At 72.1% G+C, this 115,343-nt stretch carries 94 protein-coding genes and 1 tRNA gene (1 of these 95 cut by a window edge); 52 read left to right on the top strand and 43 right to left on the bottom strand.

Annotated features, from left to right (window positions below; all coding sequences use genetic code 11):
* Positions 1–2,022: the 3' portion of an FxSxx-COOH system tetratricopeptide repeat protein gene (gene fxsT, locus OG875_RS08735; RefSeq protein WP_330173647.1), read on the top strand. The gene continues 1,002 nt to the left of window position 1, outside the view; only the last 2,022 of its 3,024 coding nucleotides appear in the window; its start codon lies beyond the left edge, outside the window; it ends in the stop codon at positions 2,020–2,022.
* A 99-nt stretch (positions 2,023–2,121) separates the two neighbouring features.
* Here the strand turns inward: fxsT and OG875_RS08730 are convergent, their stop codons facing one another.
* The 4 genes from OG875_RS08730 to OG875_RS08715 form a co-directional block, all read right to left on the bottom strand.
* Positions 2,122–6,021, bottom strand: coding sequence for a multifunctional oxoglutarate decarboxylase/oxoglutarate dehydrogenase thiamine pyrophosphate-binding subunit/dihydrolipoyllysine-residue succinyltransferase subunit (locus tag OG875_RS08730; protein WP_330173646.1), 3,900 nt, complete (start codon positions 6,019–6,021; stop codon positions 2,122–2,124).
* A 305-nt stretch (positions 6,022–6,326) separates the two neighbouring features.
* A complete protein-coding gene (locus OG875_RS08725; RefSeq protein WP_330177664.1) occupies positions 6,327–7,349 on the bottom strand; it encodes a HAMP domain-containing sensor histidine kinase in 1,023 nt (340 codons plus the stop codon).
* Positions 7,350–7,537: 188 nt separating this feature from the next.
* Positions 7,538–8,275 carry a response regulator transcription factor gene (locus OG875_RS08720; RefSeq protein WP_023538700.1) on the bottom strand — a complete coding sequence of 246 codons (738 nt, stop codon included), beginning with the start codon at positions 8,273–8,275 and terminating at the stop codon, positions 7,538–7,540.
* Positions 8,276–8,383: 108 nt separating this feature from the next.
* Positions 8,384–9,148, bottom strand: a complete 765-nt coding sequence (locus OG875_RS08715) for a spermidine synthase (protein WP_330177663.1) — start codon at positions 9,146–9,148, stop codon at positions 8,384–8,386.
* Positions 9,149–9,508: 360 nt separating this feature from the next.
* Between OG875_RS08715 and lon the strand changes: the two genes are divergently transcribed.
* Both lon and OG875_RS08705 read left to right on the top strand, forming a co-directional pair.
* Positions 9,509–11,935 carry an endopeptidase La gene (gene lon / locus OG875_RS08710; protein WP_330173645.1) on the top strand — a complete coding sequence of 809 codons (2,427 nt, stop codon included), beginning with the start codon at positions 9,509–9,511 and terminating at the stop codon, positions 11,933–11,935.
* 185 nt (positions 11,936–12,120) lie between these two features.
* The gene (locus OG875_RS08705) at positions 12,121–12,603 is read left to right on the top strand and encodes a MarR family winged helix-turn-helix transcriptional regulator (protein WP_443079082.1); all 483 of its coding nucleotides are present in this window, start codon (positions 12,121–12,123) and stop codon (positions 12,601–12,603) included.
* A gap of 458 nt (positions 12,604–13,061) precedes the next feature.
* Here OG875_RS08705 and OG875_RS08700 read toward each other — a convergent pair whose 3' ends face one another.
* Entirely contained in the window at positions 13,062–13,844 is a 783-nt protein-coding gene (locus tag OG875_RS08700; RefSeq protein ID WP_330173643.1) for a protein phosphatase 2C domain-containing protein, read from the bottom strand.
* A 447-nt stretch (positions 13,845–14,291) separates the two neighbouring features.
* Here OG875_RS08700 and OG875_RS08695 point away from each other — a divergent pair, with 447 nt between their 5' ends.
* The 5 genes from OG875_RS08695 (at position 14,292) to OG875_RS08675 (ending at position 20,339) form a co-directional block, all read left to right on the top strand.
* Complete coding sequence (locus tag OG875_RS08695) at positions 14,292–17,336, top strand: sensor histidine kinase (RefSeq protein ID WP_330177662.1); 3,045 nt, start codon at positions 14,292–14,294, stop codon at positions 17,334–17,336.
* Positions 17,333–17,803, top strand: coding sequence for a roadblock/LC7 domain-containing protein (locus tag OG875_RS08690; RefSeq protein ID WP_330173642.1), 471 nt, complete (start codon positions 17,333–17,335; stop codon positions 17,801–17,803). The genes OG875_RS08695 and OG875_RS08690 overlap by 4 nt, the downstream gene beginning before the upstream one ends.
* Positions 17,800–18,234 (top strand): DUF742 domain-containing protein, encoded by a 435-nt coding sequence (locus OG875_RS08685; RefSeq protein ID WP_330173641.1) that lies wholly within the window; start codon positions 17,800–17,802, stop codon positions 18,232–18,234. The genes OG875_RS08690 and OG875_RS08685 overlap by 4 nt, the downstream gene beginning before the upstream one ends.
* Positions 18,235–18,361: 127 nt before the next feature.
* Positions 18,362–18,979, top strand: coding sequence for a GTP-binding protein (locus OG875_RS08680; RefSeq protein ID WP_330177661.1), 618 nt, complete (start codon positions 18,362–18,364; stop codon positions 18,977–18,979).
* A 43-nt stretch (positions 18,980–19,022) separates the two neighbouring features.
* A complete protein-coding gene (locus tag OG875_RS08675) occupies positions 19,023–20,339 on the top strand; it encodes a styrene monooxygenase/indole monooxygenase family protein (protein ID WP_330173640.1) in 1,317 nt (438 codons plus the stop codon).
* A 13-nt stretch (positions 20,340–20,352) separates the two neighbouring features.
* Here the strand turns inward: OG875_RS08675 and OG875_RS08670 are convergent, their stop codons facing one another.
* The 3 genes from OG875_RS08670 to OG875_RS08660 form a co-directional block, all read right to left on the bottom strand.
* A complete protein-coding gene (locus OG875_RS08670; RefSeq protein WP_330173639.1) occupies positions 20,353–21,741 on the bottom strand; it encodes a C40 family peptidase in 1,389 nt (462 codons plus the stop codon).
* Positions 21,742–21,922: 181 nt separating this feature from the next.
* On the bottom strand, positions 21,923–24,580 hold the full coding sequence (locus tag OG875_RS08665; protein ID WP_330177660.1) for an outer membrane protein assembly factor BamB family protein: 2,658 nt from the start codon (positions 24,578–24,580) through the stop codon (positions 21,923–21,925).
* A gap of 716 nt (positions 24,581–25,296) precedes the next feature.
* Positions 25,297–25,569, bottom strand: a complete 273-nt coding sequence (locus tag OG875_RS08660) for a hypothetical protein (RefSeq protein ID WP_330173638.1) — start codon at positions 25,567–25,569, stop codon at positions 25,297–25,299.
* Positions 25,570–25,845: 276 nt separating this feature from the next.
* On the opposite strand from OG875_RS08660, the gene OG875_RS08655 reads away from it, so the two are divergent.
* Complete coding sequence (locus tag OG875_RS08655; protein WP_330173637.1) at positions 25,846–26,349, top strand: hypothetical protein; 504 nt, start codon at positions 25,846–25,848, stop codon at positions 26,347–26,349.
* A gap of 102 nt (positions 26,350–26,451) precedes the next feature.
* Here OG875_RS08655 and OG875_RS08650 read toward each other — a convergent pair whose 3' ends face one another.
* The 6 genes from OG875_RS08650 to ligD form a co-directional block, all read right to left on the bottom strand.
* Positions 26,452–27,417, bottom strand: coding sequence for an AurF N-oxygenase family protein (locus OG875_RS08650; RefSeq protein ID WP_330173636.1), 966 nt, complete (start codon positions 27,415–27,417; stop codon positions 26,452–26,454).
* 201 nt (positions 27,418–27,618) lie between these two features.
* On the bottom strand, positions 27,619–28,731 hold the full coding sequence (locus OG875_RS08645; RefSeq protein ID WP_330177659.1) for an amidase: 1,113 nt from the start codon (positions 28,729–28,731) through the stop codon (positions 27,619–27,621).
* Positions 28,732–28,768: 37 nt separating this feature from the next.
* Positions 28,769–30,232: a penicillin-binding transpeptidase domain-containing protein gene (locus tag OG875_RS08640; RefSeq protein WP_330173635.1), complete on the bottom strand. Its 1,464-nt coding sequence runs from the start codon at positions 30,230–30,232 to the stop codon at positions 28,769–28,771.
* Positions 30,229–31,662, bottom strand: coding sequence for an FtsW/RodA/SpoVE family cell cycle protein (locus OG875_RS08635; protein ID WP_330173634.1), 1,434 nt, complete (start codon positions 31,660–31,662; stop codon positions 30,229–30,231). The genes OG875_RS08640 and OG875_RS08635 overlap by 4 nt, the downstream gene beginning before the upstream one ends.
* 314 nt (positions 31,663–31,976) lie before the next feature.
* A complete protein-coding gene (locus OG875_RS08630; RefSeq protein ID WP_330173633.1) occupies positions 31,977–32,366 on the bottom strand; it encodes a zinc-ribbon domain-containing protein in 390 nt (129 codons plus the stop codon).
* A gap of 105 nt (positions 32,367–32,471) precedes the next feature.
* On the bottom strand, positions 32,472–33,356 hold the full coding sequence (gene ligD / locus OG875_RS08625) for a non-homologous end-joining DNA ligase (RefSeq protein WP_330173632.1): 885 nt from the start codon (positions 33,354–33,356) through the stop codon (positions 32,472–32,474).
* Between the two features lie 41 nt (positions 33,357–33,397).
* Here ligD and ku point away from each other — a divergent pair, with 41 nt between their 5' ends.
* From ku to OG875_RS08610, 3 genes are all read left to right on the top strand, one after another.
* The gene (ku, locus tag OG875_RS08620; protein WP_330173631.1) at positions 33,398–34,510 is read left to right on the top strand and encodes a non-homologous end joining protein Ku; all 1,113 of its coding nucleotides are present in this window, start codon (positions 33,398–33,400) and stop codon (positions 34,508–34,510) included.
* Positions 34,511–35,591: 1,081 nt separating this feature from the next.
* Positions 35,592–38,282, top strand: a complete 2,691-nt coding sequence (locus tag OG875_RS08615) for a glycoside hydrolase family 97 catalytic domain-containing protein (protein ID WP_330173630.1) — start codon at positions 35,592–35,594, stop codon at positions 38,280–38,282.
* Between the two features lie 390 nt (positions 38,283–38,672).
* Positions 38,673–39,884 (top strand): FAD-dependent monooxygenase, encoded by a 1,212-nt coding sequence (locus tag OG875_RS08610; protein WP_330173629.1) that lies wholly within the window; start codon positions 38,673–38,675, stop codon positions 39,882–39,884.
* A gap of 81 nt (positions 39,885–39,965) precedes the next feature.
* Here the strand turns inward: OG875_RS08610 and OG875_RS08605 are convergent, their stop codons facing one another.
* The 7 genes from OG875_RS08605 to OG875_RS08575 form a co-directional block, all read right to left on the bottom strand.
* Positions 39,966–40,703, bottom strand: coding sequence for an ABC transporter ATP-binding protein (locus tag OG875_RS08605; protein WP_330173628.1), 738 nt, complete (start codon positions 40,701–40,703; stop codon positions 39,966–39,968).
* Positions 40,704–40,713: 10 nt separating this feature from the next.
* The gene (locus OG875_RS08600) at positions 40,714–41,541 is read right to left on the bottom strand and encodes an ABC transporter ATP-binding protein (protein ID WP_330173627.1); all 828 of its coding nucleotides are present in this window, start codon (positions 41,539–41,541) and stop codon (positions 40,714–40,716) included.
* Positions 41,538–43,694, bottom strand: a complete 2,157-nt coding sequence (locus tag OG875_RS08595) for a branched-chain amino acid ABC transporter permease (protein ID WP_330173626.1) — start codon at positions 43,692–43,694, stop codon at positions 41,538–41,540. The genes OG875_RS08600 and OG875_RS08595 overlap by 4 nt, the downstream gene beginning before the upstream one ends.
* Before the next feature lie 2 nt (positions 43,695–43,696).
* Positions 43,697–44,902: an ABC transporter substrate-binding protein gene (locus OG875_RS08590; RefSeq protein WP_330177658.1), complete on the bottom strand. Its 1,206-nt coding sequence runs from the start codon at positions 44,900–44,902 to the stop codon at positions 43,697–43,699.
* Between the two features lie 111 nt (positions 44,903–45,013).
* The gene (locus tag OG875_RS08585; protein ID WP_330173625.1) at positions 45,014–45,421 is read right to left on the bottom strand and encodes a roadblock/LC7 domain-containing protein; all 408 of its coding nucleotides are present in this window, start codon (positions 45,419–45,421) and stop codon (positions 45,014–45,016) included.
* Positions 45,418–47,862, bottom strand: a complete 2,445-nt coding sequence (locus tag OG875_RS08580) for a sensor histidine kinase (RefSeq protein ID WP_330173624.1) — start codon at positions 47,860–47,862, stop codon at positions 45,418–45,420. Before OG875_RS08580 ends, OG875_RS08585 begins: the two co-directional genes overlap by 4 nt.
* A 1,026-nt stretch (positions 47,863–48,888) precedes the next feature.
* Positions 48,889–48,960: transfer RNA gene (locus tag OG875_RS08575), tRNA-Arg, on the bottom strand.
* A gap of 174 nt (positions 48,961–49,134) precedes the next feature.
* Here OG875_RS08575 and OG875_RS08570 point away from each other — a divergent pair.
* The 24 genes from OG875_RS08570 to OG875_RS08455 all read left to right on the top strand — a co-directional run bounded on the left by OG875_RS08570 (position 49,135) and on the right by OG875_RS08455 (position 75,287).
* Positions 49,135–49,581, top strand: a complete 447-nt coding sequence (locus OG875_RS08570; RefSeq protein ID WP_330173623.1) for a response regulator — start codon at positions 49,135–49,137, stop codon at positions 49,579–49,581.
* Between the two features lie 568 nt (positions 49,582–50,149).
* Positions 50,150–51,235, top strand: a complete 1,086-nt coding sequence (nrtL, locus tag OG875_RS08565; RefSeq protein ID WP_330173622.1) for an ArgS-related anticodon-binding protein NrtL — start codon at positions 50,150–50,152, stop codon at positions 51,233–51,235.
* Between the two features lie 52 nt (positions 51,236–51,287).
* Entirely contained in the window at positions 51,288–52,679 is a 1,392-nt protein-coding gene (gene lysA / locus OG875_RS08560; protein ID WP_330173621.1) for a diaminopimelate decarboxylase, read from the top strand.
* A 120-nt stretch (positions 52,680–52,799) separates the two neighbouring features.
* Positions 52,800–54,110, top strand: coding sequence for a homoserine dehydrogenase (locus tag OG875_RS08555; RefSeq protein WP_330173620.1), 1,311 nt, complete (start codon positions 52,800–52,802; stop codon positions 54,108–54,110).
* A 5-nt stretch (positions 54,111–54,115) separates the two neighbouring features.
* Complete coding sequence (gene thrC, locus OG875_RS08550) at positions 54,116–55,222, top strand: threonine synthase (RefSeq protein WP_330173619.1); 1,107 nt, start codon at positions 54,116–54,118, stop codon at positions 55,220–55,222.
* Between the two features lie 301 nt (positions 55,223–55,523).
* A complete protein-coding gene (gene thrB, locus OG875_RS08545; RefSeq protein WP_330173618.1) occupies positions 55,524–56,444 on the top strand; it encodes a homoserine kinase in 921 nt (306 codons plus the stop codon).
* A 405-nt stretch (positions 56,445–56,849) separates the two neighbouring features.
* Positions 56,850–58,913, top strand: coding sequence for a transcription termination factor Rho (gene rho / locus OG875_RS08540; RefSeq protein WP_330173617.1), 2,064 nt, complete (start codon positions 56,850–56,852; stop codon positions 58,911–58,913).
* Between the two features lie 177 nt (positions 58,914–59,090).
* Positions 59,091–60,815: a trypsin-like serine protease gene (locus OG875_RS08535; protein ID WP_330173616.1), complete on the top strand. Its 1,725-nt coding sequence runs from the start codon at positions 59,091–59,093 to the stop codon at positions 60,813–60,815.
* 214 nt (positions 60,816–61,029) lie between these two features.
* Entirely contained in the window at positions 61,030–61,257 is a 228-nt protein-coding gene (gene rpmE, locus OG875_RS08530) for a 50S ribosomal protein L31 (RefSeq protein WP_023538649.1), read from the top strand.
* A 100-nt stretch (positions 61,258–61,357) separates the two neighbouring features.
* The gene (prfA, locus tag OG875_RS08525) at positions 61,358–62,449 is read left to right on the top strand and encodes a peptide chain release factor 1 (protein ID WP_330173615.1); all 1,092 of its coding nucleotides are present in this window, start codon (positions 61,358–61,360) and stop codon (positions 62,447–62,449) included.
* Positions 62,450–62,584: 135 nt separating this feature from the next.
* Complete coding sequence (gene prmC, locus OG875_RS08520) at positions 62,585–63,424, top strand: peptide chain release factor N(5)-glutamine methyltransferase (RefSeq protein ID WP_330177657.1); 840 nt, start codon at positions 62,585–62,587, stop codon at positions 63,422–63,424.
* Positions 63,425–63,654: 230 nt separating this feature from the next.
* Positions 63,655–64,302 (top strand): L-threonylcarbamoyladenylate synthase, encoded by a 648-nt coding sequence (locus OG875_RS08515; RefSeq protein WP_330173614.1) that lies wholly within the window; start codon positions 63,655–63,657, stop codon positions 64,300–64,302.
* Entirely contained in the window at positions 64,299–64,940 is a 642-nt protein-coding gene (locus OG875_RS08510) for an arsenate reductase/protein-tyrosine-phosphatase family protein (protein WP_330173613.1), read from the top strand. Before OG875_RS08515 ends, OG875_RS08510 begins: the two co-directional genes overlap by 4 nt.
* 187 nt (positions 64,941–65,127) lie before the next feature.
* A complete protein-coding gene (locus OG875_RS08505; RefSeq protein WP_443079081.1) occupies positions 65,128–66,561 on the top strand; it encodes an MraY family glycosyltransferase in 1,434 nt (477 codons plus the stop codon).
* Between the two features lie 307 nt (positions 66,562–66,868).
* Positions 66,869–67,282 (top strand): hypothetical protein, encoded by a 414-nt coding sequence (locus OG875_RS08500; protein ID WP_330173611.1) that lies wholly within the window; start codon positions 66,869–66,871, stop codon positions 67,280–67,282.
* Between the two features lie 231 nt (positions 67,283–67,513).
* Positions 67,514–68,335: a F0F1 ATP synthase subunit A gene (gene atpB / locus OG875_RS08495; RefSeq protein WP_330173610.1), complete on the top strand. Its 822-nt coding sequence runs from the start codon at positions 67,514–67,516 to the stop codon at positions 68,333–68,335.
* Positions 68,336–68,406: 71 nt separating this feature from the next.
* Positions 68,407–68,637 carry an ATP synthase F0 subunit C gene (atpE, locus tag OG875_RS08490; protein ID WP_024884520.1) on the top strand — a complete coding sequence of 77 codons (231 nt, stop codon included), beginning with the start codon at positions 68,407–68,409 and terminating at the stop codon, positions 68,635–68,637.
* Positions 68,638–68,679: 42 nt separating this feature from the next.
* The gene (locus OG875_RS08485; protein WP_330173609.1) at positions 68,680–69,234 is read left to right on the top strand and encodes a F0F1 ATP synthase subunit B; all 555 of its coding nucleotides are present in this window, start codon (positions 68,680–68,682) and stop codon (positions 69,232–69,234) included.
* 2 nt (positions 69,235–69,236) lie between these two features.
* Positions 69,237–70,052 (top strand): F0F1 ATP synthase subunit delta, encoded by an 816-nt coding sequence (locus tag OG875_RS08480; protein ID WP_330177656.1) that lies wholly within the window; start codon positions 69,237–69,239, stop codon positions 70,050–70,052.
* A gap of 159 nt (positions 70,053–70,211) precedes the next feature.
* Entirely contained in the window at positions 70,212–71,810 is a 1,599-nt protein-coding gene (gene atpA, locus OG875_RS08475; RefSeq protein WP_330173608.1) for a F0F1 ATP synthase subunit alpha, read from the top strand.
* Positions 71,811–71,830: 20 nt separating this feature from the next.
* Positions 71,831–72,754, top strand: a complete 924-nt coding sequence (locus OG875_RS08470) for a F0F1 ATP synthase subunit gamma (protein ID WP_330173607.1) — start codon at positions 71,831–71,833, stop codon at positions 72,752–72,754.
* Positions 72,754–74,208: a F0F1 ATP synthase subunit beta gene (gene atpD / locus OG875_RS08465; RefSeq protein WP_330173606.1), complete on the top strand. Its 1,455-nt coding sequence runs from the start codon at positions 72,754–72,756 to the stop codon at positions 74,206–74,208. Before OG875_RS08470 ends, atpD begins: the two co-directional genes overlap by 1 nt.
* A 123-nt stretch (positions 74,209–74,331) precedes the next feature.
* Positions 74,332–74,706, top strand: coding sequence for a F0F1 ATP synthase subunit epsilon (locus tag OG875_RS08460; protein ID WP_330173605.1), 375 nt, complete (start codon positions 74,332–74,334; stop codon positions 74,704–74,706).
* Positions 74,707–74,840: 134 nt separating this feature from the next.
* The gene (locus OG875_RS08455) at positions 74,841–75,287 is read left to right on the top strand and encodes a DUF2550 domain-containing protein (protein ID WP_330173604.1); all 447 of its coding nucleotides are present in this window, start codon (positions 74,841–74,843) and stop codon (positions 75,285–75,287) included.
* A gap of 137 nt (positions 75,288–75,424) precedes the next feature.
* On the opposite strand, the gene OG875_RS08450 is transcribed toward OG875_RS08455, so the two are convergent.
* The 3 genes from OG875_RS08450 to OG875_RS08440 form a co-directional block, all read right to left on the bottom strand.
* A complete protein-coding gene (locus OG875_RS08450; RefSeq protein ID WP_443079080.1) occupies positions 75,425–77,314 on the bottom strand; it encodes a glycosyl hydrolase family 18 protein in 1,890 nt (629 codons plus the stop codon).
* A 189-nt stretch (positions 77,315–77,503) separates the two neighbouring features.
* Positions 77,504–78,154 carry a response regulator transcription factor gene (locus OG875_RS08445; protein ID WP_330173602.1) on the bottom strand — a complete coding sequence of 217 codons (651 nt, stop codon included), beginning with the start codon at positions 78,152–78,154 and terminating at the stop codon, positions 77,504–77,506.
* Positions 78,151–79,482: a sensor histidine kinase gene (locus OG875_RS08440; RefSeq protein ID WP_330173601.1), complete on the bottom strand. Its 1,332-nt coding sequence runs from the start codon at positions 79,480–79,482 to the stop codon at positions 78,151–78,153. Before OG875_RS08440 ends, OG875_RS08445 begins: the two co-directional genes overlap by 4 nt.
* A gap of 88 nt (positions 79,483–79,570) precedes the next feature.
* Between OG875_RS08440 and OG875_RS08435 the strand changes: the two genes are divergently transcribed.
* A complete protein-coding gene (locus OG875_RS08435) occupies positions 79,571–80,152 on the top strand; it encodes a hypothetical protein (protein WP_330173600.1) in 582 nt (193 codons plus the stop codon).
* A gap of 19 nt (positions 80,153–80,171) precedes the next feature.
* On the opposite strand, the gene OG875_RS08430 is transcribed toward OG875_RS08435, so the two are convergent.
* A complete protein-coding gene (locus OG875_RS08430; RefSeq protein WP_330173599.1) occupies positions 80,172–80,744 on the bottom strand; it encodes a cob(I)yrinic acid a,c-diamide adenosyltransferase in 573 nt (190 codons plus the stop codon).
* 331 nt (positions 80,745–81,075) lie between these two features.
* On the opposite strand from OG875_RS08430, the gene OG875_RS08425 reads away from it, so the two are divergent.
* The 3 genes from OG875_RS08425 to OG875_RS08415 all read left to right on the top strand — a co-directional run bounded on the left by OG875_RS08425 (position 81,076) and on the right by OG875_RS08415 (position 83,074).
* Complete coding sequence (locus tag OG875_RS08425) at positions 81,076–81,924, top strand: 3-hydroxyacyl-CoA dehydrogenase family protein (RefSeq protein WP_330173598.1); 849 nt, start codon at positions 81,076–81,078, stop codon at positions 81,922–81,924.
* A gap of 307 nt (positions 81,925–82,231) precedes the next feature.
* Positions 82,232–82,555 carry an STAS domain-containing protein gene (locus OG875_RS08420; protein WP_330173597.1) on the top strand — a complete coding sequence of 108 codons (324 nt, stop codon included), beginning with the start codon at positions 82,232–82,234 and terminating at the stop codon, positions 82,553–82,555.
* A 183-nt stretch (positions 82,556–82,738) separates the two neighbouring features.
* Positions 82,739–83,074, top strand: coding sequence for a glycosyltransferase (locus OG875_RS08415; RefSeq protein WP_330173596.1), 336 nt, complete (start codon positions 82,739–82,741; stop codon positions 83,072–83,074).
* Between the two features lie 312 nt (positions 83,075–83,386).
* Here OG875_RS08415 and OG875_RS08410 read toward each other — a convergent pair whose 3' ends face one another.
* Entirely contained in the window at positions 83,387–84,298 is a 912-nt protein-coding gene (locus OG875_RS08410; RefSeq protein WP_330173595.1) for a helix-turn-helix domain-containing protein, read from the bottom strand.
* 270 nt (positions 84,299–84,568) lie between these two features.
* Here OG875_RS08410 and OG875_RS08405 point away from each other — a divergent pair, with 270 nt between their 5' ends.
* Together OG875_RS08405 and OG875_RS08400 are read left to right on the top strand one after the other, a co-directional pair.
* Positions 84,569–85,855, top strand: coding sequence for an LAETG motif-containing sortase-dependent surface protein (locus tag OG875_RS08405; RefSeq protein ID WP_330173594.1), 1,287 nt, complete (start codon positions 84,569–84,571; stop codon positions 85,853–85,855).
* 521 nt (positions 85,856–86,376) lie between these two features.
* Positions 86,377–88,992 carry an ATP-binding protein gene (locus OG875_RS08400; protein WP_330177655.1) on the top strand — a complete coding sequence of 872 codons (2,616 nt, stop codon included), beginning with the start codon at positions 86,377–86,379 and terminating at the stop codon, positions 88,990–88,992.
* A gap of 117 nt (positions 88,993–89,109) precedes the next feature.
* On the opposite strand, the gene OG875_RS08395 is transcribed toward OG875_RS08400, so the two are convergent.
* Both OG875_RS08395 and OG875_RS08390 read right to left on the bottom strand, forming a co-directional pair.
* Entirely contained in the window at positions 89,110–89,430 is a 321-nt protein-coding gene (locus OG875_RS08395) for a signal peptidase I (RefSeq protein WP_330177654.1), read from the bottom strand.
* 63 nt (positions 89,431–89,493) lie between these two features.
* On the bottom strand, positions 89,494–90,120 hold the full coding sequence (locus tag OG875_RS08390; protein ID WP_330173593.1) for a class I SAM-dependent methyltransferase: 627 nt from the start codon (positions 90,118–90,120) through the stop codon (positions 89,494–89,496).
* 63 nt (positions 90,121–90,183) lie between these two features.
* On the opposite strand from OG875_RS08390, the gene OG875_RS08385 reads away from it, so the two are divergent.
* Positions 90,184–90,846, top strand: coding sequence for a TetR/AcrR family transcriptional regulator (locus OG875_RS08385; protein WP_330173592.1), 663 nt, complete (start codon positions 90,184–90,186; stop codon positions 90,844–90,846).
* Between the two features lie 397 nt (positions 90,847–91,243).
* Positions 91,244–91,657, top strand: coding sequence for a hypothetical protein (locus tag OG875_RS08380; protein WP_330173591.1), 414 nt, complete (start codon positions 91,244–91,246; stop codon positions 91,655–91,657).
* Positions 91,658–91,711: 54 nt separating this feature from the next.
* On the opposite strand, the gene OG875_RS08375 is transcribed toward OG875_RS08380, so the two are convergent.
* Together OG875_RS08375 and nucS are read right to left on the bottom strand one after the other, a co-directional pair.
* Positions 91,712–92,530: a hypothetical protein gene (locus tag OG875_RS08375; protein WP_330173590.1), complete on the bottom strand. Its 819-nt coding sequence runs from the start codon at positions 92,528–92,530 to the stop codon at positions 91,712–91,714.
* A 191-nt stretch (positions 92,531–92,721) separates the two neighbouring features.
* The gene (gene nucS / locus OG875_RS08370) at positions 92,722–93,393 is read right to left on the bottom strand and encodes an endonuclease NucS (RefSeq protein ID WP_330173589.1); all 672 of its coding nucleotides are present in this window, start codon (positions 93,391–93,393) and stop codon (positions 92,722–92,724) included.
* 214 nt (positions 93,394–93,607) lie between these two features.
* On the opposite strand from nucS, the gene OG875_RS08365 reads away from it, so the two are divergent.
* Positions 93,608–94,000 (top strand): SCO5389 family protein, encoded by a 393-nt coding sequence (locus OG875_RS08365; protein WP_330173588.1) that lies wholly within the window; start codon positions 93,608–93,610, stop codon positions 93,998–94,000.
* 239 nt (positions 94,001–94,239) lie between these two features.
* On the opposite strand, the gene OG875_RS08360 is transcribed toward OG875_RS08365, so the two are convergent.
* On the bottom strand, positions 94,240–95,268 hold the full coding sequence (locus tag OG875_RS08360; RefSeq protein WP_330173587.1) for an LLM class flavin-dependent oxidoreductase: 1,029 nt from the start codon (positions 95,266–95,268) through the stop codon (positions 94,240–94,242).
* A 222-nt stretch (positions 95,269–95,490) separates the two neighbouring features.
* Between OG875_RS08360 and OG875_RS08355 the strand changes: the two genes are divergently transcribed.
* Complete coding sequence (locus OG875_RS08355) at positions 95,491–95,820, top strand: ATP/GTP-binding protein (RefSeq protein ID WP_330173586.1); 330 nt, start codon at positions 95,491–95,493, stop codon at positions 95,818–95,820.
* A 310-nt stretch (positions 95,821–96,130) separates the two neighbouring features.
* Here OG875_RS08355 and OG875_RS08350 read toward each other — a convergent pair whose 3' ends face one another.
* The 7 genes from OG875_RS08350 to mce form a co-directional block, all read right to left on the bottom strand.
* Complete coding sequence (locus OG875_RS08350; protein ID WP_330173585.1) at positions 96,131–96,976, bottom strand: ABC transporter permease subunit; 846 nt, start codon at positions 96,974–96,976, stop codon at positions 96,131–96,133.
* Complete coding sequence (locus OG875_RS08345; protein ID WP_330173584.1) at positions 96,973–98,268, bottom strand: ABC transporter ATP-binding protein; 1,296 nt, start codon at positions 98,266–98,268, stop codon at positions 96,973–96,975. Before OG875_RS08345 ends, OG875_RS08350 begins: the two co-directional genes overlap by 4 nt.
* 203 nt (positions 98,269–98,471) lie before the next feature.
* Positions 98,472–99,251 carry an ABC transporter permease subunit gene (locus OG875_RS08340; RefSeq protein WP_330173583.1) on the bottom strand — a complete coding sequence of 260 codons (780 nt, stop codon included), beginning with the start codon at positions 99,249–99,251 and terminating at the stop codon, positions 98,472–98,474.
* 4 nt (positions 99,252–99,255) lie between these two features.
* The gene (locus OG875_RS08335; RefSeq protein ID WP_330173582.1) at positions 99,256–100,239 is read right to left on the bottom strand and encodes an ABC transporter ATP-binding protein; all 984 of its coding nucleotides are present in this window, start codon (positions 100,237–100,239) and stop codon (positions 99,256–99,258) included.
* A gap of 216 nt (positions 100,240–100,455) precedes the next feature.
* On the bottom strand, positions 100,456–101,394 hold the full coding sequence (locus tag OG875_RS08330; RefSeq protein ID WP_330173581.1) for a cellulose-binding protein: 939 nt from the start codon (positions 101,392–101,394) through the stop codon (positions 100,456–100,458).
* Positions 101,395–101,508: 114 nt separating this feature from the next.
* A complete protein-coding gene (gene scy / locus OG875_RS08325) occupies positions 101,509–105,249 on the bottom strand; it encodes a polarized growth protein Scy (protein WP_330173580.1) in 3,741 nt (1,246 codons plus the stop codon).
* A gap of 167 nt (positions 105,250–105,416) precedes the next feature.
* Positions 105,417–105,854 carry a methylmalonyl-CoA epimerase gene (gene mce, locus OG875_RS08320; protein WP_330173579.1) on the bottom strand — a complete coding sequence of 146 codons (438 nt, stop codon included), beginning with the start codon at positions 105,852–105,854 and terminating at the stop codon, positions 105,417–105,419.
* A 141-nt stretch (positions 105,855–105,995) separates the two neighbouring features.
* On the opposite strand from mce, the gene OG875_RS08315 reads away from it, so the two are divergent.
* Together OG875_RS08315 and meaB are read left to right on the top strand one after the other, a co-directional pair.
* Positions 105,996–107,198 carry an acetyl-CoA C-acetyltransferase gene (locus OG875_RS08315; RefSeq protein ID WP_330173578.1) on the top strand — a complete coding sequence of 401 codons (1,203 nt, stop codon included), beginning with the start codon at positions 105,996–105,998 and terminating at the stop codon, positions 107,196–107,198.
* A gap of 160 nt (positions 107,199–107,358) precedes the next feature.
* Complete coding sequence (gene meaB / locus OG875_RS08310; RefSeq protein ID WP_330173577.1) at positions 107,359–108,318, top strand: methylmalonyl Co-A mutase-associated GTPase MeaB; 960 nt, start codon at positions 107,359–107,361, stop codon at positions 108,316–108,318.
* Positions 108,319–108,486: 168 nt separating this feature from the next.
* Here meaB and OG875_RS08305 read toward each other — a convergent pair whose 3' ends face one another.
* Positions 108,487–109,404 carry a PepSY domain-containing protein gene (locus OG875_RS08305; RefSeq protein WP_330173576.1) on the bottom strand — a complete coding sequence of 306 codons (918 nt, stop codon included), beginning with the start codon at positions 109,402–109,404 and terminating at the stop codon, positions 108,487–108,489.
* A 128-nt stretch (positions 109,405–109,532) separates the two neighbouring features.
* On the opposite strand from OG875_RS08305, the gene OG875_RS08300 reads away from it, so the two are divergent.
* Together OG875_RS08300 and OG875_RS08295 are read left to right on the top strand one after the other, a co-directional pair.
* Positions 109,533–110,195: a response regulator transcription factor gene (locus OG875_RS08300; RefSeq protein WP_330173575.1), complete on the top strand. Its 663-nt coding sequence runs from the start codon at positions 109,533–109,535 to the stop codon at positions 110,193–110,195.
* The gene (locus OG875_RS08295) at positions 110,192–111,808 is read left to right on the top strand and encodes a sensor histidine kinase (RefSeq protein ID WP_330173574.1); all 1,617 of its coding nucleotides are present in this window, start codon (positions 110,192–110,194) and stop codon (positions 111,806–111,808) included. The genes OG875_RS08300 and OG875_RS08295 overlap by 4 nt, the downstream gene beginning before the upstream one ends.
* A 24-nt stretch (positions 111,809–111,832) precedes the next feature.
* On the opposite strand, the gene OG875_RS08290 is transcribed toward OG875_RS08295, so the two are convergent.
* The 4 genes from OG875_RS08290 to OG875_RS08275 form a co-directional block, all read right to left on the bottom strand.
* Positions 111,833–112,309 (bottom strand): MarR family winged helix-turn-helix transcriptional regulator, encoded by a 477-nt coding sequence (locus OG875_RS08290; protein WP_330173573.1) that lies wholly within the window; start codon positions 112,307–112,309, stop codon positions 111,833–111,835.
* A gap of 105 nt (positions 112,310–112,414) precedes the next feature.
* Positions 112,415–113,182 carry an AIM24 family protein gene (locus OG875_RS08285; RefSeq protein ID WP_330177653.1) on the bottom strand — a complete coding sequence of 256 codons (768 nt, stop codon included), beginning with the start codon at positions 113,180–113,182 and terminating at the stop codon, positions 112,415–112,417.
* 23 nt (positions 113,183–113,205) lie between these two features.
* Positions 113,206–113,856 (bottom strand): AIM24 family protein, encoded by a 651-nt coding sequence (locus tag OG875_RS08280; RefSeq protein WP_330173572.1) that lies wholly within the window; start codon positions 113,854–113,856, stop codon positions 113,206–113,208.
* On the bottom strand, positions 113,856–114,494 hold the full coding sequence (locus OG875_RS08275) for an AIM24 family protein (RefSeq protein WP_330173571.1): 639 nt from the start codon (positions 114,492–114,494) through the stop codon (positions 113,856–113,858). Before OG875_RS08275 ends, OG875_RS08280 begins: the two co-directional genes overlap by 1 nt.
* 137 nt (positions 114,495–114,631) lie before the next feature.
* Between OG875_RS08275 and OG875_RS08270 the strand changes: the two genes are divergently transcribed.
* Positions 114,632–114,976: a DUF3817 domain-containing protein gene (locus OG875_RS08270; protein ID WP_330173570.1), complete on the top strand. Its 345-nt coding sequence runs from the start codon at positions 114,632–114,634 to the stop codon at positions 114,974–114,976.
* Positions 114,973–115,266 (top strand): MTH1187 family thiamine-binding protein, encoded by a 294-nt coding sequence (locus OG875_RS08265; protein WP_330173569.1) that lies wholly within the window; start codon positions 114,973–114,975, stop codon positions 115,264–115,266. The genes OG875_RS08270 and OG875_RS08265 overlap by 4 nt, the downstream gene beginning before the upstream one ends.
* The last annotated feature ends 77 nt before the right edge of the window (positions 115,267–115,343 follow it).

The following is a 115,343-nucleotide window of genomic DNA, read 5'->3' as shown; positions in this document are numbered from 1 at the left end:
ACCGGCTACCTGATGCGCCGGGCCCCGCACATCACGGCGGGCGAGGCGGACGAGGTCGCCGCCGAGTTCCAGGACCTGCCGCTCCAGCTGACCCACGCGGCGGCGCTGCTCGGCGAGTCGCGGATGCCGGCGCCGGAGTACCTCGACAAGGTGCACAGCGGCGAGATCAACCCGCTGGACGAGGCGGCCGAACTGGGCGACTACCCCAGCTCGTCCCTCACGTCCTGGTCGATGCTGTTCAACCGGGTCCGGGAGTCCGAGCCGCGCGCGCTCGAACTGCTCAAGCTCTGCGCCTGCTTCGCCCCCGGCCGTATCCCCATCGGACTCGTCCGCGGCGCCGCCCCCGAGGACCTCCCGGAGGAGCTGCGCTGGATCGCCGACGACACCCCCGACTGGCCGCGCGCCCTGGACACCCTCGCCAACCTGTCGGTCATCACCCGGGATTCACGCAGCCTGTCCGTCTCGACGGCCCGTGACACCGGCTCCCGCCAGGAGTCCGTCCACATGCACCGGGTCGTGCACGGCATCGTCAGCCGGCTCACCGCCGGAGACGACCGCGAGGCCCACCGCGAGGTGGTCCGCCGGGTGCTCGCCGTCAGCGACCCCGTCGAGTACTCCGACACCCGGCAGTGGCCCCGGTACGCCGAGATCCTGCCCCAGCTCGAAGTGTCCGGCGCGCTGGAGTCCACCCGCCCGCGCACCGTGCAGCTCGTCCTCAACTGCCTGCGGTACTGCTACGCCAGCGGGGAGTACACCGTCGGCCGGGACCTCGCCCGGCGGGTCCGCGACAGGTGGGTCGGACTGTTCGCGCCCGACTCGCCGCAGATGCTGGAGCTGACCGCGCAGACCACGGTGATCCTGCGGGCCAGCGGCCGGTTCCACGAGGCGTACGACCGCGACAGCGTGGCCCTCGACCTGCTCCTCGCCCAGCCGGAGCCCGACCCGATCCGGCTGATGAACGCCAACCGGGGCCTCAGCTCCGACCTGCGCTTCCTCGGCCGCTACCCGGAGTCGCACCGGCTCCAGCGGGACGTGGTCGAGGTCTGCCGGGAACTCCTCGGCGAGGACGAGTGGAACACCCTCCAGGCCCAGCACAACCTCGGCGTGAGTCTGCGGCTCCTCGGCCAGTACGAGAAGGCGTACGAGACCGACCTCGACACGCTCCGCAGGCGCGAGACCGTCCTGCGCGCCCGGCACGTCGGCACCCTGCACTCGATCAACGCCTGCGCCCGCGACCTTCGCCTCCTCGGCCGCTACCACGACGCCCTGGCCCGGCAGGAGATGGCCGTACGGACCCAGATCCAGGTCCTCGGCGAACACCACCCGCAGACCCTGTGGGCGCAGCACAACCTGGTCATGTGCAAACGCCGGGCCGGCGCGAAGGGCGAGGACCTCGGCCCGATGATGGCCGATCTGCTGCTGCACCACGAGCGGTCGTACGGCAAGGGCCACCACAACAACCTGATGCTCGTCACCGACTACGGCAACTACCTGCGGGTGCACGGCGATCTGGGCCTGGCCCGGGAACTGCTCACCGAGGCCGAGGACACCTACCGCGCCCTGGTCGGCCAGGCCCACCCCGTCACCACCGGCATGCAGTCCAACATCGGACTGCTCATGCAGGCCGAGGGCGACCGGGACGGCGCGCTCGTCCTCTTCGAGCAGGCGCTCACCGGACTGCGCACCCTGCTCGGCGACGACCACCCGTGGACCCTGTGCTGCGCGCTGAACGCGACGGGCGGGCGCAATCTCACCGGCCGGCTGGAGGAGGCCGCCGAACTGAGCAGGGACACCCTGCGGCGCTCCCGCGCGGCCCTCGGCGACGACCACCCCATGACGCTCTCCAGCCAGACGGCGCTGGCGGCCGACCTGCGGGCGCTGCGCCAGCACGAGGAGGCGGACAAGGTCGAGGAGGACGCGCTCCAGAAGCTGACCCGCACCATGGGCGCGCAGCACCAGCACACCCTGTCGGCGCGCCAACGCGTGCGGCCCTACTGGGACTTCGAGCCGTATCTGGGCTGAGCGCACCCCGTCGCACGGACGAGGGCCCGGCACCGTGGGTACGCGGTGCCGGGCCCTCCCGGTTCACTTCGGGGCCGTCACCCGACGGCCGTCACGGTGTCAGGCGTCGAACACCTCGGCCGCCAGCTGTGCCTGCTCCGCCTGGTGGCGCTTGGCGGAACCGACCGCCGGCGACGACGACGCGGGCCGCGAGATACGGCGCAGCCGCTCCTCGTGCGGGATGTCGGCGCCGACCGCCAGGTCCAGGTGGTCGATCAGGTTGAGCGCGATGAACGGCCACGCGCCCTGGTTCGCCGGCTCCTCCTGCGCCCACAGGTACTTCTCGGCGTTCGGGTACTTGGCGATCTCCGCCTGGAGCTCGGCGCCCGGCAGCGGGTACAGCCGCTCCAGCCGCACGATCACCGTGTCCGTCAGACCGCGCTTCTGCCGCTCGGCGTCCAGGTCGTAGTAGACCTTGCCCGCGCAGAAGACGACCTTGCGGACGTCCGCCGGGTTGATCGTTCCCGCCTCGGCCATCGAGTCGCCGATCACCGGGCGGAAACCGCCGGTGGTGAACTCCTCGATCTTCGACGTGGCCGCCTTGAGCCGCAGCAGCAGCTTCGGGGTGAAGACCACCAGCGGCTTGTGGTGCGGGTTGTGGACCTGCCAGCGCAGCAGGTGGAAGTAGTTCGACGGCAGGGTCGGCATCGCGACCGTCATGTTGTTCTGCGCGCACATCTGGAGGAAACGCTCGGGGCGCGCGGACGAGTGGTCCGGGCCCTGGCCCTCGTACCCGTGCGGCAGCAGCAGCGTGACGCCCGAGGTCTGGCCCCACTTCTGCTCCGCCGACGAGATGAACTCGTCCACGACCGTCTGCGCCCCGTTGACGAAGTCGCCGAACTGCGCCTCCCACATGACCAGCGACTCCGGGCGGGCCAGCGAGTAACCGTACTCGAAGCCCATCGCCGCGTACTCGCTGAGCAGCGAGTCGTACACGTTGTACCGGGCCTGCTCCTCGGACAGGTAGAGCAGCGGTGTGTAGTCCTCGCCGGTCTCCTGGTCCACCAGCACCGCGTGGCGCTGGCCGAACGTGCCGCGGCGGGTGTCCTGGCCGGACAGCCGGACCGGGGTGCCCTCCATCAGCAGCGAGCCGATGGCGAGGGTCTCGCCGGTGCCCCAGTCGATCGTGCCGTCCTCCACCGACGCCGCGCGGCGCTGCATCTGCGGCATCAGCCGCGGGTGCACCGTGATGTTGTCGGGGATGCTGACCTGGGACTCGGCGATGCGCTTGACGACCTCCTGCGAGATCGCCGTCGTGACCGCGACCGGGAACTCGGCCTGGACGTCGGGCACATGGGTCGGCGCCGGGTGCGAGGTGGCCTCGCGGACCTCGGCGAACACCTTCTCCAGCTGGCCCTGGAAGTCCTGGAGCGCCTGCTCGGCCTCTTCCAGCGTGATGTCGCCCCGCCCGATCAGCGACTCGGTGTAGAGCTTGCGCACCGAGCGCTTCTTGTCGATCAGGGTGACCATCTGCGGGTTGGTGAACTGCGGGTTGTCGCCCTCGTTGTGACCGCGGCGGCGGTAGCAGATGAGGTCGATCACGACGTCCTTGTTGAACGTCTGGCGGAACTCGAACGCGAGCCGCGCCACCCGGACGCACGCCTCCGGGTCGTCACCGTTGACGTGGATGATCGGCGCCTCGATCATGCGCGCGACGTCCGTCGCGTACATGGAGGAGCGCGACGCCTCCGGGGCGGCGGTGAAGCCGACCTGGTTGTTGATCACCACGTGCACGGTGCCGCCGGTGCGGTAGCCGCGCAGCTGCGACATGTTGAGCGTCTCGGCGACCACACCCTGGCCGGCGAACGCCGCGTCGCCGTGCAGGGCGACGGGCAGCACCGTGAAGTCCGTGCCCGCCTTGTTGATGATGTCCTGCTTGGCGCGCGCGATGCCTTCGAGGACCGGGTCGACCGCCTCCAGGTGCGAGGGGTTCGCGGCCAGCGACACCTTGATCTGCTCGCCGTCGAGACCGGTGAAGGTGCCCTCGGCACCCAGGTGGTACTTCACGTCGCCGGAGCCGTGCATCGACTTCGGGTCGAGGTTGCCCTCGAACTCGCGGAAGATCTGCGCGTACGACTTGCCGACGATGTTCGCCAGCACGTTGAGCCGGCCGCGGTGGGCCATGCCGATGACGACCTCGTCCAGCCGCGACTCGGCCGCCGAGTCGATGACCGCGTCGAGCAGCGGGATGACGGACTCGCCGCCCTCCAGCGAGAACCGCTTCTGGCCCACGTACTTGGTCTGGAGGAACGTCTCGAACGCCTCGGCCGCGTTCAGCCTGCGCAGGATGCGCAGCTGCTCCTCGCGCTCCGGCTTGGAGTTGGAGCGCTCGATGCGGTCCTGGAGCCACTTGCGCTGCTTCGGGTCCTGGATGTGCATGAACTCGACGCCGGTGGTGCGGCAGTACGAGTTGCGCAGCACGCCCAGGATGTCGCGCAGCTTCATCATCGACTGGCCCGCGAAGCCGCCGACCGCGAACTCCCGCTCCAGGTCCCACAGGGTGAGGCCGTGCTCGGTGATGTCCAGGTCGGGGTGCTTGCGCTGGCGGTACTCCAGCGGGTCGGTGTCGGCCATGACATGGCCGCGCACCCGGTAGGAGTGGATCAGCTCGAAGACCCGCGCGGGCTTCGTGACGTCCTCGTCGTGCGACGCGTCGATGTCCTTGAGCCAGCGGACCGGCTCGTAGGGGATCCGCAGCGCCTTGAAGATGTCGTCGTAGAAGTCGTTCTCGCCGAGCAGCAGCTGGCTCAGGACACGCAGGAACTCGCCCGACGCGGCACCCTGGATGACCCGGTGGTCGTACGTCGAGGTCAGCGTCATGACCTTGGAGATGCCCAGCTTGTTCAGGGTGTCCTGCGAGGTGCCCTGGAACTCCGCCGGGTAGTCCATCGCGCCGACGCCCAGGATGAGGCCCTGACCGGGCATCAGACGCGGCACCGAGTGGACGGTGCCGATGCCGCCCGGGTTGGTCAGCGACGCGGTGACCCCGGAGAAGTCGTCCATCGTCAGCTTGTTGCCGCGGGCGCGGCGGACGATGTCCTCGTACGCCTGCCAGAACTCGAAGAAGTTGAGCGTCTCGGCCTTCTTGATGCCCGCGACGACGAGCTGGCGGTCGCCGTTCGCCTTCACCAGGTCGATGGCCAGACCCAGGTTGACGTGCTCCGGCCGGACCAGGGTCGGCTTGCCGTCCTTCTCGGTGAAGGAGCAGTTCATCGACGGCATGGCCTTCAGGGCCTGCACCATCGCGTACCCGATGACGTGCGTGAACGAGATCTTCCCGCCCCGCGCCCGCTTCAGGTGGTTGTTGATGACGATGCGGTTGTCGAAGAGCAGCTTCACCGGGACGGCGCGCACGGACGTGGCCGTGGGCAGCTCCAGCGACAGGTTCATGTTCTTGGCGACGGCCGCCGACGGGCCGCGCAGCGTCACGAACTCGGGGCCGCCGGACTCCTCCCCGGCGGGCTCCGCGGCCTTCTCGCGCGCGGCGGGCTTCGCGGCCGGCCGGGCGGCGGCGGGCGCCGGCGCGGGAGCCGCGGCGGCGGGCTTCGCCGGAGCGGCGGGGGCGGCGGCCGGCTTCGCCGGGGCCGCCGGCGGCTGGGACTCGGCCCGGGGGGCCTGGGCCTGCGCGGGAGCGGCGGCGACGGGCTTCGCCGGGGCGGGCGGAGCCGTGGTGTCGGCGGCGGACGGGGCGGTGGTCTGCGGGGCGCTCACCGCGGCCCCCGCGGCCGCGGGGGATGCCACGGCCGGCTCCGGGGATTTTTCCGCCGCGCCGGTGCTGCCCGGCTTGTAGTCGGCGAAGAAGTCCCACCAGGCACGGTCGACCGAATTGGGGTCCTGGAGGTACTGCTGGTAGATCTCGTCGACGAGCCACTCGTTGGGCCCGAAGGCGGCGGCAGGGTTGTTCTCCTGACCCGCTTGATCGGTCGAGACGCTGGAGTTACTGGGGGACTGAGACGACACGGCGGCAACCGCCCTCTTCCGCTTCACAAGGTGATGGACAGCGGGAATCAAGGCTACGCCTACCGGACCGGGAGGAGCAGACCGGGCCGGGTCAACGTCACGCAAGTCACACCGGAATGCTGGTTTCGGCGTTTGAATTGGCGGGAAACAAACCCGGTTTCCCTTCCTGCTGTCCTTCGGACCACGGAGACACCGCACCACCGGCCCGGCACGTCCGGCCCGCGTACGAGGCCGGACAACCGTCCCGTCCCGGCCGGATCCCGTGGGAACCGACACGTCCGGTGTCTCCAGTGCGAAACCCTACGTCAACCCCGCGCCCGAGGGATTCCCGGAAGTGTCACCTGGATGAGGCATCCGCGTACGGATTCGGCCACCCCGATGCGCCCGCCGTGCAGATCCACCGCCCAGCTCGCGATCGCCAGCCCCAGCCCCGTACCGCCGTCACTGCCCGGCCCGTGCGGCGACGGCGAACTGCCCCGGTTGAACCGCTCGAAGACCCGGTGCCGCTCCTGCTCCGGGATGCCCGGCCCCTCGTCCTGGATCTCCAGGTCCAGCGACTCGGGACCGTGCCCGCGCCGCGCCCGCACCGTGACCCGGCCGTGCGGCGGGCTGTGCTTGACCGCGTTGTCGATGAGGTTGGCCACCACCTGGTGCAGCCGCTCCGCGTCCGCGTGCGCCGTCAGCTCGGGCGGCGACACATCCAGATGCAGATGTACGTCCGTCCGGGTGTGATTGCCCGAACCGGAACTCAGCCCGCGCTGCGAGGCCGCGAGATTGGCCTCCTTCAGCACCCCCGACAGATACGGCCACACCTCGAAGCGGCGCGCCTTGAGCGGCAGTACGCCGTTGTCCAGCCGGGACAGGTCCAGCAGCGTCTCGACCAGCCGGCCCAGCCGCTCCGTCTGCTTCAGCGCCGTACGCATCGTCTCCGGGTCGGCGGCGGACACCCCGTCCACCACGTTCTCCAGCACGGCGCGCAGCGCGGCGATCGGGGTGCGCAGCTCGTGCGAGACGTTCGCGACCAGCTCCTTGCGGTGCCGGTCCACGGCCTCCAGGTCGTCCGCCATCCGGTTGATGGTGGAGGCCAGGTCGCCCAGCTCGTCGCGGCGGTCCGCGCCGCTGACCCGCCGCGTGTAGTCGCCGTGCGAGATGCCCTTCGCGACGGTGTTCATCTCGTCCAGCGGCGCGGTCAGGCCGTGCGCCACGAACTGGGTGATCAGCAGCGTCGCGATCATGGAGAAGACCGTGATGAAGCGCAGCTCGGTCTCGGTGCGCAGCGCCACCATCAGCAGCCCCGTGGTGATGAGCACGGAGACCACGACGAGCATGCCGAGCTTCGTCTTGATGGAGAACGGCCGCAGCCCGCCGGTCTCGGGCCCGCCCAGCGCCTGATGCCCGGACCGGATACGGGCGGGGCCCTTCCGCGCGGGGCGCGGCGCGCGCGGCGCACGGCCACCGCAGACCGCCGTCCCCCCGGGGCTCTCGGCCCTGTCCTCCCCGCCGACCGGCGACCGGCTCATGGCGCCGGTGTCTCCAGCGCGTACCCGACCCCGTGCACCGTACGGATGCGCTCGGCGCCGATCTTCCGGCGCAGCGCCTTGATGTGGCTGTCGACCGTACGGGTGCCCGAGGCGTCCGCCCAGTCCCACACCTCGGCCAGCAGCTGCTCCCGCGACAGCACGGCACGCGGGGTGTTGGCCAGACAGACCAGCAGGTCGAACTCGGTGGGCGTCAGGTGCACGTCCTCGCCGCGCACCCGCACCCGGCGCTGCGCGTGGTCGATCTCCAGCTCACCGAGGCGCAGGATGCCGCTGCGGGGCGTCACGGCGGCGAGCGCCGCGCGCTCCACCCGGCGCAGCAGGACATGCACCCGGGCCGCCAGCTCCCGCATCGAGAACGGCTTCGTCATGTAGTCGTCGGCCCCGACGCCGAGGCCCACCAGCATGTCGGTCTCGTCGTCGCGCGCCGTCAGCATCAGCACGGGCACGGGGCGCTGCGCCTGGACACGGCGGCAGACCTCCAGGCCGTCGAAGCCGGGCAGCATCACGTCGAGCACCATCAGATCGGGCTGCCACGCCTCGGCGGCGTCCACGGCGGCCGGGCCGTCGACCGCGGTCTGGACGACGAAGCCCTCGGCGCGCAGCCGGGCCGCGATGGCGTCCACGATCGTCGCGTCGTCCTCGACCACGAGCACCCGGCGCTGCGCGCCGGGAGTGGCCGCGACCCCGTTCTGGCTGGTGTGTGTCTGCTCCATCGCCCCGCCCCTGGTACGTTCCGCGATCCGTGTTCCTGGGACTCCCGCCCCGTGCGGAGGCGTATCCCGTGTGTGGGGAGCAGCGTAGAGGCACCGGAGGGGTCCCGGCTACGCAGGGCGAATGCCGAGATGCACCACGTCAGGCACTCCCCGGGCAACTGTGATCTCTTCCGTCCTAACCCCGGTGAAACCGGCATTCCGCAGCGCTTCCTCGAACGCGGGCGAGGGCTGCGCGGACCACACGGCGAGGACGCCGCCGGGATTGAGCCGCTCCAGGCAGGCGGCCAGTCCGCCGGGCGCGTAGAGGCCCGCGTTCTCGTCGGTGACGGTCCAGCCGGGCCCGTTGTCGATGTCGAGACAGAGGGCGTCGTAGCGGTCGATGTGCTCGCCGGTCTCCCGCGCCTCCTCGGTCGCCGTACGGAGGTGGCCGACCAGGTCGGTGTGGAGGATCACCGTGCGCGGGTCGCCGAGCGCGGCGCCGGAGATACGGGCGAGCGGCCCCCTGTGGTGCCAGTCGATGACGGCCTGTTCGCGCTCCACGACCACGATCCGGCCCCAGCGCGGGTCGGCTGCGGCGTGCGCGAGGGAGAAGCCGACGCCGAGCCCGCCGATGAGCACGGTGGGCCGGCCGTCGCGGCGGTCGGGGGCGAGGCTCGCCTGCGCGGCGTCGATCAGCAGCCGCTCGGAGCGCCCGTCGGAGGTGTCCATCAGGAACGTGCCGTTGGCGATGATCTCGTGGACGTCCCCGCTGTCGGCGCCGTCGCCGGGCCGCCGCCGCAGGACGATCTCGCCGTACGGCCCGTCCCGCCGGTCGAGGGTGACGGGGCGGCCGTCGCCGCTGTCGGACAGGGGGCCGGGCGCGGGATCGGACAAGCGGTCGGACAGGCGGTCGGGCGCGGGGTCGGGCACGGGGAAGTCTCCTTGTTCTCTGTTGGTTCTCCGTGTCCACCGCGTTCTGCGCGTTCTGCGCGTTCTGCGCGCCGAGCACGTCGTACGCGCCGCACGCGCCGTGCGCCGTCACGGGGACCGGAACCAGGGCCATCCTCGCGGGGGCGCGGGGGCGCGGCCAAACCGGTTCGGGAGGCGTGTGCCCGGCGGAGGTCCGGACAGTCCGGACGGTCATGGCGCCGGGATCGCTCAGAGCGAACACCCTCCCCCCGTATCGGGGAACAACCCCGGGCTCATAAGCATTGAGTCTGCATAGCTCAACTTTTTGCTGCCGAAGGGGAGACCATGGCTGCCACGTCCACACCGCTCACCCTGCCCGTGCTGCCGCTCGACGACGAGGTCGTGCTGCCCGGAATGGTGGTGCCGCTGGATCTGTCCGACGCCGACGTGCGGGCCGCCGTCGAGGCCGCCCAGGCCGCCGCCCGTGACACCCCCGACGGGGGGAAGCCGAAGGTGCTGCTCGTGCCGCGGCTGGACGGTGCCTACGCCGGGACCGGCGTCCTCGGGACGGTCGAACAGGTCGGCCGGCTCTCCGACGGCGACCCCGGCGCCCTGATCCGCGGCCGGGGCCGCGTCAGGATCGGCTCCGGTACGACCGGGCCCGGCCGGGCCCTGTGGGTGGAGGGGTTGCCGGTCGAGGAGACCGTTCCCGACCCGCTGCCCGGGTCCGTCACCGAACTGATCAAGGAGTACAAGGCCCTCGCCACCGACTGGCTGAAGAAGCGCGGCGCCTGGCAGGTCGTGGACCGGGTCCAGCAGATCGACGACGTCTCGCAGCTCGCCGACAACGCCGGTTACTCGCCGTTCCTCAGCACCGCCCAGAAGGTCGAGCTGCTGGAGACCGCCGACCCGGTCGCCCGGCTGAAGACCGCGACCGACCAGCTCCGCGAGCACTTCGCCGAGCAGGACGTCGCCGAGTCCATCGCCAAGGACGTCCAGGAGGGCGTCGACAAGCAGCAGCGCGAGTTCCTGCTGCGGCGCCAGCTCGACGCCGTACGCAAGGAGCTGTCCGAGCTCAACGGCGACCCCGGCGACGAGTCCGACGACTACCGCTCCCGGGTGGAGGCCGCCGATCTGCCCGAGAACGTCCGGGACGCCGCGCTCAAGGAGGTCGACAAGCTGGAGCGGTCCTCCGACCAGAGCCCCGAGGGCTCCTGGATCCGCACCTGGCTGGACACCGTCCTCGAACTGCCGTGGAACGAGCGGTCTGAGGACGCGTACGACATCCGGGGCGCCCAGCGCGTCCTCGACGCCGAGCACGCGGGCCTGGAGGACGTGAAGGAACGCATCACGGAGTACCTGGCTGTCCGCAAGCGCCGCGACGACCGCGGCCTCGGCGTGGTCGGAGGCCGCAGAGGCGGCGCCGTCCTCGCCCTCGTCGGCCCGCCCGGCGTCGGCAAGACCTCGCTCGGCGAGTCCGTCGCGCACGCCATGGGCCGTTCGTTCGTGCGTGTCGCGCTCGGTGGTGTCCGGGACGAGGCGGAGATCCGCGGCCACCGGCGTACGTACGTGGGAGCCCTGCCCGGCCGCATCGTGCGGGCGATCAAGGAGGCCGGTTCGATGAACCCGGTCGTCCTCCTCGACGAGATCGACAAGGTCGGCTCCGACTACCGGGGCGACCCGGCCGCCGCCCTCCTCGAAGTGCTCGACCCGGCGCAGAACCACACCTTCCGCGACCACTACCTGGAGGTCGAACTCGACCTCTCCGACGTGGTCTTCCTCGCCACCGCGAACGTCCTGGAGGCCATCCCCGAGGCACTGCTCGACCGGATGGAACTGGTGCGGCTCGACGGCTACACCGAGGACGAGAAGGTCGTCATCGCCCGTGACCACCTGCTGCCCCGGCAACTGGAGCGGGCCGGTCTGGAGACCGGCGAGGTCGCGCTGGAGGACAGCGCGCTGCGCAAGCTGGCGGGCGAGTACACCCGCGAGGCGGGCGTACGCAACCTGGAACGCTCCATCGCCAGGCTCCTGCGCAAGGTCGCCGCACAGCACGAGCTGGGCGAGCGCGAACTGCCCCTCTCCGTGGGAGACGGCGATCTGCGCGGCCTGATCGGCCGGCCGCACCATGTGCCCGAGTCCGCCCAGGACCCGGCCGAGCGCCGCACGGCGGTGCCGGGCGTGGCCACCGGTCTCGCCGTGACCGGCGCGGGCGGGGACGTCCTCTTCGTGGAGGCGTCGCTGGCCGACCCGGAGACCGGCGGATCGGGGCTGACCCTCACCGGCCAGCTCGGCGACGTCATGAAGGAGTCGGCCCAGATCGCGCTCTCCTTCCTGCGCTCGCACGGCGCCGAACTGGAACTGCCCGTGGCCGACCTGAAGGACCGGGGCGTGCACATCCACTTCCCGGCGGGCGCGGTGCCCAAGGACGGCCCGAGCGCGGGCGTGACGATGACCACGGCGCTCGCGTCGCTGCTCAGCGGACGTCAGGTCCGTACGGACGTCGCCATGACCGGCGAGGTCTCGCTGACCGGGCGGGTCCTGCCCATCGGCGGGGTCAAGCAGAAGCTGCTGGCCGCGCACCGGGCGGGCATCACCACGGTGGTGATCCCGAAGCGGAACGAGGCGGACCTGGACGACGTCCCCGCCGAGATCCTGGACAAGCTGGAGGTCCACCCGGTGACGGACGTACGCCAGGTGCTGGAGCTGGCTCTCTCGCCGGCGACGGCGGAGAAGGCCGGGACGGCCGGCGAGATCCCCCTCGCCGCGTAGGAACGGACGGCTGAGCGGACCCCCGGCACCCGGTGCCGGGGGTCCGCCGCGTCCACACGGAGGGAGTCGGGCCCCGTTTGTCGCCGCTGGTATAAACCTGCGAAAGAATGACAGTGCTGCGGCGACGGGCCCGGCGGACACCTTCAGGAGCGGGAAAGCGCGCGATGGTCGCTACGAGTGCTGACGTGCACGGAGACGGTACGGCGGGAGAACCCGGCCCGGCCCGGAAGGGCGAGGTGGACCGCGAATTCCTCGCCCTGGAACGCGAACTGGCCGTCTTTCTGCGGCGGGCCAGGGCCAACTCCGGGGAGATGGCCCGCGAGGTCCACCCCGAGCTGGAACCGGCGGCCTACGGACTTCTCGTACGGCTGGAGGAGACCGGCCACCAGCGCGCCACCGATCTCGCCGTCTACTTCGGGGTCGGCAAGGCCACCATGAGCCGCCAGCTGCACGCGCTGGAAGCACTCGGCCTCGTCACCCGCGAACCCGACCCGGCCGACGGGCGCGCCTCCCTGGTCCGGCTCACCGCCGAGGGCGTCGAACGCTTCCGCCGGGTACGGGACGCGCGGCGCGAGCGGTACGTACGCAAACTCGCCGACTGGGACCGCTCCGAGGTCGCCGAACTGGCCCGCCTGCTGCACCACTTGAACGCCCGCGCGGAGAGCTGATCGAGGCCCCCGCCGCGAAGGACACCCCGGCCGTGTAACGCCGTCCGCCGTAGGGCCCGCCGTACCCCCGCTGCGGACCGGCCTGGTGCCGGGTGTACGCGGCGGCGGGCGGCGACGCGACCGCGAGGTGCCGTGCGCGTGTGGCGCGCCGGGCGGGACGTGTCGGGTGGGACCTGTTGGGCGGGGCCCGGGTGGTGCCGTCCCGGTGGCGCCGTCCGCCCGCAGGGACCACCGTGCGCCCCGCTGTGGACCGGCCCCTGCCTCGTCGGCGCGTGCGAGCGGGGTCCGGTGTGCGGGCGCGCGGCGGAGAACCTGCCTCGTGCCGGGTGTACACGGCGGTCGGCTCCGACACGACCGCGAGGTGCCGTGCGCGTGTGGCGCGCCGGGTGGGACGTGTCGGGCGGGGCCCGGGTGGTGCTGTCCGTCCGCAGTACGGGGCCCGACCCCACGCACCGGGCCTACGGCTCGACGTACACGACCGTCGCGTCGTCGTACGGCTTGCCACGCCGGAAGGCCGCCCCGTCCGGGTCCGCCGACTCCGCCGCCCGTACCCGGTCGATCAGCTCCTGTGGACCGCTCTTCCTGACGAGCGCCAGACAGTCCGCCCAGTCGCCCTCCCGGAACACCTCCACCCAGCGCGCCGCCCCGTCCGTCAACGCCACGACGGCGCGCACGTCCGCTGCGGGCGTGCGCCCCGTCACCGCCTTGGCCGCCACGCCCGGGTCCACCGCCGCCGTGAAGAAACCGCCCTTCGCGTTGCGCAGCGCGTCCGTCGCCGCCGCCCGTCGGCGCACCTCGCGCGGAACGCGGTCCAGCCGGTCGTCCACGACCGCCCGCACCTCGCCGTCCGGCGACTCCAGCAGGAGCGTGGAGTCGGACAGCACGAGATGCTCGACGGTGTCCGCGTCCCAGCGCACCATGACGACCGTCGCCTGCGGCGTACGGGGGTGAGAAAGGTCACACGTGTCCCGGTGGGCGTCGGCGGTGCGCCGGATCGACTCCGCCAGGGCGTCGGCCAGGGACAACTCACGACGTGACGCCGACAGTTCGGTCAGTGCCCCGCCCAGGCGCGCGGTGAACCAGGGCACACCGTGCGCGCAGCCGTCGCCGTCCGGCGGAGGCGTCACGCCGTCCAGCGCGATGAGCGTGCCGCCGCTGCCCGCCGAGGGCGCGGCCACGGCCGTCCAGTCCTCGTTGGGTCGCGGATGGCTGCCGGGCGCGGTGGCGATGTCGATACGCATGACCGCCAGTCTGCCCGAGCCCGCGCCAGGCCCCGGGTGCCCTTCACCCTTCCGCGCGCCCGCGCCCGGGACGCACCCCGGCGCGCACCGGTTCCCGCCGCGCGCCGTGGCGTACTCCCGGCGCGCTCCCGGTACGAGGCACCGGGCGCGCGCCTCCCACCGGGGCCGGGAACGGTCCGGTCCGTGACGGTGCGGCCGGGCATCCTGCCAAAGCTCACGCGTAAGTTCCAACCGCCCCACGGTGCACACCCGTAGCGCGCGCCCGCGCGAGTTGTTCGCCAACTCCACCTTGATGTTCACTCGTTCAGGTGGCGGAGCGGCCGATACGCGCCCCCTCCGAGAAACGCTGGAATGGTCGGAAGCCGTGCCAGGGGTTGAGGAGGTCTCCGGATGTGACCGGACGCCGCCTCTGCCTCGTGGGCGGACGAGTCGAGAATGCGAGCACCGGTGCAGAAGAAGCGGCCTCGGGGCAAGAGCGGCACGCGCGGCGGGTCCCAGGGCCCGGCAGGGCCCCGTAAAGCGGTGACGGCCGATTCCGCCGAGGTGCCCGGGGCTCCCGCCGGGAAGCGCGTACGGGTACGGAGCCGGCTGGTCGTCGCGGTCGCCGTCGTCGGCGCCACCGTCGTGGCGGCGGGCATGCCCGCGATCCTGGGTTCCTCCGCCGAACTGAACGACGCCCAGCGCCTGGTGACCCTCGCCGAGCTGAACCGCCAGTCGGCCGTGCTGGCCCACTCCCTCGCCGACGAGCGGGACGACGTGGTCGTCCACATCGCCGCCGGCCGCGAGGAGGCCGCGAGCGGCGAGTCCGACAGCGGCGCGGAGAACAGCGACGGCGGAGAGAACGGCGACGGGGACGAGAACAGCGACGGGGACGAGAACAGCGACGACGCGCCCGGCGCCGCCGCCGCTGCCCGCGTCGACCGGCAGATCGACGAGATCGACGCGTCCGCCTCCCCCGGTCTGCGCCGCGACCTGTCCACCGTCCCGTCCATCCGCCGCACCGCCCTCACCGGCAAGGGCACGGCCCTGGAGGCGTACCAGGCGTACACGGACGTCATCGCCAAGCTCCACGCCGTCGGCGACGAGGTCGCCGAGAAGACACCGCCCGGAACCGCCCAGGGCACCCGCGCCCCCGCCGCCCTCGGCCGCGCCGTCGAGCAGGCGTCGGCCACCCGGGGTCTGCTGCTGGCCGCGCTCGCCGTTCCGGAGCCCCGCAGCGCCGAGCCGGAGTTCGACCCCGTCACGGGGCTGCCCGTCGAGGCGGACGACGCCGACGCCGCCGGGAACGACCGGGCGCGGGACGAGCTGAGCGCCGCCGCCCAGCAGGCCCGCGTCCACGAACTCGCCTCCCTCGCCGACTTCGACCAGGCGGCGGGCGCCGAGGCGCGCGAGTCCCTCGCCACGACCGTCACCGGGCCGGACGTCACCGCGGCGGAGAAGTATCTGACCCGCCTCGCCGACAGTCCCGAACTCTCCGACAGCGACCGCGACGCCAACCGGGAGAAGGTCGAGGCGTCCCTCTCCAGCCGGATCGAGCAGATGCGCGGCGTCGAGTCCGGCATCGGCTCCAGCGGGCTCAAGAGGCTGGAGCAGCTCCGCGACGACGGGGTGACCTCGCTGGAGCTGAGCATCGCGCTCCTCGGCGGCCTGCTGATCGTCGCCGTCGGCGCGTCCACCGCCGTGGCGCGCACACTCACCCGGCCGCTCGCCGTGCTGCGGATCGGCGCCGCCCGGATCGCCGCCGCGCCCGCCACCGAGGAACCTGTCCGCTTCACCGGCCGCAACGACGAGTTCGGCCAGGTCGTACGGTCGCTCAACGACCTGCACGCGCAGTTCCTCGACGTGTCGGCCCGCGCCGAGAAGCTCGACAGCGACCGCACCGGACTGATCGGCGCCCGGCAGTCCGTGGCCGACCAGCGTGCCGAACTCCAGGAGCGCACCGCCGGGATCACCGCTCAGCTGGAGGCGCTGCGGCACACCGTGCACGACACGTTCGTCAACCTGTCGCTGCGCTCTCTGGGCCTGGTGGAGCGTCAACTCGGTGTCATCGAGGGCCTGGAGGAGCGCGAGCAGGACCCGGACCGGCTCGCCGTCCTCTTCCGGATCGACCACATGGCGACGGTCATGCGCCGCCACAGCGAGAACCTGCTGGTGCTCGCCGGACACGAGTACGGGGGCACGTACGCGGGCCCCGTACCGCTCGTGGACGTGCTGCGCGCGGCCGTCAGCGAGATCGAGGAGTACGAGCGGATCACCATCCGTTCGCTGCCGCCCCACGCCCAGCTGGCCGGCTTCGCCGCGGACGACATCAGCCACCTGGTCGCCGAACTCCTGGAGAACGCCACGTCGTTCTCGCCGCCGGACGCCCATGTCGAGCTCTCCGGCTGGCTGTTGGAGAACGGCGACGTGATGCTCTCGGTGGAGGACAAGGGCATCGGCATGCCGGCCGAACGGATCACCGAACTCAACGAGCGGTTCGCCGACCCGGAGGGCTACCGGCCGAAGCCGGCCGTGCCGGGGAAGCAGGCGAAGTCCGGTAAGCCGGCGAAGTCCGCGAAGGCCGTGACCGGCGGTGCCAAGAGCGAGGGCACGGGCGAGGGCACGGGCGAGAACGGCGCGGTCGAGGCCGACGGTAGCGGGCTCGGCCTGCGGGTCGCGTCGCTGCTCGGCACCCGGCACGGCGTCGGGATCAGCTTCCGGGAGAACCCGCAGGGCGGGCTCGCCGCGGTCGTCGTCCTGCCGGGCGCCCTGCTGCCGACCGTCCCGCCGGTCGCCGCCCCGCACCAGACCCCGGCGGCGGGCGCGGCCCCGGCGCTGCGGCTGCCGGGATCGGCGGCGGAGGTCAACTCCAACCAGCTGCCCGGCCGTTCGGACCAGGAAGCGCGGGAGTCCGCCGACGACCCGTACGCGATCGGTCCCGACAGCCACGAGCGCGTCGCGGACATCGCGGCCGACGAGGACGGCGACGACGCCGGTACGGACGTGACAGGCCCGACAGCCGACACGCCGGAGCCCGCCACGGAGCCGGCCTCCGGATCCGCCGCCGCCCTCGCGACCGAGGCTGACGCGGACCCCGTCACCGATCCCGTCACCGACACGGGTCTGCCGAAGCGCACCCCCAAGGTCCTCAAGGCCGACGACACGACGGCCGGCCGGCCCGGTAGCGTCGACGCGGACGCGCTGCGCCGCAGGCTCGGTGGCTTTCACCGAGGAGCCAAGGACGGCAGGCGCGACGCCGACGCCGAGCTCCTGGAGCAGACCGAAGTGACCGTGACGCAGACCGAAGTGACACCGGATCAGAATCAGGACCGTGTTCCGGACGGGATTCAGAACCGGATTCAGGACCAGGATCAGAAGCAGGACCAGAAGCATGCTCAGAGGCAGAAGCGCTCGCCTCGGAACAGTTCAGTACCGCGGCAGCAGAACGCGGCGGAGGGGACCGACGTACGTACGGATGACTCGGGGGAGACTGTCGAGGAGGCACGAAGTTGACCGCGACCGGCACATTCGGACTGAGCAGTGAGGCCCGCAACCTCCACTGGCTGCTGACGAATCTCGTGGAGGAGGTGCGCGGCGCACGCTCCGTCGCCGTCGTCTCGTCCGACGGACTGCTGCTGCTCTCCTCGGACCCCGCACGGCACGAGGCCGGGGACGACGGCGGCCCGCGCGCCTCCAGCGCCGACCTCGCGACGATCATCTCCGGCATCAGCAGTCTCACCCTCGGCGCGGCCGAACTGATGGACCGGGGCGGTGTGAAGCACACCATGGTGGCGATGGCGGAGGGCAGTGTCTTCGTCATGTCGATCAGCGACGGCTCGCTGCTGGGCCTGCACGCCGGCGCCGAGTGCGACATGCACGCCGTGGCGTACCACATGGCGATGTTCGTCGGCCGGGCCGGACACCTCCTCACGCCCGAACTCCGCACCGAACTGCGCAAGTCGATGGAGAGCGCCCGATGACATCGGTGTCGGCGGCCGGACCGGCCCACGGACCGCCCGCGCGCGGACTTCCCGTGCGTGTCCCGGACCGCCGCGTCGCCCGCGTCCGCCCGTACTCCCTGACCGGCGGCAGGACCCGTTTCGGCCATGTGCTGCTGGTCGAGACGTTCGTCGCCGCGCTGGACGCCCCGGACGAGCGCAGGGAACTGGCGAGCGGCGCTCTCACCTCGCGCGTCATGCCCGAGATGCGCGCCATCGTGGAGTTGTGCCGGCGGATGCGGACCGTCGCGGAGGTCTCGGCGCTGCTCAAGATGCCGCTGGGGGTCGTCCGGGTGCTGCTCAGCGACCTGGCGGACCAGGGCCGGATCCGGGTGTACGGGACCGGCCACGGCAGCGACCACCCGGACCGGGCGCTGCTGGAAAGGGTGCTGGGTGGACTCCGCCGCCTCTGACACGTCCGGCGTACCCGGTGTACCAGACGTGTCCGGTGTCCCTGACGTGTCCGCCGGGTCCGGCCCTGTACCCGACGTGTCCGGTGTCCCTGACGTGTCCGCCGGGGCCGGACCGGTCGGCCTCCCCCTGGGCCCCGTCCCCGTTGTGTCCGGCGAGGCCGAAGAGGGCCTGCGCGCCTGGCAGTTGGACCGCACCCGGGCGCCCATCGCCACGAAGATAGTGGTCGCGGGCGGCTTCGGCGTCGGCAAGACGACCTTCGTCGGCTCGGTCTCCGAGGTCAGACCGCTGCGCACCGAGGCCGTCATGACCCGCGCCAGTGAGGCGACCGACGACCTCACGGCCACCCCCGACAAGTCCACCACCACCGTCGCCATGGACTTCGGCCGTCTCACCCTCGACGACGACCTGGTGCTGTACGTCTTCGGCACGCCCGGCCAGCAGCGCTTCTGGTTCATCTGGGACGACCTGGTGCGCGGCGCCATCGGCGTCGTCGTACTGGCCGACACCCGCCGTCTCGCGGACTGCTTCGGCGTGCTCGACTACGTCGAGAACAGCGGCCTGCCGTACGTTGTCGCCGTCAACCACTTCGAGGGCACACCGCTGTTCGACGCCGAAGCCGTACGCGAGGCGCTGTCCGTGCCGCCGCACGTACCCGTGACGGTCATGGACGCCCGCCGAAGGATCGCCGTCGTGGACACACTGCTGGCCCTGGTGGCCCACGCCGCCGACGCGGCACCCGAATAGCCCGGCCGCAGCACGTCGGGCAGCAGCAAACGGAGAACCCGCCATGCGGAAGATACTCGTCGTCGGGGCCGGACAGTCCGGCCTCCAGCTCGCCCTGGGACTCCAGTCGTACGGGTACGAGGTCACCCTGCTGTCGAACCGTACGGCGGACGAGATCCGGTCCGGCCGGGTGATGTCCACCCAGTGCATGTTCCACACCGCGCTCCAGCACGAGCGCGATCTCCAGCTCGCCTTCTGGGAGTCCCAGGCGCCGCGCGTCGAGGGCCTCGGCGTGTCGGTCGGCGCGCCCGACTCGACCCGCGCGGTCGACTGGGTCGGCCGGCTGAACGGCTTCGCCCAGTCCGTCGACCAGCGGGTGAAGATGGCCGGCTGGATGGAGACCTTCGCCCGGCGCGGCGGCCGGCTCGTCATCCACGGGGCCGCCGTGTCCGATCTCGACTACTTCTCCCGGGCCTACGACCTTGTCCTCGTCTCGGCCGGGAAGGGCGAACTGGTCGCGATGTTCGGCCGGGACGCCGCCCGCTCCCCGTACGCCGCGCCGCAGCGGGCGCTGTCCGTCGCGTACGTGCACGGAATGGCGCCGCGCCCCGAACACCCCGGGTTCGACGCCGTCCGCTGCAATCTCGTCCCCGGTGTCGGCGAACTGTTCGTGATGCCGACACTGACCCTGACCGGCCGCGCGGACATCCTGTTCTGGGAGGGCGTACCCGGCGGCCCCGTCGACGCCTTCCAGGGCGTCAAGGACCCGGCCGACCATCTGTCGCTGACGCTGGAGCTGATGGAACGGTTCACCCCGTGGGAGTACGCGCGCGCCACCAAGGTCGAACTGACCGACGCCAACGCCACACTCGTCGGCCGCTACACCCCCACCGTCCGGCACCCCGTCGGACGGCTGCCGGGCGGCGGACTCGTCCTCGGTGTCGCCGACGTCGTCGTGGCGAACGACCCCGTCACCGGACAGGGCTCCAACTCCGCCTCCAAGTGCGCCGCTTCCTATCTGGACTCGATCGTGTCGCACGGCGACCGCGAGTTCGACGAGGCGTGGATGCGGGCCACGTTCGACCGCCACTGGGAGAGCGCGCGGCACGCCACCCGCTGGACGAACGCGATGCTCGCCCCGCCGCCGAAGCACGTGCTGAAGGTGCTGGAGGCGGCGGAACGGCTCCAGCCGGTCGCCGACCGGTTCGCGAACGGCTTCGACGACCCGTCCGATTTCGCCCACTACTTCTACGACCCGGAGAAGGCGGAGGCGTATCTCGCGCGGGCCGCTCGGGCGGAGACCGACCGGGCCGCCGTGTCCGGGGACGCGCCGGAGGGCGGGGACACCCCGGCGGGGGACGGGCGGGCCTCCGGCGGCTGATCCGGTACGGCGGTCAACTTCCCGAAACGGTGCCCGAGTTGTTGCCGGTGTCCGCGCCCTCCGTGGCACCGGACGGCAGCGCCGGGGGTGTGTACGACTCCACGTCCAGCGCCCCGGCCGCCGGGTCCGGCCGCACCGCGCCGAGCAACGGATTCGACGCGAGGGGCGAGACCTTCACCCGCGCTCCGGGGCGCGGGGCGTGGATCACCATCCCGTCACCCAGATAGACCGCCACATGGGTGGCCTTCGGGAAGTACAGGACCAGATCGCCGGGGCGCAGTTCGCTCAGCCGCACCCTCGGCAGTTCGGCCCACTGCCGCTGGCTCGTCCGGGGCACGTCCACCCCGGCGCGCGCCCAGGCGCGTGAGGTCAGCCCCGAGCAGTCGTACGCGTCCGGGCCCTCCGCGCCCCACCGGTACGGCTTGCCGATCTGCTCCGCGGCGTACGCCAGGGCCTCCCGGCCCCCGGCCGACGGCGCCCGCAGGCTCCCGCCGGGGCGCGCGGGCGCGGTGGTCCCGCCGGGGGACGCGGGCGCGGCGGTGCCGCCGGGGCCGAGCGCGCCCGAGGTGACCAGCTTCCGCTGGGCCCGGTCGGTCTCGGCCTTCTCGCGCTCGGCGATCGCCGCGATCTGACCGTCGCTGAGCGAGGCGAGCATCCGCTCCACGTCCGCCAGCCTCGCGCGGACCGCGTCACGCTCCTTCCGCTCTTTGGCGGCGAGCGCCTGCTGGTCGGCGAGGGCCTTGCGGGAGCGGGCCGCGAGGGTGTCGGCGCGCCGCTCGCCGTTGGTCAGCCGCGCCACGGTGGACAGCCGCGTGCGCTGGGCGCGGTCGATCAAATGCTTCTGATCCAAGGCGTGTTGCGGATCGCGGGACAGCAACAGCGCCACGTAGGAGGAGAGTTCGGAGGTGCCCTGGTACTGCTGGCGGGCGAGCTGTCCGGCCTGGGCGCGGCTGCGGACCAGCGCCTCGCGTGCGTCGGTCAGACCCGTGCCCACGTGGCGCAGCTCGGCACGCGTGGTGGCGAGGCGTACCGAGGCGGCGTTGTACGACTCCGTGGCCTCCTCGGCCCGCTGGTACAACGTCCGCAGCTCGGTGAGGAGTTCGGCCACGCCGCGCGGTGATCCGTCGTCGCGGGGAGCGGCGACCGGCCCCCCGGCCGGGTCCGGGCCCGCCCCGGCCCCCGCCTCGCTGCCCGTCCCGGAGCTCGATCCCGTGGACGGCCCGGTGGACGGCCCCGTGGACGGTCCTGCGCTCGGTCCCGTGGACGGCCCCTGGTTCGCTCGCGCGATCCGCCCCGGCCCGGCCCCCGGGCCCGGTTCGGCTCCGGCGGGCGCGGCGCAGGGGACCACCGCCAGGACGGCGAGCGCGGCCGTACAGACGGACCGCAGTGTGTTTCCTGACATGCCCTCACCTCGGTTCACGGGACGGCCTGTTGTCCGGCCTCCCGGTGATGATGGGGCGTCAGCTGTCCCGCTTCCGTGTGCTTACCGCACAATTGGGCGACTTGGCGGCACGCCGTCACCCCCGGAGCGCCGACACCGCCGGCCCCCGGCGTGGCGCCTTGCCACCCCGGGGGCGCGGGGCTCAGTCGACCGGCAGCGCGTAGAACGTCCCGCCGCGCCGGATCACCGCCGTACGTCCCGCCATCAGCGGCTGGTACGCGGGTGTGGCCACGGGTGCGCCGTCGGCGGCGGGGGAGGGGGCGGGGCCGCCCGCGTTCTGGAACTTCCAGAGCCGGGCGCCGTCGCGCTCGGCGAACGCCGTCACCTGAAGTCCGTCGGCCGACAGCACCGTCCGGCCGCTGCCGCTCACCGTGATCCGGGGCACACCGTTCCAGGCGGGGGCCTCGGTCGTGCCCTTCCAGCGCTCCGCGCCGGTCGCCGGGTCGACCGCGTACACCTCCTGGTACCGGTTGGCGACATAGAGCGTGGAGCCGAGGAGTGTGCCGGTACCGAAGGCGAACGGGTTCTGCCCCGGCACCCTGGGCGCGCCCGACCTGCGCCACAACTGCCGTGCGTCGGCGGTGTCGTACGCGTACAACTGGTCGGCCACGGAGACGAACAGCCGCCCCCGCGCGTCGCCGACCGAGCCGCCCGCGGGCGGCACCGCGCCGAACGACCTCGACCAGGCCCGCCCGCCGTCGGCCCGGCTGAAGCAGTGGTACACCGACCGTCCCTTGCCCGCCGTGACCTGGGCGGGCAGCAGCGACGCGGTGTCCTGGCGCAGCACGATGTCCGCGTCCCGTACGGCGATCAGCTGGTACGCGGGGATGGACGAGGCGCGGCCGTTGGAGATCGCCGCGCGCCACAGCTCCTCGTGGGTGCTCAGATCGAAGGCGAAGAGGAAGGTGCGGACCGTGGCCGTCTTCCCCGTGCCGGTGGTGTGCGACCCGGTGAACCACACCTGGCCGTCCCTGGCCCCCGTGACACCGCCCAGTCTCAGTCCGGGTACGCCCCCGATGCCGTCCGCGTAGTCGATCCGGTGCTCGACCTTCCCGGACGCGGTGGTGAGCCAGAACAGTCCGGTCGTGCCCGCGACGAAGGTCAGGCCCCGGGGGGCGGGCAGCGCCGCGTGGAGGGCGGCGGCGTCGGCGTTGCGCCACAGCAGCTTCCCGGTGCGCGCGTCGACGGCGGTGGCGCCGGACCCGCCGGTGAGGACGAGGGTGTGCCCGCCGGTGACGGCCGCGTTCAGCACCTCACCGGCGGCGGCCGGGTGCTCGTACGCCCACAGGGTCTCGGGCGGCAGCCCCGTCAGGCCCGTGCGCCTGCCGCCGCCGGGTTTGTCGTCGGGCTTTCCGCCGGCGGTGGTGTCGGACGGCTCGTCGTCGGCGAGCGCCAGAACACCGCCACCGCCGATCACCAGCCCCGCCGCCCCGGCGACGATCCCGGTCAGCAGCGCCCGCCGGTCCAGGGGCTGCGTCAGTGGCAGCCGCAGCGCGGCGAACCGGCCCGAGCCGGAACCCGCGCCGGCGGCCGAGGGCCCCGGCGGCAGGGCGGGCGGTCCGGACGGCGCGGCCGGTGCCGCCGGGAGCATCGGTACGACCGCGCCCGGCGGCAGCGGCTGCGACTGGTGCGGCACCGGGGCGACGGCCGGGGGCAGCGGGAGCGCGGTCGGTTCGGGCCGGGCGTGCGGCAGCGACAGGGCCGCGGTGGGCCGGTCGGCGCCGCCGCTCTCGTTGCCGGACGCGGCCCGGGGCCGGCCGATGCGGGTGGTGCGGGTGTCGGGCACGCCGTCGGGCGCGCTGCCGGGTCCGGGGCCGGCGGGCGCGCCGGGGACGGCGTCCGAGGGACCGTCCGGCGGGGGATGCGGCGGCTGGTGGAGAGGGGCGTGGAGGGCGTCGACCCAGGTGGCCTGTTCGGCGATCGCCGCCGCCAGGACCCCCGGCAGCCAGCCGCCGGGTACGGCGGTCGCCGCCGCTGCCGCGCCCTCCAGTGCCAGTTCCGCCGCGACGGCCCCGGCGGTCGGCCGCGCGCCCGGCTCCTTCGCCAGGCAGCGCGCCACGAGCGACCGCAACTCCGGCGGCACCCGGTCGAGTTCGGCCGCCCCGCGGGCGATCCGGTCGGCCGCCGCGTCGGGCGGCCCGTCGGTGAGCGGAGTCGTCCCGGTGGACGCGTACGCGAGGAGCAGCCCCAGCACGAAGAGGTCGGCCGGCGGCCCCGGCACCTCGCCGGCGACCTGCTCGGGGGTGAGGTACCCGAGCCGTACGGACAGCCGCCCGCCCTCCATGGCCTCGGCCGACGCCGCCGCGCCCAGCGCCCCGAAGGCGGTGAGGCGCGGCCCGTCGGCGGCGAGGGTCACCGTGTCCGGGGCGAGCCCGTGCAGGACGGCGCCGGTGGCGTGGACACGGGACAGCGTCTCGGCGAGCGCGGCGCCCAGTATCCGCACGGACCGCTCCGGCAGCGGCCCGGCGACGGCGACGGCCTCGCCGAGGGTGAGCGCGGGCACGTAGCCGACGGCCGTCCAGAGCGGGCCCTCGCCGGAGGCGTCCGGGCCGTCCGTACGGGAGTCGAGCAGCGGCTCCACCCAGCCGCCGGCCAGCCGCTCGGCGGTGTGCGTCTCGGCCCGGAAACGCCGCCGGAAGGCGGGCAGTTCGGCGAGCGCGGGCCGGGCGACCGTCACGACGGCGGTGGCGCCGTTCGCGCCGTACGCCAGATACCGCACGGCGCTCGCCGACTCCCGGTACCTGGCCAGCACGGTGTAGGGCCCGACGAGACGTGGGTCGTCGTGCCGCAGCGGTTCCATCACGCGAATGCCCCCTGGTGGCTCTGCCGGGAGGTCGTCTCCGGCCCGCCCGATCCTAGGTCCTGTCCGGCGGATCTTCGTGGATCGGCCCGGGGCGGCCGGTGTGGTGCTTCACGAGGCGCGGGATCGTCCCCGTACCGGGCGTACTTGGACGAGTCCGACCACGATGCGGGGTGCCGTGCCGGGCCGGGCGCCGCGGGCCCGCGAGGATCCGCGGGGATTCGCCGGACAGGGCCTGGGCGGGGCGACACGGTGCCGCCGGGGTGGCCACGCCCGGCCCGTGCGCCCGCGCGGCGCGGCGCGTCCTCCGCCGGGGGGGACGGCTCGCGGCGGGGCTCGGCCCCGGTCGGGCTTGTACGGGGGTCACTTGAGGGCGCGGCGTTGGCGGCGTTCCGGGTCTGCGGGGATCCGCCGGAGCGGGTCTGGGCGGCGCGGGGGCCGCCGAAGTCGGCCAGGCCCCCGTATGCCCCGCGACGTGCGGCTCAGGTTCCGCCGGGGGCGTGGTTCTCGGAGGGGCTCGGCCCCGGTCGGGCTTGTACGGGGGTCACTTGAGGGCGCGGCGTTCCGGGCCTGCGGGGATCCGCCGGAGCGGGTCCGGGCGGCGCGGGGCCGCCGGGGGTCCGGGGCGGCGCGGTGCCGCCGGGGTGGGCCACGCCCGCCCGTGCGCCCGCGCGGCGCGGCGCGTCCTCCGCCGGGGGGACGGCTCGCGGCGGGGCTCAGCCCCGGTCGGGCTTGGACCAGGGCCACTTGAGGGCTCGGCGTTCGCGGCCCTCCGGGACGTACTCGTACTTCCAGCCGCGTTGCAGCCCGAGCCGCTTCGTGTACCCGGCGGGGGCGCGACGGTACGCGAGGACGGTGGGCGGCCCGCCCCCGGCGTCCGGCACGGGGACCTCGTACCACTTGGGCGGCTGCCCGGTGGGGCCGGTCAGCACGGGCAGCACGCGACCGTCGAGCGGCCCGCCGACAAAGACGGTCTCTTCGCTTCTCACCCGACCAGTGTCCCGCAGCCGCCCGGCCTCCCGCCGCGCCCGCCCGGCGTGGACGGTGCTCACCCCTGCGGCGTACCGGCCCCGTGTCCGCCGGGCGCCCCGGCCCACCGCCACGACCTGCGGCTTCGCGGCCCGCGCTGGACCGTTCGACGGAATCCGGCGGCGCGTTCCGGCGAGCCGCTTGACGACGTGTCTGCCATTGATGAAGGCCACGGCTCGGTTTCCCGAGCGGGCGACGGACGCCCGCACCGTGCCATGGAAGCGGAGAAGCCCATCATGCGCGTTGCTCGCATCCTCGCCACCGCCGCCCTGTCCTGCCTGGCCCTGGGCGCGGGTGTGACGACGGCCCACGCCGACGCCCGGCCGGTCCCGTCGGGTCAGCCCGTCCTCACGGTCAGCCCGAGCCCGGCGGTGCGCGGCGCGACCGCCACGCTGACCCTCCGGGGCGGCTGCTCGGCCAGCACCGTGTCGGCCTCGTCCAACGCCTTCACCGGCTCCGTCACCCTCACGCGTACGACGTCGGGCACCTACCAGGGCACCGCCGTCATCCGCAGCAGCGCCACCGCGGGCACCCACACCATCAGCGTCTCCTGCCCGAACGGCACCCCCTCCAGCTTCACCTTCTCCGTCGGCACGACGACCCCGTCCGGCGGCACCACCGGCGGGCTGGGCGGCAGCATCACGGACATGGACGGGACGAAGGTCGCGACGGGCGCGGCCCTGGTGACGCTCGCGGCGGCGGGCGGCACGCTGGTGCTGCGCCGCCGCGCGCGGAGCTGACCGCCCCGGCGGCGGGGCGGGCCCCATACCCGCCCCGCCCCGGCCGTGCGCATCCGCTCCGCCCCCGCGCGTCCGCCCCGCACCGGCGGCCCGCCCCACCCCTCAGGCCAGCAGCCCCGACGACTTCCAGAGCCGCCGCCCCGCCCCGCGCAGCACCCCTATGTCGTCCAGGAAGTCCGTCAGACGCTTCGCGCCCGACTGCATGACCTCTCGGCGGTGGCCGCTGGCCCGGACCTGGCTCACCGCCTCGTGGCGGTTCAGGCCCGCGTTGTCGTAGACCCGGGGGTTGACGAAGCAGACCGAGAAGACCCGGGCCGCCTGGCCTGCGGTGAGGCGGGTCAACTCCCTTTCCCAGCGCGGAGCCGTCACCATCTGGCGGCGCAACTCCTCACGGGCGTAACGCACATGGCGGGCCTCCTCCACCACATGGATCCGGGTCACGCCCCGTACCAGCGGCTGGACGCGCTCGTCCGGGAACGTCAGCCGCTGCATCCAGTCCAGGATCTCCTCGCCCAGCAGCGTCGCGGCGAACGAACCCGGCGTCGTGGACACGGACTTCAGCACGCGCGCCACATTGTGATGGGCACGGGGCACGGGGTACGCCGGGGCGCCGCCCTTCTGGATCATCCGCGCGAACATCGCCGAGTGGCGGCACTCGTCCGCGATCTCGGTGAGCGCGTAGCGGACGTGCTCGCTGGTCACCGGCTTGTCGTAGATGTGCCGGACCAGCAGCTGCATCAGGATGATCTCGAACCAGATGCCGAGCGAGGCGAGCGACGCGGCCTCGTGCCGGGCCAGGTCCATCCGCTGCTCCTCGGACATCCGCCGCCAGAGCGGGGTGCCGTACAGCGAGACCAACTCGGGCGGCCAGTACCACTTTCCGTCCTCCGGCGGGGCGTCCCAGTCCAGGTCCTTGTCCGGGTCGAAGGAGTGCTTGGCCGAGGCTTCGAGGAGACGGCGCGCGACCTGTTCACGGTCGCGCAGCGGCCCCAGCGCGTCATGCGGGAACGGGTTCCCGCGCTCCTCGTCGCGCGGGGCGGTCACTTCGGGGTCGTGTGCTGCGGTCATGGCGGGAAGCACCTCGCGACAGGGGGCCGGCGGGGGTCGGTGTTGCGGGACCGAAGTCGGTGTTACCGGGGGTACGACTCCGGGCCTCTTATAAGACGTCGTGTCAGTAGTCCCCGTCAATCCCCTGTCGGGCCCTCGCCGAATCGGCCCGCCGACTCCCCGGCCGATCCGCTCCGCGCTCCCGGGTCGTCGCGGGCGCCGTCACGGGCGGCGCAGGACGGGCAGGGCCGCCTCGGCCGCCTCCGCGACAGCGAGGAGCCCGGCCTCCGCCCCGCGCTCCGCGACCAGTTGGAGCCCCACCGGGCAGCCGTCGGGCGTGAAACCGGCGGGCAGACTCGCCGCCGGATGGCCACTCAGGTTGAACGCCCAGGTCAGCTCCGTCGAGTAGACGTCGGGCCCCGGACCCCCGTGGCCGTGCGGGCGGTTCGGTGTCACCGGGGTCAGCAGCAGCGGCGTACGCGCGAAGTACGCGTCCAGCCGCCGGTCGTTCTCCTCCCGCACACTCGCGCTCCCGCCCCCGCCCGCGCCGCCCGCTCCGGGTACGCCCCCGCCCCCGTCCCCGTCCCCGTGCAGCGCCAGCCACGCCTCGCGCGGGTCCAGCAGCGCCGGGGCCGCCCCCGGAGACCCGTCGAGCCGTACGACCCCGGCCGCCACCAGCCGGTCCACCGCCGCCCGTACCACCGCCTCCACCGCCGAGTCCGTCCCCGCGAAACCGAGGTCCGGCGAGTACGCGGCGGCCACCGGCCCACGCGGAGCGGCACCCGCCACCCCCGCCGACCCGGCCGCCACCCACCGCAGCCACACCCCCGCGTCCGCCACCCGCCGCGTCAGCACCCCCGCCGTCGCCAGGCCCGTCCGGTCCGGCGACGGCAGCAGCCCCCTCGTCGTCTTCAGCCCGAACACCCCGCACCACGCCGCCGGGATCCGCACCGAGCCCGCCCCGTCGCTGCCCGTCGCCAGCGGCACCATGCCCGCCGCGACCGCCACCGCCGACCCCGCCGACGAACCACCGGGAGTCCGGTCCGCGCGGTACGGATTGACCGTCCGGCCACCGGCCCCGCGCCCCCAGGTCTGCCAGTACGTCCCCGGCCCCGGCACCGCCGTCGAACCGACCGGCACCGCCCCCGCCGCGATCAGCCGCCGCGCCGCGTGCGACCGGATGCCCGTCGGGCCCTTCACCGCGAACGGCAGCCCCGCCAGCGGCAGTCGAGGGTCCACGGCCCGCGCCCGCCGCCTCGCCCCGGTGTGCCACACCTCGATGAAGGCACACAGCCCGGAGTCGAGCCGGTCGATCCGCTCCAGTGCCTCGTCCACCGACCACCACGACTCGCCCACCACACCCTCCAGTCTCTCAGCGCGCCTCCGCCAGCGCCGCCTCCATCACCGCGCGCGCGATCGGCGCCGCGTCGCCGCCCCCGCTGATGTCGCCCCGCACCGCCTCCGCGTCCTCCACCACCACGGCCACCGCCACCGCCGGCCGTGCCGCGCCGTCCGCCCGCGCCCAGGAGATGAACCAGGCGTACGGCGTACCGGAGTTGCCCACCCCGTGCTGCGCCGTCCCCGTCTTGCCGCCCACCGTCGCGCCCTCGATCCCGGCGCTCGTCCCCGTCCCGGTCTCCACGGCGTCCACCATCAACTGCCGCAGCCGGTAGGCCGTGGACGGCTTCATCGCCCGCCCGTAGGACCGTTGGCCCGTCCGGGAGACGGTGTCGCCGTCGGCGTCGAGCGTCCGCTCCACCAGACGCGGGTACGTGAGGTTCCCGCCGTTCGCGACGGCGGACGCGACCATCGCCATCTGGAGCGGCGTCGCCGTCGTGTCGTACTGCCCGATCGAGGAGAGCGCGAGCTGGTCGTCGCTCATCTCCCGGTCGAAGTTGGACACCGCAACCCCGGACGGAATCCTCAACCGCCGGTCGTTGAAGCCGAATCGGCCCACCGCGTCCACCATCCCGTCGAGCCCGACCCGCACCCCGAGCCCGGCCATCACCGAGTTGCAGGACCACTTGATCGCGTACGCCAGCGACTCCTGGTCACAGCCGCGTGTGTCGTTGGGGAGCCTGGTGCGGGTGCCCGGCAGGACGTACGGGTCGGGGACCCCCGTCGGTTTGTCGACGTCCTCGACCGCCCCGGTGTCCAGGGCCGCCGCGGCCGTCACGATCTTGAAGGCCGAACCGGGCGGATACGTCTGGCGGATGGCCCGGTTGAGCATCGGCTGGGCGGCGTCGTCGTTGTACCGCCGCCAGGTGTCCGCCACCGCGCTCCCCGTGCCCGAGAGCCGTCCGGGGTCGTACGAGGGACTGCTGACCAGCGCGAGGATCCGGCCCGTCGCGGGTTCGATCGCCGCGACCGCGCCGCGCCTGCCGTCGAGACCGGTGTACGCGGCGCGCTGCGCCGCCGAGCTGATGGTCGTGACGACGCTGCCGCCGGGCCGTCGGCCGCGGGTGATGTCGTTCCAGAACGGCAGGGGCGCCAGCATCGGGTCGGTCCCGGCCAGGATGCCGTCCTCGGCGTTCTCCAGCAGGGTGGTGCCGTACGTCTGGGAGGCGTAGCCGGTCACCGGCGCGTACAACGGCCCCTGCGCGTACGTGCGTTCGTACCGCAGCTGCTGGCGGGTGTCCCGGGAGCCGGTGACGGGGCGGCCGTCGACGAGGATCCGGCCGCGCGGCTGCTCGAAACGGTCGATGGCGGCGCGGCGGTTGGCGGGGTTGCGGTCGAGGGAGTCGGCCTGGATGACCTGTACCCGGGCCGCGTTGACGAGCAGGGCGGCGAACAGCAGCAGACAGCACGCGGCGGCGAGCCGGATCTGGCCGGTCATCGCTCACCGCCCGTCGCCGTCGTCCCGGTCGAGGGGCCCGTGCCCGGGACGGGCCCCGCGACCACCACCGCCGGCGCGATCACCCCCGCCTCCACCGGTTCCGGGAGCGGCCGGCGCGCCGAGTGGCTGAGCCGGATGAGCAGCGCCACGATGACCCAGTTCGTGACGACCGACGAGCCGCCCTGCGCCAGGAACGGCATCGCCATGCCGGTGAGCGGGATCAGCCCGGTCACCCCGCCCGCGATCACGAACACCTGGAGCGCCACGATCGACGCGAGACCGACCGCGAGCAGCCGTCCGAACGGGTCGCGCAGACCGAGCCCGGCGCGGTAGCCACGGGCGACCAGCAGCGCGTACAGCACCAGGATCGCCGTCAGCCCGAGCAGTCCCAGCTCCTCGCCCGCCGTCGCGAGGATGAAGTCGGACTTGGCGGCGAAGCCGATCAGCACCGACCGGCCCAGCCCCAGCCCCGTACCGAACATGCCGCCCGCCGCGAACGCGAAGAGGGACTGGGCCAGTTGGCCGGGGCCCCGGCCCGCGTCGATGGAGGCGAACGGGTCCAGCCAGTCCTCCACCCGGCCGTGGACGTGCGGTTCGAGCCAGCCCACGGCGACCGCGCCCACCCCGGCCAGCAGCAGCCCGACGGCGATCCAGCCGGTCCGGCCCGTCGCCACGTACAGCAGGATCACGAACAGGCCGAAGAAGAGCAGCGAGGTACCGAGGTCGCGTTCCAGGATCAGGACGACCACGCTGAGCAGCCAGATCGCGACGACGGGGCCCAGCACCCGCCCGCTGGGCAGCTGGAACCACCAGATCCGGCGGCCGGTGCAGGCGAGGGCGTTGTGGTTGGCGGCGAGATACGCGGCGAAGAAGACGGCGAGCAGGATCTTCGCGAACTCGCCCGGCTGGAAGGAGAGTTCGCCGATCCGGATCCAGATCCGGGCACCGTTCACGGCGGGGAAGAAGATCGGCAGGACCATCAGCACCAGCGCGGCGGCCATCGACAGATACGCGTACCGCTGGAGCACCCGGTGGTCGCGCAGGACCACCACGACGGCGATGAACAGCGCGACCCCGAGGGTGGACCAGACGAGCTGCGCGGGCGCGTCCCGCTCGCCCGGCGTCGCCAGGTCCAGCCGGTGCAGCAGCACCAGGCCGATGCCGTTGAGCAGGACCGCGATGGGCAGCAGGAGCGGGTCGGCGTACGGGGCGCGGAAGCGGACCGCGAGATGCGCGACGAGAGCGAGCAGACCGAGGCCCGCGCCGTGGGTGAGGGCGTCGGGCGGGGCGGCGGCGTCGAGGGCGAGGCCGACGGCGGCGTAACCGAGGACGGAGATGAGGACGGCGCCCACCAGGAGGGAGAGCTCGACCCCGCGCCGCTTGGCGACACGTGCTTCGGGCGGGGGAGGGTCCCCCGTCGTTGCGGTCATGGAGCGCAACGTAGCAACCCGACATGCCTTATGTCCGCTTATGTGTAGGCGCGGGGCATGTCGGGTCCCGTCGGGTCCGGGGGTGCGTCGGAGCCGGCGGGCGGCTGTCCGATGTTCTCGGTGGACGCGGCCGAGGTCCAGGCGCGGGCGCCGTCCGTGAGGAGGTGGCGCGGGGAGCGCCGGGGCGCGCGTGGCTCCCGATGTTCGGGACGGAGCAAGGCGCCGAGGGGAATCCACTCGGCGCCCGCCCGTTCTGCCCTATTTTCATCACATCATGCGCACGGTCGTCACGCTGCGTGTCCAGCTCGCCGGACTCAGCGCTGGTACGGGTTCCCGCCCTGCCCCGGCTGCGGCCCCTGGCCGCCCTGCCCGCCCTGGCTGAACGGGTTCCCGCCGCCCTGACCGCCCTGCGCGCCCTGTGCGAACGGGTTGGCGCCGTGCTGCTGGCCGATGCCCTGCTGCGCCTGCGACGCGCTCTGCGCGAGCAGCTGCTCCGCCTGCTCGTTCGGCACCCGGTGCTCCACACCGCAGAACGTGCACTGCGTGTAGTGCTTCGTCGAGTACGGGAACAGCGGCACGAAGAACAGCGTGAACTTGGAGACCCGCTTGCGCAGCGTGTGCGCCGACGGGTTGCCGCACTGGCCGCAGACGAGCGTCAGTATCGCGAGCTGGTAGATGTAGCCCTTGGTCCCAAAGATGATCATGCGTGGTTCCTTCTCTGCTCGTGACGCTTCATGACGCTCGCACCGGGCGCACCTCCATGGTGCACGGTGGCCGCGCCGGCCGTCACGGCACCGGCGGGGTGGGATTCAGGGCAGCCGCCCCGCCCGGTTGAGATTGATCAGCGGGCCGAGGAGATCCCCGTACCGCTCCAGCCGCCCCGCGATGTCGCCGACGCGGAAGACCAGGTCCTCCGGCGCCCCGCAGTTCCCGACCTCCTCCCAGGAGACCGGGGTGGAGACGGTCGGCTCCGGGCGGGCGCGCACCGTGTACGGCGCGGCCGTCGTCTTCGCCGCCGAGTTCTGGCTGTGGTCCACGAAGACCTTGCCGGGGCGCAGCGCGCGGGCCATCCGGTGCACCACCAGCCCGGGAAGCTCGGCCGCCGCCTCGACGGCGAGCGACTTGGCATACGCGGAGACCTCGGGCGAGGGGGTGGGCTCCAGCGGTACGAGCAGATGCAGGCCCTTCGAGCCGGACGTCTTCGCGTACGCGCCCAGCCCGTCGGCCGCCAGCCGGTCGCGCAGCCAGAGCGCCGCCGTGCAGCACTCCACGACGGTCGCGGGCTCGCCGGGGTCCAGGTCGAAGACGATGCGGTCGGCGCGGGCCGGGCTGTCGACCTGCCACTGCGGGGTGTGGAACTCCACGACCAGGTTCGCCGCCCAGATCAGCGTCGCCAGGTCCTCCACCAGCACCTGCTTGGCGATCTGGCCGGCCGAGCGCGGCACGGCCGCCGTACGCACCCAGGAGGGGGTGCCGGGCGGCGGGTTCTTGGTGAAGAAGCGCTCACCGGCGGGGCCGTCCGGGTACCGCAGGAAGGAGACGGGGCGGTTCGCCAGATGGGCCAGCAGGGCGCCGGCCGAGGTCGCGCAGTAGTGCAGGACCTCGCCCTTCGTGGTGCCGGTGGCCGGATAGAGGACCTTGTCCAGATTGCTGAGGGCGATCCGCCGCCCCTCCACCTCCGCGATTGGCGTCATACGATGAGAATCCCACGATTTTCGGATGTAAGGGATTAACCGTGCGATCCATATGGAACGGCGCCATCTCGTTCGGTCTGGTCAACATCCCGATCAAGCTGGTCAACGCCACCGAGAGCCATTCGATCTCCTTCCGGCAGATCCATCTGGCGGACGGCGGCCGGATTCGTTACCGGAAGGTCTGCGAGCTGGACGAGGAGGAGGTCACGTCCGCCGAGATCGGCAAGGCGTACGAGGACGCCGACGGGTCCATGATCCCGATCACGGACGACGACCTGGCCCAGCTCCCGCTGCCGACGGCGAAGACCATCGACATCGTCGGATTCGTGCCCGAGTCCTCGATCGATCCGCTCCAGGTCGGCTCGGCGTACTACATCGCGGCGAACGGCGTCCCCGCCGCCAAGCCCTACACGCTGCTGCGCGAGGCCCTGAAGCGCAGCGAGAAGGTCGCGATCGCGAAATTCGCCCTGCGCGGGCGTGAGCGGCTGGGCATGGTGCGGGTCCTGGACGACGTCATCGCCCTGCACGGGCTGCTGTGGCCGGACGAGATCCGCCGGCCGGAGGGGGTGGCGCCGGAGACCGAGGTCAGCATCCGGGAAGCCGAACTCGACCTGGCGGACGCCCTGATGGACACGCTCGGCGAGGTCGAACTGGAGTCGCTGCGCGACGACTACCGGGAAGCCGTCGAGGAACTGATCGCGTCCAAGGCGGCGGGCGGCGAGCTGCGGGCGCCGGAGGAGCCGGGGGACCGGCGCGGGGGCAAGGTGCTGGACCTGATGGCGGCGCTGGAGGGCAGCGTGCGGGCGGCGAAGCAGTCGCGGGGCGAAGGTGCGGGGGAGGGCGCGGACGAGGATGCGGAGCACGCCGAGGTGACGCGGCTGCCGACCCGCAAGAAGGCGGCGGCCGGGGCGAAGAAGACGGCGTCGAAGTCCACCGCCGGGTCGCGGGCCGGGGCCGGGGCGGCGAAGAAGACGGCCGCGAAGCCGGCGGCCAAGACCGCGTCGAAGTCGGCGTCGAAGGCGGCCCCGGCGAAGGGCGGGGAGAAGACGGCGGCGGCCAAGAAGGCGGCGGGTGCCGGAGCCGCCGCGAAGAAGACGGCCGCCAAGAAGACCACGGCGAAGAAGGCCCCGGCGCGCAAGCGCGCGTCCGCCTGAAGCCTTCCGGGCGGGGAGGGTGGATACTTTGCCGGCCCCGTGGCCCCGTGGCCCCGTGGCCCCGTGGTCGCGTCCGCTCGGTGGCGACGGGGTGGAGGTACGCGGGCTTGCCGTGGTGCGCGCGAGGCCCGCTGCCTCCGGGCGCGCCGGAAGTCGCTGGCCGCCGACCGTCATGAGGCGCCGTGCGGCTCCGGCGCAGGCGTGTGCGCCCCGGCGCGTGAGCCGAGCGCGGCGTCCCCGCACCGGAGGTCTCCACTTGCCCGTCGCCGACCACCGCCCGTCACGAGGTGTCGTGCGGCTCCGGCGGCGGCGCGCGCCCGCGAGGCCGGGCGCCGGTCGGCACCGGAGGTGGCCATCTGCCGTCCGCCGACCACTACGAGGTGTCGTGCACCTTCGGCGCAGGGCCGCCGTGCGCCCCGCCGGGTGGCCCGAGCGCGGCGTCGCGGGCGGGGGCGCCCGGCGCGCCCGCGAGGCCGGGCGTCCCCGGAACCTGAGGTCTTCACCCACCGATCGCTGACCGCCGACCGCTACGAGGTGTCGTGGACCTTCGGCGCAGGGCCGCTGTGCGCCCCGCCGGGTGGCCCGAGCGCGGCGTCGCGGGCGGGGGCGCCCGGCGCGCCCGCGAGGCCGGGCGTCCCCGGAACCTGAGGTCTTCACCCACCGATCGCTGACCGCCGACCGCTACGAGGTGTCGTGGACCTTCGGCGCAGGGCCGCTGTGCGCCCCGCCGGGTGGCCCGAGCGCGGCGTCGCGGGCGGGGGCGCCCGGCGCGCCCGCGAGGCCGGGCGTCCCCGGAACCTGAGGTCTTCACCCACCGATCGCTGACCGCCGTCCGCCGCGAGGCGCCGTGCGGCCTTCCGCGGGAGCGACCGACCCGCCGTGCCCGCCTTCGCGCCCGCCCACCACCCTCGGCCGGACGGCCTATGGATTCTGTTGGATTCTGTGCGACGCACCCTGGCGTATCCGGTGGATTCTGGTGGAGAATCCGAACGCGGGCGCCCCCACAGCCCCACCCCGCTTGTTGTCAACTCGCGCCCCGTGTTCGTCCGTCGGTACCGGCTCCGGGTGAGAGGGACAAGCGATGACGTACCGCAGGGCACGATCCGCCGACCGGCTGCGGGGCGCCTGTGCGACCGCGCTCGCCGGGGTGTTGTGCCTCGGGGCCCCGGCGGCGGCGCGGGACGGCGCGCGGCAGACCGGGCCCGGTGACTCCGGGTGGACGGTGACACACGGCGGGCCCACCGCCTACGTGCGGCTCGACCCCGGCGACGGGTCCCTCACGCTGGCCGTACGCGACGGCGACCGCACGCTCGTGGCGCCCTCGCCCCTCGGTGTCGTCACGGGGGACGCCGACCTGACGCGGGGCCTGCGTCTCGTGGACAGCGCGGAGCGCCGTGTCCGGGAGACGTACACGACCGTGGTCGGCAAGGAGCGGGACCGTACCGTCGACATGGCCGAGTCGCGCCTCACCCTGGAGGGCGCGGGCGGGGCACGGATCGACCTGGTCGTGCGCGCGGCGGACGACGGGGTCGCGTACCGCTACGTGCTCCCCGGCCGCGCGGACGGCGGGAGCGACGTGCTCCGTGAGGCGTCCGGCTTCGTCCTGCCGGACGACGCGCCCGCCCGGCTCAGCGACTACTCCGTCAACTACGAGCAGCCGTACGACGCCACGACCGCCGCCGGGGCCCCGGCCGGCCCGTACGCGTACCCCGCGCTCTTCCGGGTCGGCGACGCCCATGTCCTGCTCACCGAGGCGGACGTGGACGGCCGTTACCCCGCGAGCCGCCTCGACCACACGGCGGGCGGCGGCAGTTACGGCGTGACGCTGGCCGACCCCGCCGTCCCCCTCCCCGCCGAGGGTTCCCTCGCGACCCCCTGGCGGACGGTGATCGCGGGCGACCTGGCCACCGTGACCGGGTCCACGCTGGTGGACGACCTGGCCCCGCCCTCCCGCGTCGCGGACACCTCCTGGATCCGCCCCGGGGCCGTCGCCTGGTCCTGGCTCGCCGGATTCGGCCCGGCGCAGCGCAGCCTGGAGACCCAGCGCCGGTTCGTGGACTACGCGGCGGCGCACGGCTGGGAGTACTCCCTCGTCGACGACGGCTGGAACACCACCGACTGGATGCCGGAGCTCATGGAGTACGCCGAACGGCGCGGCGTGCGCGTCCTGTTGTGGATGCACTGGACGGACCTCGACACCCCCGCCGAGCGCACGGCCCGACTGGACCAGGTCGAGGAATGGGGCGCCGCCGGGCTGAAGATCGACTTCATGGACTCGGACTCGCGCGCACGCATGGAGTGGTACGACGCGATCCTCCGCGAGACCGCCGACCGTGAACTGATGGTCAACTTCCACGGCTCGACGCTCCCGCACGGCATCCAGCGCACCTGGCCGCACGTCATGACGATGGAAGGTGTGCACGGCGCCGAACAGGGCGACGTCCAGGCCGACGACATGGCGACGCTGCCGTACACCCGCAACGTGGTGGGTTCCATGGACTTCACCCCCATGGGCTTCCAGTTCGGCCGGCGCAACAACACCGAGGCGTCGGAACTGGCGCTCTCCGTCGTGTACGAGTCCGGGTTCCAGAACTACGCGGGCAGCGTCGAGGCGTACCGCTCCCGGCCCGAGGTGGCCCGGTTCCTCGAACAGGTCCCGACCGTCTGGGACGAGAGCCGGCTCCTCGCCGGGGCGCCGGGCGAGGAGGCGACGTTCGCGCGCAGGAACGGCGACCGGTGGTTCGTCGGCTCGATCGGCGCGGGCGGCGCCGGGACCCGGCGGGTCCCGCTGACCTTCCTCGGTCCCGGCTCGTGGCGGGTCGACACCGTACGGGACGGCGCGGCCGGACTGGTCCGTGAGACCCGACTGACGGACCGTCACGATGCGCTCACGGTCCCGGTGCCGGCCGACGGCGGCTTCGCCGCACTGGTCTGCCCCGCCGTACCGGACCGGGACAGCTGCGACCGGCCGGTGGACAGCGTGCCGGCCGGCACGCTGTCCGTCACCCCCGAGAGGACCGACGCCCGGCCGGGGGCCACGGTCGGCGTCGAGGCGGAGTTCACGCTGGACGAGGCGGGCCCCGCGACGGACGTCACGCTGGACGCCCGTACCCCCGACGGCTGGGCGGTCGACGGCGCGGGCGCGACGGCGGACGAGTTGACCGACGGCGCCGCGCTGACCGCCTCCTGGCGCCTCACGGTCCCCGCCGACGCGCCGTCCGGGACGACGGAGATCCCGGTCACCGCGACCTACCGGGACCCGTCCTCCGCGCCGGGCACGCCGCCGCTGACGGCGGAGCGCGCGGTGCGGGTCTTCGTGGCGCCCGAGGGCACCGTGTACGTCAGTTCGCTGCCCTTCACCGCCGAGACCAACGGCTGGGGCCCGGTCGAACGCGACACCTCCAACGGCGAGGACGGCGCGGGCGACGGCGGCCCGCTGCGCCTCGGCGGCACGACGTACGACAAGGGCCTCGGCGTGCACGCCCGGTCCGAGGTGGCGGTCGCGCTGAACGGCGCGTACGAGCGCTTCGCGGCCGAGACCGGCATCGACGAGGAGAAGCCGGACAGGGGCTCGGTGGTGTTCGAGGTGCTCGGCGACGGAGAGGTGCTGGCGCGCAGCGGCACCCTGGGCCCGGCGGACCCGCCGTACGCGTTCGACGTGGACGTGCGCGGCGTGCGGCAGCTGACGCTGCGTGTCACGGACGCCGGCGACGGCATCGACTCGGACCACGCGGACTGGGCGGACGCGCGCCTGCGGGAGAGCGGCGCCTGACCGGGCGGTCCGCGCTGTCCGTCACCCGCAGGCTCCCGCCCGGTCCGGCACGAACACGCTCAGCCGGTACGCGGTCGGGTGGCGGGTCCGGCCGCAGAGGGTGTCCAGGCGGAACATCGAGGGATCCTTCACCTCGTGCCCGGCCCTGAGGTGCCCGATCCGACCGTCCAGTTGCCCGGCCCCAACTCCCGCTCCGGCCGAACTCGTTGGCGCTTGCGTGTGCGTCGTCCGGGCATGCCCCGTGACCTCCCGTCCGTCACCACTCCGGCAGCACTCCGCCATCACTCCGCCGTCACTCCGGCATCGGTGTCTTCCTGGCACTCGAATAGGATTTGGCCACAGTGTCACCACTGGAAACAGCCAACACATCTACGGAGTGGAGAGCCAGGTATGCGTGGAGGCAGCGTCGCCGTCGTCGGCGGCAGCATAGCGGGGTGTGCCACGGCCCTGGCCGTGTCGCGCGGCGGGGCCGGGAAGGTCACCGTCTTCGAGCGGGCCGACGCCCAACTCCGCGACAGGGGTGTCGGGATCGCCCTCCACAACGACCGGTACGTCGAGCTGGAGAGCGCCGGATACGTCGCCGCCGACATGCCCTGGGCGCCGCTGACCCGGCGCGTGTGGACCGTGCGGGACGGCGACGCGGAGCACGGACGGGCCGTCGGCGAGCAGCCGTTCCCGTTCCGCGCCTACAACTGGGGCTCCCTGTGGAGCGAGTTGAGGCGCCGGGTGCCCGAGGACGTCGACTACCGCTCCGAGACCCGTATCGAGGCCGTGGAGCCGGACTCCGACGGCGTCACCCTCCGACTCCCCGGCGGACGGAGCGAACGCTTCGACGCCGTCGTCGGCGCCGACGGTTACCGCTCGGTGGTGCGCGAGGCGATGTTCCCCGAACTCCGGCCCACGTACGCCGGTTACCTCGGCTGGCGCGGCACCTCCGCCGATGTCGCCGACCTCCCCTCCGACGGCAACGACGCCCACAACGTGGTCTTCCCCGGCGGCCACTGCATGATCTACCGCATCCCGGACGGCGTCGGTGGCCACCGGCTCAACTGGGTGCTCTACACCGTTCCGCCCGCGCACCTCGACGTGGACCTGAGCACGCCGACTTCGCTGCCGCCGGGCGGTGCCACCGAGGAGCTGACCGCGTACCTCCGCGCGCTCGTCGCCGACAACTTCCCGCCCTACTGGGCGGCCAGGGTGCTGCGTACCCCCGCCGAGACCACGCTCATCCAGCCCATCTACGACCTGGAAGTGCCGCAGTTCACCTCCGGGCGCATGCTCCTCGTCGGCGACGCCGCCAGCGTCGCCCGGCCGCACATCGGCGGCGGCAGCGTCAAGGCCCTTCAGGACGCGACCGCCCTGGAGGCCGCCGCGGTGGCCGGGGGAAGCTGGAAGGAGGTCATGGAGGCGTACGACACCGCCCGTGGCCCCGTCGGCTCCGCCATGGTCGCGCTGGCCCGCCGGATGGGCAGCGCCCAGGTCGAGAACACCCCGGACTGGAGCGCCATGCGCCAGCCGGAGTTCGAGGCGTGGTGGGGCGCCCAGAACAGCGGCTCCGACCGCAGCAGCGGCTTCGGCGGCCACAGCCTCAAGCGTCCCTGAACGACCTGACACGACGTCGGAAAGCGGGAGGCGGGCCGCAGTCGCGGCCCGCCTCACCCATGTCGAACCACCGACCCGCTGTCAGCGCGCCGCCGTCCGCACCGGAGTCAGTTCCAGTGCCTCGTGCAGCGCCGCCGGGTCCCGGCGGGCCTCCGCGCCGTCCATCCGCAGTGTCGTCCGGCCCGAGGTGAGGACCGTCAGCTCACGGGCGCAGCGCGCCGCCTGCGCCGGGCTCGGGGAGACCAGCAGCACGGCGATCCCCTCCTCCGCGAGCGTGACCACCAACTCGTAGACCTGCTTGACCAGTACGGGCGCCAGCCCCTCCGTCGGCTCGTCCAGCAGCAGCACGCTCGGCGAACCGAGCAGCGCGCGTGCCAGGGCCAGCATCTGCTGCTCGCCGCCGGACAGGTCGGTGCCCCGGTTGCCGCGCCGCTCACCGAGCCGGGGCAGCAGGTCAAGGACCCGCTCCGGGGTCCACACGCTGGGCCGGCTCGTGTCGCCCCGGCGCGGCGGCCGGTACGAGAGCCGCAGATGCTCACCGACGGTGAGCCCGCCGAAGACCCGGCGGCCCTGCGGGACGAGACCGATCCCGGCCCGCGCGACCGTGTGCGCGGGCTGCCCGGTCAGGTCACGCCCGCCCAGCCGGACCGAGCCGGCCGACGGGCGGATGAAGCCCGCCACGGTGTGGACGAGCGTGGTCTTGCCCGCCCCGTTGTGGCCCACGATCGCGTGGACGGAGCCGGCGGGGACGGTCAGGTCGAGATCGTGCAGGACGGTGCCGCCGTGGTAGCCCGCCGTCAGGCCGGTGAGTTCCAGCATCGGTGCTCGGTCACCCTCTCGCGTCTGCGGTGGCACGGGTGTCGTCGTCCTGACGGCCACCGGTGGCGTGGTAGGCGTCGCGGACCTCCGGGTGGGCGAGCGCCTCCGCCGTCGGCCCGGTGACCAGGACCCGCCCGGCGGCCAGCACGGTCACCGTTCTCGCGAGTTCCGCGACGACCTCGACGTGGTGCTCCACCAGGATCATCGCGACGCTGTCCGGCAGCCCGCCCAGAATCGTGAGCAGGCGCCCGATGTCGCCGTCGGTCAGCCCGGCCGCCGGCTCGTCCAGCAGCAGCAGGCGCGGGTCGCCCGCGAGAGCCGCCGCCAGGTCGAGCATGCGCCGCTGGCCGTGCGACAGGTCGGCGGCCGGCCGGTGGGCGGCGTCGGCGAGGCCGACGGCCTCCAGATGACGGGCCGCCGACTCCTCGTGCCGCCGGTAGCGCGAAGGCCGCCGCCACGCCCCCCGGCGCAGCGGATGGTGGTGCCAGCCGGCCAGCACGATGTTGTCCAGCACCGACAACTCGCCGATCACCGACGGCTGTTGGAAGCTGCGGGCGATCCCGAGGCGGCTGCGCCTGGCGGTGGCCGTACGGGTGATGTCGGCGCCGTTGAGCGCGATGGAGCCCTGGTCGGGGCGGTCGGTGCCGGCGATCAGGTTCAGCAGGGTCGTCTTGCCCGCGCCGTTGGGGCCGATGACGGCGTGCCGTGCTCCGGGCCGGAGCAGGAGGCTGACGTCGTCGACGGCGGTGAGGCTCCCGTACCGGCGGGTGAGGTTCCGCAGGTCCAGCACGGGTGGCGTGGACGCTTCGGAGGCGGACGGTTCGGTGGTGGGTGTCATGGGGCGACCTTCCCGGCCGGTACGCCGTCGTGGTCGGGCGGGAGCCGGTCGGGGTGCGCGGACCCCGGCCCGGTGGGCCCGGACCCGCCGGAGCCCCGTCCGGTACGCAGCCCGGCCAGACCGCGCGGCAGCAGATAGACGACGGCGACGAACAGCACACCGAGCAGCAGATGCCCGTGGCCGGGCCAGGCGCTGGCCACCCAGTCACGGGTGATGACGATCAGTCCGGCACCGAGCAGCGCGCCGATCACGGACGTGTTGCCGCCGATGACGGCGGCCAGCAGCGCGAACGCCGCGATCTCGAAGCCGACGTCGGCGGGGGAGAGGTACTGCTGGACGGTGACCATCAGCGAGCCGCCGACCCCGGCCAGCGCGCCGGCGCCGATGTGCGCAACCAGCAGGTAGCGCCCCACCGGGTGGCCGGACGCGCGCATCCGGGCCTCGGCGTTGCGGGTGCCCGTCAGCAGCTTTCCGGCGGGCGAGCGCAGTACGGCGACGGTGACGGCGACGGCCACGACCGCGACGACCAGGGCGTAGTTGTAGACCTGGTCCTCCTCGACCATCCCCTCCCCGCCGAACAGCGCCTGGGTGGCCGGGAAACCGACGAGGCCGTCGGCGCCGCCGGTGACGGACTTGAGCTGGTTGATCGCGGCACTGGTCAGCTCGCCGATGGCGAGCGTGATCATCAGAACCGTGGTGCCCCGGGCCCGGATCACGGCGGGACCGGTCACCAGGGAGAACAGCGCGGCGGCGAGCGCCGCGGCGACGAGCTGCACCGGACCGGCCGTCCAGCCCGCGTCGGCGAGGTTGGCCGTGGCGTACGCGCCGACGGCGAACGGAGCGGTCTGGCCCAGCGTCGGCAGCCCGGCGTAACCCGTCAGGATGGCGACGCTGACCGCGAGCAGCCCGAGGGCGAGCGCGGAGCCCGCCAGCGACAGGGTGTACGCGTCGAGCAGCCCCGGGAGGGAGATGAGCACGACGAGCAACACCAGCAGCGGCGCGGCCCGGCGGCCCCGTGAGGCGAGCGGACTCTCGTCCGGACCGCCCCGGAGCAGCCGCGACAGCCCGCCGGCCCCGCCCCGGACGGGCTTCGGCCGGTCCTTCGCGGTGGCGTCGGCGGCGGCGGTGGTGGTGGTGGTGTCGGCGGCGTTGGTGTCGTCGTCGGCGGCGACCGGGCGGTCCGTGGCGTGCGCCGTGGCCCCCTCGCCCCGGCCCTTGAACGAGCCGGAGAGACGGCGGCGCAGCCAGTCCACCGGGTCCGAGCCGCCGCCCCCGCCGTGGGACCCCGCGTTCGCGGGTTCGGTGAACCCCGAACGCAGGATCAGCACGGCGGCCATGGCGGCGAACAGCAGGTACGGCGCCCACTCGGGCACCAGCGAGACACCGAGGGTCTGCACCTCGCCGACGGCGATCGCCGCGAAGAACGTCGTCCACAGCGAGCGCAGCCCGCCGAGGACGACGACCACGAGGGACAGCATCAGCACGGTGTCGGCGGTGCCGGCCCCCGGACCGAGGATCGGCGCGCCGAGCACCCCGGCGGCCCCCGCGAGCGCCCCGGCGGCGGCCAGCACCCCGGTGTGCACGGCGCGGGGGCTGTGCCCGGTGGTGGCCAGCATCTGCGGGTCGTCGGCGGAGGCGCGAACCGCCGCCCCCACCCGGGTGCGGGTGAGCACCCAGGTACCGAACGCCGCCAGGAGCACGGCCATCAGGATGAAGCAGAGCCGGTACGCGGGGTACCGGTGGCCCAGCAGCTCCACCGAGGAGTCGAGCACCTCGGGGACACGTACCGGTAGTTCGTCGGCCCCGAAGAACTCGGTGAGGAGATTCCCGCCGATCAGGGCCAGTCCGAACGTGAGCAGGGCTTGCGCGAGATGCCCACGACGGGCCAGGGGGATCGTCGCCGCGGACAGGCCGGCACCGGCGGCGGTGGCCGCCGCCGTTCCGGCCAGGAGCCCGACGGCGAGACCGCCCCAGGTCCCGTCACTCAACTCGGCACCCGTGTAGGCACCGATCGCGTACAGCGTGCCGTGTGACAGGTTCAGCACGCCCGCGGTGCCGAAGGCGAGACTCAGACCGGCGGCGACCACGAACAGCAGCAGCCCGTAGGCCACTCCGTCCACCGCCGGAACGAGGTGGGCATCAAGGATGTTCATGATCAGCTGCCGAGGGTCGCCAGGTCCTGGACCATGACGTTGGCCAGCTGGTCACCGTCCTTGCGCACCTGTCGCAGGTACCACGCCTGCACCGGGGAGTGCGCCTTGTCGCCGAACTCCCAGGAACCGCGCGGGCTGTTGATCTGGCCCAGACCGCCGATGGCGGTGTTGATGGTCTCGGGCGTGACGTCGCCCTTCTTGGCGGCGTCGGCGATCGCCTGGTCCAGCACGGCCGCCGCGTCGTAGGAGGCCATCGCGAACGTCGTCGGCTGGGTGTCGTGCTTGGCGGTCCAGTCGGCGGCGAACTTGCGGTTGGCCTCGTTGTCGAGGTCGGCCGCGTAGTTGAGGACCGAGTAGATGTCCTTGGCCGCGTCGCCCTGCGCCTGGAGAACGCTGCCCTCGGTCACGAACGCCGTGTACAGCGGGATGTCGGCGATGTCGGACTGCGCGTACTGCTTCGCGAAGTCGATCGCCGCCTTGCCGGCGTAGAAGCAGTAGACGGCCTTGGCGTCCGTCTTGGCGATCTCCGCGAAGTACGGCATGAAGTTCGTGGTCTTCGGGAACGGCGTCCAGGCGGTCTCACCGCTCGGGTTGGCGAGCTTGCCGCCGATCCGGGCGAACTCGTCGGTGAAGCCGCGGAGTTCGTCGTAGCCACCCTGGTAGTCGGGGCCGATCGCGTAGACCGGGCCGTCGACGTTCTCCTTGATGTACGGGGCGATGGCCTTGCCGGGCTCGTCGGAGAGGAAGCTCGTCGTCCAGACGTACTTCATGTCCTTGATCGGCGGACGCGCGTTGGAGCCGAGCAGCGGGATCTTCGCCTGGTTGATCATCGGCAGCACCGCGTTGACCGAACCACCGCCGACGAGGCCGGTCAGGGCGTCGACCTTGTCCTTCTTGATGAGCTTGGTGGCCGCGGGGACCGCGGTGGGCGGACCGTCGCCCTCGTCCGCGACGATCAGTTCGGCCTTGCGGCCGCCCAGCTTGTTGTCGTGCGTGGCCAGGTACAGCTCGAAGCCCTTGCGGAGCTCCGTGCCGACGGGCTCGTACGTGCCCGACAGCGAGGCCACCAGACCGATCTTCACCGTGTCGTCGCCGGCGCCGCTGTCGCTGCTGCACCCGGTGACCGCTGCCAGACCGAGTGCGAGGGCGGCTGCGCCGACCGGCCGGACTCTGCTGCGGCCACGCGAGAGGGATATGTCGAAGAACATGAGGGCTCTCATCAGGAGGAAGGAAAATCGGACGGAACGAAAGAGAACAGGACGCCCGGCGTACTCACCGGACGATGGGGCTTTCGTGGGGGCTTCCGTACGACCCGGACGTCAGCGGGAAGGCTGCGCGTTCGCGTCGCGTACCTGGGGGGTAAGGGAGTCACCGACCTGGTTGATCAGTTCGGACATCATGTAGCTGACCTCACCGATGTCCGCGTCCCTGGTGGTCGTGACCAGCAACGACGCGCCGCTGGAGACGGCCATCGAGAACATGTAGCCGCCCTCCATGGCGGTCAGGCTGTGCTCGACCGGGTCGGTGTTGGTCAACTGGGCCGCGGCGGAGAGAAGGTTGACGACACCCGAGGCGATGGCGGCCAGCCGGTCGGCGTCGTCGCGCTCCACCCCCGTGTAGGCCAGCGCGAGTCCGTCCACGGACACGGCTATGGCCTGCGTGACCTCGGGAATACGTCCGGCGAAGCCGCTCAGAATCCAGCTGAGGTCGGTGGGTGAGGTCGTCATTTCTTGCTCCGTTGAGTGTCGTCGTCGGTGGCGGAGCGCCCGCGGTGGCTCGTGCTCCTGTTGATCCCCTGCGCATAGGCCGCCAGGACGTCGGAGACTTGCCGGGAGTCCCGGCGCCGGGGCGACGGTTTGGGTGCGGCGCCCGATCGCGGATCGGAGCCGTCACGCTTGCCCAGGGTGGGCCACTGCTTCGGCGTGCTGCGCTGGCGCAGCGGCAGCCCTGAGGAGGCGACTCCGGCGATCCGGGCGACCGGCTCGGTGTGTACGGGGTGCGGCGAGGGCTTGCTGGAACCGGCACGCTCGTCGGTCCGGGAGCCGCCCTGCGGGGCCGCGCCCGCCGGGCCGTGCGAGCCGTGCGAAACGTGCGAACCGCCTGCGGCGACCGCCGGTGCGGGGGCCGCGCCCACCGCGCCGATGTCGCCGCGCCGGCCGCCGGAAGCGCCCGCCCCGGCGGGCCTGCGGGCCGACCCGGGGCCGGTGATCGTGCGCGGAGCCTCGTACCGCACACCGGGGCGCTCGCCCGGCGCTCCCTGCACGGGCGGCGCGGACTCCTCCGGAGCCGCGGCCAGGACGTTCGCGGGCAGGGTGACCTCGGCGATGGTGCCCGGTCCCGAGGAGTCACGCAGTTCGACCACGATGCCGTGCCGGGCGGCGAGCCGCGCCACCACGTGCAGACCCATGGAACGCACGTCACCGATACCGGACTTCGGCTCCTGGAGACCCTTGTTGAGCTTGGCACGCCGCTCCGCGGTGATGCCCACGCCCTCGTCGACGATCTGGACGACGGCCCGGTCCCACAGCCGCCACACGGCGACCCCGACCTGCTTGTCCGGGGGCGAGAAGCGCGTGGCGTTGTCGAGGAGTTCGGCGAGGATGTGCGCCACGTCGTGGACCACGCGTGCGGCGATACCGATGCCGGACTCGATGACCCCGAGGGACACCCGGTCGAACCGCTCGATCTGCTGCGCGGCGGCCACGATCACCGTCGAGCAGGAGATGTCCGCGGACCGCACCCGGCCGTGGCCGTAACCACCCAGCACCAGCAGGTTGTTGGTGTTGCGCTCCATGCGGATGGCGAGGTGGTCGAGCGCGAACAGCGTCTTCATGCGCTCGGGGTCGGCCTCGTCGCGCTGCACCGCGTCCAGTTCGGACACCATGACGGTGGTCAACTGGGCGCCCCTGCGGGCGACACCGACCAGCGTCTCGGCGAACTGCTCGTGGATGTGGGCCTGTTGCGCGGCCAGACGTACGGCCTCGTGGTGGACGGCGTTGAACGCCTCACCGACCTCGCCGATCTCGTCGAGGCCGGTGGTCTTCACGGGGTTGCCCGACCGCTCGGCGACCTGCTCGGGCGTGGCGCCGCTGAGCGCGCCGGGCTGGGACAGCTCCGTCATGACGCGGGGCAGACCCGTGTGCGCCACCTCGTGCGCGGCGTTGCGCAGATCCCGCAGCCTGCGGATCATGACGCGGCCGAGCCTGATGGCGACGACGACGGCGCCGACCAGGGTGAGCACCACCAGCGCCACCTCGGCGCCGGCCGTCCAGGCGAGAGTCGTACGGGTCTCGGTGACGGTGGCGAGCACCGACGTGTCGATGCGCTTCTCGACCGAGCGCAGCAGGTTCAGCCGGTCGGCCGACGCCTTCTGCCACTCCTTCGGACCGACGGTGATTTCCTGGTCGGGCGCGGTGCGGCTGACCTCGTCCTCGAACCGGCGGGCCTCCAGGGCCTTCGAGCCGGACAGCGTGCGCTCCAGCCAGGTCCGCCACTGCTGCGGGCCCAGGTCGAACAGCACACTGGTGGCCTCGGTGTAGCCGATGCGGGTGGCGTCGAAGGTGCGCTTGGACGCCTGGGTGAAGCCGCCCGTGGCCTGCGCCCTCATCACCGCGACCTGCTGCTGGCCCATGTTCTCGGAGGCCCGCGAGAGCGCGGCGGCGGCACGGATGCGGTCGGCGACGTCGGCGTCGACACCGTCGGCCTGGGCGATGCCGTCCCGGTAGTCGATCAGGTCGGCGATGACGATCCGGTAGCCGAAGGTCAGCGCCGTGACGGTGGCTCCACCGGAGCGCACCTGCGCCCGCAGGGAGGGCATTTCCTCGACGAAGCGCTCGATGCGGGTCAGCGCGTCCCGCGCGTTGCCCGGAACACCTGCCAACCGGCCGAGCTGTGAACGGAATTGGGCGACACTCTTGTCCGTCGCGCTGGTCGTTTCGCTGAAACCTTCGGCATCTCCCTGGTTGGAGACGAGCGCGGTTGCCGCCGCCCGCTCACGCTGCAATTGGTGGGTCAACTCGCTCACGGACGAGGCGACATCGACCATGGCGGTGAGCCGGTTGGCCTGAAGAGCCTGGTTGGTGGCGGGGGCCAGGGCCAGCACCGCGAAGGTGACGGCCACGACGAGAGGCACGGTGACCAGCAGGACGAGGCGACGATTGATTTTCACTGCGCGGCTCCATCGCCGGAACCGGTGCTGAGTATCGGTGACACGCAGATACCTATTAACGGGTTGGGGGGTGTCGGTGGGGATCGCGAGTAGATCGTGTGCAACGTTACGGAAGGGACTGGCGAGGCCCCCGTGGCGCGGCTTGATCCTATGCTGTAGCACCTCCTTACGGATGCGTACATCCTCGAAAAATGCGGGTGTTCAACCGGCCAGGAACGATCCAACTCGGCCAAACCCGAAGGCGCGCGGCCCTCTCGGAGGGCTAAGCGGAATCCCCGGCTCGACCCCGTCGCACCCCCGTTGACCTGCGCCGGAACGTACCGCTCCGCTCTCGTCGGTCCCTCATCGGAACCTTCTTCCAGGTCACTCGGCGCGGCGACTTGACGTCGGTCACATATCCCCGAATGTCGTTGCCGAAGGGTTAGCTGACGACCCCGGAACGAACCTCTCCGGAACGGCATTTCGGTCAACCGGCACATGCCGGAACGCTCATGCGTGTGTCATGTGCGTGGCTTATGGGGGGAGTTGGTGAGGTTCTGCCGAAGCACTCGCGACAACGGGCCGCGTCGCGTATCAAGTGCGGCCTTCAGGGGCGGTGTTCGGACCGTCGAGTGTCCGGACGGTGAACGGTGAAGGGCGAACAGCCGACTCTGAAGGGCGAACGACGAACGCGAACGGTGAACGGTGAGCAGCGGTCGATCGGCGAACCGCGCGCGGCGAACGACGCAAGCCTGCCGACGACCGACGACCGACGACCGACGACCGACGACCGACGACCGACGACCGACGACCGGCGGACGGCGACTGACGACCGACGACCGACGACCGGCGGACGGCGACTGACGACCGACGGCCGGCGCCTGACAACCGACGACCGACGGACATCAACAACGATCGGCGCACGCGGAACGGAGAAAGGCGAACGGGGCGCGCGCGAAACCTCGAACGGGGAGAGCGCGGGGCGCCGGCAAAAAAGAAGACCTTCTGGACCAGTGTTTCCACTGAGTCAGAAGGTCTGTCCGGAAGTGCCCCCGGCAGGATTCGAACCTGCGCACCCGGCTCCGGAGGCCGATGCTCTATCCCCTGAGCTACGGGGGCGTATCGCCGTGAATCTTTGGCGACGGGTGAAACCTTACCAGCCCCGAGGGGGTCGTCGTGAACAGGTATCGGGCGTGCCCCGCGCCTCCCGAGGCCGGGACCGGTCACCCCCGCACGCACGGAGAAGTCGGCAAAACCCGGACGTGGCCCGGGGCGCCGACCTACCCTCAAGTGGTGTCAGGCGCGTCAGGCCGTGTGCTCGTTGTCGACGACAACCGGGTCATCCGGCAGTTGATCAGGGTCAACCTCGAGCTGGAGGGCTTCGAGGTCGTGACCGCTGCCGACGGTGCCGAATGCCTGGAGGTCGTCCACCGGGTCAGGCCCGACGCGATCACCCTCGACGTCGTCATGCCGCGCCTCGACGGCATCCGCACCGCCGCCCGGCTCCGGGCCGATCCCACGACGTCCCATCTGCCCCTCGCGATCATCAGCGCCTGCACGCGGCACGAGGTGGAGAACGGACTCGTCGCCGGTGTGGACGCCTACCTCGCCAAGCCCTTCGAACCCGCCGAGCTGATCAGGGTCGTCCGCCGGCTGCTCCACCGCGAGAGCCCGCCGCCCCTGGACGACCGGCACGGCAGGGGCCACGCGGGCAGCACCCCCGGAAGCGCGCGGGGCTGACCCCCGGCGGACGGTGCCACGCCGAGCACCGGGAGCACCCGTAGCAGTCGAAGCACCGTCGCGCGGGGCCGGCCCACAGGCTCGACGGTGCCGCGCCCAACCCTTCCCGGATCGGTCGAAGCACCGGGAGCAGGTGGACCGGAGCGGTGCCTCCTCCGTCGCCGGTCCCGGCGGTACGGGCGGGGTTCCGCCTGTCTCAGGCCGTATCCGCCGGTGCCCCCGGGTCCGGGTCCCGTCCTCCGGGCGGGCGGCGCACCCGCGTGAACCCGGCGCGGGCAGCCCGTGCCCCGTGCCGTCGCCCGGGAGCAGGGGGACAAGGGGCGGTCCGTCCTCTGTCGTCGGCGTTCGCCGGGGGTGGTTCCGGCGGTACGAAGGGCGTTCCGCCTGTCTCAGGCCGTACCCCGTCGGACGCCCCCGTCCCCGGGCCCCGTGCCCGCCCCCGGGTCCCGTCCTTCGGTCGGACGGGGCACCCGCGTGAACCCGGTGCGGGCAGCCCGTGCCCCGTGCCGTCGCCCACATCGCGAAACCGGTTCGCGAAGACGCCCCCCTCCCCCCGTACGCTGGTCCCGTGACGCCCGCCGACCTGTCCTCGACCGTGCTGTGCGCCGTGCGCCGCGCGGTCGACGGAGGCACCCTGGCCGGGCCCGTACCGGACAGCGTCCCGCTCGCCCGCCCCGGCCCCGGGGGCAGCGGCGACTACGCGACCTCCGTCGCCCTGCGCCTCGCGGGCCCCGCCCGGCGCAGCCCGCGCGACGTCGCGGAGATCCTCCGCACCGAGATCCTGCGCGCCGCCCCCGGGCTGACCCGCGTCGACGTCACCGGACCCGGCTTCCTGAACTTCACCCTCGCCCCCGGCAGCGGCGCCGGACTCGTCCGCGACGTCCTCGGCGCCGGACTCCGCTACGGACACGGTGACGCCCTCGCCGGGCGCACCGTCGTCCTCCCGCCCGCCGGCGATATCCGCGCCGCCGTGCGCACCGGGGCCGTCCTGCGGCTGCTGCGCGCCCAGGGCGCCGACGCCCGCACCGGCGCCGGCGCCACCGAGCGGCTGCCCGTACGCCCGGTGCCCCCCGCCCTCGCCGGGGACCTCCTCGCCCGCCTCGGCCGCGACGCCGCCCACTGGGGCCTGCTGCGGCCCGCCGCGCACGAGCGGGCCGCGACCGGCGACGACCTCCTCGTCCAGCACGCGTCCAACCCGCTGTTCACCGTGCGGTACGCGCACGCCCGCAGCCGCGCCCTGCTCCGCAACGGCGCGGACCTCGGCGTACCCACCGGCCGGAACACCGGCCGGAACACAAGGCACGACACCGACCACGACGCCGTCGGCGACGACGCCACCGGCCCGGACACCGGCCCCGACGACGCCACCGGGACGTACGGCCCCGGCGCGCGCGCCCTCCTCGACAGCATCGGCGACCACCCCGGCGTACTCGCCGCCGCCGCCCGCCACCGCGCCCCCGACCGGGTCGCCCGCCATCTCGAACGCACCGCGGAGGCGTTCCTGCACTTCCAGGAGACCTGCCGCCCGCTGCCCGCCGGCGACGAGAAACCCTCGGCCGCCCACCGGTCCCGGCTCGCCCTCGCCGAAGCCGCCGGGACGGTGCTGGCCGGTGGCCTCACCCTCCTCGGCATCGACGCGCCCGCACACCTCTGACGCCGTCCGCCGAACCGGACGCGTCCGACCCACCCGAAAGAGCACCAAGACGATGAGCCGTTCCGCACACCCCGCCGGTCCCCGCTACGCCGACGTGCACACCGAGGGCCACTACTCCCCGCCGCCCGCCGACCTCAACGCACTGGACGACAAGGTCTGGTCGAGCACGGTCCGCCGCGACGAGGACGGTGTCGCCACCGTCGCCGGACTCCCGGTCACCCGGCTCGCCGAGGAGTTCGGCACCCCCGCCTACTTCCTCGACGAGGCCGACTTCCGCGCCCGCTGCCGCGCCTGGACCGACGCCTTCGGCGACGGCGCCGACGTGTTCTACGCGGGCAAGGCGTTCCTCTCCCGCGCCGTCGTCCACTGGCTCAAGGAGGAAGGGCTCAACCTCGACGTCTGCTCCGGCGGCGAACTGGCCACCGCCCTCGACGCCGGCATGCCCGCCGAGCGCATCGCCCTGCACGGCAACAACAAGTCCGTCCACGAGATCGAGCGCGCCGTCACCGCGGGCGTCGGGCGCATCGTCCTCGACTCGTTCCAGGAGATCGTGCGCGTCGCGCACATCGCGCAGCGCCTCGGCCGGGTCCAGCCCGTACAGATCCGCGTCACCGTCGGCGTCGAGGCTCACACCCACGAGTTCATCGCCACCGCCCACGAGGACCAGAAGTTCGGCATCTCGCTCGCCGACGGACAGGCCGCGGAGGCCGTACGCCGGGCCCTGAAGCTCGACAACCTCGAACTCCTCGGCATCCACTCGCACATCGGCTCGCAGATCTTCGACATGGCGGGCTTCGAGGTCTCCGCCCGCCGCGTCGTCGGACTGCTCGCCGAGATCCGCGACGAACACGGCGTCGAACTTCCCGAGATCGACCTCGGCGGCGGCCTCGGCATCGCGTACACGCCCGACGACGACCCCCGCGAACCCCACGAGATCGCCAAGTCCCTGACCGCGATCGTCACCCGCGAGTGCGAGTCCGCCGGGCTGCGCACCCCGCGCATCTCCGTCGAGCCCGGCCGCGCCATCGTCGGCCCCACCGCCTTCACGCTCTACGAGGTCGGCACCATCAAGCCCCTCGAAGGGCTGCGGACGTACGTGAGCGTCGACGGCGGCATGTCCGACAACATCCGCACCGCGCTCTACGACGCCGAGTACAGCGTCGCCCTCGTCTCCCGCCGCTCCGACGCCGAACCGATGCTGTCCCGCGTCGTCGGCAAGCACTGCGAGAGCGGCGACATCGTCGTACGCGACGCCTTCCTGCCCGCCGACCTGGCACCGGGCGACCTCATCGCGGTCCCCGCCACCGGCGCGTACTGCCGCTCCATGGCCAGCAACTACAACCACGCGCTGCGCCCGCCCGTCGTCGCCGTCAAGGACGGCCGGGCCAAGGTGATCGTCCGCCGCGAGACGGAGGAGGATCTCCTCCGTCTGGACGTCGGCTGAGCACCCGCCCGAACATCACCGAGAGCTGAGACAGACGTCTCGGATGACGGACGGAGGGGAGAAACTTCCGTCCGGTGCGTGAGACTGGTCCACATTGCCGAGAGAGGGAATCGAGGTCGCATGATGCGTACGCGTCCGCTGAAGGTGGCGCTGCTGGGCTGTGGAGTCGTCGGCTCCGAGGTGGCGCGCATCATGGCGACGCACGCCGACGACCTGGCCGCGCGGATCGGCGCCCCCCTGGAACTCACCGGGGTCGCCGTCCGCCGTCCCTCCCGGATCCGCGAGGGCATCGACCCCGCGCTCATCACGACCGACGCCACCGCCCTGGTCAAACGCGGGGACATCGACGTCGTCGTGGAGGTCATCGGCGGCATCGAGCCCGCCCGCACCCTGATCACCACCGCCTTCGAGCACGGCGCGTCCGTCGTCTCGGCCAACAAGGCGCTGCTCGCCGAGGACGGCCCGACGCTCTTCACGGCGGCCCGCACCCACGGCAAGGACCTCTACTACGAGGCGGCCGTCGCCGGCGCGATCCCGCTGCTGCGCCCGCTGCGCGAGTCCCTCGCGGGCGACAAGGTCAACCGGGTGCTCGGCATCGTCAACGGCACCACCAACTTCATCCTCGACCGGATGGACTCCTCCGGCGCCGGCTACTCGGAGGCGCTGGACGAGGCGACGGCGCTCGGCTACGCGGAGGCCGACCCGACCGCCGACGTCGAGGGCTTCGACGCCGCCGCCAAGGCCGCGATCCTCGCCGGGATCGCCTTCCACACCCGGGTACGCCTCGACGACGTCCACCGCGAGGGCCTCACCGAGGTCACCTCCGCCGACATCGCCTCCGCACGGCGCATGGGCTGCACCGTCAAGCTCCTGGCGATCTGCGAGCGCGCCGCCGACGGGAAGTCCGTCACCGCGCGCGTCCACCCCGCGATGATCCCGCTCAGCCACCCCCTGGCCTCCGTGCGCGAGGCGTACAACGCGGTCTTCGTGGAGGCCGAGGCGGCCGGCCAGCTGATGTTCTACGGCCCCGGCGCGGGCGGCGCGCCCACCGCGTCCGCCGTCCTCGGCGACCTCGTCGCGGCCTGCCGCAACCGGCTCGCCGACACGACGGGGCCCGGCGAGTCCGCGTACACCCGGCTGCCGGTCAGCTCCATGGCCGAGGTCGTGACGCGCTACCACATCAGCCTCGACGTGGCCGACAAACCCGGTGTCCTGGCCCAGGTCGCCACGGTCTTCGCCGAGCACGACGTGTCCATCGACACCGTGCGCCAGCAGAGCCGGCCGGACAGTGAAGGACTCGGCGGCGAGGCGTCCCTCGTCGTCGTCACCCACCGCGCGGCCGACGCCGCCCTCTCGGGGACCGTCGAAGCGCTGCGCAAGCTCGACACCGTGCGCGGTGTCGCCAGCATCATGCGTGTGGAAGGGGAGTAGGACCCATGACGACCGAAGCCAGCAGCGGCCCCGCCGCGGGCGGCGCCCGGCCGGGCACCCACCAGTGGCGGGGCATCATCGAGGAGTACCGGGACCGTCTGCCGGTCACCGGCACCGCCCCGGTGGTCACCCTCCGCGAGGGCGGCACCCCGCTCGTCCCCGCCCAGGTCCTCTCCGAGCTCACCGGCTGTGAGGTGCACCTCAAGGTCGAGGGCGCCAACCCGACCGGGTCGTTCAAGGACCGCGGCATGACGATGGCCATCACGCACGCCAAGGAGGCGGGCGCGCGGGCCGTCATCTGCGCCTCCACCGGCAACACCTCGGCGTCGGCCGCCGCGTACGCGGTACGGGCCGGCATGGTGTGCGCCGTCCTTGTGCCGCAGGGCAAGATCGCGCTCGGCAAGATGGGCCAGGCGCTGGTGCACGGCGCGAAGATCCTCCAGGTCGACGGGAACTTCGACGACTGTCTGACGCTGGCGCGCGGACTGTCCGACAACTACCCGGTGGCGCTGGTCAATTCGGTCAACCCGTCCCGTATCGAGGGCCAGAAGACCGCCGCCTTCGAGATCGTGGACGCGCTCGGCGACGCCCCCGACCTCCATGTGCTGCCCGTCGGCAACGCCGGCAACATCACGGCCTACTGGAAGGGCTACACGGAGTACGCCGCCGACGGCCCCGCGACCCGCACGCCCCGCATGTGGGGCTTCCAGGCGTCCGGTTCGGCGCCCCTCGTACGCGGCGAGGTCGTCAAGGACCCGCACACCGTCGCCACCGCGATCCGGATCGGCAACCCCGCGTCCTGGCAGCAGGCGCTCGCCGCGCGCGACGAGTCCGGCGGCGCCATCGACGAGGTGACGGACCGACAGATCCTGCGCGCCTACCGGCTGTTGGCCGCCCAGGAGGGCGTCTTCGTGGAGCCCGCGTCGGCCGCGTCCGTCGCCGGACTGCTCAAGGCCGTAGAAGAGGGCAAGGTCGACCGGGGGCAGCGCATCGTCTGCACCGTCACCGGCAACGGGCTCAAGGACCCGGACTGGGCGGTCGCCGGCGCGCCCCAGCCGGTCACCGTGCCCGTCGACGCGGTGACGGCGGCGGAGCGGCTGGGACTCGTGTGAGCACCCGCGTACGGTCCGGGCCCGCCCCGGGCCGTACGCGGGCGCCCCACAAAGCGCACCAAGACCCCGCATAGGAGCACAGGAACCCACGCGACACGCATCGTGCGCCTCCTGTGCGCCCTATGTCGCCGCGGAACCTTCCTTCGCTAGGCTGTCCCCACCCGCCCCGCCGCATATGCCGCGGTGTTGTCGCCCACGTGGCCGCCGGGTGCATCCCTCACCACGCCGACGAACCCCCACCGTCCCGCAGCCCGTCCCCGTTCCGCATTCCCGCAGCCACTCAAGGAGAGTCGTCCACGCGATGGCCGGTCCCGCCTTCCGCGCCGCCGCCGTACGGGTGCGCGTCCCCGCCACCAGCGCCAACCTCGGGCCGGGATTCGACGCCTTCGGCCTGTCCCTGGGGCTCTACGACGACGTCGTGGTGCGCGTCGCCGACGCCGGTCTGCACGTCGACATCGCCGGCGAGGGCGCCGACACGCTGCCCCGCGACGAGAACCACCTCCTCGTACGGTCCCTGCGCACCGCGTTCGACCTGCTCGGCGGCCAGCCGCGCGGCCTGGAGGTCGTCTGCGCCAACCGCATCCCGCACGGCCGGGGCCTGGGCTCCTCGTCCGCCGCCATCTGCGCCGGGATCGTCGCCGCGCGCGCCGTGACGATAGGCGGCGACGCCCGGCTCGACGACACGGCGCTGCTGGAGCTCGCCACCGAGATCGAGGGCCACCCGGACAACGTCGCGGCGTGTCTGCTCGGCGGATTCACGCTCGCCTGGACCGACGGGGGAGCCGCCCGCGCCATCCGTATGGAGGTCGCCGGCCCGGTCGTCCCGGTCGTCTTCGTCCCCGACCGCCCCGTCCTCACCGAGACCGCGCGCGGACTGCTCCCGCGCTCCGTCCCGCACGGCGACGCCAGCTTCAACGCGGGCCGGGCCGCCCTGCTCACCGAGGCTCTGACCAGGCGTCCCGAGCTGCTGCTGGCGGCCACCGAGGACCGGCTGCACCAGGAATACCGCGCCCCGGCGATGCCGCAGAGCGTCGAGCTGGTCAACCGGCTGCGGGCCGACGGCGTCCCCGCGGTCATCTCCGGCGCCGGACCCACGGTCCTCGCGCTGACCGAGGACAGTGCGGCCGACAAGGTCGCACGGCTGGCCGGCGAGGGCTGGGCGGCGAACAGGCTGGGCCTCGACGGCACGGGCGCGAGCGTGCTGCCGCTGAGTTCTCAGTGACGGTTCTCAGTGACGGTGGATTGCCGGTGAGTGAGAGGGGGAATGTTTGTTGGAGCCGGTAGTGTTAATCTCAAGTCTGCACCCGACGTCTTTGTGGCTCGGTGCTTCGTGTCCCGATTCGGGACCACCATTCTTCCGGGAGCCTCCCCAACTGCCTGAGCAGCCTGCCTGAGCAGTTCTGAGCACGCCCCGGAACCGGCACGACACCCCTCGCTATGCCCAGGAGAGGGCCGAGCAGGGGGACCTCGCGCCGGACCCATTGCACGTATGCACGTCTTCCGCCGTACCCGGCGGGACCATCGCCCCGATCTCGGCCGGTGATCGACAAGATCACAACCCGCGGTCGGACAGCACGACCGGTCGCCGAGCCAGAAGGCCGACGTCCGCTCCAGGGAAGGACCCTTCGTGAGCGACACCACCGATCTGATGGGCGTGACTGCCGACAACAGCGTCGACACCACCGCGCCCGCCGCAGGTGCTGCCACCGGCACCACCGCACGGCGCCGCCGCTCCGGCACCGGCCTCGACGGCATGGTCCTGGCCGAGCTCCAGCAGGTCGCGTCGGGCCTCGGCATCAGGGGCACCGCGCGGATGCGCAAGAGCCAGCTGATCGAGGTCATCAAGGAGGCGCAGGGCGGCGGTTCCGCCGCGCCGAAGACCGCCGGGACGGCCGAGGGCGACGCCCCGGCGAAGCCCAAGCGACGTGCCACCTCCAAGGCCCGTACGGGCGACGCGGCACCGGCCGCCGACGCCCCCGCCGCCAAGGCGGACACCGCGGACCAGGCTCCGGCCGGCGCGGACAAGGCCGACCGGGCCGACGCGCAGATCGACATCCCCGGCCAGCCCGCCAGTGACGACCAGCCCGCGGGCGAGCGCCGCCGGCGCCGGGCCACCGCGCAGGCGGGCAGCCCCGACGGCCGGACCGAGAACCGCGGCGACGCGGGCACCGACACCGTCGTGGAGGACCGGCCCGACAGCAAGGCCGAGGGCGCCGTCTCCGCGTCCGAGCGGACCGACGGCGACGGACGGCGCGGCGACCGCCAGGAGCGCGGCCAGCGCGGCGAGCGCGGCGGTGACCGCGGCGACCGGCAGAGCCGCCAGCGCGACCGCCGGGGCAAGGGCGACGAGCAGCAGGGCGGCGGCCAGCAGGGCGGCGCCCAGCGCCAGCAGCGCCAGGGCGGCCAGCAGCAGGGCAACAACGGGCCGCAGGACGACTTCGACGACGAGGCGGGCGGCCGTCGCGGCCGTCGCGGCCGGTACCGCGACCGCCGGGGACGCCGGGGCCGTGAGGAGTTCGGCGGCGGCGAGCCGCAGGTCGCCGACGACGACGTGCTGATCCCCGTCGCGGGCATCCTCGACATCCTCGACAACTACGCGTTCATCCGGACCTCCGGCTATCTGCCGGGCCCCAACGACGTGTACGTGTCGCTGGCCCAGGTCCGCAAGAACGGCCTGCGCAAGGGTGACCACGTCACCGGCGCGGTGCGCCAGCCCAAGGACGGCGAGCGCCGCGAGAAGTTCAACGCGCTCGTGCGCCTCGACTCGGCGAACGGCATGGCGGCCGAATCCGGCCGGGGCCGCCCCGAGTTCCAGAAGCTGACCCCGCTCTACCCGCAGGACCGGCTCCGGCTGGAGACCGACCCGGGTGTGCTGACGACCCGGATCATCGACCTCGTCGCGCCGATCGGCAAGGGCCAGCGCGGTCTGATCGTGGCCCCGCCGAAGACCGGCAAGACCATGATCCTCCAGGCCATCGCCAACGCGATCACGGTCAACAGCCCCGAGTGCCACCTGATGGTCGTCCTCGTCGACGAGCGTCCGGAAGAGGTCACCGACATGCAGCGGTCGGTGAAGGGCGAGGTCATCTCCTCGACCTTCGACCGTCCCGCCGAGGACCACACCACCGTCGCCGAGCTGGCCATCGAGCGCGCCAAGCGCCTCGTGGAGCTGGGTCACGACGTGGTCGTCCTGCTCGACTCCATCACCCGCCTGGGCCGCGCGTACAACCTCGCCGCCCCGGCCTCCGGACGCATCCTGTCCGGTGGTGTCGACTCCACCGCGCTCTACCCGCCGAAGCGCTTCTTCGGCGCGGCGCGCAACATCGAGGACGGCGGCTCGCTGACCATCCTGGCCACCGCGCTGGTCGAGACCGGCTCGCGCATGGACGAGGTGATCTTCGAGGAGTTCAAGGGCACCGGCAACATGGAGCTCAAGCTCGACCGCAAGCTCTCCGACAAGCGCATCTTCCCGGCGGTGGACGTCGACGCGTCCTCCACCCGCAAGGAGGAGATCCTGCTCGGCGGCGAGGAGCTGGCCGTCGTCTGGAAGCTCCGCCGGGTGCTGCACGCGCTCGACCAGCAGCAGGCGATCGAACTGCTGCTGGACAAGATGAAGAAGACCAAGTCGAACGCGGAGTTCCTGCTCCAGATTCAGAAGACAACTCCGTCGCCCGGAAACGGCAACGACTGACGTGGCGTCGTTCTGAATCGACGTCGTTCCGGGAACTCCGTCCCGATTGCTCAACGTCCATATGGGTCCGCCCCGTTACTCCGGTGACGGGGCGGATTTCTGTGTGTAATATTCATTCAGCCGTTCCATCCCCCCACACGGCGCCAAACCAATTCCCTTGATTAGTGGGAGATTTGCGTGCGTGTGTCGCGTCATGGCAGACCCTTCTCCGGACTGCGGAGACTGATAGCCGTCGGTACGGCGGCAGTTGCCGTCCTCGCCGGCGGACTGGTGGCCACGGCCCAGGCCGATGACGGTGGCAGCGAGAAATTCCTGCCGCCCAAGGACTCCAAGGTCGTCAGTTCCAAGGAAGTATCCCCGCGAATCATCGGCGGGACGAACACTTCCATCAGCAGCGCCCCCTGGATGGTGCAACTGCTTTTCGAGTTCGACAACGACGGATACTTCTACTTCACCTGCGGCGGCACACTCGTCGCGCCCAACAAGGTTCTCACCGCGGCGCATTGCGTCACCGACGAGTACGGCAACGCACTCGACATGGTCGGCCGGGGCATGATTATGGCCAACACGGCCAAACTCGCCGGCGGTCCGAACGACGAGGGCACCGTGGTCGGCATCAGCCGCTCCTACTACGCCGGCTCGTACAACGCGGACACGATCGACAACGACGTCGCGCTGCTGACGCTCTCCAAGCCCCTGACGGCCACCCCGGCGCAGCCCGCGTCGTACGGTGACACGGCGCGGTACGCGGCGGGCACCACCGCCACCACCTACGGGTGGGGCATGACCGGCTCGGACCCGGACTACGACACGCTGGCCGACACCCTCCAGCGCGTCACCCAGCCGCTGCGGTCTGACGCCGAGTGCGGCGAGAACCTCGACACCGCGGTCGGCATCCCGGGGATGTACAAGCCCGGTCACATGATCTGCGCGGGCAACGGCGGTACGGGAGACAACTCCACGGGCCAGGCGACCTGCCCCGGTGACTCCGGCAGCCCGATGATGGTGAGCGGCCGGATCATCGGCGTCACCTCCTGGGGTGTCGCCACGCAGTCCGAGCTGTGCAACTTCGGTGGCACGTACGACGTCTACACCAAGGTCTCGACGTACATGGCGGCTCTCCAGCCGCGTATCGACGACACCAGCTTCAGCCGCGACCACCGGGCGGACCCGTTCGCGCGTACGACGACGGGCAGCACCGGCTACACCTTCACGTCCAGCGGTGAGAAGCTCACACGCACGGCGTTCGCCGGGTCGTACAGCGCCTACAACTACCTCGTGCAGACCGACCTGAACAGGGACGGCTACGAGGACCTCGTCGCCCGGGAGGCGTCCACCGGTGACGTCTACTGGCTGCACCGCTCCGTGAGCAGCGCGACGTACGTGAAGACGAAGATGTTCTCCAACTGGAAGACCGTCCGCGCGATCGTCGCCCCCGGCGACGTGAACGGTGACGGCAAGGGCGACATCCTCTCGGTCACCTCCGCCGGCACGCTGACGGTGCACCCGAGCTACGGCAACGGCAAGTTCAACACCCCGGTCGAGGTCGGCACCGGCTACCAGGCGTACAACCAGATCCGCGGCCACGGTGACTACACCAACGACGGCAAGGCCGACCTGCTGGTCCGCCGGGGCGGCACGAACGACCTCTACCTCGCGAAGGGCACCGGCAAGTCCACCGCCCCGTTCGAGGCACCGGTCGTCGTCCGGGCCGACTGGTCCGCGTACAACCTGATCGTCACTCCGGGTGATGTGAACGGTGACGGCAAGGCCGACGTCCTCGTCCGCACCCCGGGCGGCAGCCTGTCCCTCCTCAAGGGGACCGGCAAGGCCACGTCCGAGATCTTCGCCGCCCCGGTGAGCCTCGGTACCGGCTGGCAGAGCTACTACACGATCGCGTGACACCGCGGGGGGAGGACCGGCCGACCGGTCCTCCCCCCGTTCCGTACCGCCGCCCGCCGGGCCGGAGCCCTGCGGAATAGATCCGGCACCACCCCGGTTTTGGAGATACGGCCGGTCCTGGCAGACTGGTTCGTCGGCCCCGGTTCACGTACCCGCATCCGCGGTGCGACCCGGCGCCTTCCTCGCCCGGCGAGGACGTTCCCTAGGAGACACCTTGAAGCGCGACATCCACCCCACGTACGTCGAGACCCAGGTCAGCTGTACCTGCGGTGCGTCGTTCACCACTCGCAGCACCATCGAATCGGGCTCCGTCCGTGCCGAAATCTGCTCCGAGTGCCACCCGTTCTACACGGGCAAGCAGAAGATCCTCGACACCGGTGGCCGTGTGGCCCGCTTCGAGGCCCGCTTCGGCAAGGCTGCCGCCGGCTCCGCCAACAAGTAGCGAGCCACCTGCGCCGGTTCTCGGCGCCCCTGCCCTGGGGCGTCGGGACCGGCGCTTTGCCGTCCCGCAGCACTTCCGTACGCAACCCAGGAGCCCCCGAATGTTCGAGGCGGTCGAGGAACTGGTCGGCGAGCACGCCGACCTGGAGAAGAAGCTCGCCGACCCGTCGGTCCACTCGGACCAGGCGCACGCCCGCAAGCTCAACAAGCGGTACGCCGAGCTGACCCCGATCATCGGGGCGTACCGCGCCTGGAAGCGGACCGGGGACGACATCGGGACGGCCCGCGAGTTCGCCGCCGACCCCACCGACCCGTCGGCCGGCGAGTTCGCCGCCGAGGTCAAGGTGCTGGAGAAGCAGCGCGAGGAGCTGACCGACAAGCTGCGGCTGCTGCTCGTCCCGCGCGACCCCAGCGACGACAAGGACGTCATCCTGGAGATCAAGGCGGGCGCGGGCGGCGACGAGTCCGCCCTGTTCGCGGGCGACCTGCTGCGGATGTATCTGCGCTACGCCGAGCGCGTCGGCTGGAAGACCGAGATCATCGACGCCACCGAGTCCGAACTCGGCGGCTACAAGGACGTCCAGGTCGCCGTGAAGACCAAGGGCGGCAACGGCGCGACCGAGCCCGGCCAGGGTGTCTGGGCGAAGCTGAAGTACGAGGGCGGGGTGCACCGCGTCCAGCGCGTCCCGTCCACCGAGTCCCAGGGCCGCATCCACACCTCGGCGGCCGGGGTCCTCGTGACACCGGAGGCGGAGGAGGTCGACGTGGAGATCCACACCAACGACCTGCGTATCGACGTCTACCGCTCCTCGGGACCCGGTGGCCAGTCCGTCAACACGACCGACTCCGCCGTCCGGATCACCCACCTGCCCACCGGTGTCGTCGCCTCCTGCCAGAACGAGAAGAGCCAGCTCCAGAACAAGGAGCAGGCCATGCGTATCCTGCGCTCGCGGCTGCTCGCCGCCGCGCAGGAGGAGGCCGAGCGCAACGCGGCCGACGTCCGGCGCAGCCAGGTGCGGACCGTCGACCGTTCGGAGAAGATCCGTACGTACAACTTTCCGGAAAACCGGATCTCGGACCACCGGGTCGGCTTCAAGGCGTACAACTTGGACCAGGTGCTCGACGGAGAGCTGACGGCCGTGATCCAGGCGTGCGTCGACGCCGACTCGGCGGCGAAGCTCGCGGCGGCCTGACCACCGCCCGTCCCTCTCGGGCAACCCCGACCACGATCCCTCCCCGTCCCTGTCTCAGGAGGAACCAGCGTGCAGCCACCTTCTGGGGGGCCCAGCGACCCCCGGCGGCCCCGCCGCGGGCACGCGCCCCGCAGTCTGCTGCTTGCCGAGGTGGCCCAGGCCACCCAGCGGCTGGCGGACGCGGGCGTGCCGTCGCCCCGGTTCGACGCGGAGGAACTCGCCGCGTTCGTCCACGGCGTCAAGCGCGGTGAGCTGCACAGCGTCGTGGACGAGGAGTTCGACGCCCGCTACTGGGAGACCGTCGCCCGCCGCGAGGCCCGTGAACCGCTCCAGCACATCACCGGCCGGGTCTTCTTCCGGTATCTGGAACTCCAGGTCGGGCCAGGGGTGTTCGTGCCCCGCCCGGAGACCGAGTCCGTCGTCGGCTGGGCGATAGACGCGGTCCGCGCGATGGACGTGGTGGAGCCGCTGATCGTCGACCTCTGCTCCGGATCGGGCGCCATCGCGCTCGCCATGGCGCAGGAGGTGCCGCGCTCGCGTGTGCACGCCGTGGAGCTGTCCGAGGACGCCCTCACCTGGACGCGGCGGAACGCCGAGGGGTCCAGGGTCACCGTGCACCGCGGCGACGCCCTGACGGCCCTCCCGGACTTCGACGGGCAGGTCGACCTGGTGATCTCCAACCCGCCGTACATCCCGCTCACCGAGTGGGAGTACGTGGCGCCCGAGGCCCGTGACCACGACCCGGAGATGGCGCTTTTCTCCGGCGAGGACGGCCTCGACACCATCCGCGGCATCGAACGCACCGCGCACCGGCTGCTGCGGCCGGGCGGCCTGGTGGTGGTCGAGCACGCGGACACCCAGGGCGGCCAGGTCCCGTGGATCTTCAGCGAGGAGGCCGGCTGGGCGGACGCGGCCGACCACCCGGACCTGAACAAGCGCCCGCGCTTCGCGACGGCCCGCAAGGCGTTGCCGTGATCACGGGCACGCCGATGACTCGGGCCACCCCCAGGTCCCTGACGCCGGCCCCCGGACTCCCCGGGTCCGGGGCGGCGAGTGAGCCGAAAGGGCGCGTCGGTGTCGAAAGGGAGAGCGCGCGGAAGCCCCGAGGAACGAGGGGCCGAGCACGGTCGACCGTCGACACCGGCTTCAGCGCCCCGGAGGCGGCGAACCGCGCCACAAAAAATTACGAGAGAGGGCTGTGAGACATGGCACGGCGATACGACTGCAACGACGCGACCGACCGTACGACCGGTCTGCGTGAAGCCGCGTCCGCCGTCCGCCGCGGCGAGCTCGTCGTCCTGCCCACGGACACCGTCTACGGGCTCGGCGCCGACGCCTTCAGCTCCGAGGCCGTCGCCGATCTCCTCGACGCCAAGGGCCGTGGCCGCAACATGCCCACGCCCGTGCTCATCGGCTCGCCCAACACCCTGCACGGCCTCGTCACGGACTTCTCCGAGCAGGCGTGGGAACTGGTCGACGCGTTCTGGCCCGGTGCCCTCACCCTGGTCGCCCGCCACCAGCCCTCGCTCCAGTGGGACCTCGGTGACACCCGTGGCACGGTCGCGATCCGGATGCCGCTGCACCCCGTCGCGATCGAGCTGCTGACCGAGGTCGGCCCGATGGCCGTGTCCAGCGCGAACCTGACCGGACACCCGGCGCCGGAGGACTGCGACAGCGCGCAGGAGATGCTGGCGGACGCGGTGTCCGTGTATCTCGACGGCGGGCGGACCCCCGGCATCGTCCCGTCCTCGATCGTGGACGTGACCGGCAAGGTCCCGCTGCTGCTGCGCGCGGGCGCCGTCGACGCGGACGAGCTGCGCAAGGTCGTACCCGACCTCGAGGTGGCCAATTGACCGCCCCTGAGGGGCGTGGCATAGCGGGACTCCCGGACACCTTCCGCATCCTCCACGTCAGTACGGGCAACGTGTGCCGCTCGCCCATCACCGAGCGGCTGAACCGTCATGCCCTGAGCGACCGGCTCGGCGAGCGGCTGACCGGCGGGCTGATCGTGGAGAGCGCGGGCACCTGGGGGCACGAGGGGGCCTCGATGGAGGCCAACGCGGAGGCCGTCCTGGCGGATTTCGGCGCGGACCCGTCCGGCTTCGTCGGGCGGGAACTGCTGGACGAGCACGTCATCCGCGCCGATCTGGTGCTCACCGCGACCCGGGACCACCGGGCGCAGGTCATTTCGATGGGGCATTCGGCGGGTCTGCGGACCTTCACGCTGAAGGAGTTCACCCGGCTCGTACGGGCCATAGACCCGGCGACGCTGCCCGACGCCCTGGACGAGGGGGTGGTCGAGCGGGCCCGTGCGCTGGTGCGTGCCGCCGCCGCGCTGCGCGGCTGGCTCCTGGCGCCGAACGCGGAGGCGGACGAGGTCTACGACCCGTACGGCGCTCCCATCACCTTCTTCCGGTCGATCGGCGACGAGATCCACCAGGCGCTGGACCCCGTGGTGACGGCGCTCACGGGCGTACCCACCCGGCGCTGACACCGGCCCGCTCGCACACCGTTGAACAGGGGCGACGTACGGTGAGGGGCCCGGCGGGGCTTAAGGTGGGACGAGTTTGTGCAACCATCGCGCCGCCGTGTAAGTCCTTACCTCATGTGGCCACGCGCGTTCCAACAGCCGTCCTGTCGCGAGTTAATCTGTGTGGCCCGGACGGCCGGCGATATCTGTGGGGCAGCCTGTGCGTGATTATCTGCTGACGCTCTGCGTGACGGCCGCGGTGACGTATCTGCTGACCGGCCCGGTGCGGAAGTTCGCCATCGCGATCGGCGCGATGCCCGCGATCCGTGCCCGTGACGTGCACCGCGAACCGACACCGCGTCTCGGCGGCATCGCCATGTTCTTCGGGCTGTGCGCCGGTCTGCTGGTCGCGAGCAATCTGCAGAATCTCGGCGCGGTCTTCGAGCGGTCGAACGAGCCGCGCGCGCTGCTGTCCGGCGCCGCGCTGATCTGGCTGATCGGTGTCCTGGACGACAAGTTCGAGATCGACGCCCTGATCAAGCTCGGCGCGCAGATGATCGCCGCCGGTGTGATGGTGATGCAGGGTCTGACCATCCTGTGGATCCCGGTCCCCGGCGTCGGCACCGTCGCGCTGACGGACTGGCAGGGCACGCTGCTGACGGTGGCCCTCGTCGTGATCACCATCAACGCGGTCAACTTCGTGGACGGCCTCGACGGCCTCGCCTCGGGCATGGTCTGCATCGCGGCGGCGGCGTTCTTCCTGTACGCGTACCGCATCTGGTACGGCTACGGCATCGAGCCCGCCGCGCCCGCGACCCTGTTCGCCGCGATCCTGATGGGCATGTGCATCGGCTTCCTGCCGCACAACATGCATCCGGCCCGGATCTTCATGGGCGACTCCGGTTCCATGCTGATCGGTCTGGTGCTCGCGACGGGCGCCATCTCCATCACCGGCCAGGTCGACCCGGACGCGCTGAAGATCTACGCCGACGGCTCGACCCGTGAGGCCACCCACGCCGCGCTGCCCGTCTTCATCCCGCTGCTGCTGCCGCTGACGATCATCGCGATCCCGGTCGCCGACCTCGTACTCGCGATCGTGCGCCGTACCTGGAACGGCCAGTCGCCGTTCGCCGCCGACCGCGGCCATCTGCACCACCGGCTGCTGGAGATCGGGCACTCGCACAGCAGGGCCGTACTGATCATGTACTTCTGGTCGGCCCTGATCGGCTTCGGTGTGGTGCTGTACTCGGTCCACTCCTCGTCCACCATGTCGACGATGTGGATCGTCCTCGCGGTCGTCGCGCTGAGCGCCCTGGGCCTGCTGCTCCTGCTGCTGCCGCGCTTCACCCCGCGTGCCCCGCGCTGGGCCGAGGCGATCGTCCCGCCCCGCTACCGGCGCCGGGCACGGCCCGCCCCCGCTGAGCCGGCCTCCGCCGCCGGTGAGGCGGAACGGGAGCCGGGCGAGGGCCGGCCGGCCACCGGGTCACCGGTGGCTCACGATTCCGGAACGGCCGGGGAAACGGCGGACGACGGGGTTCCGGCCGCCGGATTGACGCCGCTTCCGGCGGGCGTCAACGGGGCGACCGCGATCGGCCCCCGTTCGGGCTTCCCGGATCGCCGCAAAGCGGACTCGTCGTACTGACCGGTATCCGGTTCTTCCGGCACCCTCGGGCCATTCCCCGCCGAGAATTGCCACGGCAACTCCCTATAGCATGCGGAGTCTCTCCCAATTCGGTGCGGACGCGCCGGTTAATCCTCATGTGTGACGGTGAGCACACGTTCATGGTAAAGACCTCATCAAATAGTTTGTGATACCGTTCACGAGACCCGGCGACAGAGCCGAAGGACCGTAGTGCGACGGTCCGTTGGCCCGAGGACACACTCTCGGACCGGGCCGTCACTCGTCCATGACGACACCATCTGCCCCACCCACCAGCGGAGTTGCCGCCATGCCCTCCAACGACGTCCGGATGCTCCTGCACACCGCCGTACCCACCGCCGCCGTCGGCGTCGTCGCCGCGGTGGTCAGTGGTGTGGTCGCGGGAGGGAAGGGGGCGTTGGGCGCCGCCGCGGGCGTGGTCGTGGTGATCGTCTTCATGGGGGTCGGTCTCATCGTGCTGGAACGCACGGCGCGGTCGCTGCCGCATCTGTTCCAGGGCATGGGACTGCTGCTCTACACGACCCAAGTGCTGGCGCTCTTCGTCTTCGTGGCCCTGTTCCAGGACACCACTCTGTTCAACCCCAAGGCTTTCGCCATCACCTTGCTGGTCGCGACGCTCACCTGGGTCGCCGCTCAGGCCCGTGCCCATATGAAGGCAAAAATCCTCTATGTCGAGCCGGAGAAGACGGGTACGTCGGCATGAGGGGTAGGGGCGGGATAAGTGCCAGTTCGAGATCCTGCTATGGTCCGGTTCCAACTGCGGCATCGAGGGCGCGGGCTCCCCAGTTGACGCCTGCTCTTACGACGCGAGGCTCCGAGCAGCCCGGTCGCCGTTCCCACATCCGAAACACCAGTCCAGTGCCGAACCGCGGCGTCCCGCCGCGCCGACACAACGAGGTTGCCGTACCCATGCGCCATGTTGAAGGAGCCCGCGGTGAGTGCTGACCCGACGCAGGTGCTCGCCTTCGAGACCGACTGCCACATCTTCGACGGCTGTGGCTTCCCGGCCCCCGGCCTGCATTCGTTCCTGTTCAAGCCCATCTGGGGCGACGGGGACAGCAGCTTGTACTTCAACAAGACGATGCTGCTGGCGCTTCTCGGCTCGATCATCATCATCGCCTTCTTCTGGGCGGCCTTCCGCAGCCCGAAGGTTGTCCCGGGCAAGCTCCAGATGATCGCCGAAGCGGGTTACGACTTCATCCGGCGCGGCGTCGTCCACGAGACGATCGGCAAGCGGGAGGGCGAGAAGTACGTCCCCCTGATCGTCTCGCTGTTCTTCTTCGTCTGGATGATGAACCTCTGGTCGATCATTCCGATCGCCCAGTTCCCGGTGACATCGATCATCGCCTACCCCGTCGGCCTCGCACTCATCGTCTACGTGCTGTGGGTCTCGCTGACCTTCAAGCGGCACGGCTTCGTCGGTGCCTTCAAGAACTTCACCGGCTACGACAAGTCGCTCGGCCCGGTGCTGCCGCTGGCCATGCTCATCGAGTTCTTCTCGAACCTGCTGGTCCGCCCCTTCACCCACGCGGTGCGACTCTTCGCGAACATGTTCGCGGGCCACACACTGCTGCTCCTCTTCACCATCGCGAGCTGGTACCTGCTGAACGGTATCGGCATCGCCTACGCGGGTGTCTCGTTCCTGATGGTGCTCGTCATGACGGCCTTCGAGCTGTTCATCCAGGCCCTTCAGGCTTACGTCTTCGTGCTGCTCACCTGCACCTTCATCCAGGGCGCGCTCGCAGAGAACCACTGAGCCCCCTCCCCAGCCCTCAGTCGTCCGGTGGCCAACCCCCATCGGTCCGTGAAAGAGAAGGAAGAACTGGCATGTCCCAGACTCTTGCCGCTGTTAGTGGTTCGCTCGGCTCCATCGGCTACGGTCTCGCCGCCATCGGCCCCGGCGTCGGCGTCGGCATCATCTTCGGTAACGGCACCCAGGCCCTCGCCCGTCAGCCCGAGGCGGCCGGCCTGATCCGCGCCAACCAGATCCTCGGCTTCGCGTTCTGTGAGGCGCTCGCCCTGATCGGTCTCGTCATGCCGTTCGTCTACGGCAAGTGATCTTTCAGATCCGCTCCGTACCACTAGACGAAAGGCACTGATGTGAACCCCCTGGTTCAGCTCGCGGCCGAGGAAGATCAGAATCCCCTCATCCCGCCGATTCCCGAGCTCGTCATCGGCCTGCTCGCCTTCGTCATCGTCTTCGGCCTTCTCGCGTGGAAGCTCCTCCCGAACATCAACAAGGTTCTGGACGAGCGGCGCGAGGCCATCGAGGGTGGCATCGAGAAGGCCGAAGAGGCCAAGACCGAGGCGCAGAGCGTCCTGGAGCAGTACAAGGCCCAGCTCGCCGAGGCGCGCCACGAGGCCGCTCGTCTCCGTCAGGAGGCGACCGAGCAGGGCGCCACCATCATCCAGGAGATGAAGGCGGAGGGGCAGCGGCAGCGCGAGGAGATCGTCGCCGCCGGTCACGCCCAGATCGAGGCCGACCGCAAGGCCGCCGCCGCGGCGCTGCGCCAGGACCTGGGCAAGCTCGCGACCGACCTCGCCGGCAAGCTCGTCGGGGAGTCCCTCGAGGACAGCGCCCGGCAGAGCCGCACCATCGACCGCTTCCTCGACGAGATCGAGGACGGCGCGTCGACGGTCGAGGCGGCCCGATGACGATGCACGGAGCGAGCCGCGCGGCGCTGGCCGCCGCACGCGAGCGTCTCGACGCGCTGACCGACAACACGTCGGCCGACGCGGCGAAGCTCGCCGACGAGCTGACCGCCGTCACCGCGCTGCTCCACCGCGAGGTGTCGCTGCGCCGGGTCCTGACCGACCCGGCGCGGTCCGGCGAGTCCAAGGCCGAGCTGGCCGGCGGACTGCTGCGCGGACAGCTGGGCGGCGACACCGTCGACCTGGTCACCGGCATGGTCCGGTCCCGCTGGTCGCAGCCGCGTGACCTGGTCGACGCGGTGGAGGAGCTGGCGGCTCTCGCCGAGCTCACCGCCGCGCAGCGGGCGGGCGGCCTCGACGACGTCGAGGACGAACTGTTCCGGTTCGGCCGCATCGTCGAGTCCAGCACCGACCTCCGGGCCGCGCTGACCGACCGGGCCGCGACGGCACCGGCCAAGACCGCCCTGCTGGACAGTCTGCTGGGCGGCCGGGCCAACCCGAGCACCCAGCGGCTGGTCACGCGCCTGGTGTCCCAGCCCCGAGGACGTAGCCTGGAAGCGGGTCTCCAGACCCTGTCCCGGCTCGCCGCGGCACGCCGGGACCGGATGGTCGCGGTCGTCACGTCGGCGGTTCCGCTCACCGAGGGCCAGAAGCAGCGCCTCGGCGCCGCCCTGGCCAGGCTGTACGGCCACCCGATGCATCTGAACCTCGATGTCGACCCCTCGGTCCTCGGCGGGATCTCGGTCCGCGTCGGCGACGAAGTCGTCAACGGCACGATCGCGGAACGTCTCGACGAGGCGGCACGGCGGTTCGCCGGCTGAAAGCCGACGGCCGGTATGTGATTTCCGGATTACAGAGTCACTTACAGAGATCAAGAACTGCGGCCCGGTTGGGCCGTGCAGAAATTGCAGAAGATTCCTGGGGGTCGCCCCCAGACCCCCAAAGAACTTCGGGCCCAACAAGGAGAGCAGGGAATCCAGATGGCGGAGCTCACGATCCGGCCGGAGGAGATCCGGGATGCGCTGGAGAATTTTGTCCAGTCGTACAAGCCGGACGCGGCCTCGCGCGAGGAGGTCGGGACGGTCAGCGTTGCCGGTGACGGCATCGCGAAGGTCGAGGGTCTGCCCTCGGCCATGGCCAACGAACTGCTGAAGTTCGAGGACGGGACCCTCGGTCTCGCCCTGAACCTGGAGGAGCGCGAGATCGGCGCGGTCGTCCTCGGCGAGTTCAGCGGTATCGAGGAGGGACAGTCGGTCACCCGTACCGGCGAGGTCCTCTCCGTCGGCGTCGGCGAGGGTTACCTCGGCCGTGTCGTCGACCCGCTCGGCAACCCGATCGACGGCCTCGGCGAGATCGCGACCGACAGCCGCCGCGCCCTGGAGCTCCAGGCTCCGGGCGTCATGGTCCGCAAGTCGGTGCACGAGCCGATGCAGACCGGCTACAAGGCCGTCGACTCGATGGTGCCGATCGGCCGCGGCCAGCGTCAGCTGATCATCGGCGACCGCCAGACCGGCAAGACCGCCCTGGCCGTCGACACCATCATCAACCAGCGCGACAACTGGCGCTCGGGCGACGTGAACAAGCAGGTCCGCTGCATCTACGTCGCCATCGGCCAGAAGGGCTCCACCATCGCGTCCGTACGCGGTGCCCTGGAGGAGGCCGGCGCCCTGGAGTACACGACCATCGTCGCCGCCCCGGCGTCCGACCCGGCGGGCTTCAAGTACCTGGCCCCGTACACCGGTTCGGCCATCGGCCAGCACTGGATGTACCAGGGCAAGCACGTCCTGATCATCTTCGACGACCTGTCGAAGCAGGCCGACGCCTACCGCGCCGTCTCGCTGCTGCTGCGCCGCCCGCCGGGCCGTGAGGCGTACCCGGGTGACGTCTTCTACCTGCACTCGCGTCTGCTGGAGCGCTGCGCCAAGCTCTCCGACGCCATGGGCGCCGGTTCGATGACGGGCCTGCCCATCGTCGAGACCAAGGCGAACGACGTGTCGGCGTTCATCCCGACCAACGTCATCTCCATCACCGACGGCCAGTGCTTCCTGGAGTCCGACCTGTTCAACGCCGGCCAGCGGCCCGCGCTGAACGTCGGTATCTCGGTCTCCCGCGTCGGCGGCTCCGCCCAGCACAAGGCCATGCGCCAGGTGTCGGGCCGGCTCCGGGTGGACCTCGCCCAGTACCGCGAGCTGGAGGCGTTCGCCGCCTTCGGTTCCGACCTGGACGCCGCCTCGAAGGCGTCGCTCCAGCGTGGTTCGCGCATGGTCGAGCTGCTGAAGCAGCCGCAGTACTCGCCGTACCCGGTCGAGGAGCAGGTCGTCTCCATCTACGCCGGCACCACCGGCAAGATGGACGACGTCCCGGTCGAGGACATCAGCCGCTTCGAGAGCGAACTGCTGGAGCACCTGCGCCGCGAGCGCAAGGAGCTGCTCACCAGCATCGCCGAGGGCGGCAAGATGTCGGACGACACTCTTGAGTCCATCGGCGACGCCATCGCCAACTTCAAGAAGCAGTTCGAGACCTCGGACGGCAAGCTTCTGGGCGACGACGCCCCGGCCGGCGTCAACGTCTCCAAGTGACGACGGAAGGGACCTGACTCATGGGAGCCCAGCTCCGGGTCTACAAGCGTCGCATCAAATCCGTCACCGCGACCAAGAAGATCACCAAGGCGATGGAGATGATCGCCGCCTCGCGCATCGTCAAGGCGCAGCGCCAGGTGGCGGCCTCCACGCCGTACGCGACCGAGCTCACCCGCGCGGTCACGGCGGTCGCGACCGGATCCAACACGAAGCACCCTCTGACCACGGAGGTCGAGGCGCCGGTCCGGGCCGCGGTCCTGCTCGTCACGAGCGACCGCGGACTGGCGGGCGGCTACTCCTCCAACGCCATCAAGGCGGCGGAGCGGCTCACCGAGCGGCTCAGGGGCGAGGGCAAGGAGGTCGACACGTACATCGTCGGCCGTAAGGGTGTCGCCTACTACGGCTTCCGTGAGCGCACGGTCGCGGAGTCGTGGACCGGCTTCACCGACAGTCCGACCTACGCGGACGCCAAGAAGGTCGCTGGACCGCTGATCGCGGCGGTCCAGCGGGACACGGCGGACGGCGGTGTGGACGAACTCCACATCGTCTTCACCGAGTTCGTCTCGATGCTGACGCAGACGCCGGTGCAGAACCGGCTGCTGCCCCTCTCCCTCTCCGACACGTCGGAGACGGGCGAGGACCCGGCGAAGAGCGAGATCCTTCCGCTGTTCGACTTCGAGCCGTCGGCGGAGGACGTCCTCGACGCCCTGCTGCCGCGCTACGTCGAGAGCCGTATCTACAACGCGCTGCTCCAGGCCGCCGCCTCCAAGCACGCGGCCACCCGCCGCGCGATGAAGTCGGCGACCGACAACGCCGGGGATCTCATCAAGAGCCTCTCCCGGCTTGCCAACGCGGCCCGCCAGGCCGAAATCACCCAGGAAATCAGCGAGATCGTCGGTGGCGCCAGCGCCCTGGCCGACGCGACCGCGGGGAGTGAAAAGTAATGACGACCACAGTTGAGGCGGCCACCCCGGGAAGCACGGCCACAGGCCGCGTCGCCCGGGTCATCGGCCCGGTCGTCGACGTGGAGTTCCCCGTCGACGCGATGCCGGAGATCTACAACGCACTGCACGTCGAGGTGGCCGACCCGGCCGAGGACGGCAAGCTCAAGACGCTGACCCTCGAAGTCGCCCAGCACCTGGGCGAGGGCGTGGTCCGCGCGATCTCGATGCAGCCGACCGACGGTCTGGTCCGCCAGGCCGTGGTGACGGACACCGGCGCGGGCATCTCGGTGCCCGTCGGTGACGTGACCAAGGGCAAGGTGTTCAACACCCTCGGCCAGATCCTGAACGACCCGGACGGCGAGGCTCAGATCACCGAGCGCTGGCCGATCCACCGCAAGGCCCCGGCCTTCGACCAGCTCGAGTCCAAGACCGAGATGTTCGAGACCGGCCTGAAGGTCGTCGACCTGCTGACCCCGTACGTCAAGGGCGGCAAGATCGGTCTGTTCGGTGGTGCGGGCGTCGGCAAGACGGTCCTCATCCAGGAAATGATCATGCGTGTGGCCAAGCTGCACGACGGTGTTTCCGTGTTCGCCGGTGTCGGTGAGCGCACCCGTGAGGGCAACGACCTCATCGACGAGATGACCGAGTCGGGCGTTCTGGACAAGACCGCCCTGGTCTTCGGCCAGATGGACGAGCCGCCGGGCACCCGTCTTCGGGTCGCCCTGTCCGCCCTGACCATGGCGGAGTACTTCCGCGATGTGCAGAAGCAGGACGTGCTGCTCTTCATCGACAACATCTTCCGCTTCACCCAGGCCGGTTCCGAGGTCTCCACGCTGCTCGGCCGTATGCCGTCCGCGGTGGGTTACCAGCCGACCCTGGCGGACGAGATGGGTGTGCTCCAGGAGCGCATCACGTCGACCCGCGGTCACTCGATCACCTCGATGCAGGCGATCTACGTCCCCGCGGACGACCTGACCGACCCGGCCCCGGCCACGACCTTCGCGCACCTCGACGCGACGACCGTGCTGTCGCGTCCGATCTCGGAGAAGGGCATCTACCCGGCGGTCGACCCGCTGGACTCGACGTCCCGCATCCTGGACCCGCGTTACATCTCGCAGGCGCACTACGACGCGGCCAGCCGCGTCAAGGGAATCCTCCAGAAGAACAAGGACCTCCAGGACATCATCGCGATCCTCGGTATCGACGAGCTGGGCGAGGAGGACAAGCTCATCGTCCACCGTGCCCGTCGCGTCGAGCGCTTCCTGTCCCAGAACACCCACGCGGCCAAGCAGTTCACCGGCCTCGACGGCTCGGACGTTCCGCTGGACGAGTCGATCTCCGCGTTCAACGCGATCTGCGACGGGGACTACGACCACTTCCCCGAGCAGGCGTTCTTCATGTGCGGTGGCCTGGACGACCTCAAGGCCAAGGCCAAGGAGCTCGGCGTCTCCTGAGTCCCCGGACTCGTCGGTGGGGGGCGGTCCTTACCGCCCCCCACCGAACCGCCGATCGTGAACCCCATACAATCCAGACTGACACCCGGCGTCCACGCCGGGTGGTGACCCGAGGAGCCACCCTTGGCTGCTGAGCTGCACGTCGAGCTGGTCGCCGCGGACCGCAGTGTCTGGTCCGGCGAGGCCACCCTGGTCGTCGCGCGCACCACGTCCGGCGACATCGGCGTCATGCCCGGTCACCAGCCGCTGCTCGGTGTGCTGGAGTCGGGCCCCGTGACCATCCGTACGAGCGAGGGCGGCACGGTCGTCGCCGCCGTGCACGGCGGTTTCCTCTCGTTCGCCGACAACAAGCTCTCGCTGCTGGCGGAGATCGCCGAGCTGGCGGACGAGATCGACGCCCAGCGTGCCGAGCGCGCGCTGGAGCGTGCGAAGTCGGCCGAGGACGAGGCCGCCGAGCGGCGCGCCGATGTCCGACTGCGCGCCGTGGCGGTGCGTTGACGCACGGCCCCTGGAATTACCCTCAGCCGCGGCCCGTTCCGGAGTGATCCGGACCGGGTCGCGGCTGAGGCGATGCGGCACCTGTTTCTGTCTGTTCGTACGGGTTACTCGATGAGGCGAGGAGGTCGGTACTGATGGTCCTCGCTCTGCTTGTCTGCGGGCTGGTGGTCGTGCTGGTCGCGGTGGGGCTCTTCGTCTTCGGGCTGCGCCGGCGGCTGATCCAGCGGTCCGGCGGTACCTTCGACTGTTCGCTCCGGTGGAACGTGCCGGAGGAGCCCGATACGTCCGGCAAGGGCTGGGTGTACGGCGTGGCCCGCTACAGCGGCGACCGGATCGACTGGTTCCGGGTCTTCTCGTACGCCCCGAGGCCCCGCCGGAGCCTGGAGCGTTCGGCCATCGAGGTCCTCGCGCGGCGCGCGCCCGAGGGCGAGGAGGAGCTGGCGCTGCTCTCCGACTCCGTCGTGCTCGGCTGTGTCCATCAGGGCACGCGCCTGGAGCTGGCGATGAGCGAGGACGCGCTGACGGGCTTCCTGGCCTGGCTGGAGGCGGCGCCGCCCGGCCAGCGGGTGAACGTCGCCTGACCGCCCGACCGCCTGACCGCCCGACCGCGTGACCGTCCGATCGATCGATCGACCGACGGTACGTACGTGGGAAACGGAAACGACGAGGGGGACGGTGCCCGCCGGCACCGTCCCCCTCGCCGCGTTCGCGGTGTGTGTTACTTCAGACCGTTGCTGATCGCGGTGATCAGTTCGCCGTTGGCGGTGTCACCGGTGAAGTCCCAGAAGAACGCGCCGCCGAGGCCCTGGCTCTTGGCCCAGGCCATCTTGGTCGCGATCGTCGCCGGGGTGTCGTAACTCCACCAGTTGCTGCCGCACTTGGCGTACGCGGTGCCCGCGATGGTGCCGGTGGCGGGGCAGGTGTTCTTGAGGACCTTGTAGTCCTCGATGCCCGGCTCGTACGTGCCGGGGGCCGCGCCCGTGGCCGTACCGCCCGGAGCGGCCTGGGTGACGCCGGTCCAGCCGCGTCCGTAGAAGCCGATGCCGAGCAGCAGCTTCTTGGCCGGGACACCCTGCGCCTTGTACTTGGCGATCGCGTCGGCGGAGTTGAAGCCGGCCGACGGGATGCCCGCGTACGAGGTGAGCGGGGAGTGCGGGGCCGTGGGGCCCTGCGCGGCGAAGGCGCCGAAGAAGTCGTACGTCATGACGTTGAGCCAGTTCATGTACTGCGAGGCGCCGGCGTAGTCGGCGGCGTCGATCTTGCCGCCGCTGGAGGCGTCGGCGGTGACGGCCGCGGTGACCAGGTAGTTGGCACCGAACTTGGCGCGCATGGCCTGCATCATGTTCTTCATCGCGGCGGGGCCGCTGGTGTCGCAGCTCAGACCGCAGGCGTTCGGGTACTCCCAGTCCAGGTCGATGCCGTCGAAGACGTCGGCCCAGCGCGGGTCCTCGATCAGGTCGTAGCAGGACTGCGCGAAGGCGGCCGGGTTCTTCACCGCGTCGCCGAAGCCGCCGGACCAGGTCCAGCCGCCGAAGGACCAGAGGACCTTGACGTTCGGGTTGGCGGCCTTGAGCTTGCGCAGCTGGTTGAAGTTGCCGCGCAGCGGCTGGTCCCAGGTGTCGGCGACGCCGTCGACGGACTGGTCGGCGGTGTACGCCTTGTCGTACGCGGCGTAGCTGTCACCGATGGTGCACTTGCCGCCCTGGACGTTGCCGAACGAGTAGTTGATGTGGGTGATCTTCGAGGCGCTGCCCGACGTCACCACGTTCTTGACGTGGTAGTTGCGGTCGTAGACGCCCCACTCGGTGAAGTAGCCGAGCTTGACCTGGTCGCCGGACGGGGTGCCCGGGTCCGTACCGCCGCCGCCGGTGGTCTTCACGGCGACCGAGCCGCTGACGGGTCCGGTCTGGTCGGCGGTGTCACGCGCCTGGACGCTGTAGGAGTAGCTGGTGCCCGCGGTCAGGCCGGTGTTCGTGTATGTCGTACCGGTGACCGTGGCGATCTTCGCGCCGTCCCGCAGGACGTCGTAGTTCTTGATGCCCTTGTCGTCGGTGGCGGCGCTCCAGCTGAGCTTGGCCGACGTGTTGGTGATCTCGCTCGCGGTGGGCGTGCCCGGGGCGGTCGGCGCCGTGTCGCCGGGGACGCTGCCGCCGTCGCAGGACGCGCCGTTGAGCTTGCAGTTGGAGGGGGAACCGGCGCCCGAGCCGGTGCCGTTGAAGCCGAAGGTGACGGAGGCGCCCGGGTTGAGGGTGCCGTTCCAGCCGAGGTTCTTGGCGGTCCAGTGGTTGGTGCCGCTCTTGGTGACGGTGGCGTCCCAGGCGGTGCCGACGCCGGTGCCGGCGGGGAAGTCCCACTCGACGGTCCAGGAGCTGAGGGTGGTGGTGCCGGTGTTCTTCACCGTCCACGAGCCTTCGAAGCCGGTGCCCCAGTCGGACTTCTTGGTGTACGTGGCGGTCGCCGACGCGGCGGCCTCGGCGGGGGAGGCCAGGCCGACCATGGCGGCCAGGGGGAGGAGCAGCGCGGTGAGGGCCGCGACGGATCTGGATCTGAATCTGGTTCCGCGGGGGTACGTCTTGGTGCTCAAGGGGTACTCCTCGAGTGGGTTCATATGAGTGCGGGGATGGTCCGGGGATGGTCCGTGACACCCGACTCGTGCGACAGGTCGCGCATTAGTCAGTGGCGTGAGAGTAGGGAGGTCTGGACCAATCGTCAATAGGTCCAGACCAAAGGCATGAGGGGCTTCTTCGCGGCCCCCCGCGCCTTCGATGCCCCCTGCACCCACCCACCTGCCGGGCGGTCAGACTCCCAACTCCCGTGCCAGCACGGCCGCCTGGGCCCGGCTGCGCAGGTCGAGCTTGCCCAGCAGCCTGCTGACGTGCGTCTTGACCGTCGCCCCGGCCATGTCGAGACGCGCCGCGATCTCCGCGTTCGACAGCCCGTCACGCAGACCCGACAGCACCTCGCGCTCCCGCCGGGTGAGTACGTCCAGCACCGCCGGATCCGGCGCGTCCGGCGACCGTGCGCCGGACGGAGACGCGAACTCCGCGATCAGCCGGCGCGTCACGGCCGACGCGATCAGGCCCTCGCCGCGCGCCACCGTCCGTACCGCCTCGATCAGCTCCCGCGCCTCGGTGTTCTTCAGCAGGAAACCGGACGCGCCCGCCCGCAGCGCCCCGAAGACGTACTCGTCCAGATCGAACGTCGTCAGGACGAGGACGTCGGCCAGCTTCTCCTCCACCACCCGCCGGGTCGCCGACACCCCGTCCAGGCGCGGCATCTGAATGTCCATCAGCACCAGGTCGGGGCGCAGCTCACGGGCCAGCCGTACGGCCTCCTCGCCGTCCCCCGCCTCGCCCACGACCTCGATCTCCGGCGCGCTGCGCAGGATCAGCACCAGCCCCGCGCGCACCGCCGACTGGTCCTCGGCCACCAGCACCCGGATCGTCATGACGTGCCGTTCCCCTCGCCGACGGGCAGCTCCGCCCGTACCCGCCAGATCTTCCCGCTCCCGGCACCGGTGCCGCTCCCGCCTGCGGTGCCGTCGCGGCCGGTGTCGTCCGCCGGCTCCGGCCCCGCCTCGAACACGCCGTCCAGCAGCGCGACCCGCTCCCGCATCCCGACCAGCCCGGCGCCCGAGCCCGGCGCGCGGGGGCCGGGCCGGTCCCCGTACGGGCTGACCACCTCCACCCACAGCGCGCGCCGCCTCCGGTCCCGGTCCACGCCCAGCCGCACCGTCACCGCGCCGCCCGGCGCGTGCTTCAGCGCGTTGGTCAGGGACTCCTGGACGATCCGGTACGCCGCCATCTCGACCGGCGCGGGCAGCGCCGCCGCCCCGCCGCCCGCCGGCTCCGCACCCCGCCGGTCCTCCAGCGCGAACGAGAGCCCGCTGCCCGCGCCGTTGGTCCGCGCCTGCTCCAGCAGCGCGTCGAGCGCCCCCAGCGTCGGCGCCGGGGCGGGCTCCCGCTCACCGCCCGCCTCCCGCAGCAGCCCGATCAGCCGCCGCATCTCGTCCAGCCCGGCGACGCTGTTCTCGCGGATCACCTTCAGGGCGTCCCTCGTGGTGCGCGCGTCGTCCAGGGACAGCGCGGCGGTGGAGTGGATCGCGATGGCCGACAGATGGTTGGCGACCAGGTCGTGCAGCTCGCGGGCCATCCGCGCGCGCTCGGCGGCCACCGCCTGCGTACGGTCCAACTCGGCCAGCAGCGCGGTCTGTTCGGCCCGCAGCCGGGCGGCCTCGGCGGCGTCGCGGTGGTTGCGCACCAGGACTCCGGTGGTGGCCGGCGCGATGGTGACGGCCCCGGTCACCACGCCCAGCAGCAGCCCCTCGGGCGAGCGCAGCCAGCTCACCCCCACCACGGTCACCAGGACCGTCAGCAGCGCCGTCCCCCAGGGGATGCGCCGGGCGGCGGACGGGCTCCCGTACAGCACCGCCGCGTACACGATGTCGGTGAACATGGCGATGGTCGCCACACTGCCCCGGGTGAACTGGTCGAGGACCAGCGCCAGGACGGCGACCAGCAGGGCCGTACGGGGCATGCTCCGGCGCACCAGCTCGGCCCCCGCGAGGGCGACGACGGGCAGCGGGACCCAGCCGTCGGGCAGCGGGCGCGCGCCCTGGGTGTGGAGCCCGACCGCCCACAGCAGCAGGCCGCCCACCAGGCCGGCGACCGCGATCAGGACGTCCTCGCGGTGCGGGCGCGCAACGACGCTCACCCCACCATCAAACACGTCACCGCGCGCGGGCACCTCCACACGGCGGCCGAGCGCCCGCTGCATCGAAAGATGCAGTCACGTGTCGTCACCGCCGACGACGCCACGGGCCCGGACCGGCGGGAGGCTGGAGGGGAGCCGGAGGGAGACTGCCGTGATCGTCACGCTGATCATCATCTGCGAGGCCGGATTCTGGGTGCTGCTCGGCATCGGACTGGCCCTGCGCTACCTCGCCCGTATGCCGCGCGCCTCGGTCGCGGTGCTGCTGTGCGAGCCGCTGCTGGAGGTGCTGCTCCTGGTCGTGACCGCGATCGACCTCAGGAACGGCGCCGAACCGGACTGGAAGCACGGCCTCGCCGCCGTCTACATCGGCTTCTCGGTGGCTCTCGGCCCCCAGCTGATCAAGTGGGCCGACGCGCGCTTCGCCCACCGCTTCGCGGGCGGCCCGCCGCCGCTGCGGCCACCGAAGTACGGCAGGGCGCGCGCGGTCCACGAGTGGCGGACGGCGGGCAGGTGGGTGGCGGCGTCGGCCGTGGCGCTCGCGCTTCTCCAGGCGGCGGTCCGGTACGTGGGCTCCGACGGCGACATCGGCTCGCTGCGGATGTGGCAGCAGAAGATGCTGTTCGTCATCGGCGTCAACGTGGTGATCGCGCTCGCGTACACGCTCTTCCCGAAGCGGGACCCGCGCGGGCCCGCCCCGGCGGAGCGGCGGCCCCGGTCCCCCGCGAAGCGGTGAGGAGTGTCCGCCGGGGTGGCTAGCGCTCGCCGCCCGGCACCCACAGCACGTCTCCGACCTCCTTGTTGGCCACCCTGGCCAGGATGAACAGGAGGTCGGAGAGCCGGTTGAGATACGTCGCCGTCAGCGGGTTCATGACGTCCCCGTGCGTCTCGAACGCCGCCCACGTCGAGCGCTCCGCGCGCCGTACGACGGTGCACGCCTGGTGCAGCAGCGCCGCCCCCGCCGTACCGCCCGGCAGGATGAAGCTCCGCAGCTTCTCGACCTCCTCCAGGAACCGGTCGCAGTCCGCCTCCAGTTTGTCGACGTACGACTGCTCGACCCGCAGCGGCGGGTACTCCGGCGCCTCGACCACGGGGGTGGACAGGTCGGCGCCCACGTCGAAGAGGTCGTTCTGCACCCGGACGAGGACCTTCACGATGTCGTCCCGCAACTGCCCGAGCGCGATCGCCGTACCGAGGGCGGCGTTCGCCTCGTTGGCGTCGGCGTAGGCCGCGATCCTCGGATCGGTCTTGGCGGTCCGGCTCATGTCACCGAGCGCGGTGGTGCCCTTGTCGCCGGTACGGGTGTAGATACGCGTCAGATTGACCATGCGGCCAGCCTAGGGCGCGCCAGATCGGACCGGGCGGTCCCTCTCCTCGGTCCTGCCGGGACCGCGCCCCCGGGGACACCGACCCGGAATCACATTCTCCCAGCTCCCTCACATGGTGGAGCGCGGAGCGAGAAGGTCCTCAAGTACGCTGTACAGCACGGCTGATGAGGCGTTCCGTCGCCCTTCCGGATGTGATGTCCGTCATGCGCGACGTGACGCGCATCTCTTCGTCACCACAGGGCAGCTCACGACCGATAACCTCCGGCACAGAAGAAATGTAAAGCGCGTGTTAAGCCGCGCGCCGTCCGGAACGGAAATCGAGGGGTACGTCGTGGCCAGGAAGCTCGCCGTCATCGGAGCCGGTCTCATGGGGTCCGGAATCGCGCAGGTCTCGGCCCAGGCGGGCTGGGACGTCGTTCTGCGGGACGTCACGGACGAGGCCCTGACCCGTGGCAAGGACGCGATCCGCGCCTCGTACGCCAAGTTCGTCGCCAAGGGCAGACTCGAAGAGGCGGACGCGGACGCCGCGCTCGCCCGGATCACCACGACCACCGACCTGGACGCGGCGGCGGACGCCGACATCGTCGTCGAGGCCGTCTTCGAGAAGCTCGACATCAAGCACGAGATCTTCCGGGCGCTCGACAAGCTCGTACGTGACGACACCGTCCTCGCCTCCAACACCTCGGCCATCCCGATCACCAAGATCGCCGCGGTGACCGGGCGCCCCGAGCGCGTCGTGGGCGCGCACTTCTTCTCGCCGGTACCGATGATGAACCTCTGCGAACTGGTACGCGGCTACAAGACCAGCGACGAAACCCTCGCCACCACACGGGAGTTCGCCGAATCGGTCGGCAAGACCTGCATCGTCGTCAACCGTGACGTCGCGGGCTTCGTCACCACCCGCCTGATCACCGCCCTGGTGGTCGAGGCCGCCAAGCTCAACGAGTCGGGCGTCGCCACGGCCGAGGACATCGACATCGCGTGCAGACTCGGCTTCGGCCACGCCATGGGTCCGCTCGCCACCGCCGACCTCACGGGCGTCGACATCCTGCTCCACGCGGCCGACAACATCTACACCGAGTCGCAGGACGAGAAGTTCGCGGCGCCGGAACTGATGCGCCGGATGGTGGACGCCGGTGACATCGGGCGCAAGAGCGGGCAGGGCTTCTACAAGCACTGACGGGGTTCGGGCGTTCGCCGGGCCACATCGACCGTTCCGGCCTCACTCCACCGGGTGAATTCGGTATCAGTTCGCTCACGGACGGCAACTTACCCGGCCGCACGGCTGTCAGTAGTTGCACAAAGAGAGCACACGATCGCACGAAGGCGTCATGAACGGGCACGGCACGAAGACGCCGGACCGTACCCGTACGGGCACGGCACCACCGGACGCCCGCACGGATCACACCGCCCGACGACACCGCATCACCACACCGCACCACGACCGAGAACACAGACGCGGAGCACACGGCATTCGGGGAGCGCATATGTACATCAGGGGCGACCACGCCGAGGTGGTCGTCGAGGGCCGCCTCGACGTCCGGAGCGCGGCGGACGCCCGTACGGTCCTGCACTCGGCCGTCGACGACGGATCCGGCGACCTCGTGCTCGATCTGAGCGGACTCGAATCCTGGGACGCCACGGGCCTCGGCGTCATCATGGGCGCACACAGACGGGCCGGCCGGTGCGGGCGCAGGCTCGTGCTGCGCGGGGTCCCGGCGCAGATGCAGCGACTGCTGGTGGCCACGCGGCTGCACCGCATCCTCGCCATCGAGGGCGGGATCGCAGCAGAATCGCTTCCGCGCGTCTGAATCGCGTCACGGGTCGCCGGGTTCGCGTCGGATCACCGTGTCCGCGTCGGGTCACGGCGTCCGCACGGCGTCACCGTGTCCGCATGCCGTCCCGACCGGGGCGAAGGCGGTGTGCGGGATCGGAGAGCGGCCTGTCATCCTGTGCGCCCTGACGTGCCATCAACTCTGGAGAAAAAAGTACCCATGCGCTCAAGGCTTCTTACCGCCGCGGTCCTTGCCACCGCACTCTCCGCCGCCAGTGTGCTCGTGACCGTGCCGAGCGCCGTCGCGGCGCAGCGGTCCAGTTGCGACTACAAGGTCGTGTGGCCCACGGCCGGCGTGTACAACAGCCCGAACCCCAACAGCGTGATCGTGAAGACCAAGCAGGCCGGTGACATCGTCGGCTCACCCGGCCCCGGCTGCGAATACGGCTCGTACGTCGACGGGGCGAACAACGTGTTCACCTACGCGCGCGTCAGCACCGACGCGGCGCCCGACGGCGAGGGCTGGATGCGCTACGAGGCGCTCGTCCGCGTCTGACGGCCGCCTCGCACCCGCACGGACACCGCCGCGCGCCGGACGTGTGCACCGTGGGACAGGCACCGGGCATCACCGCGTTCCGGCGCGGCGCCCACGAGGGTGGCGCATCCCTCCGGACGCGCCACCCTCCTGTGATCCACCGCCCGTACGGACGACGATGCCCGGAACGCTGAAGCGTCCCGGGCAACCCGCGTGAGCGGCGGGGCCGCCGGGTGAGTCGGGAGCCCGCCGTCGCCGACGAGGGTCGGGGCCGGGGCGCGGACGCTCCCACCGGTGGGTGTCCCCTTCCACGCGAGACCACGAGCCGACCGGTCAGGAACGCTCTGCGGCACGCAGGGCCCGCGCCAGCCACTCCAGCGCCTCGGACGCGTCGGGCGACGAATCCTGCCCGCGCACGCGCGCGACGAGCCCGCGGTAGCGCTCCGCCCCTGCCTCGATCCCGGCCTCCAGACTACGCAGCACGGCGGCCCGATCGGCGTCGCCGAACAGCGCGGACAGGATGTCGGCCGCCTCCGGTCCCTCGGGGGCGACTCCGCGTTCCCTGACCTCCTCGACGGTCTGCACGGCCTGCCTCGCCCACCAGATGGACGCCCCGGGGGGACGGCCCTGCCCGGGTACGGGCGTGTTGAGCTCCATCCACGTGCGCAGCCGGGCGCGGAATCCGGGGTCCCGCACCAGTTCGGCCAGTTCGATCCAGGCGTCGACCTGATCGGGTGTGGGATCGTCGGGCAGTTCGACGCTGAACGTGTGCAGGCGGTCCCGCAGGCGCGGCCCGACGTCGAGACCGCCGAACACCTCCTCCTTGAACTCGTCGATGATCTGCTTGCGTTCGGCGGCGGACAGCCGGGCCAACCGGTTCATCAGTGCGGTCTCCTCAGTGGTGGAACCACGTTGCGCGACGGTGGACAGGACGGCCCGGCTCACCTTGAGCGAGCGGATCCGCGCGTCGAGCGCGGCCACGTGCGCGCCGGCGATTTCGGCGACCGTGGTCCGGCCGCCCAGCACCCGGCACACGTCGTCGAGCCCCAGGCCCAGCTCCCTCAGGGTGCGGACCAGTTCGACGCGGGCCACGGACCCGGCGTCGTACAGCCGATAGCCGCTCGCGGAGCGGCCCACGGGCGGCACCGCTCCCTCGTCCGACCAGAAGCGCAGGGTGCGCACCGCGACTCCGGTGCGGTCCGCGAGCCGGCCGATGGTGAGCACGTCGGGGCGTTCGTCGTCCATGGGCGCGATCCTGCACCTTCCAGCCGCCGGAGACTCAAGGCACCTCGGCGCGACATCCCATGAGCGCTTCAGAGCCCCGTCGTCGTCCTGGATCGAGGGCACGCCGGTGCCGGCTTCTCCGTGCGGGCCCGCGCACGGGCCGTCTCCGCCCTCCGGGTCCGGCGCGCCGCGTGCAACTGTTCGGGGCCGGTACGTGTCTAGGGACTACGCACGGCCGTTCTCCTGAAGGACGCCTTCCGTTCAGCGATGACCCGACAGAGGATTCCGTCAATGCAGACCCCGCCGTACCGACGCCGCGTCTCCCGTTCCGCGATCGCCACCCTCGGTGCCGCCGGGCTCGTCGCGCTGGGCGCCGCTCCCGCCGCCGTGGGCGACGAGGCGCCGCCCTCCCTCGTCCTCGGAGAGATCGAGCCGATCACCGGAGTGACACCGGGGAGCCCGGTCGATCTGCCGGTCGTCGTGGTGAACAAGGGCACCACGACCGTCGACAAGGTGTGGATCAAGTACACCGCCACCCGGGGTCTCGCCTTCCCGGAGGTTCCCTCCAACTGCCTGAAGCAGTACGTCGGTGCGTACGACGAGATGCCCGAGCGGTGGATCGCGATCTGCGCGTTCGACCAGGCGGTGAAGCCGGGCGTCGCCTACACACCCCGGAAGCCGTTCGCCGTCGAGGCGGAGAAGCACGCCTTCGACGACGAGATGTGGGTGAGCGTCACGGACTACGAGCCGTCGCCGGACGAGAACAGCACTCCGCTTCCGGGCACCGCACCGGAGATCGAACTGGTCGAGTCGCCGACCGGGGGTACGGGGTCGTCCGCGGACCGGTTCAGGGTGCCCGTCACGTCGGTCAACACGGCCGACTACGAGGTGACGGGCGCGGCGCTGCGGGGGAAGGCCGGCGACACGGTGACGATGAAGGTGACCTTCACCAACACCGGCCCCGGCTGGGTCTGGTCGAGGCCGGGCACTCCGTGGACCTCCGTCCTGGTCACGCTGCCCGCCGGAACGTCGGTCGTCAAACCCGACTTCTACTGCAAGCCCAAGGGCAAGGTGTACAACTGCGGCCTGACGACCCGCCCGACGGAACACCTGGAGACGGCGACCTTCACCTTCACGTTGAGGATCGACAAGAAGGTGGCGGGCGCCAGGGGCTCGGTGGCGCTGAGCAACAGGACGCTGCCGTTCGACCCCGACAAGGCCAACGACACGGCGCCCATCACGCTGGAGGTCACCGGCGGGGAATCAGGCGGTACGGGCGGTTCGACCGGCGGCTCGGACGGTGGTTCGACAAGCGGGTCCACGGGCGGTTCGACCGGCGGCTCGGACGGCGGCTCCGGCTCGACCTCCGGGTCAGGCGGCGGCTCCACCGGCTCGACGGGCTCGACCGGCGGGCCGTCGTCGGCCGGCGGTGCCGGTACGGCCACGACCGGCGGCAACCTCGCGGCGACCGGCACCTCCTCGGCCACACTCCCGATCGCGGGCGCCGCCGCCGTGGCGGCCGTCGCGGGCGCGGGCACCGTCCTCGTGGTACGCCGCCGGGCGCGGCAGCACAGCTGACGGACCGACGACGTGCGCGGGCCCCGTCCCGGGGTCCGCGCGCCTCACGGCCGGTGCGGGCGGCTCACCACCGCCCCGTCCGCGCGACGGACAGCGGCGACAGGCAGACCACCGGCGAGGCGAACGGTCTCCATCAGCATGTGCGGGGCGGCGGCCGACGCGCTGCGCGGGCCCGCCCGGAGGATCACCGCCGTGAGGCGCGGGCGGCCGACGGGCGCGGCACCCCCGGAAGGTGCCGGAGGGCGTCCCAAGGGTCCGGATCGCCGGATCCGACCGGTGCCGCCGCGCCCGACCTGCCCCGATCTCGCCCACACCGCCCCTGAAGCCGCGCACAATCCTCACGAGACCGTGATGTCTCGGACGGGGTGGCACCCCGGCTGTTCCTGAATACTGTCCAGAGGTTTAGGGTTTCGGCCGTCGGCCGACCAACAACCCATACGGCGGGCACCGGACCAGAATTGACAGCGGGGCGTGCGAGGCCGGAAGAGCAACCGCACGCCACGATCTGGGGGGCTTTGACGATGTACCCGACCGACCCGACCGACCCGACCCGTTCGGCGGACCGACGTCCGGCCGGTGAGCTTCCCGCAGGCCCCGCCCACGCGGCACACCCGGCCGGCGGAGACGGCACGGGCCCCGCCGACCCCGCCCGTGCCGAGCGCGCCGACGAACGGCCCGCCGAGACCACCGGCGCCGACCGGCTGTCCCCGTGGCTCACACAGCCCGCCCCCGCCCGCACCGTCGAGCTGATCTCCGGCGACTTCCTCATCACCGTCAACCCGGTCGACGGCAGCGAGATCGAGCCCTGCCCGCCCGGCTCGCAGCCGCCCGCCCCGGTCCGGCTCGGCGCCGACGAACGCGCAGAGCTGCGCCGCGCCGGCCGCCCGCCCATACCGCCGGGCCCCGGCGCGCCCCCGCTCCCGCTGCTGGAACGCCGCGACGAGCGCGACCGGCTCGTCGCGCTGCTGGGCCGGGGACGCTCCGTACGCCTCACCGGATCGGCGGGTTCGGGCCGTACCGCGCTGCTCGAAGCCGTCGCCGCCGACTGCGAGACCCTCGCGCCGGACGGTGTCGTACGGCTCTCCGGCCACCACCGCACCGTCACGGAGCTGCTGTACGAGCTGTACGCGGCGGTCTTCCGCTCCCCGCTGCACCGCCCCGACCGCGCCGGGCTGCGCGACCTGGTCCGGGGCATCGGCGCCGTCGTCGTCGTGGACGACCTGGAGTTCGGCGGCGACACGCTGGACGAACTCCTCGAAGCGGCACCCGAATGCGCCTTCCTCCTCGCGGTCACCCCCGACGTGGACGCCCCCATATCGCGCTCGCCCCTCGAAGAGGTGCTGCTCGGCGGCCTCGGCCGCGCCGCCTCCCTCGACCTGCTGGAACGCGCCACGGGCCGCCCGCTGACCGATGAGGAGGCCAACTGGGCCGGTGACCTCTGGTTCGAGTCCGAGGGCCTGCCGCAGCGCTTCGTCCAGGCCGGGGCGCTGCTGCGCGGGCGGGACCGGCTGCGCGCGGGCCCGGACGCGTACGAGGCGGACGGGGTCCTCGTCCACGAACTGGCGGAGCCCGCGTACGACCGGGGGCCGGGCGACGGCCCCGCCGGGTTCGCCGCCGACGGGTACGACGTACCGGCGCCGCTGCCGACCCTCGGCGAGGGCGCCGCGCCCGCCGGGCTGCTCGCCTCCCGGCTCGGCGACGCCGCGCGGGAGACGCTGCGCTTCGCCGTCGCGCTCGGCGGCGAGGTGCCGCACCAGGCGCATCTGCCGGCCCTCGTCGGTGACACGCACGCGGACGCGGCCGTCGGCGAACTGATGAGTTCCGGCCTGCTCTCCCCGGTCGGCGCCCGCTACCGGCTCGCCGCCGGGGCGGTCGCCCAACTGGAGGCGGAGGGGTACGGCGAGGGGGCCACCGCCCGCGCGCACACCGCCGTCCAGCACTTCACCTGGTGGGCCGGGCACCCGTCCGTCACCCCGCGACGCGCCTCCACGGAGGCCGACGCGCTGCTCGCCGCGCTGACGCCCCTGCTGTCCAGCGGCGAGGCCGGCCACGCGAGCGCCGCCGTCCTGCTGGCCAGGGCCGCGGCGCCCGCCTTCATGGCGGGCCTGCACTGGGGCGCCTGGGAGCGCGCGCTGCGCGCCGGCCAGGAGGCGGCCAGGATCGCCGGGGAGGTCGCCGAAGAGGCGTACTTCCACCACGAGTTGGGCATTCTCGCGCTCTGCGTCGGCAGCCTGGACCGGGCCCGCGCCGAACTGGAGACCTCCATCAGCATGCGCGGGGCCGTGGCCGACCGGCGGGGCACGCTCTCCGGCCGCCGGGCACTCGCGCTGGTCACCGACCGGGAGCAGGGCAACACCCCGGCCGTCTTCCTCGCGGCCGACTACGAACCCCCGGCGTCGCCCGCGCGCGGGACGTCGATGGTCGTCCCCGTCCTGCGGCAGCCGTCCCCGGACGAGCGGCTGACCCTGGTGACACGCCGCGACGGCCCCCGGGCGATCGGCGGCGCGCCGCGCGGTTCCGCCGGGCGCCGCCGTCCGGTGCTGGGCGGCGCCCGCCGCAACCTGGTCGCCGCGGGCGCGGGCGCGGTGCTCGCCGCCGTACTGGGCACGGTCGTCACGCTCGGGGCCACCGGCAACGACACCTCGCCGACGGACCGGGTGCAGACCGACCGGTCGACGGACGACGAGGGCACCGGCGACTACGACGCCGGGACACCGACGGACGCGAGCACCAAGCGTCCGGCCGAACCGGGCAGCGTCCCCGTCAAGGCGGGCCGCTCGACCACCCCGTCCCCGAGCACGAGCGGCGCCACCGAGTCCATGGACCCCTCGGGCACGCCGTCCGACGACCCCTCGGGCCCGGACGACCCGGACCCCTCGGACCCGGACCCGACGGATCCGACCCCCACCCCGACGAAGACGTCGCCGAGCCCGACCCCCTCGGGCTCCAGCTCGCCCCCGCCGACGTCCGGGTCCCCGTCGCCCTCCTCGACCCCGCCCGTCGTCCCGCCGCCCCCGGACACGGCGTCGATGAGCGCCCCGGCGACCCCCTCGTCCCCGGCGTCGGCGTCCATGTCGCCGTCACAGTCACCGTCACCGTCGACGGACGGCACGTCCATCGCTCCGCCGGTGATCTGAGCGGCCCCGGCCCCGCCGACGGCCCCGGCCCCGGCAACGAACGCTCCCGGGGCCGGGGCCGGCGACCGGCCCGGTCGTCGCCGTACGGCCGTTCCGGTTCCCGCCGGGGCCGCGCGGTCATGCCGAGGCCGGGTCCGGCACGGCGTACCCGGCCACGGACGGCCACCGCACCGTCAGCACCACCGACTCCTCCTCCGCGACCCACGAGTGGTCGACACCGCGCCCCCATACGACGTAGTCGCCCTGCCGCTCCAACAGGACACTGCGGCCGGGCAGTTCGACGCGGAAGCGGCCACTCACGAGTACGAGCAGAGCTGTCCGCTCCTCTCCCGCCACCCACCGCGCCCGCGCGTCACCACGGGGATGGACACCCCATTTGATCTCCACGGCCTCGCTGTGGCGCGCATCGCCGATCTCTTTGAAGTGCCCGAGGAGCAGATGCGCACCGCCGCCTCCACCGGCCGCGCACCCTCACCCGAAGCCGCCCCGGCGCGACTGAGTTCACGCGGAGTCGGCGCCGCGGCGCAGCGTGAACCAGAAAGTCGGGACCGGGTTCGTGCCGGGCGTCACGTCGTCCAGCTGCCACCCGGCGAACCTGGCGCGGAGTTCGTCCGCAGTGACGCCGGACCACGAGTCGTCAAACGCCCCGGGCCCGTACCCGAACATCAGCAGACACGCACCGGAGGCGGCGCGCTTGGTGAGGCCGGCTGCGTAGGCTTCGCGGCGGTGCGGTGGAATCCCGCAGTAGCAGCTCAGGTCGAAGAACAGGTCGTACGGACCGGGCACGCCCACCTCGTCGAGACGGGTGGCGTCCCCGCACAGCACCGTGACGTCCGCTCCTGCGGCGTCGGCCTTCTCCCGAGCCTGCCGTACCGCGCGGTCGACCAGGTCGACGGCAGTCACCCGCCAGCCGTGCCGGGCCAGGTACACCGCGTTGGTCCCGGTGCCGCAGCCGAGTTCGAGGACCTGGCCCGGCATCAGGGCGCCGGGCCCCTCTGTCAGGGCCACCAGCTCGGGCGGCGTGATGCCGTTGTCCCACGGCGGCTTGCCGTCCCGGTAGAAGTCCTCCAACACGCGGCGCACAGCCGCCTCTTGGTCAAGCTCCGCAGCTGTCCGAGTCGTACTCATCGTTGCTCCTCCAAGAATCTAAAGTTCAACTCTAGTGACTAACTCTAGAGATAGACTCCCGGCATGGATGCGGTCAAGGGATCCGATGGACAGAACGTCAAGCGCCCCGACAAGAGGGCCGAGCGCTCGCGGCGTACTCGCGAGAAGATCGTCGCGGCGGCGCGGGACCTGTTCGTCGCGCAGGGGTACGGTGCGACAAGCCTTCAGGAGGTTGCGGATCGCGCGGGTGTGGCCGTCCAGACCGTGTACTTCGTGTTCCGAAACAAGCGCGCGCTGTTCAAGGACGTCATCGACACGTCCATCGCGGGCGACGTCGAACCGGTCGCCACGATGGACCGCGACTGGTTCCGCGCCGCGTGCGCCGAGCCCACCGCGGCCGGGCAACTGCGCGCCCACGTACGGGGTGTACGCGACATCCTCGGCCGGGTCGCCCCGATCATGCCGCTGATCGCGGCTGCGGCGGCCACGGACCCGGAGATCGCCGCGCAGTGGCCGGCCGGCCCCGACCCGCGCTACACCGTCCAGCATGCCGCGGCGAAGGCGCTGACCTCCAAGCCCGACGCCCGCCCCGACGTCGACGCCGCCCGCGCCGCCGACCTGTTGTACGGGCTGCTCAGCCCGGAGCTGTACCTGATCTTCGTCCGTGACCGGGGCTGGTCCCCCGACGCCTGGGAGGAGTGGGCATGTGTGGCCCTGACTGCCCACCTCTGCACAGACCACGAGTAGGCCACCGGCCCTTCGGCGACAGCCGCCGAAGCAGAGTCCGCGACCGGCCACGGCTGCGGAAGCTGACCGGGACGCTCACTCCGCTGCACCGTCGTCCGCCCGCCGCGGTGCCGCCGCGTCCAGATCCGTGCCGTGTGCCTCGGCCGGCTCCAGTTCCTCGAACAGACCTCTGCTGCCCTCGCGGCCCCCCAAGGCCGTACACAGCCGTGCACGGCGAGAGGGCCCGGCGCCCGTGACGCGACCCGACTGCTGTCCCCCCTGACGGCTACCATGACCTGCCGGGACCACCGGCGACGTGGAGGCGGACATGGGTGAGAGCGCCGACCGGCCAACTGCCGTGAGATTCCGGCGTGGTGCGGGTTCTCGGTGGGCCTCGGTGTGGCGGCACGTGGGTGCCATGCATCTCAGTGGCGCCGTGTTCGTGCTCACGTTCCTCGTGCCGCCCGCCTGGGTGTGGGACGTGGTGGACGCCGCGTACGCCACGCCGCCGGACGATCCCACCGCCGACGCTCCCTTCCTCGCTCTCGTCGTGCCGCTCGTGATCGTGACCTTCCATGTGGCGGTGCAGATTCCCGCCGGGCTTCTGGGCAGTTGGCTGGGCCGAAGGCGGACGACTCTCGCCGGATACGGGAGCGCCGTCGTCGTCGCCGGTGTGCTGAGTCTGCTTCCCCTGTGGGGCCAGGGATGGGACACCTTCTGGATCTGGCTCGACTTCGTGGCGCGCGGCGCGATCGGGCTGGGCGCGTACCTGTGGGTCGTACGGGCCCGGCCGGCAGCCGTCGCGTCCTCGCTGCCCCGCGGCACCTCGTAGGCGTACGGGGGTCAGGTCCCCGCGAGCGCCGGGACGCACCCCGCACCAAGAGACCTAGTCGCTGTCGAAGCTGTCGCCGCCCGTGTCCGCGGTCCAGTCCGCCGCGTCGTCGCTCCCCTCACCCCGGGCACGGCCCGATGTGCTCGCCCCGGGAGCGCGGGGCGGGGCCGGCCTGGACCGGTGGAGTCGCAGCGCCTTGCGGTCCCGTGCCGGCGCGCGGGCGAGTTCGGCGTCGGCGATGTCGCGGCAGTGGCGGGCGAAGCGGGGCCGGCGCTCCGTGTACGACTCACGCCAGGTCGCGACCGCCCACAGGGTCAGCACCGGCCAGCCGAGCAGCGGCAGGCCCGCCCAGAACTCCGGCTCCTCGATGCCGCCGGGCGCCGGGGCGCCGGAGCGGCCGCCGTGCAGCCCCATACCGAGGACCAGGGGATACGCGAACCAGATCAGACCCACGCGCTGCGACCCGTTGTACTTCTTCACGGGGAGGACATCCTCCTTCACGCGCGCACGGAACGCCCCGAACTCCCCCTCCGTCTGCACCTCGTGGAACCGTGTGCCGGTCGCCGCCCGCGACCGGAGAGCCTCGACCAGGGCGCGGAGGGCCGGATCCGCCGGCTCGGGCGCCGACTCCACCGCGGTGACCAGCCCGTCGTCCGAGACCTCGACGACACCGTCGGCGAGGAGACCGCAGAGCGCGACCTCGGTCGCGTCCGGCAACCAGTGAGACCGCTGGTACGCCGCCCGCACGGGGGAGACGCCCTCGGCCGTGGCCCGGCGGATGAACGCGCGATCGCGGCGGCCCCCGCGCCACCGGATCACCCGCAGCGCGACATCCACGGCGAAGAACGCCCCCAGCCAACCGGCGATGATCAATTCCGACTCCACCGACCAGAACACCGCGCCCCCGCCCCTCCGTCGCTCAGGGAAGTGTGCCCATCACGAGGCGTTCCGGGGAAGTGGGTCGGCCCGTGTCTCGGCACAGGGGGGCGGTGCCTGGCACGACGAAGGGGCGGTGAGTGGCTGCCCGCCGCTCACCGCCCCGCCGCACTCCTCCTCAACAGCCCTCAGAACAAGCGCAGTTTGTCGTCCTCGATGCCCCGCAGCGCGTCGTAGTCCAGGACCACGCAGCCGATGCCGCGGTCCGTCGCAAGGACGCGGGCCTGGGGTTTGATCTCCTGTGCCGCGAACAGGCCCCGGACCGGGGAGAGATGGGGGTCCCGGTTCAACAGGTCGAGATAGCGCGTCAGTTGTTCCACGCCGTCGATGTCGCCCCGGCGTTTGATCTCGATCGCGACCGTCGCGCCGGCCCCGTCCCGGCAGAGGATGTCCACCGGGCCGATCGCCGTGGGGTATTCGCGGCGGATCAGACTGTAACCGTCGCCCAGTGTCTCGATGCGGTCGGCGAGCAGTTCCTGGAGGTGCGCTTCCACGCCATCCTTGATCAGGCCCGGGTCGACGCCGAGTTCATGGGACGAGTCGTGGAGGACTTCCTCCATCGTGATGATCAGTTTCTCGCCCGCCTTGTTCACGACCGTCCATACTCCGACATCGTCTCCCGTGCCCTCTTTGAGGACGCAGGGCGGCGACATCCAGTTGAGCGGTTTGTACGCCCTGTCGTCCGCGTGGATCGACACGCTCCCGTCAGCTTTGACCAGGATCAGGCGGGGGGCGATGGGCAGGTGGGCGGTGAGCCGGCCCGCGTAATCGACGGAGCAGCGGGCGATGACGAGACGCATGGTCCGCAACGCTACTCGACTGCCGACGTCCGCCGCGATTCGCCCCTCAAGCCCCTTTCGTTTGTGGCCGGTTGTGTTCCCATTCGCCTGGTGCGCTCCGGACAGCACGCATACCGTGGATGCAGGAGGTCGCCGTTCGTGCACGCTGCGTCGTCGTCTCCCCCTTCCCTGCCCGTAAGGCCCCGGTTTCTCCGGGGTCGCGAGAGGAGAACCCATGTCGCTCGACGTCTCACCGGCACTGTTGGAGCAGGCCGAGCGAGGCGAGGTCGACGAAGCCGAATTCGTCGACTGCGTCCGGACCTCCCTGCCGTACGCGTGGGAGATGATCAGCTCCTTGGTGGCTCAGCTGAGGGTGGACGGCGGAGAGTTCGCCGACAACCAGACGCCGCCGCCGGACGAGCAGGCACGTGGTCAACTGCTGCGCGCACTCGCCAGCGACGCGATCCGTGGTGCGCTTCAGCGTCACTTCGGGGTACGTCTCGCATTCCAGAACTGCCACCGGGTCGCGGTGTTCCCGCTCGACCCCTCGGTCGACGAGCGGCTCGCCCGTTTCACCTCCATCAGGGGGCAGTTGCTCAACCAGTCGCCGGAGCTCCGGGACTGCTGACGGCTTCGGTGCCCGGCGGATTCCTGGGCCGACACAGGGATCCGCCGGACGGTCCGGGGGCGGACGGGCGTGGTCCGGGGTCCGCCGGACAGTCCGAGCGGCGCCGTACGGTCCGATTCCACGGGACGGTCCGGGCCCGCCTCACGGTCCGGTCCGGGGGCCCACCGCCCGCGCGTCCGGGTCAGCACCCTGACGAACAGGGGGACGCGCCATGTGGGCCCCGCCGTCGCGCCGCCGGGTCAGCACAGTTGGGGCAGCACTTCGGCCCCCATCCTCCTGACGTTCTCCTCCGTCGCCGCGAGGTCCCCGGAGCCCTCCACGAGCAGCGCGAAACGCGTGATCCCGGTCCGTTCCGCCGTGGCCGCGAGGCGGTCGGCGGCGAGCCGGGGCGGCCCCACCGGATGCAGCCCGCACAGCAGCTCCGTGTACTCCACGGGATCGCGCATCGAGCGCGGTCTGCCGTCCACCGTCACATGGGCGCCGAGTCCCAGCCGCAGCCAGCCCGGCATGGCCTTCACCAGCGTCTCGGCCGCCTCGGTCCGACCGTCGGCGATCTGTGCCACGCCCGCCGAGACATGCCCGGCGCGGTCCGTCTCCTCGGGCGTACGGCCCGCCGCGCGGGCGTGGGTCCGCCAGAGGGCCACCATCTCGGCCTTCTCCTCGTCCCCGCAGTGCATCCCGAGCAGCATCGGCAGTCCCCGCTCGGCCGCCAGCCGCACGCTCGCCGGTGATGTGCACGCGACGACCACCTCCGGGCCCCCGGTGTCCCCGATCAGCTCGTCCGGCCTCGGTACGACGGGCACCTCGCGGAACCGGTAGCGCTCGCCGTCCGCCGACACCCGCGGCTCGCGCAGCCACCGCAGCAGCAGGTCGAGGGATTCGGGGAAGTCCCGTTCGTACGCGCGCAGTCCCGACCCGAAGACCTCCAGGTCGACCCACGGCCCGCCCCGGCCCACGCCGAGCGAGAACCGCCCGCCGGAGAGCAGATGCAGCAGCGCCGTCTGCTCGCCGAGGGCCACCGGATGGATGTTCGGCAACACACTGACCGCCGTGCCCACCCGTAAACGCCGGGTGCGTCCCAGCAGCAGACCGGCCAGGGTCACGGCCGACGGGCAGGTGCCGTACGGGACGAAGTGGTGCTCGGCCAGCCAGACCGAGTCCAGCCCCGACTCCTCGGCGACCTCCGCCGTACGCACCGCTCTGTGCAGCGCTTCTCCCTGGCCCTGGCCCGGAAACTGGGCCGCCAGTACAAAAGCCCCAACTCGCATTGTTCTTTGCCTCCTTGTGGCTGACACTGCTCCCCTCTGTCGGCATTAACGTCTGACACGTGCCAAAGGCACGGGCAGTGGTGGACGTTGTTGCGATTGTCCGTCAAGTGAGCCGTGCGGGTGGCCGCGCTCCCCGGGGCGTCCGGTGGCGCCGGGCGGGGCACGCTCGGAGTGGCCCGTACGCTGGAGTGGAACCGCGCTGTCTGCCCCGTGAGGTGTCAAGTGTCCCCGCGCCGCAACCGCCCCCGAGGCGGCGAGAGCCCGACCGACCACGCCGGTGAGGCGACGGACCGGTACGGCGGCTTCCAGCGGACCGAGTCCTGGCAGGGCGAGCAGTGGGCGGTGCGGAACGTGGCCGGCGCGAGCGCCGCGGGCAAGCGCTACCGCTGCCCCGGCTGCGACCAGGAGATCCCGTCGGGCATGCCGCACGTGGTGGCCTGGCCGGAGTACGGGGGCGTGGACGACCGGCGGCACTGGCACAAGGCGTGCTGGAACGCGAAGGACCGCCGCGCCTCCCGGGTGCAGCGGTCCCGCAACGCGCCGCGCTTCTAGGACCTGCCGTGTGGATCCCGCCGGGGCTCGGGTGCCCCGGTGCCGCACCTCGCCGCCGTTGACGGCTCGGGAGGGCGGCACGGCCTCCGCCGTGCCGCCCTCCTCCGCCTTGCGATCCACGGCACCGACGCGACATCGGCCGCTGACACGGCGGGCGCTCACCGATCCGGCCCGATCCGGCCCGATCCGAACGACGGAACCCGGAGCCGGGCCTTCGCAACCGGGGTTCCGGCCCCTCGGGCTTGCGCCGGGGCTCCCCGGCCGCGTTTCCCCGGAGCCGCCCCCGAGGCGAGGGCCGTACCGCCCCGCCCTACACGTCCCGCCGGTCCAGCGCGAGGAAGGCGAGGACCGACGTCACGGCCGTGACGCCCGCCACGATGAACAGCGGGTCCCAGCCCGTCGGGCCCGACCCGGTGAGCGAGGCTTCGTAGAGCACCGCCAGCTGGCTCGGGATGGAGTACTCGAACAGCGCCTGCTGGACGTCGACCAGCGACGACGAGAACATGAACATCGCCATCACCAGCGGCAGCAGCACCACCCCGATCATGACGGTGATGGCGCCCGCCGAGTGCCGTACGAGAGCGCCGACGGCCAGCGACAGCAGCCCCAGCAGGGCCAGATACAGGCCGACGCCGATCGTCGCGCGCACCCACTCCTCGGCGGTGGGCGTCCGGCCGCCCAGCAGCACCACCTGGATGGCGCCCACGACACCCGCCGTCACCGTCGTGATGGTGAAGACGAGCAGGAAGAAGACGAGTGCCTTGGCCGCCAGCACCCGGCCCCGGCTCGGGCACGCGGTCAGCGTGGTGCGGATCATGCCGGTGCCGTACTCGGAGGTGATCGTCAGCACGCCGAGCGTGATGACGCAGATCGAGCCCAGCAGCACGCCGAAGAAGCCGAGCGGCAGCGCCGACTCGCCACCCACCGGACCCTCCGAGAACGAGACGGTCCACGCCGCGAGCGTGCCGATCCCCACCATCAGGAAGATCATCACGCCGAGGGTCCACAGGGTCGAACGGACGGAACGGATCTTGGTCCACTCCGAGGCCAGCGCGTCGCCGAAGGTGGCCCGGCGGACCGCGATCGGCGAGACGTACGACCCCAGGGGCTGCCCGCCCTGCCAGAGGGGGGCCTGCTGCTCGTTCGGGGCGGTCATCGGGCGTCCTCGGCGGGAGTGGTGGCGGGCGGTGCGGTCTCGGTCGTCCCGGCGGGTCCCGGGGCGGGGGCGGCAGGCCGCGAGTCGGTGGCGGTGGCCTCCGGGGCGGGCGCGGCAGCCGTGGCACGGGGCGCGGCAGCCTTGACGGCGGGCGCGCCGCCGTCGGGCGCGGACGCGTCGTCCGCCGCGGTGGCCGCCGTCGTGTTCGTCGTCGCGTCGGCCGTCGGGACGGGCGCGTCCGTCGCGTACGGGTTCTCCCCGGGCGGCGGCGGCGCGTACCAGCCCTGCGTCGGCACCTCGGGCACCACCGGCGGCTCGTACAGCTGCCCCCCGTACCCGGGCGGCTCCGGCGGGGTGAACCCGGTCAGCTCGTCCGCCGTCGACCGGTAGTCCACGGCGCTCTGCGTCAGCCGCATGTACGCCTCCTCCAGCGACGCCTGGTGCGGGGACAGCTCCCAGAGCCGTACGTCCGCCTCGTGCGCCAGGTCGCTGATCCGGGGCAGCGCCAGCCCCGTCACCCGCAGCGCGCCGTCCGGCTCGGACAGCACCTGACCGCCCGCCTCGCCGAACACCACCAGCAGCTTCTCGCGCGCGCCCGCGTCACTGTCGGCGGGGCGGACCCGCGCGAAGTCCGCCGAGTTGTGCGAGATGAAGTCCCTGACGTTCATGTCGGCCAGCAGCTGCCCGCGCCCGATCACGATCAGATGCTCCGCCGTCACGGCCATCTCGCTCATCAGGTGCGAGGAGACGAAGACCGTACGGCCCTCGGACGCCAGCTGCTTCATCAGATTGCGCACCCAGAGGATGCCCTCGGGGTCGAGCCCGTTGACCGGCTCGTCGAAAAGCAGCACCTGCGGGTCGCCGAGCAGTGCGGCGGCGATGCCGAGCCGCTGGCCCATGCCGAGCGAGAAACCGCTCGACCGGCGCCGCGCCACGTCCTGGAGGCCGACCACGCCCAGCACCTCGTCGACCCGGGCCGCCGGGATGCCGGAGAGCTGGGCCAGCGACAGCAGATGGTTGCGCGCGCTGCGCCCGCCGTGCACCGCCTTGGCGTCGAGCAGGGCGCCGACCTGACGGGGCGCGTTGGGCAGGCCCCGGAAGGGATGCCCGCCGACCGTCACGCGGCCGGCGGTGGGCCGGTCGAGCCCGAGGATCATCCGCATGGTGGTCGACTTGCCCGAACCGTTGGGGCCCAGGAACCCGGTCACGGTCCCCGGCCTCACCTGGAAGGAAAGGTTGTACACGGCCGTCTTGGCGCCGTAGCGCTTCGTCAGGCCGACTGCCTCGATCATTCTCCAGCCCCATCGACAGGTCAGTCAGGTGGTCGGGGCAGTGGCCGCTCCGGGCCGAAGGCCCCCGTAAGAGTGAGGAGCGTATCCGGGCCTTGACGGTTCCGGCCACGTCGGCCTGTCGGCACGACGAGGGTGACGAAGCGGAACGGGGTGCAACGGGCGGGCCGGCCGGGGAGCCGGATGCCGTACGGGACGGACTTCGCTCAGGCGTCACGCTTCTTCAGGACGAGATAGCCGCCCGCCAGTGCGGCGATCACCCACAGCACCATGATGCCCATGCCCTCCCAGGGCCCGTAGGGACCCTCGTCGGAGTTCAGCGCGCCGGGCACCACCTGGAGGATCTTGGAGCCCGCCTGGTCCGGGAAGTACTTGGCGACCTCCTTCGCCTTCGGTACGGAGGCGAGGATCTGCGAGACCAGGAAGAAGAACGGCATCAGGATGCCGAGCGACAGCATCGAACTGCGCAGCATCGTCGCCACGCCCATCGAGAACAGCGCGATCAGCCCCATGTAGAGCCCGCTGCCGACGACCGCGCGCAGCACGTCCGGCTCGCCGATGCCGGTCCCGTGCTCGCCGAGGGCGGCCTGGCCGAGGAAGAACGTGACGAAGCCCGTGATCAGACCGACGACCAGGGCCAGGCCCCCGGCGACCAGGAGCTTGCTGAAGAGGAAGGCGCCGCGCCGCGGTACGGCGGCGAGCGAGGTGCGGATCATGCCCGAGCTGTACTCCGAGCCGACGACCAGGACACCGAAGACGACCATCGCCAACTGGCCCAGGATCATGCCCGAGAAGCTCACGAAGGTCGGGTCGAACGTCGCCCGCTCGGCGTCGGAGAGACCGTCGAACGTGGAGTTGAACAGCGCGGACAGCCCGACGCCCAGGGCCACGGTCACGAGGAACGCGACGGCGAGGGTCCAGGTCGTGGAGGCGACCGTACGGATCTTGGTCCACTCGGACCGGATGACCGCTGGTAGCGACGCCATGAGGTCAGGCTCCCTTGCCCTGGTTGTCGTGCTGTCCCCACTGGGGCCCCGGAACGGCGGCCGGCCGCGGGGCATGGCCGCCGCCGTCGTGGGCGTGGTACTCGACGGACTCGGCCGTCATCCGCATGAACGCCTCCTCCAGGGAGGCGCGCTGGGAACTCAGCTCGTGCAGGACCACCTGGTGCCGGGCGGCCAGTTCGCCGATCTCCTCCGTGCCGGCGCCGTCGATCTCCAGCGCCCCGTCGGCCGCCGCCGTGACGGTGTGACCGCCCTCGTGCAGCGCGTCCCGCAACTGCTCCTGCTGCGGTGAGCGGAGCCGTACGAAACTGCGTGAGTTCTCCTGGATGAAATCAGCCATCGAGGTGTTCGCCAGCAGTTTCCCCTGCCCGATCACGATCAGATGATCGGCGGTCAGCGCCATTTCACTCATCAGATGGCTGGAAACGAAGATCGTCCGACCCTGGCCCGCCAGAGCTTTCATCAGGTTGCGAATCCAGTGAATGCCCTCCGGGTCCAGACCATTAACCGGTTCGTCGAACATCAGGATCTCCGGATCACCGAGCAGCGCCGCCGCGATTCCCAGCCGCTGGCCCATACCGAGTGAGAAACCTTTTGACTTCTGTTTGGCCACGGCCGTCAGACCGACGGTGTCGAGAACCTCGTTGACCCGGCTCACCGGGATGCGATTGCTCTGGGCCAGACAGAGAAGATTGTTGTACGCGCTCCGCCCGCCGTGCATGGACTTCGCGTCCAGCAGGGCGCCGATGTACTTCAACGGCTCCGGCAGCTCGCGGTAGTGCTTCCCGTCGATCCGGACCGACCCGCCGGTCGGGATGTCCAGATCCAGCATCATCCGCATGGTGGTCGACTTGCCGGCGCCGTTCGGTCCCAGAAAGCCCGTGACCACCCCGGGCTTCACCTGGAAGGAGAGGTGGTCGACCGCGACCTTCTTCCCGAAATGTTTGGTGAGCCCGTCGACCTCGATCATGCGGACCAACCTAGGGGCGCGCAAAGCCCCCCGCCACTCCGGTGACAGGGGGCTTGCACGATCGTTATGCGGGAAACTCGCCGTTCCCCCGCAGGTCCGACGCTGTTCGCCGTACGGACCGCGCCCCGGGCACGAGGACCGGGACGGGCCGTACCTGGCCGACATCGGCCACCGGCAGGCGGCACGGTCCTGACGGAGCGACCGGTACGCGTGCCGTCAGCGCGACTGCTGCGCCGGGACACCGCGGGAGATGGGCTCGTCCTCCGCGGGCGTACCCGCGGCGGCGACGGCCGCGCCCGTCAGCGTGGCGAGCATCTCGCGCACGTTGGTCAGCTGCGCGTTGATCGAGTCGCGGCGGTTGGTGAGCGCCGCCAGCTCGCGCTCCGACTCGCTGCGGATCCGGTCGGCCTTGGCGTTCGCGTCGGCCACGATGTCCTCGGCCTGGCGCTGCGCCGTCTCCACCGTCTGGCGGGCGCGGCGCTCCGCGTCCGTACGGAGCTTCTCCGCCTCCAGACGCAGCTGCTCGGCGCGGTGCTCGATCTCCGCCAGGCGCTTCTCGGCCTTCGCCTGACGCGAGGCGAGGTCACGCTCGGACTGCTCACGCCGCTTGGCGAGGTTCGTCTCGAAGTCCGCGGCGGCCTGGGCGGCCTTGGCGCGGGTCTCCTCGAAGAGGGCGTCCGCCTCCTCGCGCTTCTGCTGCGCGTCCTTCTGCGCCTCGGAGCGCAGCGTCTGGGCCTCGCCCTTCGCCTTCTCGACGATACGGACGCCGTCGTCCTCGGCCTTCGCCTTGCGCTCGGCGGAGAACGCCTCGGCGTCGTTGCGCACCTGCTGGGCCGCCGACTCGGCGAGCTCACGGTGCTGCTCGGACGCGCGACGGGCCTCTTCACGCAGGTCCTTCGCCTCCTCCTCGGCGAGGCGGAGGATCTTCTCAACGCGCGCGCCCAGGCCGGCGTACGACGGCTCCGCGTCGGTGACCTGGGCCTGAGCGTTCTGCGTTTCGAGGTGGAGCTCCTCGATGCGCTTTTCCAGTGCGGTGATCCGTGCCAGAGCGCTGTCACGGTCGGCGACGAGTTTGGTAATGCGGTCGTCCACCTGACCGCGGTCGTAACCACGCCGCACGAGCTCGAAGCCGAATGGGGAGGAAGTGTCGCTCATGAGGTTCCTGTCGAATGAGACCGGTGAGGTGATAGGGGGAATCCTAGGGGCCGAAGCGGCGTGTCATCGAGCGTATGTCGATTCGGGCCGGAGAATGTCCAGCCTTTTGAGTGGCTAACTGTCGGACGGCTTGCCACCCGAACGAGTAACACCCGCTGTCGCCCCCGCCTTGACGCTACCCCCGCCGGAGCCGCCACCCGACCCCGTCTTGCCACTCGCGGCCGGAGTCTCAAAGGATTCCAACGCTTCCAACACGTCCTGAACACGCGAGATCTCCGTCTGGATGTCCTCGCGTCTGCGTACCAGGACGTCGAGTTCGCGCCGGCCCTCCTCGACGATGCGCTCCGCCTCGGCCTTGGCGTCGGCGCGCGACCGCTCGCCCTCGCGGGTCAGGTCGGCCTTCTTCTGCTCCGCTTCCTTCAGCAGCGCCTCGGCCTTGCGCACCGCCGCGATACGGACCTTGCTCGCTTCCGAACTGGCCTCCGCCACCAGGGACTTGGCCTTCCGCTCGGACTCCGCGTGCTGCTCGGTGGCCGCCTTGACCAGCTTGTCGACGCGTTCGCCCGCGTTCTTCATCTGCTCGGCGGTCTCCCGCCGCGCCCGCTCGTGCAGCTGGTCGATCTCGCCCTCGACACGCGCCCGCAGCTCCTCCGTGCGCTCCCGGATGGCCGTCGAGTCCCGGCGCGCCCCGACGAGCAGCTCGTCGGCGTCCGTACGGGCCCGCTCCACCAGGGAGTTGCCCTCGACCGTCGCGTCCGCCGTGATCCGCGCCGCCTCCGAACGCGCGGCGCCCACCATCGTGTCGGCCTGCGTCTCGGCCTCCGTGGCGGCGCGCAACGCCTCCTCCTGGGCCTTGTTGACGAGCTGGTCGGCCTGCTCCGCCGCGTCCGCGCGGCGCTTGGACGCGTTCGCCCGCGCGTCGTCCAGCAACCGGTCCGACTCCGTGATCGCCTCGGTGACGGTCCGCTCCGCCGACGCCTCGGCGTCCGCGCGGATCTGCGCCGCCTCCGCGCGCAGCCTCTCGGCCGCCCGCTGCGCCGAGTTGACGGTCTCCGCGGCCTCGGCGCGCATGCGCTCCGACTCGCTCGTCGCCTCGCCGACGAGCCGGTCCGCCTGCCCGGCGGCGTCGCCCCGGATGCGGTTGGCGTCGTCGCGCGCCTCCTGACGGGCCCTGGCCGCGTCCTGCTCGGCGGCGGCCAGCGTGTCCGACGCCTCGGTGCGTACCCGCTGCGCGTACTCGGAGCTCTCCGCGCGCAGCCGCTCCGCCTCCGCGACCGCCTCGCCGACGGTGCCCTCGGCGAGCGCCTGCGCGGCGTCCGTCTCCTCCTGGGCGCGGGCCCGCAGCCGTGCCGCGTCCTCCGCGGCGCGCTCGTGCTCCGCGTACGCGTCGGCGCGGACCCGGTCCGCCTCCTCCCGCGCCTCGGACTTCGTGCGCTCCGCCGCGTGTTCGGCGGCGGACCGCTGCGCGGCGATCTCCTGCTCGGCCTGGTCGTGCAGCCCGGCGACCGCGTCCCGTACCTGCTGCGCCGTCTGCTCGGCCGCCGACACCATCTCGGTGGCCCGGAACTCGGCCTCCTCGACCAGCCGCGCCGCCTCCGTCTGCGCCTCGTCCACCCGCTTGCGGGCCGAGGCCAGCAGGTCCTCGCTCTGCTCGCGGGCCCGCTCGCGCTCCTGGTCGGCCTCCGTACGCGCCCCGGCCAGCAGTTCCTCGGCCTCACGGCGGCGCCGCGACGCCTCCTCCCGGGCGGCGTCCAGCGCCTCGGCGGCCTCCGTACCCACCCGCTCGGCGGCGGCGGCGGCCTCGGCGCGCAGCCGGTCCGCGCTCTCCTGGGCCTCCGACTTGATCCGCTCGGCCTCCTGGGCCGCCTCGTCCCGCAGGCGCCCCGCCGTGGCCTCGCCCTCCGCGCGGGACCGGGAGGCGTCCTCCGACGCCTCCGTACGCACCCGCTCGGCCTCCGCCTCGGCCTGCGCCTGGAGCGTACGCAGCCGCTCGGCGGCCTCCGTACGCAGCCGCTCCGCCTCCTCGGCGGCCTCCCGGCGGATCCGCTCGCTGTCCGCGCGCGCGTCCGTCAGCGCCGACTCGGCGCCGCTCAGGCGCTGTTCGGCCTCGGTGTGCAGCCGGGTCAGCTCGTCGGCCGCTTCGGCCCTGCGCGCCCCGACGCCACGCTCGGTCTCCTCGCGCAGCTCGGTGGCGGCCCGCTCGGCGGCGGTCTTCACCGCCTCCGCCTGCTCCTCGCCCTCGGCGCGCAGCCGGTCCGCCTCGGCGCGGGTGCGCTCCAGCGTCTCCTCGGCCTGCCTGCGCAGCGTCGTGGCGCGCTCGATGGCCTCCGTACGGACCCGCTCGCTGTCCGTGGACGCGGTGGCACGCAACTCGTCGGCGTCGGCACGGGCCTTGGTCAGCAGCTCCTCGGCGGTACTGGCCGCCTCCTCGATCTGCTGGACGGCCTCACGGCGCGCCTCGCCCCGGATCCGCTCGCCCTCGGCGACGGCCTCCGAGCGCAGCGTCTCGGCCTCGCCGCGCAGCCGGCGGGCCTCCTCCTGGAGCTCGACCGTCTTGGCCCGGTACTCCTTGGTGTCGTCCTTGGCCGCGCCCTTGAGCTGGTCGGCCTGCTCGGCCGCCTCGCCGCGCAGCCGGTCCGCCTCGGCCTCGGCCTCGCGGCGGATCCGCTCGGCCTCCTCGCCCGCCGCGCGGGTGGTGGCGCGGGCGTCGTCGGACGCCTTGGTGAGGACCTCCTCGGCCGTACGGGCCGCCTTGGCGAGCTGGGCCGCGGAGTCCTCCGCGGCGACCGTACGGGCCTTCTCGGCGGCCTCCGCGACCATTTTCTCGGCCTCGGCACGGGCGTCGGCGAGCGCCTGCTCGGCCTCCGCCTTCAGCGCCTCCGACTCCTTGGTGGCCTCGCCGACGAGCCGGGCGATCTCGGACTTGGCGGTACGGGTGCGCTGCTCGTACTGGGTCTCGGCACCGGCCAGCCGCTTGACCGCGGACTCCTTGGCCTCGGTGACCATCTTCTCGGCCTCGGCGCGGGCCGCGCGCAGCCGGTCGTCCGCCTCCTGTATGCGCTGCTCGGCCGACCGGCTCAGCTCGGTCGCCTGCTGGCGGGCCTGGTCGGACTCGGCCGTCGTCGTCGAACGCAGCTGCTCGGCGTGGCTGGTGGCCTCCTGCGCCTGCGTGGAGGCGGCGTTGAGCAGCCGCTCCGCGTCCTTGCGGGCGCGCTGGAGGATCGCCTCCGCCTCGGCGCGGGCGGTCTCCGCCTCGGCACCGAGCCGCCGGCGGGCCTCCTCGGTGACCCGCGTCGCCTCGGCACGGGCGGCGGCCAGGGACTTCTCGGCCTCGCCGCGCGACTCGTCCAGCAGCCGGCGGGCCTGGGTCTCGGTACGCCCGCGCAGCTGCTCGGCCCAGGCGACGTTCTCGTTGACGTGCGACTCGACGGTCTGCCGGCGCTCCGCCAGCTCCTGGTCGAGCCGCTGGCGGCGCTGGACGGCCTCGGCGTGCAGCTCGGCCTGGAGCCGGGCCTGGTGCTCGGCGTGCTCCTGGAGGATGCGCTGCGTCTGGGCGCGGGCCTCGCGCAGTTCGCGCTCGGCGTCGGTGCGCAGCTGGTCGGCCTGGATCTGCGCGTTGCGGAGCATCTGCTCGGCCTGGTAGCCGATGTCGGCGTTGTCGTAGGAGGGCCGGGAGGCGAGACTGCGGCGCGCCTCGTGCAGTTTCGCGCGCAGTACTTCGACCTGGTAACCGAGGTCCTCGGCGTGCTGGACGGCCTTCTCCCGCGCGGTCTTCAGCCGATCCATCTCGGCTTCGAACCGCGAAAGGTGGTCGTCGTCAGCTCGGTGGCTCTCCTGGCGTTCGTAGCCCCGCACTGCGCGGTCCCATCCGTCCCCTGGTCGCAACTCTGGCAACTCGCATTCGACACCGCCCGACGGGCGAACGGCCCCCGGGGAATGGTGACAGATCATCGGCCGAGGCGCCGCCCCGACCCGGCCCCGGCCCGGAGCGGCCCACTCTACCGGGCCGGGAATCGTTCGGGTCAGTGCTCTGCGGGCTTCCCGGCCGAGGTGACGAGTTCCGTCAGGACGCCGTGACAGTCCTTGGGGTGCAGAAACGTGATGCGCGAGCCCATGGAACCGTGGCGCGGCTCGTCGTACAGAACCCGTACCCCCTTCTCCCGGATCGCCTCCGCGTCGCCGTCGACGTCGGCCGTGCCGAAGGCGATGTGATGCACGCCCTCCCCGTTCTTGGCCAGCCACTTGCCGACGGCCGAGTCCTCGCGGACCGGTTCGAGCAGCTGGAGGTAGGAGGCCCCGCCGTCCGAGGTCTCGTTGATCTTGAGCATGGCCTCGCGTACGCCCTGCTCCTCGTTGACCTCCGTATGGAAGACCTCGAAGCCGTAGGTGGCCCGGTAGAACTCGACGGTCGCGTCGAGGTCGTGGCAGGCGATTCCGATGTGATCGATTCGCGTCAGCATGCGCACAGTGCAGCGCCAACCGCCCGGTTACGCAACGTGCGCGCCGTCACACTCACCGCCGGGTGACCCGGGACCTGTGCGCTCAGTACATTTGGTGAACCCTCGTTAACTCCCGATCGTCAGGCAAAGGGGCCGTTTCTCATGCCGGATTCGCACACCACCACGTCCGTCATCGTCGCCGGAGCCCGTACGCCCATGGGCCGGCTGCTCGGATCGCTGAAGTCCTTCTCCGGCGCCGACCTCGGCGGCTTCGCCATCCGGGCCGCGCTGGAGCGGGCGGGCGTCACGGGCGACCAGGTGCAGTACGTGATCATGGGGCAGGTGCTCCAGGCCGGGGCCGGGCAGATCCCGGCGCGCCAGGCCGCCGTCAAGGCCGGTATCCCGATGAACGTCCCCGCGCTCACCGTCAACAAGGTCTGCCTCTCCGGCCTCGACGCGATCGCGCTGGCGGACCAGCTGATCCGGGCGGGCGAGTTCGACGTCGTCGTCGCGGGCGGCCAGGAGTCCATGACCAACGCGCCGCATCTGCTGCCGAAGTCCCGGGAGGGCTACAAGTACGGCGCGATCGAGATGCTGGACGCGATGGCGCACGACGGTCTGACCGACCCGTTCGAGTCCATCGCCATGGGCGCCTCCACCGAGAAGCACAACACCCGGCTGGCCATCGCCCGGCCCGAGCAGGACGAGGTCGCCGCGCGGTCCCACCAGCGGGCCGCCGCCGCGCAGAAGAACGGCGTCTTCGAGGCGGAGATCACCCCCGTCGAGATCCCCCAGCGCAAGGGCGACCCGGTCGTCTTCGACCGGGACGAGGGCATCCGCCCGGACACCACCGCCGAGTCCCTGGGCCGGCTGCGGCCCGCGTTCGCGAAGGACGGCACGATCACGGCGGGCTCCTCGTCGCAGATCTCCGACGGCGCGGCGGCCGTCGTCGTCATGAGCCGGGCCAGGGCCGAGGAGCTGGGCCTGGAGTGGATCGCGGAGATCGGCGCGCACGGCAACGTCGCCGGCCCGGACAACTCCCTCCAGTCGCAGCCCGCCAACGCGATCCGGCACGCCCTCTCCAAGGAGGGCATCGGCGTCGAGGACCTGGACCTGATCGAGATGAACGAGGCGTTCGCCGCCGTCGCCGTCCAGTCGACCAAGGAACTGGGTGTGTCGCCTGAAAAGGTGAACGTGAACGGCGGCGCCATCGCGCTCGGCCACCCGATCGGCATGTCCGGCGCCAGGCTGGTGCTGCATCTGGCGCTGGAACTGAAGCGGCGCGGCGGCGGCGTGGGCGCGGCGGCGCTGTGCGGCGGCGGCGGTCAGGGCGACGCGCTGATCGTGCGGGTGCCGAAGGCGTAAGGCACGGGCGCGGTACGGACGTTCACGGGCGGGCGGCCCGGGGCGGACGTCCGGTCCGGGTGTCCCGCTGCGGGAGGCCCGGCCGGGCGGCCCCGTGGGGCGGCCCGACCGCGCCCGTCCGGTGGGAATCCTCAGCAAGCACGAACGGAGCGCGGTACGGATGACGGTGGACGTCCCCCAGCTGGTGGCCCAGGCCCGGGAGGGCGGGCCCAGGGCGGTGGCCCGGCTGATCTCACTGGTCGAAGGGGCGTCGCCGCATCTGCGCGAGGTGATGGCGGCGCTCGCGCCGCTGGCGGGCGGCGCGTACGTCGTCGGGCTCACCGGTTCGCCCGGGGTCGGCAAGTCGACGACGACGTCCGCGCTGGTCGCCGCGTACCGGAAGGCGGGCAGGCGCGTCGGCGTGCTGGCCGTCGACCCGTCGTCGCCGTTCTCCGGGGGAGCGCTGCTCGGCGACCGGGTCCGGATGTCGGACCACGCGTCGGACCCGGGTGTCTACATCCGGTCCATGGCCACCCGCGGGCATCTCGGCGGGCTCGCCTGGGCGGCGCCGCAGGCGGTACGGGTGCTGGACGCGGCGGGCTGCGACGTGATCCTCGTGGAGACCGTGGGAGTCGGGCAGTCGGAGGTGGAGATCGCCTCGCAGGCGGACAGTTCGGTGGTGCTGCTCGCGCCCGGCATGGGGGACGGCATCCAGGCGGCCAAGGCCGGGATCCTGGAGATCGGCGACCTCTACGTCGTCAACAAGGCCGACCGCGACGGCGCCGACGCGACCGCCCGTGAGCTGAACCACATGCTCGGCCTCGGTGAGGCGCGCGGGCCCGGCGACTGGCGCCCGCCCATCGTCAAGACGGTGGCGGCGCGGGGCGAGGGCGTGGACGAGCTGGTGGAGGCGCTGGAGAAGCACCGGGCGTGGCTGGAGAAGCACGGAGTCCTCGCCGAGCGGCGGACCCGGCGCGCGGCCCGCGAGGTGGAGACCATCGCCGTCACCGCGCTCCGGGAGCGGATCGCCGACCTGCGCGGCGACCGGCGGCTCGGGGCGCTGGCCCGGCGGATCGTGTCGGGCGAGCTGGACCCGTACGCGGCGGCGGACGAACTGGTGGCGGGGCTGACGGGCGGGTAGCGCGCCTCTCGGCGGACCGTACGCCGGTGTCCCGTCCGTCCGCCCCGGACGCGCGGTGCCGGTGACGGAGGAGGGCTGTCCTCCGCCACCGGCGGTCCGGGCGGTGCCAGTCGCGCTACGGCGCGGTGAGGCGCGGTGGGGCGCTGTACGGCGCTGTACGGCGCGACGTCAGTCGTCGTCGCCGTCGTCACCCCGGTCGTCGCCGTGATCGTCGCTGTCGTCCCCGTGGTCGTCGTCCCGGTCGTGGTCGTCGCCGTCGTCGTCGCGTCCGTCGTCACCCCGGTCGTCGTCACCCCGGTCGTCCGCGCGGTAGTCCCGGTCGTCGTCGTCCCCGTCGTCGACCCGGGCCGCCGCCACCGCGCCGGAGGACATGTCGACCGTCACCGCGTGCGCGCGCCCGTCGTCGCCGCGCACCGTGACGTCCCAGTGGTCGGTCCGGCGGTCGTCGTCCGCGTCGACCGAGGTCACGGCGCCGGGGTGGGTCCGGAGCGCGATCGCCGCCGCCTGCCGGGCGTCGACCTTCGCGCCGCGCACGGCGGCCCGCTCGTTCCGGTCGTCGTCATCGTCGTCGCTGTCGTCGTCGCGGTCCGCTCGGACCGCGCCGGTCGACGCGTCGACGTGCAGGTCGTACCAGGTGCCGTTCCCGCCGATGACGTCGACCTCCCAGTGCCGGGCGGCGGACGGGCCGTCGTCGTCCCCGTCGTCGTCCAGGTCGACGGAGGCCACCGTGCCGGGACGGTGCTTCAGCGCCGCCGCCGCTGCCTGCTCGGCGGTGATCCCCGTACCCGCCGCCGCGGAACCGCCCTTTCCGGCACCGGCACCCGCACCGGCCGGGCCGGCCGCACCGGCACCGTTGTCGTCCCCGGCGCGGTCGTCCCGGTCGTCACCCCGGTCGTCGCGACCGTCGTCACCGCCGCGGTCGTCGTCCCCGCCGCCCGCGCCGTTCAGCGACGCCGACGACACCATGCGCGGCGCCGGCTCCGTACCGCCGTCGGCCGGTCCCGATCCCGTGGCGACCGCCGTGTAGGCGCCGCCGCCGATCAGAGCGGCGGCCGTGACGCAGGCGATGACAAGATTGCGCTTCATGAGGGTTCCTCCCGTGGGTCCGTCGGCCGTCGGGCCGTTTCGCTGGACCTCAATCTGGCTGACGGAAGCTGAAGGCAGCCTGAAGTCACCTGAAGGTTTCTTCAGGTTCGATTTGGGAGGCTGTGCGCATGCGCCTGTTGATTGTCGAGGACGAGAAGCGGCTCGCGGTGTCCCTGGCCAAGGGGCTGCGCGCCGAGGGCTTCGCCGTGGATGTCGTGCACGACGGCCTCGAAGGGCTGCGGCTGGCCGGTGAGGGCGCGTACGACCTGATCGTCCTCGACATCATGCTCCCCGGCATGAACGGCTACCGCGTCTGCGCCGCCCTGCGCGCCGCCGGCAACGACGTACCGATCCTGATGCTCACGGCGAAGGACGGCGAGTACGACGAGGCCGAGGGCCTGGACACCGGCGCCGACGACTATCTGACCAAGCCGTTCTCGTACGTCGTGCTCGTCGCCCGGGTCAAGGCCCTGCTGCGCCGCCGGGGTTCGGCCGGTGCCTCGCCCGTCCTTCGCGTCGGCACCCTCACCGTCGACACCGCGACCCGCCGCGTCCACCGGGACGGGACCGAAGTCGGGCTCACCGCCAAGGAGTTCGCCGTCCTCGAACAACTCGCCGTCCGCGCGGGGCAGATCGTCAGCAAGCCCGAGATCCTGGAGCACGTCTGGGACTTCGCGTACGACGGCGACCCCAACATCATCGAGGTCTACATCAGCGCCCTGCGCCGCAAACTCGGCGCCCCCGCCATCCAGACCGTGCGCGGCGCCGGATACCGGCTGGTGGCCCGGTGACGCGCCCCTTCGCCTCCGTACGGTCCCGGGCCGCCCTCGCCGCGACCGCCGTGGTGGCCGTGGCCCTGGTGGCGGCCGGTTTCGCCCTGCTGTTCGCGCTGAGCTCGAACCTGGGCGGCCGGGCGCAGACCGAGGCCGACCAGTCGGCGCGCGAGATCGCCCAGGAGCTGGCGAACCATGTGGCGCTCGGCGACCTGAACTTCCCGGACAGCAAGGACCATCCGGTCCAGGTGACCGACACGAAGGGCCGGGTGGTCGCCGCGGGGGAGGACATGGAGCGGATCACCGGCACCGGCTTCTCCGCCGTGACCCCGGCCGTACCCCCGCCGACCGCCGCGCCCACTCCCACGCCGTCACCCACCCCCACCCCGACCGGCGGGAGCGACGACGACGACAGCGGCAGCGGCGGTGACGACGACAGCGACAGCAGTGACGACGACGCCGGGGACGACCGCGGGGAGGACGACAGCGCGGCCCCCGGAGACCCCGCCGACGGTACGGTCTCCACCCCCCGCGACCACCGCGACGGAAGCGTGACCGTCGACGGCGAGACGGTCGAGCACCGCTTCGCCACGCGCCAGGTCGACCACGTCGCCGGCGGCCCGTACCTCGTCCACGCGGGCGCCTCGCTCGGCCCCCGGCAGAGCGCCGTCGGCGCCGCCAAGCTCGCGATGCTCATCGGCCTGCCCGCCCTGCTGATCGTCGTCGGCGGGGTGACCTGGCTGGTCACCCGGCGCGCCCTGCGGCCCGTGGAGGGCATCCGGCGCGAGATGGCGGCCATCACCGCCTCCGAGGACCTGAGCCGGCGCGTGCCCGAGCCGGACACCCACGACGAGGTCGCCAGGCTGGCCCTGACGACCAACGAGACGCTCACCGCGCTCGAAGCCTCCGTCGACCGCCAGCGGCGCTTCGTCGCCGACGCCTCGCACGAACTGCGCAGCCCGATCGCCTCGCTCCGTACGCAGCTCGAAGTGGGCGCGGCCCACCCGGAGTTGCTGGACGTACCGGGGGCGGTGGCGGACACCGTACGGCTCCAGCAACTCGCCGCCGATCTGCTGCTGCTGGCCCGGCTGGACGCGGGGGAGCAGGCCGGACGCGGGCGGCTGGATCTGGCCGCGCTGGTGCGTGAGGAGGTCTCGCAGCGGTCCACCGACCGGGTCCCGGTGCGGACCGATGTCCGGGGGAGCGCCGAAGTGGCGGGCTCACGCGGTCAGTTGGCGCGGGTGCTGGGCAATCTGCTGGACAACGCCCAGCGGCACGCGGCCGGTGAGGTGCGGGCGACGGTGCGCCGGGAGGGCGGGCGGGTGGTGCTCGCGGTCTCCGACGACGGGGCGGGTGTGCCGGAGGCGGAGCGGGAGCGGATCTTCGAGCGCTTCGTACGGCTCGACGACGCCCGCAGCAGGGACGACGGGGGCGCGGGGCTGGGCCTGGCGATCGCCCGCGACGTGGCGCACCGGCACGGCGGGACGCTGGAGGCGGGCCGCGCGGAGGCGGGCGGCGCGCTGTTCGAACTGCGCCTGCCCGTCGCGCCACCGGAGCCGAAGGAGCCCGTCGCGGCGCCGGTGCCGGACGGCGCGGCACCGGTCCCGGACAGTCTCGCGACGGGCCCGTAAAAGCCCGCCGCGGCCCCCGGCGCGTCAGCTCTTGGCGCGGCGTCCCCGCAGATGCTCGGCGACCGGCGTGAGTGACTGGTTCAGCGCCGTGAGGGCGTCGCACGGCAGCAGGTCGATGAAGTGCTTCCGTACGGAGGCGACATGGTGCGGGGCGACCTGCTGCATCGTCTCCATGCCGTGATCGGTGAGGACGGCGAAGAGGCCGCGCCGGTCCGACTCGCAGTTCTCGCGGCGGACCAGACCGGAGTTCTCCAGCCGGGTGATCTGGTGCGAGAGACGGCTCTTGGACTGGAGCGTGGCGGCGGCGAGGTCACTCATCCGCAGCCGCCGGTCCTCGGCCTCGGAGAGGTTGACGAGGATCTCGTAGTCGTTGTTGGTCAGCCCGAACGGCTGGAGATCCTTCTCCAGCTGGTGCATCAGCAACCTGCTGACATCGAGGTGGGTGCGCCAGGTGCACTGCTCCGCGTCGCTCAGCCAGCGAGTGGCCGTCTCGGTCTCCATATATTAATTCTACCTAAGATGTTGAAAATTGGACGATGTCGGCGAGTGTGACCCCGGGCACGGGAAAGGCGCACACGTTCGAGGTCACATTCCGCAGACTACCGCTCACAGCCCGAAGCGTCGTTGCAGGTCTCCCAGCTGCCCCGGCATCCTCGGCACCCCGCCCACGGCCCCGCCCGGCTGCCCGCCGGACCCCGGCGCGGCGCCGCCACCCGGCACACCGGGCTCGCCGGGCACCACGCCGCGCGCCGTCTCGGCCATCAGCGCCTCGCTCGACTGGAGGAGCACCGTACCGGCCCCCACGAACTCGAACTGATGCTCCTCGCCCGACGATCCGCCGAGACCGGTCAGCGCCCGCAGCCCGCCCATCACCCCGGTCATGTACGCGTGGTCGTAGTGGTGGCACGGCGACGGGCAGTCCGCCCAGCCCACCAGCGCCTGCGGGTCCACCCGGATCGGCGGCTCCATGAAGACCACCGGACCGTTCGACGCGGCCACGAACTTGCCCGTGCCGATCAGCGTCAGAAAGCCCGGCACGATCGACTGCTTGAGCGCCAGCGACGGCTCGTACGCCAGCAGATTGCCGGACCGGACTGTCAGGTTCCCGTTGTCCAGGTCGAACGAGTTGACGTCGAAGGCCCGGTCGGCGAGCAGCATCTTGCCGCTGCCCTCCGCCACCACCCAGTCGCTCGCGTGCAGCGGCGAGTGGAAGCTGCTCCGCACCAGCCGGTCGAGCCGTCCGTGCCCGATCCCGTTGAAGTCGATCCGCCCGTAGTAGGCGATCATCTTGCCCTTCTGGAGGAACCACTGGCTCCCCTTCAACTCCACACAGAAGGTGTACGCGTTGACGTTGTCGTCACTCGGCAGAGTCATGGGGTCGTGGATCACGGGCGCGCTCACAGCTTCTCCTCCGACGCCTGGACGTACACCGCACCGTTGCCGCTCAGTTCCAGCTGGAACGCCTCGCCCGAGCCCCGGCCCACCATGTCCCGCCACCCGGCGGCGGTGGACAGCTTGTTGCGTACGTCGCCGTGGTGGGCCACGTACGCCTGCGGGTCGACATGGACCGTACGGCCCTGGCCGATGGGCAGTTCGACGATCCCGCCGTGGGCCATCACCGCGACCGAGCCATGGCCCTTGAGGGTCGTGGTGAACAGGCCCTGGCCCGTCATCTGGCCGCGCACCATGCCCATCACGCCGCCCTGCGCGCCCATGAACATGGTGCCCTGCTCCAGCGTCCCGTCGAAGGCGAGCAGCCGGTCCGCCTCCACGTACAGGGTGTCCCCGGCCAGGGCGATGACCTGGATGTGGTGACCGCCGTGGCCGAACATCACCGTGCCGCTGCCCTCGACGGTCATCAGCGGGGTCGCCTCGCCCGCCACCCGGCGGCCGATCATCGACATCAGGCCGCCCCGGCCGCCCGCCGTGTTCGGGGTGAAGGTGACCTCGCCCCGGTAGGCGAGCATCGCGCCGCGCTGGCTGAACATCCGCCGGCCGGGCTCCACCGTGGCCTCGACCATCTTCGAGTTGATCTCCCTGAACGGCATCAGACATCGCCCCCGACGGTGTTGCGCTCGCTCGGCTGGACGTACACCAGGCCGTCGCCCTCGAACCGCATCTGGAAGGCTTCGCCGCCGCCCTCGCCCATCATCGTCCGGAAGGTGACCCCGGACTGGAGGTGCTGCTGGAGATTGCCCTGGTGGGCGACGTACGCGCCGGGGTCGACGGAGAGCGGGTACTGGGGTGTCACCCGCAGCACCACGGCCGCCCCGTCCGACATGATCGCCGCCTGGCCGGTGCCCTCGACGGTCGTCGTGAACAGGCCGTTGCCGCTCGCGCCGCCGCGCAGGCCCGTGAAGCTGGTGCCGGTGCGCAGACCGCCGTCCGTGCAGAGCAGGTTGCTCGCCTCCACGTACAGCTTGTCGCCGTGCAGCGAGACGAGACTGATCTGGCTCGCGCGGTCCGCGAAGAAGCAGGTGCCCTCGCCCCTCACCTCCATCATCACCATCTGTTCGCCGGTGAGGCGCCGGGTCACCATGCCCCGAATGCCCTCACCGCCCCCGGAGAGTTTCTTGAACGCCATCCGGCCGTCGTAGGCGACCATCGAGCCGTTCTTCGCGTGCACAGCGTCGCCCGCCATGTCGACGGCGAGGACCTTGCTGCCTTGGAGTCGGAACTGAGCCACAGGACGAAGGTATCCGGCCCCGGATAAAAATCGGGCAAAGCCTGGTGCCACAATGAGACGCCGCTTGTGCACGCGTTCACAAAGATGATCACGCGCGCGGTGCTCGTGACGCCCCCGACGACGAAGGTGCCTGCCTCGTGGACCTCAAGACCGCCTCATCCCTCCACCGCCTCCGCCTGGTGTCGGCGCCGGAGGCCGTGTCGTTCCTGCTGCTGCTGGTGTGCTCGGTGCTCAAGCGCACGACGGACTTCAACGCCGTACCGGTGATGGGCGCGGTCCACGGCGTGCTCTTCGTCATCTACGTGATCCTCTGGCTGGACGCCTGGCGCCGCGCCACCTGGTCGCTCGGCACCGCCGCCCTGTACTTCGCGCTGTCGGTGCTGCCCGGCGGCGGTTTCGTCGCCGAGCGCAGGCTCCGCCGCGAGGCCGAGGCCGAGGTCGCCGCCTCGCGCGCCCGCCACGAAGGCGCGGTCGGCGCATGATCGTCGCCTTCTCCGTCACCCCGCTCGGGGTCGGCGAGGACGTGGGCGAGTACGTCGCCGACGCGGTCCGGGTCGTACGGGAGTCGGGGCTGCCGAACAGTACCGACGCCATGTTCACCTCCGTCGAGGGGGAGTGGGACGAGGTGATGGACGTGGTGAAGCGCGCGGTCGCCGCCGTCGAGGCGCGGGCGCCCCGGGTCTCCCTGGTCCTGAAGGCGGACATCCGACGGGGCGTCACGGACGCCCTCACCTCGAAGGTCGACTCCCTGGAACGCCACCTGGAGGTCTGACGGGCGGGCCATTCGCTGCCCGCGGGTCGCTGCCCGCGGGTCGCTGCCCGCGGGTCGCTGCCCGCGGGTCGCTGCCC

It is taken from the genome of Streptomyces sp. NBC_01498 (genome assembly GCF_036327775.1).
Lineage (GTDB): Bacteria > Actinomycetota > Actinomycetes > Streptomycetales > Streptomycetaceae > Streptomyces.
The sequence above is the reverse complement of the archived record's forward strand: the minus strand, read 5'-3'. Positions and strand labels throughout refer to the sequence as shown.

Excerpts from the sequence above, each read along its gene's own strand:
- OG875_RS08595 (WP_330173626.1), bottom strand. The coding sequence starts at position 43,694 with ATGAACATCCTTGATGCCCACCTCGTTCCGGCGGTGGACGGAGTGGCC.
- meaB (WP_330173577.1), top strand. The coding sequence starts at position 107,359 with ATGACGGTGGACGTCCCCCAGCTGGTGGCCCAGGCCCGGGAGGGCGGG.
- OG875_RS08590 (WP_330177658.1), bottom strand. The coding sequence starts at position 44,902 with ATGTTCTTCGACATATCCCTCTCGCGTGGCCGCAGCAGAGTCCGGCCG.
- OG875_RS08280 (WP_330173572.1), bottom strand. The coding sequence starts at position 113,856 with ATGCCGTTCAGGGAGATCAACTCGAAGATGGTCGAGGCCACGGTGGAG.
- OG875_RS08700 (WP_330173643.1), bottom strand. The coding sequence starts at position 13,844 with ATGCGTATCGACATCGCCACCGCGCCCGGCAGCCATCCGCGACCCAAC.
- OG875_RS08585 (WP_330173625.1), bottom strand. The coding sequence starts at position 45,421 with ATGACGACCTCACCCACCGACCTCAGCTGGATTCTGAGCGGCTTCGCC.
- OG875_RS08305 (WP_330173576.1), bottom strand. The coding sequence starts at position 109,404 with ATGAAGCGCAATCTTGTCATCGCCTGCGTCACGGCCGCCGCTCTGATC.
- lysA (WP_330173621.1), top strand. The coding sequence starts at position 51,288 with ATGAGCCGTTCCGCACACCCCGCCGGTCCCCGCTACGCCGACGTGCAC.
- OG875_RS08685 (WP_330173641.1), top strand. The coding sequence starts at position 17,800 with ATGACATCGGTGTCGGCGGCCGGACCGGCCCACGGACCGCCCGCGCGC.
- OG875_RS08455 (WP_330173604.1), top strand. The coding sequence starts at position 74,841 with ATGGTCCTCGCTCTGCTTGTCTGCGGGCTGGTGGTCGTGCTGGTCGCG.
- OG875_RS08345 (WP_330173584.1), bottom strand. The coding sequence starts at position 98,268 with ATGATCGAGGCAGTCGGCCTGACGAAGCGCTACGGCGCCAAGACGGCC.
- OG875_RS08380 (WP_330173591.1), top strand. The coding sequence starts at position 91,244 with ATGCATCTCAGTGGCGCCGTGTTCGTGCTCACGTTCCTCGTGCCGCCC.
- OG875_RS08675 (WP_330173640.1), top strand. The coding sequence starts at position 19,023 with ATGCGGAAGATACTCGTCGTCGGGGCCGGACAGTCCGGCCTCCAGCTC.
- atpE (WP_024884520.1), top strand. The coding sequence starts at position 68,407 with ATGTCCCAGACTCTTGCCGCTGTTAGTGGTTCGCTCGGCTCCATCGGC.
- OG875_RS08390 (WP_330173593.1), bottom strand. The coding sequence starts at position 90,120 with ATGAGTACGACTCGGACAGCTGCGGAGCTTGACCAAGAGGCGGCTGTG.
- nucS (WP_330173589.1), bottom strand. The coding sequence starts at position 93,393 with ATGCGTCTCGTCATCGCCCGCTGCTCCGTCGATTACGCGGGCCGGCTC.
- OG875_RS08655 (WP_330173637.1), top strand. The coding sequence starts at position 25,846 with ATGCGCGTTGCTCGCATCCTCGCCACCGCCGCCCTGTCCTGCCTGGCC.
- OG875_RS08285 (WP_330177653.1), bottom strand. The coding sequence starts at position 113,182 with ATGACTCTGCCGAGTGACGACAACGTCAACGCGTACACCTTCTGTGTG.
- OG875_RS08500 (WP_330173611.1), top strand. The coding sequence starts at position 66,869 with ATGCCCTCCAACGACGTCCGGATGCTCCTGCACACCGCCGTACCCACC.
- OG875_RS08350 (WP_330173585.1), bottom strand. The coding sequence starts at position 96,976 with ATGACCGCCCCGAACGAGCAGCAGGCCCCCCTCTGGCAGGGCGGGCAG.
- OG875_RS08400 (WP_330177655.1), top strand. The coding sequence starts at position 86,377 with ATGTACCCGACCGACCCGACCGACCCGACCCGTTCGGCGGACCGACGT.
- OG875_RS08725 (WP_330177664.1), bottom strand. The coding sequence starts at position 7,349 with ATGCTCGTCGTGGTCTCCGTGCTCATCACCACGGGGCTGCTGATGGTG.
- thrC (WP_330173619.1), top strand. The coding sequence starts at position 54,116 with ATGACGACCGAAGCCAGCAGCGGCCCCGCCGCGGGCGGCGCCCGGCCG.
- OG875_RS08385 (WP_330173592.1), top strand. The coding sequence starts at position 90,184 with ATGGATGCGGTCAAGGGATCCGATGGACAGAACGTCAAGCGCCCCGAC.
- OG875_RS08300 (WP_330173575.1), top strand. The coding sequence starts at position 109,533 with ATGCGCCTGTTGATTGTCGAGGACGAGAAGCGGCTCGCGGTGTCCCTG.
- OG875_RS08365 (WP_330173588.1), top strand. The coding sequence starts at position 93,608 with ATGTCGCTCGACGTCTCACCGGCACTGTTGGAGCAGGCCGAGCGAGGC.
- OG875_RS08630 (WP_330173633.1), bottom strand. The coding sequence starts at position 32,366 with ATGATCATCTTTGGGACCAAGGGCTACATCTACCAGCTCGCGATACTG.
- OG875_RS08720 (WP_023538700.1), bottom strand. The coding sequence starts at position 8,275 with ATGGAGCAGACACACACCAGCCAGAACGGGGTCGCGGCCACTCCCGGC.
- OG875_RS08450 (WP_443079080.1), bottom strand. The coding sequence starts at position 77,314 with ATGAACCCACTCGAGGAGTACCCCTTGAGCACCAAGACGTACCCCCGC.
- OG875_RS08470 (WP_330173607.1), top strand. The coding sequence starts at position 71,831 with ATGGGAGCCCAGCTCCGGGTCTACAAGCGTCGCATCAAATCCGTCACC.
- atpA (WP_330173608.1), top strand. The coding sequence starts at position 70,212 with ATGGCGGAGCTCACGATCCGGCCGGAGGAGATCCGGGATGCGCTGGAG.
- atpD (WP_330173606.1), top strand. The coding sequence starts at position 72,754 with ATGACGACCACAGTTGAGGCGGCCACCCCGGGAAGCACGGCCACAGGC.
- prfA (WP_330173615.1), top strand. The coding sequence starts at position 61,358 with ATGTTCGAGGCGGTCGAGGAACTGGTCGGCGAGCACGCCGACCTGGAG.
- OG875_RS08290 (WP_330173573.1), bottom strand. The coding sequence starts at position 112,309 with ATGGAGACCGAGACGGCCACTCGCTGGCTGAGCGACGCGGAGCAGTGC.
- OG875_RS08440 (WP_330173601.1), bottom strand. The coding sequence starts at position 79,482 with ATGCAGCGGGCGCTCGGCCGCCGTGTGGAGGTGCCCGCGCGCGGTGAC.
- OG875_RS08480 (WP_330177656.1), top strand. The coding sequence starts at position 69,237 with ATGCACGGAGCGAGCCGCGCGGCGCTGGCCGCCGCACGCGAGCGTCTC.
- OG875_RS08315 (WP_330173578.1), top strand. The coding sequence starts at position 105,996 with ATGCCGGATTCGCACACCACCACGTCCGTCATCGTCGCCGGAGCCCGT.
- OG875_RS08640 (WP_330173635.1), bottom strand. The coding sequence starts at position 30,232 with ATGACCGGCCAGATCCGGCTCGCCGCCGCGTGCTGTCTGCTGCTGTTC.
- OG875_RS08610 (WP_330173629.1), top strand. The coding sequence starts at position 38,673 with ATGCGTGGAGGCAGCGTCGCCGTCGTCGGCGGCAGCATAGCGGGGTGT.
- OG875_RS08650 (WP_330173636.1), bottom strand. The coding sequence starts at position 27,417 with ATGACCGCAGCACACGACCCCGAAGTGACCGCCCCGCGCGACGAGGAG.
- OG875_RS08340 (WP_330173583.1), bottom strand. The coding sequence starts at position 99,251 with ATGGCGTCGCTACCAGCGGTCATCCGGTCCGAGTGGACCAAGATCCGT.
- OG875_RS08515 (WP_330173614.1), top strand. The coding sequence starts at position 63,655 with ATGGCACGGCGATACGACTGCAACGACGCGACCGACCGTACGACCGGT.
- OG875_RS08615 (WP_330173630.1), top strand. The coding sequence starts at position 35,592 with ATGACGTACCGCAGGGCACGATCCGCCGACCGGCTGCGGGGCGCCTGT.
- OG875_RS08335 (WP_330173582.1), bottom strand. The coding sequence starts at position 100,239 with ATGATCGAGGTCGACGGGCTCACCAAACATTTCGGGAAGAAGGTCGCG.
- OG875_RS08410 (WP_330173595.1), bottom strand. The coding sequence starts at position 84,298 with ATGGACGACGAACGCCCCGACGTGCTCACCATCGGCCGGCTCGCGGAC.
- OG875_RS08330 (WP_330173581.1), bottom strand. The coding sequence starts at position 101,394 with ATGAGCGACACTTCCTCCCCATTCGGCTTCGAGCTCGTGCGGCGTGGT.
- OG875_RS08665 (WP_330177660.1), bottom strand. The coding sequence starts at position 24,580 with ATGGAACCGCTGCGGCACGACGACCCACGTCTCGTCGGGCCCTACACC.
- OG875_RS08430 (WP_330173599.1), bottom strand. The coding sequence starts at position 80,744 with ATGGTCAATCTGACGCGTATCTACACCCGTACCGGCGACAAGGGCACC.
- ligD (WP_330173632.1), bottom strand. The coding sequence starts at position 33,356 with ATGACGCCAATCGCGGAGGTGGAGGGGCGGCGGATCGCCCTCAGCAAT.
- OG875_RS08635 (WP_330173634.1), bottom strand. The coding sequence starts at position 31,662 with ATGACCGCAACGACGGGGGACCCTCCCCCGCCCGAAGCACGTGTCGCC.
- OG875_RS08265 (WP_330173569.1), top strand. The coding sequence starts at position 114,973 with ATGATCGTCGCCTTCTCCGTCACCCCGCTCGGGGTCGGCGAGGACGTG.
- OG875_RS08405 (WP_330173594.1), top strand. The coding sequence starts at position 84,569 with ATGCAGACCCCGCCGTACCGACGCCGCGTCTCCCGTTCCGCGATCGCC.
- lon (WP_330173645.1), top strand. The coding sequence starts at position 9,509 with ATGGCTGCCACGTCCACACCGCTCACCCTGCCCGTGCTGCCGCTCGAC.
- OG875_RS08670 (WP_330173639.1), bottom strand. The coding sequence starts at position 21,741 with ATGTCAGGAAACACACTGCGGTCCGTCTGTACGGCCGCGCTCGCCGTC.
- thrB (WP_330173618.1), top strand. The coding sequence starts at position 55,524 with ATGGCCGGTCCCGCCTTCCGCGCCGCCGCCGTACGGGTGCGCGTCCCC.
- OG875_RS08555 (WP_330173620.1), top strand. The coding sequence starts at position 52,800 with ATGATGCGTACGCGTCCGCTGAAGGTGGCGCTGCTGGGCTGTGGAGTC.
- mce (WP_330173579.1), bottom strand. The coding sequence starts at position 105,854 with ATGCTGACGCGAATCGATCACATCGGAATCGCCTGCCACGACCTCGAC.
- OG875_RS08360 (WP_330173587.1), bottom strand. The coding sequence starts at position 95,268 with ATGCGAGTTGGGGCTTTTGTACTGGCGGCCCAGTTTCCGGGCCAGGGC.
- OG875_RS08420 (WP_330173597.1), top strand. The coding sequence starts at position 82,232 with ATGTACATCAGGGGCGACCACGCCGAGGTGGTCGTCGAGGGCCGCCTC.
- OG875_RS08605 (WP_330173628.1), bottom strand. The coding sequence starts at position 40,703 with ATGCTGGAACTCACCGGCCTGACGGCGGGCTACCACGGCGGCACCGTC.
- OG875_RS08600 (WP_330173627.1), bottom strand. The coding sequence starts at position 41,541 with ATGACACCCACCACCGAACCGTCCGCCTCCGAAGCGTCCACGCCACCC.
- OG875_RS08415 (WP_330173596.1), top strand. The coding sequence starts at position 82,739 with ATGCGCTCAAGGCTTCTTACCGCCGCGGTCCTTGCCACCGCACTCTCC.
- OG875_RS08445 (WP_330173602.1), bottom strand. The coding sequence starts at position 78,154 with ATGACGATCCGGGTGCTGGTGGCCGAGGACCAGTCGGCGGTGCGCGCG.